We start from the raw sequence: 113,805 nt of genomic DNA, 5'->3' as shown, positions 1-113,805 counted from the left end.
TCGATGACGAAACGCGAATACTCGGCAGCCAGGGTGCTGGCGCCCAGTTCCTCGGCAAAATCGTAGAGCTGCGGGATATGCCAGTCGGTGTCCGGCAAACTCTTCGCGGCGGGGATCAACCCGGCTTCGACCGCCGGGGTCAGACGCACGCCGGCGTGGGGCATGCTGATCAGCAGCGGCACGCGGCCTTGTTTGAAATTCAGAACCTTGTCCACAACCGCCCTCCTAGAAATTCGATTCGACGCCGTGACGCACGACGCGCTTGTCCAGATCGCCACCGAGCCAATAGGCCAGATCCGCTGGACGCTCGATGTCCCACGCCACGAAATCAGCGACCTTGCCGACCTCCAGCGAGCCGTGGGTATCGGCCATGCCCAACGCCTGCGCGGCATGAAGGGTCGCCCCGGCCAGGGCTTCTTCCGGAGTCATGCGAAAACAGGTGCAGGCCATGTTCAGCATCAGGCGCAACGACAGCGCTGGCGAGGTGCCGGGATTTAAGTCGCTGGCGATGGCGATTTTCACCTTGTGCTTGCGCAGCGCTTCCATCGGCGGCAACTGGGTTTCGCGCAAAAAGTAGAACGCGCCCGGTAGCAGCACGGCGACGGTGTCGGCAGCGGCCATGGCGATCGCGTCGTCCTCGTCCATGAACTCCAGGTGATCGGCGGACAAGGCTTTGTAGCGTGCGGCGAGGCTGGAACCATGCAGCGAGGACAATTGCTCGGCGTGGAGTTTCACCGGCAGACCGAGTTGTTGCGCGGCGACGAACACCCGCTCGACCTGCTCCGGCGAAAACGCCAGGTATTCGCAGAACGCATCCACGGCATCGACCAGACCTTCGGCGGCAAGGGCCGGAAGCATCTGCTCGCAGACCAGATCGATGTAATCGTCGGCGCGATCCTTGTACTCCGGCGGCAACGCGTGCGCCGCCAGGCAAGTGCTGCGGACGCTGATCGGCAGCTCTTCGGCCAGGCGCCGGATGACCCGCAGCAGCTTGCGCTCATTGGCCAGATCGAGACCGTAGCCCGACTTCATTTCCACCGTGGTCACGCCGTCGCGCATCAGGCTTTTCAAGCGCTTGGCGGCGCTGGCGAACAGCTCGTCCTCAGTGGCTTCGCGAGTGGCGCGCACGGTGCTGGCGATGCCGCCGCCCTGCGCGGCGATCTCGGCGTAGCTGACGCCTTGCAGACGCTGCTCGAACTCGCCGCTGCGGTTGCCGCCGAACACGGTGTGGGTGTGGCAGTCGATCAGACCGGGGGTGACCCACGCACCCTGCAAATCATTGACCGCCGGGTATTCGCCGGACGGCAATTGAGTGCGCGGGCCGATCCACTCGATCAGCGTGCCGGACGTCACGATCGCGGCATCCTCGATGATCGAATAGGCGCCGTTGGCCATGGTTGCGACGTGGCAGTGTTGCCAGAGGGTTTTCACTGTTGGCCTCCGTTTGGGTTTGTATGGTGAGCAGCCTCAAAAGCCCCTCACCCTAGCCCTCTCCCAGAGGGAGAGGGGACTGACCGTGTTGTTCTGTCGAGATATGCCGACCTGAAATTTCTCAGCCGAACTCACGTTGCGAAAACAATGAAGATCGGCTCCCTTCCCCCTCTCCCCCTTGGGGGAGAGGGCTGGGGTGAGGGGGATCGATTTCACTAACAATACAAATCTCCCCGTAAAGCGCTTACAAACTAGGCAACAACTGCCCAGCAACAAGCTCGGTCAAGCACCGCGAAGCCAGCAATTCAGTCGCCGCATTGATGTCCGGCGCAAAGAAGCGGTCCTTCTCATAGAACGGCACTTCCTTGCGCAAGATCGCCCGCGCCTGTTCCAGCTTCGGCGAAGTCTTCAGGCCGTTGCGCAGATCCAGGCCCTGCACTGCCGCCAGCCACTCCACGGCGAGAATGCCGCGAGTGTTCTCAGCCATTTCCCACAGGCGCTTGCCTGCCGCCGGGGCCATCGACACGTGGTCTTCCTGGTTGGCCGAGGTCGGCAGGCTGTCCACCGAATGCGGGTGGGACAACGCCTTGTTTTCGCTGGCCAGCGCCGCAGCGGTGACCTGGGCGATCATGAAACCGGAGTTCACCCCGCCATTGGCCACCAGGAACGGCGGCAGTTGCGACATGTGCTTGTCCATCATCAGCGAGATGCGGCGTTCGCTCAGCGAGCCGATTTCAGCGATGGCCAGGGCCATGTTGTCAGCGGCCATGGCTACCGGTTCGGCGTGGAAGTTGCCGCCGGAAATCACGTCGCCTTCAGCGGCGAAGACCAAGGGGTTGTCGGAAACCGCGTTGGCTTCGACCGCCAGCACTTCAGCGGCCTGGCGGAACTGGGTCAGGCAGGCGCCCATGACTTGCGGCTGGCAGCGCAGCGAATACGGGTCCTGGACCTTGTCGCAGTTCTGATGCGAGGCGGAGACTTCGCTGCGCTCACCGAGCAGATCGCGGTAGGCCGCAGCGGCATCGATCTGCCCTCTCTGCCCACGCGCGGCATGAATGCGCGCGTCGAACGGCGAGCGCGAACCGAGCACGGCTTCTACGGTGAGACTGCCCAGCGCCACTGCACCGGCAAACAGATCTTCGCCTTCGAACAGGCCGCGCAAGGCAAACGCTGTGGAAACCTGGGTACCGTTGAGCAGCGCCAGACCTTCTTTAGCCGCTAAAGTCAGCGGCGCCAGGCCTGCGACTTTCAGTGCTTCGGTGGCTTCAAGCCATTCGCCCTTGTAGCGCGCCTTGCCCTCGCCCAGCAGCACCAGCGACATGTGCGCCAACGGCGCCAGATCCCCCGACGCACCGACCGAACCTTTCAGCGGAATGTGCGGATAGACCTCGGCATTGATCAGCGCGATCAGCGCATCGATCACCTGCCGACGGATGCCGGAAAAACCACGGCTGAGACTGTTGACCTTGAGCACCATGATCAGTCGCACAAGGTCATCGCTGATCGGCTGGCCGACGCCGGCAGCGTGCGAGAGCACCAGCGAACGCTGCAGGTTCTCCAGGTCTTCGCTGGCGATGCGCGTCGAGGCCAGCAGGCCGAAACCGGTGTTGATGCCGTAGGCGGTGCGGTTCTCGGCGAGGATCTGTTCGACGCAGGCGACGCTGGCCTCGATCTGCGCGCTGGCGCTGTTGTCGAGGGTCAGTGTGACCGGGTTCTGATAGACGTCACGCAGTTGGGCCAGGCTCAGTTGGCCGGGGATCAGATTCAGCGCAGTCATTAAAATGCTCCTGTCAGGCATTGTTATTAACTACCAGTCGCTCCGGAGCATTCCGTTATCCGTCGTTTCTCGTCTTGTGAACGATCCACGCCTTGGCACGCTGGTATGGGTAGTTGTCAGTGCAAATTCGGTAGAACGTTGTGCGGCAGATTCGGGTCTTTCAGCACGGTCGCAGCGGCAGCGATATCCGGCGCCAGCCAGCGATCCTGATCGTAGGCGGGGACCGTTTCGCGCAGCAGTTTCCACGCGCAGTCAGTGCCCACGCCAAAGCGCTGTTCCTTGAGGAATTCAAACGCCTGCGCCGCCAGCAGGTATTCAATCGCGAGGATCTGCGTGCAGTTTTCCAGCGCGCGATGCAGCTTCAGCGCGGCGTTGGTGCCCATGCTCAGGTGATCTTCCTGCAGGCCCGAGGTGATGTAGTTGTCGAGTACCGCCGGTTGCGCCAATTGACGGTTTTCCGCACACAGCGAGGCGGCGACGTATTGCACGATCATCATCCCCGAGTTGACCCCGGGATTGGCCACCAGAAACGCCGGCAGACCGCTGACGTGCGGATTGACCAAACGGTCCAGACGGCGCTCGGCAATCGAGCCGATTTCGGCCATGGCAATCGCCAGCAGATCCGCCGCCATCGCCACGGATTGACCGTGCGGGTTGGCCTGCGACATCACCCGGAAATTGTCCGGTGTGCCCAGCAGTAACGGGTTGTCGGTGCAGCCGTTGAGTTCGGCTTCCACCTGTTTGATTGCGTGCTCCAATTGATCACGCGCGGCGCCATGCACCTGCGGGATCGAGCGGATGCTCAGCGCGTCCTGAGTGCGAATGCCTTTGCTTGCGGCGATCACTTGGCTGCCATCGAGTAATGCACGCAGATTTTCGCCGACCTGCTGCATGCCCGGATGCGGCTTGAGCGCAATGATCTCGGCATCGAACGCATCGATCTGGCCGCGCTGGGCTTCGAAACTCATCGCACCAATGACATCGGCCCATTGCAACAGCCGCGTAGCATCAGCTATCGCCAGGCAACTGAGGCCGGTCATGCAAGGCGTGCCGTTGACCAGACACAAGCCATCCTTCGCGCCGAGCTGCACAGGTTGCAGGCCCTCTTCGGCCAGCGCCTGTTGCGCCGAAATGATCTGCCCGCGATAACTGACATTGCCAACGCCGAGCAGCGCGATGCCGATGTGCGCCATGTGCGTCAGGTAACCCACCGAACCCTGCGACGGCACCTGCGGGGTGATGCCGCGATTGAGCAGCGCCAGCAGCCCTTCGACCACACGCCGATGCAGGCCGGACTTGCCGTGGCTGTAGTTGTGAACAGCAGCGCAGATGATTGCGCGGGTCTGCTCGTCGCTGAGCACCGGGCCGACACCGCAGGCATGGCTGAGCAAGGTGTTGCGCGAGAGTTGGCTGAGCTGTTCGTCCTGCAGCGAGACGTTGGACAGACCGCCCAGACCGGTGTTGACGCCATAGGCGCGCTCGCCGCTGGCGACGATGCGCTGGACGATGGCCTGAGCATTATCGATGCGCGCCCAGGTTTCGCTGGACAGTTCCAGCAGCGCACCGTGCCGGGCAACGGCGACCACGTCCTGCCAACGCAGAGGGCTGCCTGTGATAACGATTTTTTCAGCCTGGGACATCTAAAACCTCATACCAATTCTGTTGATGCCGGTAACCCTGTGGCGAGGGGATTTATCCCCGTTGGGTGGCGAAGCCGCCCCAAACCATGCCCGCAAATCCGTCAGACAGACCGCAGTGGCCGGTTTTACGACTGCTTCGCAGCCGAACGGGGATAAATCCCCTCGCCACAACGGCCACTCAGTCTCAGACCACTGCCGCGCGCCGCTGCACGAACCGGTCGACATACTCATCCGCCGGCGAGTGCAGGATCTCTCTTGGCGTACCCACCTGGATCAACCGGCCATCCTTGAGAATCGCGATGCGATTGCCGATGCGCACGGCTTCGTCGAGGTCGTGGGTGATGAAGACGATGGTTTTGTGCAGGGTCTTTTGCAGTTCCAGCAACTGGTCCTGCATCTCGGCGCGGATCAACGGATCCAGCGCACTGAATGCTTCATCCATGAGGATGATGTCGGTGTCCGCCGCCAATGCACGGGCGAGGCCGACGCGCTGACGCATGCCGCCGGAGAGCTGGTGCGGGTATTTGTTTTCGTAGCCTTTTAGACCGACGGTGTTGATCCAGTGCAGCGCGCGTTCGGCGCAGACCTGCTTGCTCTCGCCGCGCACTTTCAGGCCGTAGGCGACGTTATCGAGCACGGTTTTGTGCGGCAGCAGGCCGAAGCTCTGGAACACCATGCTGATCTTGTGTCGGCGAAATTCGCGCAGGGCGTCCATGTCGTACTGCAGGATGTCCTCGCCATCGACCAGAATCGCCCCGCTGGTAGGATCGATCAGGCGATTGAAGTGGCGCACCAGGGTGGATTTGCCCGAGCCGGACAGGCCCATGATCACAAAGATTTCGCCAGTGCCGATACTTAGCGACAAGTCATTAACGCCGACCACGCAACCGGTTTCGTTGAGCACCTGATCCTTGCTCTTGCCCTGGCCGACCATGGCCAGCGCATCCTTGGCGCGGTTGCCGAAAATCTTGAAGACGTTGCGCACTTCGATCTTGCTCACGCTTGCGTTGCTCATTTGCTCACCTCGTGGCGTGGCCGACCGTACGCTTGAGTAATGCGGTCGATGACCACAGCGAGAATCACGATCGCCAGCCCGGCTTCGAGGCCACGGCCGACGTTAAGGGTCTGAATCCCCACCAGCACGTCTTCACCGAGGCCACGGGCGCCGATCATCGAGGCGATCACCACCATCGACAGGGCCATCATCGTGGTCTGGTTGATCCCGGCCATGATGCTTGGCAGCGCCAGCGGCAGTTGCACGCCGAACAGTTGCTGCCAGCGGTTGGCGCCGAAGGCGTTGATCGCTTCCATCACTTCACCGTCAACCTGGCGAATGCCCAGATCAGTCAAGCGAATAAGCGGCGGCGCGGCGTAGATCACCGTGGCGAAAATCGCCGGCACCTTGCCCAGGCCGAACAGCATCAGCACCGGAATCAGGTACACGAAACTCGGCATGGTCTGCATGATGTCGAGCAGCGGCATCAGCACCGAACGCAGGCGATTGCTGCGTGCAGAGAGGATCCCCAGCGGGATACCGATCAGCACCGAAATGATCGTCGCGACCATCATCAGCGCCAGGGTCTGCATGAGTTTGTCCCACAGGCCAACCGCGCCCACCAGAAACAACAGACCGACAATCACGGCGGTGGTCACCACTTTGCGCGTGGCGTGCCAGGCGATGACACCGACGATTGCCAGCATCAACCACCACGGCGCCGCACGCAGCAAACCTTCGAGACTGACGATGGCCCACAACAGCGTGTCGGAGATATGCCGGAACACGTCGCCGTAGTTGGTCACCAGCGAATCGACCCAACCGTTGACCCAGTCGGCGATGGAAAAGGTAAAGCTTTCGGGAAACATAAGGGACTCTCAATCAAGGGGTTGCGATCAAGCGTCCGGCTGCCGTGGCTGGCAGCCGGGGAAACCTGACCTACAAGGCCGCGTCGATTTTCTTGGCTGCGTCGTCGCTCACCCATGCGTGCCAGACTTCAGGATGTTCCTTGAGGAAGATTTTCGCCAGTTTTGCCGACTCGATACGTTCCTTGGCCATGCGCCCGAGGTTCTGATTGAGCAGGTCGATCGGCAGGTTGACCTTTTCCAGCACGGCGACCAGTTCCGGGGCTTCGTCGTGGAAGGTTTTCGACAGGCCGACCTTGATGCTGACGGTCTTGTCGACGCCGGGTTTCTCTTCCAGTTTGACTGCATCGATCTGGCCCATCAGCGGAGTCGGCGACCAGTAGTAGAAGAGGATCGGCTCGCCACGCTTGTAGCTCGACAGCACCGCCGCATCCAGCGCGGGGCCTGTGCCCGGGCGGAAGTTGGTGTAACTGTTTTCCAGGCCATAACTCTTGAGCATTTCGCTGTTGTCGAGCTCGCAGGTCCAGCCGGCCGGGCAGTTATAGAAACGGCCCTTGGACGGCTCTTCGGCGTCCTTGAACACGGCGGAATACTTGCCCAGATCAGCGATGTTTTTCAGGTCCGGGGCTTTCGCCTCAAGCTTGCGCTTGGCGTCGCCTTCGATCACGTAACGCGGCACGTACCAGCCTTCGACAGCGCCCACCACCGGTGCACCGACGCCGACGACCTTGCCGGCCTTCTCGGCCTTGTTCCAGACCTCGCTGCGGCCGACCCACTCTTCGGCAAACACTTGAATATCGTTGCTGCTCAGGGCGTTTTCCATGGTGATGGAATTGCCCGGCAGGCTGTCGGTCTTGCAGCCGTAACCTTTCTCCAGCACCACTTGCAGCACGTCGGTCAGGAGCATGCCGCTTTCCCAGTTCAGCCCGGCAAATTTCACCGGTTTGCCCGATTCGCACCAGCCGGCGGCTTGCGTCGCGCCGGCACTGGCCAACAGGCCCATGGACAGCAATGTGGTCAGCAGGGTCTTGTTCGATTTCATTGTCGTGACGCTCCTAATCATGAATGGGCTTACGGCAGTTCAAGAGGCATCCAGCCTGGTCCACGTCCAGATCAGGCCTGCGCCGCAGCGCGACCGGCCCCGCTCGTTTTTGCTTGTAGGGTGCTGTTCTGCTCGACCGGCAGAATCAGGCGATCGGGCACTGCGCTGTGCCATTTCTTTGCGCAGAAGTAATAGACGGCGGCCGGCAGCACCAGGCCGATGATCCAGGAAATGTCGACATCGCCCAGAGCTGCCACCAGCGGCCCGGTGTAGAACTTGGTCGAGATGAATGGCAACTGCACCAGCACGCCGAACACATAGACGCTGATACCGAGCAGGTTCCAGCGGCCATAGCGACCGTCCGGATCGGCCAGCGCCGGCACGTCATAGCGCTCGCGGGTGATGCAGTAGTAGTCGACCAGATTGATCGCGCTCCACGGGGTGAAGAAGGCGAGCAGAAACAGGATGAACGACTTGAACGCACCGAGGAACGAGTGCTGCCCGAGCAGGGCAATCAGGGTTGCCGCGCCGACGATGAACAGCACGAACACCAGCCGCTGCATGCGGGTCACCGTCAGGTGCCCTTTGAAGCCACTGATGATGGTGGCGATGCACATGAAGCTGCCGTAGGAGTTCAGCGTCGAGATGGTCACCTTGCCGAACGCGATGCTGAAATACAGCAGCGCGGCAGTGGCGCCGGTACCGCCGAGGCCGACGATGTAGGCGACTTCATGGCCAGCGAATTGACCGTTGGCCGACGCGGCGGCAAATACACCGAGAACCATCGCGACCTGCGCGCCGATCACCGAACCTGCGCCAGCGGCGAAAAAGGTTTTCACCGATGAAGTGGCGCTCGGCAGGTAACGCGAGTAGTCCGCTACATACGGGCCGAAAGCGATCTGCCAGGACGCCGCCAACGACACCGCCAGCAGAAAGCTGCTCCAGCTGAAGTGGCGGATTTGCAGGAGTGTACCGACGTCGGTCTGGCTCATCAGCCGCCAGAACAGGAACACAAAAGCGATCACGCCAATCACACTGGCGACGCGGCCGATCCAGTGGATTACCCGGTAGCCAAGCACCGTGACCAGCACGATGACGCTGGCGAAAATCAGGATGCCTACACTGTCGCTGACATCGAACAACTGGCCCAGCGCCTGCCCGGACAGCACCGTTCCGGTGGCGGTGAAGCCGAGATACATCAGGCACACCAGCACGATCGGAATCGCAGCGCCATAAACGCCGAATTGCACACGGCTGGAGATCATCTGCGGCAAGCCCAGTTTCGGCCCTTGCGCGGCATGCAGCGCCATTACGCCACCGCCGAGCAATTGGCCGATCAACAGACCGATCAGCGACCAGAACACATCACCGCCGAGCACCACGGCCAAGGCCCCGGTTACGATCGCGGTGATTTGCAGGTTGGCGCCCATCCACAGGGTGAACTGGCTAAACAGACGACCGTGTCTTTCCGCTTCCGGGATGTAGTCGATCGAACGCCTTTCGATCAACGGAGTACTGCCTGCACGTTCGTTGTTAACCGCCATGATTCAACCTCTGTGGATTGCTATTCGGGTTCACTGAAATTCCTCTGTGGGAGCGAGCCTGCTCGCGAATCGGTGTATCAGGCACAGCAGTAGCGACTGACACGACGCCTTCGCGAGCAGGCTCGCTCCCACATAAAACCAGAGCGTGTTACCCGCCAGTGATCATCGGCAGATTCAGCCCCTGCTCTTTCGCGCAGTCGATGGCGATCTGGTAACCGGCATCCGCATGGCGCATGACGCCGGTAGCCGGGTCGTTGTGCAGCACGCGAGCGATGCGCTCGGCGGCTTCATCGGTACCGTCGCAGACGATCACCATCCCCGAATGTTGCGAGAAGCCCATGCCGACACCGCCGCCGTGGTGCAAAGACACCCAGGTCGCGCCGCTGGCGGTGTTCAGCAGCGCGTTGAGCAACGGCCAATCGGAGACGGCGTCGGAACCGTCCTGCATCGATTCGGTTTCGCGGTTGGGGCTGGCCACCGAGCCGGAGTCGAGGTGATCGCGACCGATCACCACGGGGGCCGACAGCTCACCGCTACGAACCATTTCGTTGAAGGCCAGACCGAGCTTGGCGCGCTGGCCCAGACCGACCCAGCAGATACGTGCCGGCAGACCCTGGAAGCTGATGCGCTCGCGGGCCATGTCCAGCCAGTTGTGCAAATGCGCGTCGTCCGGGATCAGCTCTTTGACCTTGGCGTCGGTTTTGTAGATGTCCTGTGGATCACCCGACAGCGCCGCCCAACGGAACGGGCCGATGCCACGGCAGAACAGCGGACGGATGTAGGCCGGCACGAAACCCGGGAAATCGAAAGCGTTTTCGACGCCTTCTTCCTGAGCCATCTGACGGATGTTGTTGCCGTAGTCGAAGGTCGGAATGCCTTGCTTCTGGAACTCCAACATGGCTTTGACGTGCACCGCCATCGACTGCTTGGCGGCTTTGATCACAGCGGCCGGTTCGGTCTTGGCGCGAGCGCGGTATTCGTCCCAGCTCCAGCCGGCCGGCAGGTAACCGTTGAGGGGATCGTGGGCGCTGGTCTGGTCGGTGACCATGTCCGGGCGCACGCCGCGCTTGACCAGTTCCGGGAGAATTTCGGCAGCGTTACCGAGCAGGGCGATGGAAATCGCTTTGCCTTCTTTGGTGTATTTGTCGATGCGCGCCAGTGCGTCGTCGAGGTCTTTGGCTTGCTCATCGACGTAACGGCTTTTCAGGCGGAAATCGATGCTGACCTGCTGGCATTCGATGTTCAGCGAGCAGGCACCGGCCAGGGTGGCGGCCAGCGGTTGTGCGCCACCCATGCCACCGAGGCCTGCGGTCAACACCCAGCGACCCTTCAGGTCAGCGTTGTAATGCTGGCGTCCGGCTTCGACGAAGGTTTCGTAGGTGCCCTGAACGATGCCCTGGCTGCCGATGTAGATCCAGCTGCCGGCGGTCATCTGGCCGTACATGGCCAGGCCTTTGGCGTCGAGCTCGTTGAAGTGTTCCCAGCTCGCCCAGTGCGGCACCAGGTTGGAGTTGGCGATCAGCACGCGCGGCGCGTTGCTATGGGTCTTGAATACGCCGACCGGCTTGCCCGACTGCACCAGCAGGGTTTCGTCGTCGTTCAGATTAGTCAGGCTTTCAACGATCTTGTCGTAGCACTCCCAGTTCCGCGCAGCGCGGCCGATGCCACCATAGACCACCAGTTCTTTCGGGTTCTCGGCGACTTCCGGGTCGAGATTGTTCATCAACATGCGCAGCGGCGCTTCGGTCAGCCAGCTCTTGGCGGTCAGCGTGTTACCGCGTGCGGCGCGAATCTGCACGTCACGAAACTTGTTGCTGTTCTGGGTATTGTCAGTCACGAAAAAGACTCCTCAGCGATCAATTCAAACCAACCCTGGCAGTGGGCAGCAGCCTGCGCGCTGTGCTGCGCGACAAGCGAATCAGTGGACGCTACGGAGAGTCTCGGGACTCATACGCATACGTCTTTACTTGTACATACAAGCATATGCAATCAAGCGGCCAACTTGCTGGAGGAGTGTTCAGGAAAAATCAGAGGTAGGGCTGGAGAGCGCCTGAATCGAGGGTTCTGGCGTGAATGAAATTTTCTTCGCAGTTATTTTGGGGAGGTTGGGATTGGCTACGACAGCGTGGTTTTGCGCCACGCTGGGGCGTTCGGTAACAAGTTGGTGCGCGGAAGGGAAACAAGAGTGGGGATGGCTTTTGTGGCGAGGGGATTTATCCCAGCTGGGCTGCGCAGCAGACCGCTTTTTTAAATCAGGAATGGGGCCGCTTCGCGACCCAGCGGGGATAAATCCCCTCGCCACAGGGTCAGTTTTGGAGAAGTTCAACTATGCAGCAAGCGCCATGGGTGGAGACTTCGACCAGCCCACTGTTGCCGTCCAGTTGCAGGCAATCATGCCGACCGAGCTGTGAAACGCCGTCGCCAACACGCACGTCCATCCGCTCACTGACACTGAACACCAGCACTGTCGATGCCGAACTGAAGAACCGCTGCTCACCGTCCAGCCACTGCAATCGCGCGCTGTAACGTTGCGGCGCGTAGATCAGATTGAAGTCGCGAATCGCACCGCCGAGCAAGGTGCAGGACACTTGGCTTTCGCCGCTGAAAGCAAACGGGTCCAAGGGTAACAGTGGACGGGTAGCGTCACCGTCGACGCACAGGGTCATGCCGTCGCCCTGCAACACGGTGATCACTCGCTGGTAACCGGCGAATGTCGAGAAACCGCCCGATTCGGCGATGTCGGCAATTGACAGGCGCCAGCCGAAACTGTCCAGGCCAGCGCCGGCATCACGGGTGATTTCCTCGGTGCTGCCGCCGCCGTTTTTCCAGGGCATGCGCGGGTAGCCTTCGGCGCGTAAAACCTTTATCTCATTCATTTGTGAAAGCGCCCTTCCAGACGATGGCGGGAACCCGGGTGGATCAAACGCGCCGCCGTCACCGGTTGACGCCCCGACCACGTACGCCGACGAATCAGCAGGCACGGCTCGCCCTTTTCGATCTGCAGCAACTTGCACTCCGACGGCTCGGCAAGGATGGCTTCGACCACGTGCTCGCCCTCGGTCAGCGGCGCGACCTGGTTGAGATAGGCGTAGGGCGTTTGCAGAGTGAAATCCTGCTTGAGGTATTCCGGGGCGACCAAAGCGTTGACGAAACGGTCTTCGATTTGCACCGGAATGTCGTTTTCGTAGTGCACGATCAGCGAGTGGAAGACCTTCTGGCCTTCGCGCATATCCAGCGCCAGCGCGCGTTCGGAACCGGCGGCCTCTTCTTCGAGGGTGATGACCTGGCAAGTGTGGCGATGGCCGCGCGAGGCGATTTCGTCGGCAATGTTGTGCACTTCGAACAGCGCGGACTGGCTCTTCGGCTCGGCGACAAACGTGCCCACACCTTGCATGCGCACCAGCAGGCCGTCGGCGGTCATCTCGCGCAGGGCGCGGTTGATGGTCATGCGGCTGAAGCCGAGCTGGCTGACCAATTCGCTTTCCGACGGTACGCGGTAGTGCGGCGGCCAGTTACCGCTGTCGATCTGCTGGGTGATCATCTGTTTGACGCGGGCGTACAAAGGCGCCGGACTGTCGCCCATGTTCGCGGCCAACGGAGAAACTGGAGGCGGAGTCGGCACGGTTGATCCCTGTTCATTGGATGAAAGTGACTAGCTTGCCGGAGTTTACCGGGCAGGCAAACGTCTGTATATGTATATACAAATAACACACGATGGGGTGCCGAACGATGTCCGCCTTCTTTGCCGAACGCGCACTGCTGCCTAACGGATGGGCCAACAATGTACGTCTCGAGGTCAGCGCCGATGGCCTGTTGACCCGAATCCAGGCCGATTCCAGCGCAGACGAAGCCGAGCGGCTGCGCGGGCCGTTGCTGCCGGGGATGCCCAATCTGCACTCCCACGCCTTCCAGCGTGCCATGGCTGGATTGGCCGAAGTGGCCGGCAACCCCAACGACAGTTTCTGGACCTGGCGCGATCTGATGTACCGTCTCGTCGGAAAAATCAGCCCGGATCAGCTCGGCATCATCGCCCGTCAGCTGTACATCGAAATGCTCAAGGCCGGTTACACCTCGGTCGCCGAATTTCACTACGTGCACCACGACAGCAACGGCCAGCCGTATGCCGATCCTGCCGAACTGGCACTGCGCATCAGTCAGGCCGCCAGCGAAAGCGGCATCGGTCTGACCCTGCTGCCAGTGCTCTACAGTCATTCCGGATTCGGCGGGCAGACGCCAAACGATGGCCAGCGTCGCTTTATCAACAGCACTGAAAACTATCTGAATCTGCAAGCGCGGTTGCAGCCATTACTGGCGCAGCAAAAGGCGCAATCGCTGGGCCTGTGTTTCCACTCGCTGCGGGCGGTGACGCCACAACAAATCAGCGAAGTGTTGGCGGCCAGTGACAAACAATGCCCGGTGCACATACACATCGCCGAACAGCAAAAGGAAGTCGACGATTGCCTGAGCTGGAGCGGTCGTCGTCCGCTGCAATGGCTGTACGAGAACACTGAAGTCGATCAGCGCTGGTGTCTGGTCCACGCCACCCACGCCAACCCGCAAGAAGTCACGCTGATGGCCAACAGTCGCGCGATCGCCGGGCTGTGCCTGACCACTGAAGCGAATCTGGGTGACGGGATTTTCCCGGCGGTGGACTTTCTTGCCCAGGGCGGGCGCATGGGCATTGGCTCCGACAGCCATGTGTCGCTGAGCGTGGTGGAAGAATTGCGCTGGCTGGAATATGGCCAGCGTCTGCGTGACCAGCGGCGCAATCGCTTGTATGGCGCGCAGCAGCCAATGGTCGGTCGCACACTATATGACGCCGCGCTGGACGGCGGCACGCAAGCGTTGGGGCAACCGATTGGTGCGCTGAAAGTGGGCAAGCGCGCGGACTGGATTGTCCTCGATGGCAACGATCCGTATCTGGCGACGGCCAATGGCGACGGGATTCTCAATCGCTGGTTGTTCGCCGGCGGCGATCGCCAGGTGCGCGATGTGCTGGTCAATGGTCAATGGGTGGTGCGCGATGGCCGGCATGCTGGCGAAGAGGAAAGCGCCCGAGCCTTCACCCAGGTCCTGCGCGATCTCTTGGGCTGACCCAAAACCAAACTGTGGGAGCGAGCCTGCTCGCGAACGCGGTGTATCAGTCAATATTCATGTCGACTGATACACCCTCTTCGCGAGCAGGCTCGCTCCCACATTTGATTTGTATAGCGGCTTAATTGGAGGTCTTGGCCATCTGCCGATCCGACGCCCGCCAGATCAGGCGTGTGGTGTCGTAACCCTGCTGACGCGCCTTGCTCAGCAATTCTTCCCGCACTACACCGTTGACGGTCGGTGTGCGTGACAGCAGCCACAAGTACTTGCGACTCGGATCGCCGACGATGGCGGTCTTGTAATCGTCGCTGACATACAACACCCAGTACTCGCCCTTCGCCACACCCGGCACCAGGCGCGAGAACCAGTTATCGAATTCGACCCAGAGCTTGTCGGTCTTGCCCGGCACTTGTGGATAAGCCGTGCCCTTGGCTTCTTCCCACTGCCACTCCGGGGTCAGGCAACGGTTGAGCACGCCGACATTACCGTCAGGCTTGAGGGTGTAATGGGCTTCGGATTGCGCGCAGTGGCGCTGGAAGTACATCGGCAAGCGTGCCAGTTCATACCAGGTGCCCTGATAACGCTTGAGATTGACGCTGTTGACGGTCTTGGGCGCCAACGGGTCGACGCCGGAAGTGGCGCAGCCAGCCAGTACCAGGCCAGCAAAAAGGATCAGCAATAACCGCTTCATTTTTTTCTCCGTGGGCGCGAAGCCCCGGTTTACTTCAGGCCTTGGCCGGAAAACATCAGCACTTTGTCACCGGCGTATTGCACGCTGATAAAGCTGTTCTTGTCGCCCCAGGTGCAGCTGGACATACCGAGCGCGCCCGAGCAATCGGTGGGCTTGCCGAGAAGGGTTTCCACTTCGGACTTGGCCATGCCGGCCGAGAGCTTGGAGTAGTTTTCCTGATTGACCTTGCTGCATGCGGCCAACAGCACGCAAAACGACAGCAGGGCGATAGATCGCAGCGACATGGTGAAACTCCTGGAACGAGGGGGGATGGCATGGTGCCAACCAGAAGCTTAGAAGAGAAAAGTGTCATCTGGTTCCGTGACCGAACGCCTATTTATCAGCCCGCCCGTCTGGCTTTTGTCGGTAAATCAAAAACTTTGTGAAGCCGTCGAGCATTTCGTCGACTTTCCCCACAAGCGCCTAATCTTTGGCGCGGCGCGGTCGAAATAAGAGCAGCGCAACGCTGCCGAATATGGCAAATTGCCGCCCTTTCCTGACCAGCCCCTTCGCGGTAGTTCATTCGATGACCAGAAACATGAAATTCAGCCACAAGATTTTGCTGGCTGCTGCCCTTGTGGTGGCCGTTGCGTTCGCCTGTTTCATCCTCTTCAACGACTATCGCCAGCGTCAGGCATTGAGCAGCAGCACCGAAGCGACCATGCAGGAACTGGGTAGCCTGACCACCAGCAACATCCAGACCTGGCTGGAAAGTCGCATTCAACTGCTGCAATCGCTGTCGCAGCAAGTCGCCGTCGACGGCAACGCGCCCGCCAGCCTCAAGCGCATCATCGACCTGCCCGCCTACACCGGCAATTTCCAGCTCAGCTATTTCGGTGGCGCTGACGGCGTGATGTTCTCGGTGCCGGCCGGCAACCGTGCGCCGGACTACGATCCACGCGCGCGCGGCTGGTACAAAGCGGCCAACAGCGCGCAGCAGACCATCGTCACCGAACCGTACATTGCCGCTTCGTCGGGCAAACTGGTGATCACCGTCGCCACCCCGGTGCAGCGTCAGGGCCAAATGCTCGGCGTCGCCGGTGCCGACATCGATCTGACCAGCGTCAGCGCGATCATCAACTCGCTGAACTTCGGCGGCCACGGTCATGCATTCATTGTCAGCGCCGAAGGGAAAATCCTGATTCACCCGGACAGCAAGCTGGTGCTCAAAACACTGGCCGAGGCTTATCCGAACGGTGCGCCCAAAGTCAGCCCGGGCCTGAAAGAAGTCGAGTTCGACGGCAAGACCCAGCTGATCTCATTCACCCACGTCAACGGCGTGCCATCGGCTGACTGGTACGTGGCGCTGGTGCTCGACAAAGACACCGCGTTCTCGATGCTCAGCGAATTCCGCACCTCGGCACTGATCGCCATGGTCATCGCCGTGTTGATCATCATCGGACTGCTCGGCATGCTGATTCGCGTGCTGATGCAACCGCTGCTGACCATGGGCCGTGCGATGCATGACATCGCTGAAGGCGAAGGCGATCTGACCAAACGTCTGGTGATTCACGGCAATGATGAATTCGGCGCGCTGGGTACGTCGTTCAACCGCTTCGTCGAACGCATTCATACGTCGATCCGCGAAGTGTCCTCGGCCACCGGCCAGGTCAACGAAGTCGCCCTGCGTGTGGTCGCTGCCTCGAACTCGTCGATGTACAACTCCGACCAGCAGGCCAGCCGCACCAACAGCGTCGCCGCCGCGATCAATCAGCTCGGCGCCGCCGCTCAGGAAATCGCCCAGAACGCCGCGCTCGCCTCGCAGCATTCCAGCGATGCGCGCAGCCTCGCGGTCGACGGCCAGCAGGTGGTGGATAAAACCATCCACGCCATGCAACAACTGTCGGCGAAGATCAGCGATTCCTGCGGCAATATCGAAACGCTGAACAGCAACACGGTGAACATCGGCCAGATTCTCGAAGTGATCACCAGCATTTCCCAGCAGACCAACCTGCTCGCACTCAACGCCGCCATTGAAGCCGCGCGTGCCGGTGAGGCCGGACGCGGTTTCGCCGTGGTCGCCGACGAGGTGCGCAACCTTGCGCACCGCACCCAGGATTCGGCGCAGCAAGTGCAGAAGATGATCGAAGAGCTGCAGGTCAGCGCACGCCAGGCGGTGAGCATCATGACCGAGAGCCAGCGCGAGAGCGAAAGCAGCGTCGGCATCGCCAACCAGGCCGGCGAGCGCCTGGGCAGCGTGACCCAGCGCATCGGCGAAATCGATGGGATGAACCAGTCGGTAGCCACCGCGACCGAAGAACAGACCGCCGTGGTCGAGTCGATCAACGTTGATATCAACGAGATCAACACGCTGAATCAGGAAGGCGTGGAGAACTTGCAGGCGACGTTGCGCGCGTGTTCGGACCTTGAGCAACAGGCGGCGCGGTTGAAGCATCTGGTCGGCAGCTTCAGGATCTAAGCTGCAGCCTCAGGCCTCTTCGCGAGCAGGCTCGCTCCCACAGTGGAATGCATTTCAATTGTGGGAGCGAGCCTGCTCGCGAAAGCGGCATAAGCCGCACTGAAGATTCAGAATCTTGAGCCGGGCCTGGACAGGAACTCCAATTCCTCAGACGTAGACTCCCGCCCCAACACCGCATTGCGATGCGGAAACCTTCCAAACCGGGCAATCACCTTCTGATGCCGCTCGGCGTAGTCCAGGTTATCGGCAAACACCGCCCGCTCCGACTCTGGCTGCTCAGCCACCAATTCAATAAATCTGGAAACGGCTTCGTTCTGCACCGCGAGGTTTTCGCAGTGTTCGAACACCAGATAAATGAACACACGCTGAATCGGCTTCAACTGCCGATCAAAATCTGCCGCAATGCCTTGCGCGACAAGTTTCTGTGCAAGCAGATCACCGAAAAAGGCTTTGGGAGTGTCGCGATAAATCATGCGCGGCAGCTGATCGAGCAGCAGCACTACCGCCAGCCAGCCTTCGGGACATTGCGTCCACTCAGTCAATTCGCCGGCCAGGGCCTGATCGACAAAGACCCCGAAACGCGTCTGCGCTTCGAGGTCTTGGCTGTTTCGCTTGCCGAACCACAACTTGCCCTTTTCGGCCGCCACTTCGCTGGCTGATTCGGCGTGTCCGAACCACCAGTCGAGCAACGGCTGCCAGGGCGCGTGCATGGTTTATTCCTTGTGGTAGGCCGTGGCGCGGGCGACTTCTTCTTTCGAACCGAGGAACACTGCAACGCGCTGGTGCAGGCCTTCCGGCTGGATGTCGAGAATGCGCTGGTGACCGTCGGTGGACGCGCCGCCGGCTTGTTCGACAAGGAACGACATCGGGTTGGCTTCATACATCAGGCGCAGCTTGCCCGGTTTCGACGGCTCGCGGCTGTCGCGCGGGTACATGAACAGACCGCCGCGGGTCAGGATGCGGTGTACGTCGGCAACCATCGCCGCGACCCAGCGCATGTTGTAATTCTTCTTCAACGGACCTTCTTCACCGGCCAGCAGCTCGCCGACATAGCGCTGTACCGGGGCTTCCCAGTGGCGCTGGTTGGACATGTTGATGGCGAATTCCTGGGTGGTTTCCGGGATGGTGATGTCTTCGTGAGTCAGTACGAAGCTGCCCATTTCGCGGTCCAGGGTGAAGCCTTTGACGCCGTCGCCCAGGGTCAGCACCAGCATGGTCTGCGGGCCGTAGATGGCGTAACCGGCGGCCACTTGCTGGGTGCCTGGCTGCAGGAAGGCTTTTTCGTTCAGCGGCTCGTTCTGGCTCAGGTATTCGTTCGGGCAACGCAATACCGAGAAGATCGTGCCGACCGGGGCGTTGATGTCGATGTTCGACGAGCCGTCCAGTGGGTCGAAGACCAGCAGGTATGCGCCTTTCGGGTATTTGCCCGGGATCTGGTAGGCGTTGTCCATTTCTTCGGACGCCATGCCGGCCAGGTGACCGCCCCATTCGTTGGCTTCGAGCAGGATCTCGTTAGAGATCACGTCGAGCTTCTTCTGCACTTCGCCTTGCACGTTCTCGGTGCCCATGCTGCCCAGAACACCACCCAGGGCGCCTTTGGACACGGCGTGGCTGATCTCCTTGCAGGCACGCGCTACCACTTCGATCAAAAAGCGCAGATCGGCAGGAGTGTTGTTGCTGCGGGTCTGCTCAATCAAATAGCGACTCAAGGTAACGCGGGACATGGACGGCTCCGGTGGAATGGGGGGCGGAAAACCCGCGCAGTTTACAGGGAGTCTGAAAACCTAGCGAGCGAAGACGCCGGCTAACCTGCGCCTGGGTGTATTTGCCTGTATGAGACGTGATTGTTGGTGGAGAGTTCAGGTGTCGGGTTTAGCGTAGTTGGAAATGGGGCGGGTGGTGGTTGAGCGATAGCGGCAGTCTGATGAATTTTTGTTGTTTGACCGGCCGCCATCGCTGGCGAGCCAGCTCCCACAGGATGTGTGGTGTACACAAAATATGTGAACGACCGAGATCACTGTGGGAGCGAGCCTGCTCGCGAATGGCGCAAAGCGCCGCCATGCTCAGGTATTGGCTGGCGGTTTGCGCAACAGGCTGAACGCCATCGCCCCGAGAAACACCACACTGAGCAGCAACACCGCCCACAGCCCGAACTTCTTCCAGTTGGTCCCGGCCACCGCAGCCGTCGTCGCCGCCGAAGTTTGCGTGGCCTTCGCTTCGTCCTGCACCGTCGCCTTGCCCAGGCTCGCCAGCTTTTCTGGCTTGAAATCCGGAATCAACGTTGCCAGCGGCAGGTTCGCCGTTTTCACCGTGGCATTGCCCAAGGCCAGGCTGTACGGCCCTTCGCCCCGGGCGAGGAAGATCACCTGCGTGGCGCGCACCGCGTATTTCAGGTCCGGCGCCTGCTCACCCAGACCGCCGCCGCGCTCATCCACGGTCAGCTTGAGTTGCTGCACGGTCTGCCCGGACAGCGGGATTTCGTTCTGGACCACGTCCTGATTGTTCTGGCTCAGGCGATACAGCAAACCGCTGCTCAGTGGCTGCCACGGCAAGTTGCTCTCGCGCCGGCCGGCCAACGTGACCGGCGCCAGACTGTTCGGCTGTTTCAGCTCGATCTGCACCCGCTCGACATTCAGCCCCATGGGCAACTGCCAGATGTATTCCCCGGACTTGGTGCTGCTGCCGGCCACGCTGGGCGACCAGACCAAAGGCAGCGGCAGGTTGCGCGGGTCGCTGCTTTTCAATTGCGCCGACGTCAGGACGGGCGCCGAACCCAGCGACTCCCACAGCAGGCGCACATAGCGCGCGGTCTGCCCCGGCAGGGTCACTTCGTGCTGTTCGATGCGCTCATCGGAAAAGGTCAGCCGTGCCACCTGGCCCTCGCCCCATGACTGCCAGTGCTGCAGATCGTCGCTGGCCTCGATGCTGAAACGCTGGAAACCGTCGCGCTCGCTGGTCCAGTCGAGGATCAACTGCTGCAACGGTGCCTTGATCGCACTGGCATCGAGCAGCCAGCCGCGCAGCACTTCTTCGCCCGCCTCCAGTTGCGAGGACGGTTGCACTTCGACCAGGGTACCGTTGGTGGTCGACTGCACGCGCACATTCGGCGCGCGCTCGCTGGCGTCGGCGGCGTTGTACAGCGGGAACCATTTGACCTCGTGCAGCTTGCCGTCGTCGCGGGTCTGCGCCGATTCGCGAGCCAAGGCGTAGGCCTGCGCTTCGCCGGCGGCGTTGAACACACGCAGGTCGCTGAGATCGGTCTGGCGCGCCTGCAATTGCGCGCTCAGCGGCAAGTCGAGGCGATACCACGGGCCATTGCCGCTCACCGTCAACGGCACTTGCGTGGCGAAGTCCGCCGGTTTTTCCTGAGCACCAGCGACCATCACCACGCCCAGCGCCAACCAACCCAGATTCAGCATGCGACTCAAGATGCAACTCCTTCGGTTTCCGGCGCGGGTTTGTCCGCCGCCGGTTCAGCCTCGACGCGTTTGGGTGGCAGCGGCGCAAAGTAGCCGACCACCAGCAGCAACACGCCAACGCCGATAAACGAGACGATCCGGGCGAGGCCGCCACGGTTGCTCAGTTCGACAAAAATCAGCTTGGCCACCACCAGCGCGATCAGCGCCGCGCCGATCAGCCACACTTCGCGGCGATGGCGCAGATGGCCGCCGATCATCAGCCCCAGCGCCATCAACGTCCAGACGATCGACAGGCCGGCCTGCACCAGCATCGACGCGAGCAGTTGATCAAGCTCGAACGGGATGCCGGCCCAGTGATGCGCCGCGCGGGTGACCAGCGCGGTGCAGAAGGCGAACAGCGAAACCCCGGCGATCAGTTGCGTAGCCTTGTCGGCATAATCCTGACGGATCGACAGCTGCGCGACGGCGCTGCGCGACCAGGCATAAACGCCGAACAGCGCAAACAGCAGACCCAGCTCCAATGGGTTGAGCAGCGGCACGTAAGGCAATGGTTCGGCATTGCCATCGCTGACGCCATTGGCCAGCCAGAACCACGCCAGCATCAGCACCGCCAGCGGTGCCGCTGCGTACAAGCGGTACTCGCGGGCAAATGCGGCCACCGGCCACGGCCACGAACGGGGAGCAGCCATCAGCAACAGATAGAGGCTCGGCAGAATCGCCCAGCCCAGCCACCGCCACGCGTTGTACTGCTCGGACAACAACAGCAGGCCGTAACGCAACTCCAGCGCCAGCACGCCAATCAACAGCCAGCAACCGAACACATGGGCCGCGCTCAATGCGCGCGCCGGCAAGATCGACGCCAGGCGGCGCAGGGTGAAGAAGTGCACCGCGAACAGCGCCGGCCACGCCAGCCAGCCGAAGTCGGCAGCCGGGTGATAGCGTGCATGCCACGCGCCGAGCAAGACCAGCGCCGCCGCCGGAATCAGTAAGGTGCAGAGCAACCCCAGCGCCGGCCATTTCAAGCGCAGTGACAAAATCGTCCACAGCGCCACACTGATCGCAGCGACCAGCAGCAACAATGCGCCTTGCAGGTTCGGCGAAGCGAAACGCAGGATCTCGCCGACCCACGCCAGCGTCCACCAACCGGCGCCCCAGACCAGCAGCACTTGCGACAAGCGCTGCAAACTCAAGGCATCAAAAGCCGTGGCATGGTTGCCCAATTGCAAGCGCCACGCGCCGATCAGCGCGGCCAGCCCCAGCACCAGCGGTGTCCAGAAGCCGCCATGGGCCAACGGTTTCAGCCCTTCGCTGGACAGCGGCCCGAGCCATTCGGGGCCGGCGAGCAGAAACGCTACGCCGCCGATCACCTGCAACAGCAGGCCGAAAACGAAACTCAGACGCTGTTGCAGGTACAGGCTCAGCCAGATGATCAGCAAACCGCTGGCCGCCCACACCGCGCTCGCGGTTTGCCACGGCAGCACGAACAGTACCGCCAGATTGATCAGCACCAACCCCGCCAGCAACACCACCGACAAGCCGCGCAGCAGACGCACATCAGCGCGCACCATCTCATCGCGAGCCGCGAGCAGCATGCCGCCAATCAAGGCCAGTCCGATCAAGGACGCACTGAGCAAACCGCTCCAGCCAGCGCTGAACACCGCCGCCGAATCTTCACCGGCAGTTTGCAGGCGCAGCAGGAACAACGCGCCGCCCAGCAACTGCACGGCGAACGCGGTGAACAGGAATGTGCGTGATTGAATCCGCAGCCCCACGAACAAAGTCGCCAACCCGGCCAAGGCCCAACTGATTGCCGTGCCCTGGATGAACAGGAACAACGGTGCCAGTAGATAAAGGAACGTCAGGCCCAGACACGCCAGCAGCGGCAGGCCTTGCCTTTCCCACGGCGATGTCTGCTCGGGCGTAGCCTTGCGCAGTTGAAGGAAACTGAACAGCAGCGCGGCGCCAAGCATCAGCGCGCCCAGCGGTGCGCCGTCGAGCAGGCTGCTCTCGCCGGGCTGCAACTGGCTGAGAAACGCCAGTGCCGAACCCAGTTGCAGCAGTAAGGCAAAGGCCCGGGCAAACGGTCGATGCTGACGTAAACCAAGCCAGAAAATCCCTGCGCCTTCCACGGCCCACGCCGCAGAAGTCCAGCGCGCATCGAGCCCCAGCGGAATCGCCAGGCTGGCAAAAATCACTCCCAGCGCCAGGCAGGTTTCACCTAGCAGCATCGCGCGCCCGCCCATCAAAACTTTGGCCAGCGTCATATAGATCATGCCCAGCGCCAGAGCACTGAACGCCGCCGCGAATTCGAGATGCTGCACCAGCGCAAACTGCAGACCGAAGCCAATGATCGGCGGGCCGAACAGCATGGTGCCGTCGACGTAATCACCCTTGCGGGCCGACCATTGCAGCAGCGCCTCGCGGTCAGCCTCCGCCGGGGCACCCGCCATTTCGCGCAATTTACGCCGGGCGAACAGCAGGCCGATGGCGAGGTACATGAGGAAAAACACAATCAGGAACGGCTCGGTGCTCCACAGCAGTTCCGGCGTGTAGGAACGCAGCCCCCAGGCGAAACCGATACCGAAGGTGCCGACGAAACCGATCAGGTTGAGCAGGCGCCAGGCCTTGAACCAGGCGATAGCAAGAATGCCCGCGTTGAGCAGAGCGAAATAGCTGAACAGTGCGACGTGATTGCCTTCGCCGGTAGACGTCAGAATCGGCGCGGCGAAACCGCCCAACGCTGCCGCTGCGGCCAACCCCAGTGCATCCTGAGTGATCGCCAGAATGGCCGAGAACACCGTCACCGCGACCAGCAAACCGAGTGCAGCGGACGGATCAAGCAACGGATGCAGACGCATCGCCGCAAACACCGTCAGGTACAACACCGCGATCCCGGTGCCTTGCAGCATCAATGCATAGTTGCTGTTGCGTCGGCGCAACCACCAGCCCAGCGCAAGCAGAGCCAACGCCGCTGCCGCGACGCCGGTGTAACGCAACTCGATCGGCACCACCATGCCTTCGGTGGCGTAACGTAGTAAAAATGCCAGACCGAAAAACAGCAGCACCACACCGACGCGCAGCACGGTGTTGCCGCCAAACAGCCAGTTGCGCGCAGCGCTGATGCCGCGCTCGATCAGGTTCGGGCCACGGGGTTCGGCGGGCTTTTGTGGCGGTGCCGCAGGAGCCGGTTCGGCGCGCCAGACATCGGCCGGCAGCGGCTGGCTGGTTTCGCGGGCAACGGCGGAAATCGGTTCGAGTTCGGGAGGCAGTTCCCAGATCAGTTCAGGGGTCGGGGCAGCCTGCTCAGCCACGTCGACGGGTGCGGCGACTGGCTCGGCTTCAGGTGGCGGCGCGGGCGCATGCGAGGGCGAACCTTCCAGCACAAACAGCCGCTGGGCCACGCCTTGCAAGGCTTCGCGCACCTGCTCGAGTTGACGCTGTTGCTCCGCCGCCTGCGAGCCGAGGCGCGCAATGCGCAGCATCTGGCCGATGACCAGCCCCAGCAGCGCACCCAACAGCGCGCCACTGAATGACTCGTCGAGCAGTCCACCGAGCACCAGCCCGATCAACATGAACATCCATTGCATGGTCGATATCCCTAAGCAGCCCCGGGGCGGGGCGAGTCCGGCGATGGCTTCAGTCTAGGCACAAACCGTGTGGGAGCGAGCCTGCTCGCGAAGGCGGATTGTCAGCCAACATTTCTGTTTAAGTCGACGATCGCTTCGCGAGCAGGCTCGCTCCCACAGGGTACGGCGGTGATTGATGCCTTTTAACCGGCGCTCAGTATATCGATCCGGCCCAACAAACGTTGGGCCTTGCGCAGATTTGTCGGGGAAAGTTACTCCAGCGCTTTCCAGATATCCGTGGCGTACTCGCGAATCGTCCGGTCGGAAGAGAACCAGCCCATCCGCGAGGTGTTGAGCACCGCCGAACGCCACCAGTTCTGCGAGTCGTGCCAGTGCGCATCGACGCGCTTCTGCGCTTCCCAGTAGGAGTCGAAGTCGGCGCAGACCAGGAAGCGGTCATAGTCGATCAACGAGTCGATCAGCCCGGTATAACGCGAGGTATCGTCCGGCGAGAACACACCGCTGCGAATCGCTTGCAGCACATCGTTCAAACGATGGGAGGCAGCGATGTCGGGTACGGCGCTGAACTCGTGGTTCTGCTTGCGCGCCTCAACCTGTTGCGCACTGAGGCCGAAGATGAACATGTGCTCGGCACCGATGCGCTCGCACATTTCCACGTTGGCACCGTCGAGGGTGCCGATGGTCAGCGCGCCGTTGAGGCCGAACTTCATGTTACTGGTGCCCGACGCCTCGAAACCGGCGGTGGAAATCTGCTCGGACAAGTCCGCCGCCGGGATGATGCTTTCGGCCAGGCTGACGTTGTAGTTGGGCAGGAACACCACTTTCAGCAGGCCACGCACGGTCGGGTCGTTGTTCACCACCCGAGCGATGTCGTTGGTCAGTTTGATGATCAGCTTGGCCTGGTGATAACTCGCCGCCGCTTTACCGGCGAAGATCTTGACCCGTGGCACCCAGTCGACTTCCGGCTCGGCACGAATCGCCTGGTACAACGCCACGGTGTGCATCAGGTTGAGCAACTGACGCTTGTATTCGTGGATACGTTTGACCTGCACGTCGAACATCGCTGCCGGGTTGACCGCGATCCCGAGGCGCTCGTGAATCAGATAGGCCAGCGCCTTCTTGCTGTGCAACCGCTGCTCGGCGAAGGCTTTGCGGAAGGCGGTTTTCTCGGCGAACGGTTCAAGTTCGAGCAGGCGCTCTTCGGGATGGTCGAGCACATCCGGGCCGAGAGCGTCGATCAGCATCGAGGTCAGTTCCGGGTTGGCCTGATACAGCCAGCGGCGGAAGGTGATGCCGTTGGTTTTGTTGTTGATCCGCTCCGGGTAGAGCTTGTGCAGTTCGGCGAATACGGTTTTGCGCATCAGCTGCGTATGCAGACCGGACACGCCGTTGACGCTATGCGAACCGAGGAACGCGAGGTTGCCCATGCGCACCCGGCGGCCGTTGTCTTCTTCGATCAGCGACACCGCACGCAACACGTCGAAGTCATGAATGCCCTTGGCCCGCAACGAATCGATGTGCTGTGCGTTGATCAGGTAAATGATCTGCATGTGCCGTGGCAGCATGCGTTCCATCAGCCCGACCGGCCAGGTTTCCAGTGCTTCCGGCAGCAGCGTGTGGTTGGTGTACGACAGCGTGTCGACGGTGACTTGCCATGCTGCGTCCCACGCGACGTCGTAGACGTCGACCAGTTGGCGCATCAGCTCGGCCACTGCAATCGAGGGGTGAGTGTCGTTGAGCTGGATCGCCGCGTGATCACCGAGGGTCAGCACCGAGGTGTGCATGTTGCGGTGACGGCGCAGCAGATCCTGCAACGAAGCGGCGACGAAGAAGTATTCCTGACGCAGGCGCAGTTCTTGCCCGGCTTCGGTGCTGTCGGCCGGATAAAGGACGCGGGAGATACTCTCGGCGCGGGCCACTTCCGCCACGGCGCCCAGGTGGTCACCTGCGTTGAAGCGTTCCAGGTGCAGGTCTTCCATGGCGCGGGCACGCCACAGGCGCAGAGTGTTGACGCTCGCCCCGCGCCAGCCGACCACCGGCGTGTCATAAGCAATTGCGCGCACGGTTTCCGCCGGCGACCAGACCTGACGAGTCTTGCCGGAGGCATCGGTGACGGTTTCGACGCTGCCGCCGAAGCCGATCGGGTAGGCCACTTCCGGCCGTTCGAATTCCCACGGGTTGCCGAAATCCAGCCAGTGCTCGGTCTGTTCCTGTTGCCAGCCATCGACGATCGCCTGACGGAACAAGCCATGCTCATAACGAATGCCATAGCCATGGCCGGCGATGCCGAGGGTGGACATGCTTTCCATGAAACACGCCGCGAGCCGACCGAGGCCGCCGTTACCGAGCGCCGCGTCGGGCTCCAGCAGACGAATGCGCTCCAGATCGACGCCCAGTTCGGTCAACGCTTCACGGGCGACGTCGAGCAGGCCGAGGTTGCTCAGGCTGTCGTAGAGCAAACGGCCGATGAGAAATTCCAGCGAGAGGTAATAAACCCGCTTCTGGCCTTTGCGATAGATCTGTCGGGTGTGGTCCATCCAGTGTTCGACCATGTGATCACGCGCAGCCAGGGCGATGGCTTCGAACCAGTCATGGTCGAAGGCATGATCGGGGTCTTTGCCCACGGCGTAGGTGAGTTTGGTCAGGACGGCGTCGCGGAACGCGGCCACCTCTGCTTCGCGAACTAGTGGTTCTTGAGTCATCAACAGGACCTCGAGCGAGCGGGAATTTTCTGAGCCTAGACGGTCTGACCGGCGGTAACGGCTCTGGTTCGGCAGTATTTGCGCGGACTGTGCACCAGTCCGACATAACCCTGGCGGATGAGCCAATGAATGCAGGGGCCGTGCCGTCCTGTCGGGCAAATTGCAGTCGTTGCGAAAATATCCGGCGAAAGGTTGTTCAAAATTCCACCGCTCCCGGTATGATCGCGCGCCCTGATGCATACACGCCTGGTAACTCCCGATGATGAAGCCCAACCTGATCGCCGCCGCCGAGATTGATCGTCTCGATACGTGGGCCAAATACTCGGCGCCGATGTGCGGCTCGTGCATGTCCAGCTGCTGCACGCTGCCGGTCGAAGTGAAGATCAAGGATCTGGTGCGCATCGGTGTGGTCGACGAGTTCGAACTGGGCGATCCGCCAAAGAACATCGCCAAGCGTCTGCAAAAGGAAGGTCTGGTCGAGCGCTTCAATCAGAAGTCGGGGATCTTCACCCTGCAGCGCATGAGCAACAACGACTGCTATTACCTGGATCGTAAAACCCGCCTGTGCACCATTTATGACAAGCGCCCGGACACCTGCCGCAACCACCCGAAGATCGGGCCGCGGCCGGGGTATTGCGCTTATAAGCCGAAAGAAGTCGAGCGGGTGCAGAATTTCCGGGCCATCGACAAATTTTGATCGGCCTTGAGATTTTCAGCGGCTGACCGGCCGCCATCGCTGGCAAGCCAGCTCCCACAATGATTGTGGTCGAACACATATTTTATATACGACCCAAAACCCTGTGGGAGCTGGCTTGCCAGCGATGGGGCCAGCACAAATATCGCTAAACGCCAGACAAACAAAAACGCCCCCGGTCTCGCGACCGGGGGCGTTTTCTATTCCAGGGCTGGATTACGCCTTGGCTTTCTTGGCAGCGCGGGTACGCTCGCTTTCGTCGAGGATCTTCTTGCGAAGACGGATCGACTTAGGCGTGACTTCGCAGAGCTCGTCTTCCTGGATGTATTCCAGAGCCTGTTCCAGGGTGAAGCGAACAGGTGGAACCAGAGCGATGGTTTCGTCTTTACCCGAAGCACGCATGTTGTCGAGCTTCTTGCCTTTGGTTGGGTTGACACCCAGGTCGTTGTCGCGGCTGTTCTGACCAACGATCTGACCGTTGTAGATCTCCTGGCCGTGTTCTACGAACAGCTTGCCACGAGCCTGCAGGGTTTCCAGCGAGTAGGTCAGAGCCTTGCCGGTTTCAACCGAAACCAGAACGCCGTTCTGACGGCCGGACATGTGGCCCGACTTCACTGGAGCGTAACGGTCGAAGATCGAGGTCAGGATGCCAGCACCGTTGGTCAGGGTCAGGAACTGGTTACGGAAACCGATCAGACCGCGAGCAGGGATGTTGTATTCCAGACGAACACGGCCCTTGCCATCCGGCACCATGTTGCTCAGGTCGCCCTTACGCAGACCCATCTCTTCCATGACCTTGCCCTGGGATTCTTCAGGGATGTCGATGGTGACGTTTTCGAACGGTTCCTGCTTCACGCCGTCGACTTCACGGATGATCACTTCAGGGCGGCCCAGGGCCAGCTCGAAGCCTTCGCGACGCATAGTTTCGATCAGTACCGAGAGGTGCAGCTCACCACGGCCGGAAACCTTGAACTTGTCAGCCGAGTCGCCTTCTTCAACGCGCAGTGCAACGTTGTACAGCAGCTCTTTGTCCAGACGATCCTTGATGTTACGGGAGGTCACGAACTTGCCTTCTTTACCGCAGAATGGCGAGTCGTTTACCTGGAAGGTCATGGACACGGTTGGCTCGTCAACGGTCAGCGGCTTCATCGCCTCGACGGTGTTGATATCGCACAGAGTGTCGGAGATGAACAGCTCGTCGAAGCCGCTGATGCAGACGATGTCGCCGGCTGCTGCTTCGTCAACGTCAATGCGGTGCAGACCGTGGTGACCCATCAGCTTCAGGATACGACCGTTGCGACGCTTGCCGTCGGCGCTGATAGCGACAACCGGGGTGTTCGGCTTGACGCGACCACGAGCGATACGGCCAACACCGATAACACCCAGGAAGCTGTTGTAGTCCAGAGCGGAGATCTGCATCTGGAACGGACCGTCACGGTCAACGGCCGGAGGCGGAACGTGGTCGACTACTGCCTGGTACAGCGGAGTCATGTCTTCCGCCATGGCGGTGTGGTCCAGACCGGCAATACCGTTCAGGGCCGAAGCGTAAACAACCTGGAAGTCCAGTTGTTCTTCGGTAGCACCGAGGTTGTCGAACAGGTCGAAGATCTGGTCCAGAACCCAGTCCGGACGCGCGCCTGGACGGTCAACCTTGTTGATGACCACGATTGGACGCAGGCCGGCTTCGAAAGCCTTCTTGGTCACGAAACGGGTTTGCGGCATAGGGCCGTCTTGAGCGTCAACCAGCAGCAGAACGGAGTCGACCATCGACATTACGCGTTCAACTTCGCCGCCGAAGTCGGCGTGGCCCGGGGTGTCCACGATGTTGATGTGGTAGCCGTTCCAGTTGATGGCGGTGTTCTTCGCCAGAATGGTAATACCGCGCTCTTTTTCCTGGTCGTTGGAGTCCATCACGCGCTCGTCGTTGAGCTCGTTGCGCTCCAGGGTGCCGGATTGACGCAGGAGTTTGTCTACCAGGGTGGTTTTACCGTGGTCAACGTGGGCAATGATGGCGATGTTGCGTAGATTTTCGATCACTTGTGTATCTCGATCAGAGGATTCGGTTTGCTGACAAGTCATGGCAGCGATTAGCAGTAGTGTCCGGCATGGCCGTTACAGCTTGACGGCGGTGTCGGGGGGCCGGTGACGCAGGCCACAGGCAAACAGCCCCGGGCACTTAGCTCGGTCGATAAACGCGCACATTGGCATGCCCCTCACTGAGCAAATGGTGGGCATGCAGGCGACTCATCACGCCTTTGTCGCAATACAGCAGGTACTGGCGAGTAGGGTCCAGTTCCTTGAAACGTGCGTTCACTGCATAGAACGGCATCGTCTGTACCTCTATGCCGGCGAGCTCCAGCGGGTCATCCTCGGCGGCATCCGGGTGGCGGATGTCGATGACGATCTGACCGGCCAGCGCTTCGCTGACTTCTTCAATTTGCAAATCCTGGCCCAACTCGTCGATTACCCGATCGATCGGCACCAGTTTGGCGTTGGCGAGCGCACGCTCGAGTACCGCCATGTCGAATTCTTTCTCTTCGTGCTCAACCCGGCCACGCTTGGCGGCGGTCTTGGGGTTGACCGAAATCACGCCGCAGTATTCCGGCATGTGCCGGGCGAAATCGGCGGTGCCGATCTCGTTGGCGGTGTCGATGATGTCCTGCTTGTGCGCGACGATCAGCGGCCGCAGCACCAGCTTGTCGGTCACGCAGTCGATCACCGACAGGTTCGGCAGCGTCTGGCTCGACACCTGGGAGATCGCTTCACCGGTCACCAGTGCATCGATGTGCAGGCGTTCGGCGATCTCGGACGAGGCGCGCAACATCATACGCTTCAAAACCACGCCCATATGACTGTTATCGACTTTGCCGAGAATTTCGCCCAGCACTTCCTCGAACGGCACACTGACAAATAGCACGCGTTGCGAGCTGCCGTACTTCTTCCAGATGAAGTGCGCGACTTCCATCACGCCCAATTCGTGGGCACGCCCGCCAAGATTGAAGAAGCAGAAGTGCGCCATCAGGCCGCGACGCATGATCTGGTAAGCCGCCACGGTCGAATCGAAGCCGCCGGACATCAATACCAGCGTCTGCTCCAACGCGCCGAGCGGGTAGCCGCCGATGCCGTTGTGCTGGCTGTGAATCACGAACAACCGTTTGTCGCGAACTTCGATACGGACTTCGATTTGCGGTGCTTTAAGGTCGATTCCGGCCGCACCGCACTCGCGACGCAGCTTGCTGCCGACGTATTTTTCCACGTCCATCGAGCTGAAGGCATGCTTGCCTGCGCGCTTGCAGCGCACCGAGAAAATCTTCCCGGCCAGTGCATCGCCGTAGTGCTGTTTGCACTTTTCGGTGATGTCGTCGAAGTCGCCCAGCGGGTACTCGTCGATCTGCAGAAAATGCGCGATACCCGGCATGCAGGTCAGGCGCTCGCCCATCTCTTTCAAGGCTTTGGGGTCGGTAACGCGGGTTTCCAGCTCGAGATTGTCCCACACGCCGTTCACCACCACGGCCGGGTCCAGGTCACGGAGCACGGTGCGGATGTTCTTGGCCAACTGGCGGATGAATTTCGTCCGGACAGGTCGGCTTTTGATGGTGATCTCGGGGAAGACTTTTACGATAAGTTTCATGAAAACAGCGCGCGAACGGCCAGCCGAAAAAGGGGGGCGCGGATTATAGCGGAAATTGCTCAAGGTTTAACCAGTTAATGTGCAGAAGGTTTTGCTTGCACCAAAACAGGTCATTTCTGAATTTAAACGCAACATTAAGGGGCGGGATTTGTCGATTCAGTACCTCGCACGCCTTAATAAGCGTGAATTTGGGGCAAAAAACCCATGCTGGGGCACTGGCATGCAATTTGCTCCCTTGTGAGGCAGGTTGCCTTGGCAGAGTATTCGCGCCGGCATCACCATTATTAAGGGCATCCACTACCCGCCCTAATTCACCCGGAGGACACTATGTCGAAGTCGGTTCAACTCATCAAAGATCATGACGTCAAGTGGATTGATCTGCGCTTCACGGACACCAAAGGCACTCAGCACCACGTGACCATGCCGGCTCGCGATGCGCTGGATGACGACTTCTTCGAAGTCGGCAAGATGTTCGACGGTTCCTCCATCTCCGGCTGGAAAGGCATCGAAGCCTCCGACATGATCCTGATGCCGGTCGACGAAACGGCCGTGCTCGATCCGTTCACCGAAGACCCAACCCTGATTCTGGTGTGCGACATCATCGAGCCTTCGAGCATGCAAGGCTACGATCGCGACCCTCGTGCGATCGCCAAGCGCGCCGAAGAGCACCTGAAAGCCACCGGTATCGGTGACACCGTATTCGCCGGTCCAGAGCCTGAGTTCTTCATCTTTGACTCGGTCAAATTCAAGTCGGACATCTCCGGCTCGATGTTCAAGATCTACTCCGAGCAAGGTTCGTGGATGTCCGACCAGGACATCGAAGGCGGCAACAAGGGTCACCGTCCAGGCGTGAAAGGCGGCTACTTCCCGGTGCCACCGTTCGACCACGACCACGAAATCCGTACCGCCATGTGCAACGCACTGGAAGAAATGGGTCAGTCGGTTGAAGTTCACCACCACGAAGTGGCGACTGCCGGCCAGAACGAAATCGGCGTCAAGTTCAACACCCTGGTGAAGAAGGCCGACGAAGTTCAGACCCTGAAATACGTTGTGCACAACGTTGCCGACGCTTACGGCCGCACCGCGACCTTCATGCCGAAGCCACTGTACGGCGACAACGGTTCGGGCATGCACGTACACATGTCGATCTGGAAAGACGGCAAGAACACCTTCGCAGGTGAAGGCTATGCCGGCCTGTCCGATACCGCTCTGTACTTCATCGGCGGCATCATCAAGCACGGTAAGGCCCTGAACGGCTTCACCAACCCGGCGACCAACTCCTACAAGCGTCTGGTGCCAGGCTTCGAAGCTCCGGTAATGCTGGCCTACTCGGCTCGCAACCGTTCCGCTTCGATCCGTATTCCTTACGTGTCGAGCCCGAAAGCCCGCCGTATCGAAGCACGCTTCCCGGATCCGGCTGCCAACCCGTACCTGGCTTTCGCAGCTCTGCTGATGGCCGGTCTGGACGGTATCCAGAACAAGATCCACCCAGGCGATGCCGCCGACAAGAACCTGTACGACCTGCCGCCTGAAGAGGCGAAAGAGATTCCACAGGTTTGCGGCAGCCTCAAAGAAGCCCTGGAAGAGCTGGACAAGGGCCGCGCGTTCCTGACCAAGGGCGGCGTGTTCTCCGACGACTTCATCGACGCTTACATCGCGCTGAAATCGGAAGAAGAAATCAAGGTTCGCACCTTCGTGCACCCACTGGAATATGAGCTGTACTACAGCTGCTGATCCGGTAGCGCTGCGTAAAGCGGCGTGACACAAGAGGCCTCCTTCGGGAGGCCTTTTTTATTGCCCGGCGCAACGCATTTTCCATGTGGGAGCGAGCCTGCTCGCGAAGGCGGTGGGTCATTGATCGTTCCCACGCTCCGCGTGGGAGTGCAGCCCGTGACGCTCTGCGTCACTGGACGCGGAGCGTCCCAGGAGGCATTCCCACGCAGAGCATGGGAACGATCCGTGTTTTGGCTACCAGTCTTTTCAATTCCAGTTATTAACGGTTTTGGCCAACCGCCCCACCTGTCCTATGCTGCTACCCACAGTTTCCAACCCCGGTCGATTTCATGGGTCGCACGCTTCTCTACATTCTGCTGCTGATCGCCCTGCCCGCCGCCGCGCAGATCTACAAGTACACCGACGCCAACGGCAACACGGCGTACAGCAATCAGCCGCCGGACGGCGTGCAGGCGCAACCGGTCGAGTTGCCACCACTCAATCGGGTCGAGCCGCAAGCGCCGAGCGCGCCGCAATCACCCCGCCCCGAAGCACCGCAACCAGCGCGCAACGCCTATGAAATCCTCGAACTCGCCGGTCTGCCCACTGACGAGGCGCTGCGCGCCAACAACGGCACCTTCACGGTCAACGTCCTGATCAAACCGCGCCTGCAATCGCCGCATCAACTGAGACTGGTGCTGGACGACGAGCCCTATGGCCAGCCGAGCAACGTGCCGGTTCTGCAACTGGTCAACATCGATCGCGGCGAGCATCGCCTGGCCGTGCAAGTGATCGACGGCCAAAGCGTCGTTCAGCAGAGCCCGCCAGCCGTCTTCACCGTGCAACGGGTGCATACGCCATGATCCGCGCGGGGCTGGCACTCATTCTGGCGCTGATGTCGACGTACACCTTGGCGGAGGTCTTTACCTATGTCGACGCGCAGGGCAACCGCGTCTATACCGACCAGCCACGCGCCAACGCCAAGCGAGTGCCGATCGCGACGAGCAATCGCATGGCTGTCCCTGCCAACACCGCAGCACCGATCACCACAGCGAAAAAATCCGCCGAACCAGCGCCCTTTCACTACGACATGCTGCGCATTCTGATCCCGGAGCCTGATGCCACTCTGCGCAGCAGCGCCGGCGAGCTGATCGTCAGCGTCACCAGCGAGCCCGGCCTGCAAAGCGGCCATCGTTATCGCCTGCTGCTGGATGGCAAGGCCACTGGCGAGCCCGGCGTCAGCCCGGTATTTGCGCTGAGCAATATCGATCGCGGCAGCCACAGCCTTTCGATCGAAATCCTCGACGCCGCCGGGCGTACCGTGGAACGCACCGCCAATCAGCCGTTCCACATGCTGCGGATTTCCCTGGCGCAGAAACGCCAGGTCAAACCCTGCGTTGCCGACGACTATGGCGTGCGCCCGGAATGTCCGCTCAAGGACAAACCTGAAGAGCCGAAAAATCCATTCCTGCGCTTCTTTTAACCTCCGCCAGCCGCGCGCACTCTATTGGTGCACTAAACTGCATCTCGCCCACAACTCAACCCATTTTGGTTCGAAACTTCCCGTTTGAGCTGGCTTCGTGCCATACAAACGCGCGTCAAACGCCTGTTTCAGGGGTTAAACGCTTCTTTTCGGAGCCTTGGTTTGGTTTTTGCATTTTCCCGACATCAGCGCTTTGTTCTCGCGCACGCCTTGCTCCAAAAGGGGTCCAGATGACCATAAGCGACGCTATTCACCGTTTGCTGCTCGACAACCTGACCACGGCGACCATCCTGCTCGACGCCGAATTGCGCTTGGAGTACATGAACCCGGCGGCGGAGATGCTGTTGGCCGTCAGCGGTCAGCGCAGCCACGGCCAGTTCATCAGCGAGCTGTTCACCGAATCCCCCGAGGCGCTCAATTCCCTGCGTCAGGCCGTGGAGCAGGCGCACCCTTTCACCAAGCGTGAAGCGATGCTCACCGCCCTCACCGGCCAGACGCTGACCGTGGATTACGCGGTCACGCCAATCCTCAGCAACGGCGAGACTTTGCTTTTGCTTGAAGTGCACCCGCGTGATCGCCTGTTGCGCATCACCAAGGAAGAGGCGCAGCTGTCCAAGCAGGAAACCAGCAAGATGCTGGTGCGCGGTTTAGCCCACGAGATCAAGAACCCCCTCGGCGGCATCCGTGGCGCAGCGCAATTGCTCGCCCGCGAACTCCCGGAGGAAAGCCTGCGCGATTACACCAATGTGATCATCGAAGAGGCCGACCGCCTGCGCAATCTGGTCGATCGCATGCTCGGCTCGAACAAACTGCCGTCGCTGGCCATGTGCAACGTCCACGAAGTGCTCGAACGCGTCTGCCATCTGGTCGAAGCCGAAAGCCAGGGCTGCATCACCCTGGTGCGTGATTACGACCCGAGCATTCCCGACGTTCTGATCGACCGCGAGCAAATGATTCAGGCGGTGTTGAACATCGTGCGCAATGCGATGCAGGCCATCAGCAGCCAGAACGAGCTGCGCCTGGGCCGCATCAGCCTGCGCACCCGCGCCATGCGCCAGTTCACCATCGGCCACATCCGCCATCGTCTGGTGACCAAGATCGAGATCATCGACAACGGTCCCGGCATTCCGGCGGAACTGCAGGAAACCATTTTCTTTCCCATGGTCAGCGGCCGCCCGGATGGTACCGGGCTGGGCCTGGCCATTACCCAGAACATCATCAGTCAGCACCAGGGCCTGATCGAGTGTGAGAGCCATCCAGGCCACACCACCTTCTCGATCTTCCTGCCACTGGAACAAGGAGCCACATCGACATGAGCCGTAGTGAAACCGTGTGGATCGTCGATGACGACCGTTCTATCCGTTGGGTCCTGGAAAAAGCCTTGCAGCAGGAAGGCATGACCACCCAGAGCTTCGACAGCGCCGATGGCGTGATGAGTCGTCTGGCCCGGCAGCAGCCGGACGTGATCATTTCCGATATCCGCATGCCGGGCGCCAGTGGCCTGGATCTGCTGGCGCGGATTCGCGAACAGCACCCACGGCTGCCGGTCATCATCATGACCGCTCACTCCGATCTGGACAGCGCTGTCGCCTCCTATCAGGGCGGCGCTTTCGAGTACCTGCCCAAGCCGTTCGACGTCGATGAAGCGGTATCGCTGGTCAAACGCGCCAACCAGCATGCGCAGGAACAGCAAGGCCTGGAGGTTGTGCCGGCGCTGACCCGCACCCCGGAAATCATCGGCGAAGCGCCGGCGATGCAGGAAGTGTTTCGCGCCATCGGGCGCCTGAGCCACTCCAACATCACCGTGCTGATCAACGGCGAATCCGGTACCGGTAAAGAACTGGTGGCCCACGCCCTGCACCGCCACAGCCCACGCGCGGCCTCGCCGTTCATTGCGCTGAACATGGCGGCGATCCCCAAGGATCTGATGGAATCCGAGCTGTTCGGCCACGAGAAAGGCGCGTTCACCGGCGCGGCGAATTTGCGTCGCGGTCGTTTTGAACAGGCGGACGGCGGCACGCTGTTTCTCGATGAAATCGGCGACATGCCGGCGGACACCCAGACGCGTCTGTTGCGCGTGCTGGCCGATGGCGAGTTCTACCGCGTCGGCGGCCATGTACCGGTCAAGGTGGATGTACGCATCATCGCCGCGACCCACCAGAATCTCGAAACACTTGTCCACGCCGGCAAATTCCGTGAGGACTTGTTCCACCGCCTGAACGTGATCCGCATCCACATCCCGCGCCTGTCGGATCGTCGTGAAGACATTCCAACCCTGGCCCGGCACTTCCTCAGCCGCGCCGCGCAGGAACTGGCGGTCGAGCCGAAGCTGCTGAAAAGCGAGACCGAGGAATACCTGAAAAACCTGCCGTGGCCAGGTAACGTGCGCCAGCTGGAGAACACCTGTCGCTGGATCACCGTCATGGCCTCCGGCCGTGAAGTGCACATCAGCGATTTGCCGCCGGAACTGCTCAACCTGCCGCAGGATTCGGCGCCAGTGACCAACTGGGAACAGGCCCTGCGCCAGTGGGCGGATCAGGCCTTGGCCCGCGGCCAGTCGAGCCTGCTCGACAGCGCAGTGCCGGCGTTCGAGCGGATCATGATCGAGACTGCTTTGAAGCACACCGCAGGACGTCGGCGTGATGCGGCGGTGCTGCTGGGTTGGGGGCGCAATACCCTGACGCGCAAGATCAAGGAACTGGGGATGAAGGTTGATGGTGGGGATGATGACGAGGGGGAAGAGGGTTAACGCTTAAGGGTTGCCGTGCACTCAGGATCGATCCCCCTCACCCCAGCCCTCTCCCGGGGGAAGGGAGCAATCTCGGGTGGTTTCGAGGCCTGGGTTCGGCTCGGTATCTCAGGTCGGCGTAACTTGACCGGGCAACTCGGTCAGTCCCCTCTCCCTTGGGAGAGGGTCAGGGTGAGGGCCACCGTGCACCGCATCAATGCACGATGACCCGTGATCGCGCAGAGCCCGATTCTCATCGCCCAGTTCCGAAGTGCCGAAAAACCCAGACTTGAAATAAGCGAAAGCCCCGTATTCCGGGGCTTTCGCGTTTTCGAAGCATTTTTTGTTACAGCAAATCAAAACCTGGCACGCCGCCTGCAATATCTATCTCAGGTGATTCGATTCACCACCCGTTTCGGGGACCTTGGTACAGGCAGGCCGGGGATTCCCCTCTTTACACCGGGCTCACAGCGCAAAGCAGCGAGCCCACCGTTTTGGGATCCTTGGTACAGGCAGGCCGGGGGTTCCCTCTTTACACCGGGCTGACGCTGCAAGCGAAGCCCATGCTTTTGGGAACCCTGATACAGGCAGGTCAGGGATTCCCGCTTTTACACCGCAATGCGTCCCGCCCTTATTCGAACCTGGGGCGCTCGGGCACATGATGTGGGGGCTGGTTTTGCCATGTCGGGTCAAACCTCCTTACTTCCTCCTCCAGCCTGTCCAGCATTTTCCCCGAGCTGGGTTCAGTAGACGCAATGTTCAGCAAACTTTCTTGCTCACCTACGCTGGCCTTTTGGAAGCTTTCAATAAACGACCAGAACCGGCGCTGCAAAAGCAGACGCTCAACCTGAAATTCCGGCGTACGCACCAGATTTCTGAGTTGTTTGATCATTGCGGGGTTCACTTGAAGGACAAATGAATCCCACAGGGCAGACTTTTCAGCGCGTTGCGTTTGGGGGACATGGTGCAGCCATGGACTGTCCGCCGAATCAGCCTCGATTCTCCCCAGCCACAGATCGGTACCCGTCTGCCGACGTGCAGCTATCAATCGTCGAAGAGAAGCGGGGTCGGCAATCGGACTGCCAGTCAGGTCAAACCCTTTTCTCAGCTCAATGGTTTCGGGAATGGCTCTGATCGCGGTATAGGCCAGATTCAAACGTGTCCTGGGAATATCGGATGTCACGCCGTCCGGGAATTCTCTTATACGAGTTCGGTGGAGATCGACTTCCCGCAACGCCGTCATTCCCCGCAGTGAGGGCGCCACAGCCAGCCGACTTTCCGACAAATTCAATATCTCCAGCCGCGACGGACCGTTCTGCAAACCAAGCCCGGGCGGCGGCGAGGTTATGAACGTATTGGCCAGATTCAACTCTCGCAATCCGGACATGCGAGTCACATCAGGTGCTTCTGTCAAATCGGGATTATGGTACAGGTCAAGCACCTCCAACCGTGACGCCACGGGCCATTGATCCAGCCCGACAGGGGGACGACTCAAACCACAGGAACGTGCGCGCAAGACCCGCAACTCGCTCATGCCACGCACTGAAAAAAGCGGCCAGATACTGCAGTGCGTCAGGCTCAACTCCCGCAAACGGGTCAATCGCGTGAAATGCTCAAGGCCGTCCGACGGGAGCCATAGTCTGGCTTCCTGCATCGTCAGGACTTTCAACGTCGGGAGTTTATCGATTTCGGCCAACAGTTCATGACACTTGCCATTGAATCTGCGGATTTCGAGGGTTTCAATGTGGGAAAGCATCGAGAACAATTTTCCCAGACTTTTCGAAGGACTTCCTTCCAGGCCTAGAGATACGACGGATCTGAGCGGAACGGAACAACCCGGTAGCGCCAGATTGCGCCGACTTCCCAGGTCGAGCTCCAGCTTGAAACCGACCAGCCGCCCGTCGCGGTAGACTTTTTCCGAATGCTCTCCCTGCCATTTGAACAACCGACGCACGTTGGCCCCTATTGCCAGCCGGCGCCTGCGTTCGGCAATGTCCTGGCCTTTGTAACCCGTCTCCCAGGCAGTGATCTCACGGTTCAATCGAGGAAACTCCAGCTCAAGCCGCTTGAGTTCGACTTCTGCCACACCCGCTTCCCCATACCTTGCGATGAAATCATCGGCATGTTGATCCGTCGCATCAGCAAAATAGCGTCTGACCAGTGCCCGTGTGGTCGCAACCAGAACCGGCGGCTGTCCCCCAGAGGGGCCTGCGCCGGTGAGCCAGGGGCGGTGAAAGTTGAACGGGTTGGCAGGTGCTTGAGCAGCGCCATCCATCCCGCCGCGCAAACCTGTGAGGATGCAAACCCAGGTGTTCTGCTCGCTGCGGGTGATCGCCAGGGTTTCACCGCCCAGGCTGGCGCGGTAAATGTTCGCGCTGTCGGCAGCGACGGGATCATTGGGTTTGACCAGGCGCCAAACCCTGTATTCCGGGCGGGAGGCATCCAGATCCTGCATCACCTGATACGCCTGCTCATGGATGACCACATAGAGTTTGCCATCGTGACGTATCACGCCGTCGCTGCCCGATTGTGCGCCACTGACATCCAGCCCGGCATGAAAGCCATCCAGGCTTTGGGCGGTCAGGGGGTTGGTGCGGGTGCTGAAGTCGCTGTGCGGATGCCAGATGCCGCTTTCGCTATCGCGCAACATCCATGGGCCGCAAGGGTACAACTCGCCGGGATGTCGAGCGCGATACCATCCCGTATCCGGATCAACTGCGACGAGAACGAGGCCACTGCCAGGGACGTCAACATAACGGCGATTTTTGTACAACCTGAAGCCTTCGCCATCAGCGTCAGGCAATTCGGTGGTTGATGTTATCCGGTAAGTCTCCAGCGACCGGTGTATCACAGGAGAGATGGCAGCAACCTCCGGTGCCGGGCGAACCTCGACCACCGGCGCCGATAGGATCGTATTCGGGCCTGCGTCGTCGCCAGGTTTGGTGCTAAGCGACATCAGATCATCGAGACCAGCCCAGGGGACCGTGCCATCGCGGACGGGCATATCCGCCGCTGTGAAATCCTTGTCCGAGCTTCGCTTCGGGAACGTGTGGACATCCGTATCAACGTGGGTGCTGCCCCCGCGAGGTGGTTTTACTGACATGTTTTTTCATCCTTGAAAAGTCGCCCCGCCATTCATGCTCAGGCGGGGGGGTCGGCATCCTGCCGGTTAGCTGGGAAGACCAACGATAGCCTGCGTTAACGTTGACGCGCAGCGGAAAAACAGACGGCTCCGGTGGGAAATGACGCTAGCAAATGTGGGAATGGCAGGGCAGGCCGAACGTCATCAGCCTGCGCTTTTGTGCAGGGGTGATGATGCCGGCATCGTGCCGCCTGCGGTTTGCACCCCCCTATGCAAGCCGCGGCCGCTTGGGCAAATGATGCGGGGGCTGGTGCTGCCAGGTTGAGTCGAACTTCGTCATTTCCTCTTCGAGCCTTTCCAGCATTTTTCCGGGACTGGACTCCGTTATCGCGATGTCCCGCAAAGCGTCTTGCTCACCAAGACTCGCCTTTTGGAAATGTTCCAGAAACGCCCAGACCCGACGCTGCAGAAGCGGCCGCTCAACCTGAAACTCAGGCGTGCGGACCAGCTCTCTGATTTTGCCCATCATGGCAACATTCGTCTGATCGATTAACGAGTCCCAGAGGGAAATCCGGGCGGCGCGTTGCGCCTGTGGAACATTGTGCATCCAGTGGTCTATGACCAGATGGCTCGAAGCTCGTCCCAACCAGATGTCCGTACCTGTTTGCCGACGTGCAGCAATCAACCGCCGAAAGTAGACAGGATCGGAAATCAACGTGCCGGTAAGGTTGAAACCTTCCCTGAGTTCAACAGCTTCGGGGATTGATTCGATCCGGGTATAACTCAGATCCAGACGTGCTCGGGGAACCTCGGAGTTCACGCCGTCCGGGAAAGTTTTTATCGCGGTATGGCTCAGGTCAACCTCCAGCAATGCCGACATTGCGCTGAGCGACGGCGCCACAGCGAGTGGGGTGCTGGATAAATTCAAGACCTGGAGTCGCGAAGGACCGCTCTGCATGCCAAGCCCGGGTGGCGGCGCGGATATGCGGGTATGGGACAGATCCAATACTCGCAATTCGGACATCTGGGTCACATCAGGCGGATGTCGCAGTTCGGGATTGTGGTACAGATCAAGCACCTGCAACCGTGACGCCACGGCCACCTCATCCAATCCGAAAGGCAGACGGAGCAAGCCACAGGAACGTGCGCGCAATACCCGTAACCCGGTCATCCCTCGCACTGAAAGATCGGGCCAGATACCACAGTTGATCAGGCTCAACTCTTCCAGCCCGGTCAATGTGGCGAAGTGGTCGAGGCCTGTCGACGACAGCAACAGACTGCTTTCACGAATTTCCAGGACTCTCAACTGTGGGAGCTTGTCGAGTTGGGCAAGCAAGTTCTGGCCGTCGATTCTGCGTGTTTGCAAGGTGTCCATGCGCGGGAACATCGACAACAGATCTCCCAGATTCCTAGAGGTGCGTCCCTCCAGGCCAAGAGACACAACAGATCCGAGTCGAGTCGAAAAAACCGGAAGGGCGAAATTCCCCCGCGCGCCCAAATCCAGTTTCAACCTGAAGCCGATCAGCCGGCCATCCCGGTAGACTTTTTCCGAACTGTCGCCCTGCCACTTGAACAATCGACGCACGCTGGCACCTATTGCCAGTCGCCGAATGCGCTCGGCACTGCTGTCACCCCTGTAGGCAGTCTCCCACGCAGTGACCTCACGGTTGAGTTGAGGAAACTCAAGCTGTAGCCGTTTGAGCTCCACCTCAGCCGCACCTGCCTCAGCAAATCGGGCAATGAAATCATCGGCATGCTGATCGGTGGAGTCGGCGAAATAGCGTTTTACCTGCGCCCGCGTGGTCGCGTCTGCGACCGCAGCTTGCCCCCGTGAAGGGCCGGAGTCAGTGAGCCAGGGGCGATGAAAGTTGAACGGATTGGCACCTGCAGCCTCATTGCGCTGCATGCCCCCGCGTAAACCAGGAAGGATGGAAACCCAGGTATTGCGCTCGTTCCGGGTAATGGCCAGCGTCTCACCGCCGAGGCTGGCGCGATAAATGTTTGCGCTGTCGGTGGCGCCGGGATGACTGGGATCAACCAGACGCCAGACCTTGTATTCCGGGCGAGACGCAGCAAGATCCTGCAAAACCTGATACGCCTGTTGATCAATGACCACGTAGAGCTTGCCAGCGTGACGTACCACGCCGTCGCTGCCGGGGGCGACGCCGCTGAGATCCAGCCCGCTGCGAAATCCCTGCAAACCCGCAGCGGTCAGAGGATCGGTGCGTGCGTTGAAGTCGTTGTGCGGATGCCAGAGGCCGCTGCGGCTATCCCGCAACATCCATGGACCGGTGGGCAGCAACTCGCTGGGGAGTCGAGCGCGATAAAATCCGCTGTCCGGATCCACCCCTACCAGAACGATGCCGCCGCCAGACACATCCACATACTGACGTTTTTTGTACAGCCTGAAGCCGTCACCGTCAGCTGCCGGCAGTCCGGCCGGTGATCGCATTGCATAACTGTCCAGCGACCTGGCGATGACGGGAGGACTTGGATTGGTGTGGGGCGCAGGGCGAACCTCGACCATCGGCGTCGGCAAGGTCCTGTCCGCGCCGACAACATCGCCCGGCAAGCTGCCCCGCAGCTTCGGATCATCGCCACGAACCCAGGGGGCGGTGCCATTGAGATCGGGAGTGCGCACCAGTGCGAAATCCTTGTCCAGACGTCGGGTCATGGCCGGGTGAACATCCGTGTCCACGCGGGTGCTGCCACTGCGGGGTGGTTTTACTGGCATGTTTTCATCCTTGAAAGTCGTCCCTGGCATTTATCCCAGAGACGATGGGGGGGTGGCATTGCTGTTACAGACGGGTCGAGGTTTGCCGCTTTTGCATCGGCACTGCGTACTCCTGCGAGTTACTCGAACCTGGGACGCTTGGGCAAAGGGTGCAGCGGCTGACTCTGTCGTCCTCCGTCATAGCTGCGGATTTCATTCTCCAGCCCGTCCAGCATTCTCCCGGGACTCGTTTCCGTATAAAGAATGACGTCGAGCCTGGCCCGCTCGTTAACTTCGGCGCTGTCATACATTTCCAGAAACCACCACACGCGCCGCTGCAGAAGCGGGCGCTCCACGTGAAACTCGGGCGTTCGACTCAGTCGACGAAGAATGCCGGTCACTGCCAGTGGCATTGCGGCGTTATGCCTGTCCCACAGCGCTTGTTTTTCCGCTATCTGTTCCTGTGGCACATTGCGTAGCCAGAGATCGGCAGTTACATCGCTGCTTTCCTGCCCAAGCCAGATATCGGTGCCTGTCTCTACACGTGCTCGTATCAACCGCCGTAAAGAGGCCGGGTCCATTATCGGATTGCCGATGAGATTGAAGCCCGCTCTGAGCTCCACGGATTCGGGGATCGACCTGATGTGATTGTCCGCAAGATTCAGTTCACTTGCGGGAATCCTGTCGGTAATGCCCTCGGGAAATCTTTGCAATCGTGTATTGGAAAGATCCAGCTCCTGCAGTGCGGTCATGTGTTCGAGTGAGGGGCTGATCGAAAGCGGATTGCCCCCCAGTCTCAACACTTCCAGCTTCGACGCCACGTCGATGGCCTCAAGTCCGGAAGGCAGCAGGTGTATTCCGGTGCGGCTCAGATCCAGCACCCGCAGTTCAGTCATCCCTCTGATATCAGCTGCCACTTGCAAAAAGGTGACTTGCTCCTGACGCCGCATCTGCATGTCCAGGCTGTTCACCGGGGCCTCGAATGTGTTGCAAAGCCATAGCTCGTTTAGCCTGGCAAGGCCTCGTACGGAAAAGTCAGACGTTAGTTCACAGTCCTGCAGGTGCAGCCTTTGCAAACGCGGGAATCTTTTCAATTGCTCGGCAAATCGCGAATCCAGCCTGAATTTCGAATAAGCCCGTTCGATCACGTTCCAGCCTTGAAACCGCCCTTCCACTTCGATTGCCTGACTGGTAATGGTCAGACTTTCAAGATTGGGAAACTGTGCGCAAAACACGTCCGGGTCCAGCCGGCCACGGCCTCTTAAAGTCAGAGAAATCACTGAGCTGAATTTCAAGGAAAGCGGTTTTTGAACTGGCCATATCGTCAGATCGATTTCCAGCTTGAAGCCCACATGCCGCCCGTCACGGTAGACGCGCTGTTCGGGCTGACCTTGCCATCGGTACAACTGGCGAAACGTCGCCCATATATTCCGCGCCTCATGTAACTCCTTGTCCGATGAAATGCGACCTCGACTGATCGGCAGGTCAAAACGCGTTGAGTCCAATTGCGCCAGCCCAAGCTGGATATGCTTGAGCTCAAGCTCTGCCCCGTCCTTGTCATCGAACCGGGCGATGAAGGCGTCCGCGTCCTCGTCGGTCGTGTCGGGCAGGTACTTGCGGATCTGCTCCCGGGTGGTGGGCTCCGCGACTTCACGCGCATACCAAAGTCCGCTGTCCACATCGCGCAGCATCACCGGGCCGGATGGGAGCAACTCGCTTGGCCGCCGGGCTCGATACAGACCCGTCGCAGGATCCACTGCGACAGGCACCAGGTCGCCGTTGACCAGGTCTGCGTAGGTTCGCCGACTGATCACCCGCAAACCCTCACTGTTGACCTGTGGAAGTATCGCTCGGGCGTTGGTGACGTAATTGTCCAGCGAAGGCTGGGTGGCGGGAGGGCGAATACCTTCTGCGAGTGCGCGCACCACAACGGCCGCGGCAGGGGGTATGGCACCCAGGGTCGCATCACTGGATGATTCGACGCGCGGCAGCAAATGGTGCTGAGCAAAATTCACATCGACGCCTGTGCGACCCGGGTGGCCGTGGAGCGAAATGTCGGCGTCCGCAGCCCGATGCAGGCTGCCCGGAACGTCCACGTGGGTACCGCCACCGCGAGGGGGTTTTACTGGCATGTTTTCATCCTTGAAAAAGACGCCCCATGCTGTCGAGCAAGGGGACAACGGGTTTCGGCATCCTGCCGTTTGAAGGGGCAAACGATAGCGTGGACGAGCATCGAACGGAGATGGGAAAGGGAGACGGCCGCAGTGGGAAACGACCTCAAACAGTGTCGGAGCGCGCCCAGTGATGAGGACTTGCCCCTAGGGCTCGCTCAAGCGGATCTCCAGCCGCCAACGATCATCGACCTCGCTGCCAACCCAGTCGCCCTGCAACGGGCGCGCCGCCAGCACCGTCAGCAACAATCCGCCATCACTCTTGCGCGTGCGCCAGTTGACGTCCTTGCCGTTGAGCCTGAGCTGGCCTTTCTGCGGTCGACCTTCGGCCTGAAACAGCAGCGCGACGGTGCCGTCGATGATCTCGCCGTGCAGCTTAGGCTCATTGTTGAACCACACCACCAGGCCGCCATCGGTAACCTCGACCTGCTCCAGCACGCTCGGATCCGGCGTGGTCAGACGGCCAATCATCAAGCCGATCATCAAGCCGACAATCGCCAGCGAGCCGATGACTCGCGGGAATAGTTTCGAACGGTTGTCCACAGGCGGCGTAGAATGCCGCTCATCTTTACCTTCGGAGCCGTGCATGTTTCACGTCATCCTTTTTCAACCAGAAATTCCGCCGAACACCGGCAACGTTATCAGGCTGTGCGCCAACAGCGGCTGCCACCTGCATTTGATCGAACCACTGGGTTTCGAGATGGACGACAAGCGCCTGCGCCGTGCCGGTCTCGACTACCACGAATATGCCACGTTACAGCGTCACGCTGATCTGGCCAGTTGTCTGGAAAGTCTGGGCAACCCGCGCGTGTTCGCCTTCACCACCAAGGGTTCGCGGCCGTTCCATGATGCCGCGTTCGTGCCCGGCGACGCGTTTCTGTTCGGTCCGGAAAGCCGTGGCCTGCCAGCGGACGTGCTCGACGCCCTGCCCGCCGAACAGCGCCTGCGCCTGCCGATGCGCGAAGGCTGCCGCAGCCTGAACCTGTCCAACACCGTGGCGGTCGCCGTGTACGAAGCGTGGCGGCAGAACGACTTCAAGTAACGCCGCAAGCAAATGTGGGAGCGAGCCTGCTCGCGATTACGGAGTGTCAGTCAACATTGATGTGTCTGACAGACCGCTTTCGCGAGCAGGCTCGCTCCCACATGGGTATTACTGAACCGTCTTACTGAACGGTCGGGGTCTCGCCGCTTTCCTGCATGCGCTGCAGCTCTTGCGCGTACAGGGCGTCGAAGTTCACGGGGGCCAGCATCAGCGCCGGGAACGAACCGCGGGTGACAAGGCTGTCCAGGGTTTCGCGGGCGTACGGGAACAGGATGTTCGGGCAGAACGCACCGAGGGTGTGGCTCATCGAAGCCGCGTCCAGATTCTTGATCAGGAAGATACCGGCCTGTTGCACTTCAGCGATGAAGGCCACTTCTTCGCCGTTTTTCACGGTAACGGAAAGGGTCAGCACCACTTCGTAGAAATCGCCTTCCAGCGCTTTCTGGCGGGTGTTCAGATCCAGACCGACCGCCGGATCCCACTGCTGGCGGAAGATCGCCGGGCTTTTCGGGGCTTCGAAGGACAGGTCGCGTACGTAGATGCGCTGCAAGGAGAATTGCGGTGCGGTTTCTTCTTCGCTGGCTGCAGTGTTCTGTTGGTCAGTCATCTCAGATCCTTATCGATCTTGGGTCTTTTAGGGAGTGCTGTACGTGGGTGCAGCCGTTCAGCCCTTGAGCAGCGCGTCGAGTTTGCCGGCGCGCTCCAGGGCGTATAAATCATCGCAACCGCCGATGTGCTTTGCGCCGATCCAGATTTGCGGCACGGACGTGCGCCCGGCCTTTTTGGTCATTTCGGCACGCAGCTGCGGCTTGCCATCGACCTTGATCTCTTCGAAGGCCACGCCTTTGCTGGCGAGCAGATGCTTGGCGCGCGAGCAGTAAGGGCAGTAATCGCTGGAATAGACGATGACTTCGCTCATGTCATTTCACCAGCGGCAGGTTGTCGCCTTTCCAGCTGGAAATCCCGCCGGACAGCTTGGCGGCGGTGAAGCCGGACTTCATCAGTTCGCGGGCGTGGGTGCCGGCGGTCTGGCCGAGGGCATCGACCAGAATGATGGTCTTGGCCTTGTGTTTTTCCAGCTCCCCGACGCGGGCGGCCAGTTTGTCTTGCGGGATGTTCACCGCGCCGACGATGTGGCCAGCGGCATAATCCTTGGCCGGACGGATGTCCACCACCACGCCTGCGTCTTTATTGACCAGTGCGGTCAGCTCGCCGGTGCTCAGGCTCTTGCCGCCGCCCTGCATCGTGTGCGCCAGCAACAGAGCCAGAAGTACGACGAAGATACCGACAAGAATGTAGTGGTTAGTGGCAAATTCAATCAGGTGAGCAACCATCGAAGGAGGTTCCAGGGCGTTAAAATGTCGGCCAGTATACACAGCCACTATGGTCGGCCAAACCCCGTCCGGCGGTGACGCGGTCGGAACTTCGCTTTAAACTCCAACTCCGTTTTCCATCGCCCTCTTCTTTATCAGCCACGAGTGGATTCCATGACGACTACGCCCAAACCTTTGGTCCTGATGATTCTCGACGGCTTCGGTCACAGCGACAGCCCCGAATCCAATGCTGTGTTCGCGGCAAAGAAACCCGTGCTGGATCGTCTGTGGGCCACCGTGCCGAACGGCTTGATCTCGGGCAGCGGCATGGACGTCGGTCTGCCGGACGGCCAGATGGGCAACTCCGAAGTCGGCCACATGAACCTCGGCGCAGGGCGCGTGGTGTATCAGGACTTCACCCGTGTGACCAAAGCGATCCGCGACGGCGAATTCTTCGACAATCCGACCATCTGCGCCGCTGTGGATAAAGCCGTGGCCGCCGGCAAAGCCGTGCACTTCATGGGCCTGCTGTCCGATGGCGGCGTGCACAGCCATCAGGATCACCTGATCGCCATGGCCGAGCTGGCCTTCAAGCGCGGCGCCGAAAAAATCTATCTGCACGCCTTCCTCGATGGCCGCGACACGCCGCCGAAAAGCGCTGCCTCGTCGATCGAACTGCTCGACGCGACGTTCCAGGCATTGGGCAAAGGCCGGATCGCCAGCATCATCGGCCGCTATTACGCCATGGACCGTGACAACCGTTGGGATCGCGTCGCCCAGGCCTACAACCTGATCGTCGACGGCAACGGCGAATTCAACGCCGCCACCGCTCAGGAAGGTCTCGAAGCCGCCTACGCCCGTGGCGAAAGCGACGAATTCGTCAAAGCCACTTCCATCGGTGAGCCGGTCAAAGTCGAAGACGGCGATGCCGTGGTGTTCATGAACTTCCGTGCCGACCGCGCCCGCGAGCTGACCCGGGTGTTCGTCGAAGACGATTTCAAGGAATTCGCGCGCGCCCGTCAGCCGAAACTGGCCGGTTTCGTCATGCTTACCCAGTACGCCGCAAGTATTCCGGCACCGTCGGCCTTCGCCGCCGGCAGCCTGGAAAACGTTCTTGGTGATTACCTGGCAAAAAACGGCAAGACCCAGCTGCGCATCGCTGAAACCGAAAAATACGCCCACGTGACCTTCTTCTTTTCCGGCGGTCGTGAAGAACCGTTCCCGGGCGAAGAGCGCATCCTGATCCCGTCGCCGAAAGTCGCCACCTACGACTTGCAGCCGGAAATGAGCGCGCCGGAAGTCACCGACCGTATCGTCGACGCCATCGAAAACCAGCGCTACGACGTGATCGTGGTCAACTACGCCAACGGCGACATGGTCGGCCACAGCGGTGTGTTCGATGCAGCGGTCAAAGCGGTCGAGTGCCTCGACACCTGCGTCGGTCGCATCGTTGAAGCGCTGGAAAAAGTCGGCGGCGAAGCGCTGATCACCGCCGACCACGGCAACGTCGAGCAAATGGCTGATGAATCCACCGGCCAGGCGCATACCGCGCACACCACCGAGCCGGTGCCGTTCATCTACGTCGGCAAACGCGACCTGAAAGTGCGCGAAGGCGGCGTGCTGGCGGACGTAGCGCCGACCATGCTGATGCTGCTGGGTCTGGAAAAACCGGCGGAGATGACCGGGACTTCGATCCTGGTCTGAGCCGAATCCGGAAAACACCGCAAAAACCCTGTGGGAGCTGGCTTGCCAGCGATAGCAAGCTGACAGCCAGCATTTATGTTGAATGTGCAGCCGCCATCGCTGGCAAGCCAGCTCCCACAGTGGTTTGTGCTGGTTTCGAAGATTATTTTCAGCTGTATCTCCAGCCAGTTATCACACAGCCCCAATTGGGCGTTTTTTTTGCAGCCTCGGGCGGGCATACTAGGCCGTCCCTTACCCTGGTGCCGCCCGCCCCTATGCTTCGCGTCCTGATCGCCCTTGCTCTGACCTGTCTGCTCCAGCCGGCCTTCGCCGACGAGCGCGCGCAAACCCAACAGCAGTTGGACGCCACGCGTCAGGATATCGCCGAGCTGAAAAAGCTTCTGGGCAAGCTGCAGGAAGAAAAGTCCGGCGTGCAGAAAGAGCTCAAGGGCACTGAAACCGAGATGGGCAAGCTGCAACAGCAGGTCGACGCGCTGCAGAAAGAACTGCAGAAAAGCGAATCCGAGCTGCAGCGGCTCGATGCAGAGAAAAAAAAACTCCAGAGCGCGCGCACTGAACAGCAGCGACTGATCGCCATTCAGGCCCGAGCGGCGTACCAGAACGGCCGCCAGGAATACCTCAAGCTGCTGCTCAACCAGCAGAATCCCGAGAAATTCGCCCGCACCCTCACCTATTACGACTACCTGAGCCAGGCACGCCTGGAGCAGTTGAAGAACTTCAACGAAACCCTGCGCCAACTGGCCAATGTCGAAAAAGACATCGGTCTGCAGCAAGCGCAGTTGCTGGTGCAGAAAAGCGACCTCGACACGCAGCGCGAAGCACTCGAGAAAGTCCGCAAGGAGCGCCAGCAGGTTCTCGCCAGACTCAATGACGACGTCAAGGCCCGCGACCAGAAACTCGCCGCCCGCGAGCAGGATCAGGCAGACCTGTCTAAAGTCCTTAAAACCATTGAAGAAACCCTGGCCCGACAGGCTCGTGAGGCAGAAGAGGCGCGGCAGAAAGCGCTGATCGCCCAGCAGGAAGCGGAAAAAAAGCGTTTGCGTGAGGCGCAGGCTGAAAACAGCGACGCCCCACGAAAACCCGCCAGATCAAGCCCCGGCGCGCTGGTATCGAGCAGCGGCGAAACGTTTGGCGGGCCATTTGCTGCAACCCGGGGAAAACTTCCGTGGCCGGTTGATGGTCGATTACTCGCACGCTTCGGTGAAAGCCGTGGCGACGACGCCCGCACCAAGTGGGATGGCGTGATGATCAGCGCCTCCGCCGGCAGCCAGGTGCACGCCGTACACGGCGGGCGCGTGGTGTTCGCCGATTGGCTGCGCGGTGCCGGTTTGCTGGTGATTCTTGATCACGGCAACGGTTTTCTGAGTCTTTACGGCCACAACCAGACGCTGCTCAAGTCGGCGGGTGATGTGGTCAAGGCGGGCGAGTCGATTTCCACTGTCGGTAACAGTGGCGGTCAGGACACGCCAGCGCTGTATTTCGCAATTCGTCAGCAGGGTCACCCGAGTGATCCGGCGCAATGGTGCCGTGCGCAAGGATAAGCGCACCACCTAATTCAGGAGTTCGTTCGACATGCTGCATTTGTCCCGCCTTACCTCGCTGGCCCTGACGATCGCCCTGGTGATCGGCGCGCCTCTGGCGTTCGCCGCGCAACCGGCCCCGACCGTCGCTCCGGCAGGCACTGCCGCGACCGCCAAGGCGCCGTTGCCACTGGAAGAGCTGCGCACCTTCGCCGAGGTCATGGACCGGATCAAAGCCGCGTACGTCGAGCCTGTGGACGACAAGACCCTGCTGGAAAACGCGATCAAGGGCATGCTCAGCAACCTCGATCCGCATTCGGCCTACCTTGGCCCGGAAGATTTCACCGAGCTGCAGGAAAGCACCAGCGGTGAATTCGGCGGTCTGGGCATCGAAGTCGGCGCCGAAGACGGCTTCATCAAGGTCGTCTCGCCGATTGATGACACGCCAGCGTCGAAGGCGGGCATCCAGGCTGGCGACTTCATCGTCAAGATCAACGGCCAGCCAACCCGTGGCCAGACCATGACCGAAGCCGTCGACAAGATGCGCGGCAAGATCGGTCAGAAAATCACCCTGACCCTGGTTCGCGATGGCGGCACGCCGTTCGACGTGACCCTGGCCCGTGCAGTGATTCAGGTCAAGAGCGTCAAGGCGCAGCTGCTGGAATCGGGCTACGGCTATATCCGCATCACCCAGTTCCAGGTCAAGACCGGCGAAGAAGTCTCCAAGGCTCTGGCCAAACTGCGCAAGGACAACGGCAAGAAGCTCAACGGCATCATCCTCGACCTGCGCAACAACCCGGGCGGCGTGCTGCAATCGGCGGTTGAAGTGGTCGACCATTTCATCACCAAGGGCCTGATCGTCTACACCAAGGGCCGCATTGCCAACTCCGAGTTGCGCTTCTCCGCCACCGGCAAGGACGAGAGCGAAGCGGTACCGATGGTCGTGCTGATCAACGGTGGCAGTGCCTCGGCTTCGGAGATCGTCGCCGGCGCCCTGCAGGACCAGAAACGTGCCGTGGTCATGGGCACCACCAGTTTCGGCAAGGGCTCGGTGCAGACCGTGCTGCCGCTGAACAACGACCGCGCGCTGAAGATCACCACCGCGCTGTATTTCACGCCGAACGGCCGCTCGATCCAGGCTCAGGGCATCGTGCCGGACATCGAAGTGCGCCGCGCGAAGATCACCAACGAAGCCGACAGCGAGTACTTCAAGGAAGCTGATCTGCAAGGTCACCTGGGCAACGGCAACGGCGGCGCCGACAAACCGAGCGGTTCCGGCGGCAAGGCGAAAGCGATGCCGCAGGATGACGATTACCAGTTGGCCCAGGCCCTGAGCCTGCTCAAAGGCCTGAGCATCACGTCCGGCCGCTGAGGATGTTGCTGCGTTCCCTCTGCGTTCTGTTGTGCTGTCTGGCGGGTCTTGCCCAAGCAGAGCCCGCCAGTTCCTCGCCGCACAAGGCCTACCTGACACTGATCATCGATGACCTGGGGCAGAACCTGCCCCGGGATCGTCGCGTGCTCGCCCTGCCCGGCCCGGTCACGGCGGCGATCATGCCCGATACCCCCCACGCCACGGAATTTGCCCGCGAAGCTCATCGCGCCGGCAAGATCGTCATCCTGCACATGCCCATGGACCCGGCCACCGGGCCTTACGCCTGGCACCCGGAACTGCCCCTCGAAGAACTGCAGAAACGCCTGAATGCTGCGTTCGAAAAAGTCCCGTTCACTGCCGGCATCAACAATCACATGGGCAGCCGCATGACCGCGCAGCCTGCGGCGATGGCGTGGTTGATGGGCGAATTGCAGCGTCGGCACAAGTTCTTCGTCGACAGCCGCACCAGCGCTCAAACGGTCGCTGCGCAGCAGGCGCAGAAAATCGACCTGGCCAGCGTTTCCAGAGACGTGTTTCTCGATGATGAGCGCACCGAAGCGGCCATTGCCACTCAGCTACAGACCGCAATCGCCTTGGCGCACAAACAGGGTTCAGCGGTGATGATCGGCCATCCGTATCCGCAGACCCTGGCGGTGCTCGAGCGCGAATTACCCAAGCTCAAAGCGCAGGGCATCGACTGGATCGATATCAGGCAGATGATCAGCGTGCGCAGCAACCGCGCCATGGCTGGCCATGGCAAGGATGGCATTTACCGGTAACACCCGGTCACGTTGCAATACATAGTTACCACCGAACGCCCCTCCCCCTTCCGGATAGTGAGACCTGCAACAGGTCGCGACTCCTTTGAGTCGCTTGCAACTATCAGGAGTGCCCATGACAAACAACGCCCCGATTATCCCGCCCGTTGGGCGGACTGAACCGATCCGCATCGATAACCTGCTGATCAACTTCACAACAGAATTTCTGCGCATCTGGGATACCAACGGTTTGTCGGCCAGACCCGCGTCGTTCTGGCGCCCGACCCCGGCTCCCGACGCGCTGCCCGGTTATTTCCCCTTGGGCGACTTCGTCACCAGAGGCGTTGGCAACATCAACGGTGAACGCGTGGTCGCGGTTGTTTGTGAGGCAGACATTGCCAGCACTGATCCCACCAAAGGCAGGGCACTGCGACGTCCCGATGATTACGAGCTGGTCTGGAAGGACTCCGGATCAGGCTCGAAAAGAGATCTGTCGATCTGGCGACCGCTAGCTCCCGCAGGCTACGTAGCGCTGGGGTCGGTGTGCTCGAACGATCATGAAAAACCTTCGCTCAACGCGGTGCGCTGCGTTCGCGAAGACCTGGTGATCGCGTCGAATACCACCGATCTGATCTGGGACGACAAGGGCAGCAAGGCCCGACAGCGCGTCAGCACCTGGAGCGCCGTTCCTCCAGCCGCTTTGCCGGGCGAAGTCTATTTGGCATCGGGGAGTTTTTTCAGCCTGAGTGACTACAGCCGACCGGCCAGTTTCCCGGTCTACTGCTTGCGCTTGCAGATCGGCCTGCAGATGTCTACACGCCCATCGCCACCGGTGCTCTGCGGCGAGACGCCAACACCTGTAGAGCCAACGGACGATGCGACTTACACCGCCAGCCTCCCCTGGTTCACGGTCAACGATCCGCGTTACACCGCCGCTGAGCAATGGCGTCACTCGCCCTTCTATCTGCTTGAACGCAAGGATCGCTACATCCTCGTCGGTCACGCACGCAACAGTGGCAACGACAGCCAGATATTCAGGTGGAATGCGCAGCGCGCCCAGCGTACTGGCGGCTTGCGTACTTTCACCCAGACCACATCCATCGAATTCGGCGCCCAATGGCAAACCCGACAGCACGGCGCGCTGATGTTTTCCGCACGGCTGGGCCACGATTTCACCCAATGCGAACTGCATTCGAATGAATGGCTCAATACAGCGACCATCGAAGTGGTTGCGGTGGTGGACAAAAACCGCTCAGTGGCCGCCTACCTGGCCCAGAGCGAATACAGACTGGTGCGCGCGGACGGCACGGCAGTGACGGATGGTTTCATCTACACCGATGGCAATAGCCTGCACATCAGCCAGTACGCACCCACCGAGCCTGAAATCATCGTCGCAACTGAGCCGGAGGCGGTCGAAGATCAGACTGTGCTTGCGCCTGCGACCGAGGGCGAAATCAGCGCCTCCCAGCCAGAGCCCGACGAGTCAGCCGTTACAGATAGCGCGCCATGATTTCATCGACCACGCCTTCCTTGCGCAACTGATCCAGCGCGGTCTGTAGCTTGTTGACCACCTCATCGGAGACGTCCTTGTTCAGCGCCAGATACAACTCGGCGCTGTTGAAGCGCAGCACGGTCTTCAGGCCGGTCACGCCATCCTGCCGCGCCAGATAACGGCCGGCAGGATCACCCGTGGCCCACAGATCGATCTGGCCATTGAGCAGTTTTTTTGCGTTGTCCTGATCGCGCAGCACTACCACCGGTTTGAGGCCTTGCTTGGTGAGCGTCTCGGCAATCGCATCGCCCTTGTAGGCGCCGATCTTGTATTTGCGCGCATCATTGAGGGTTTCGAGGGTGATCTTGCTGTCAGCCTTGGCCAGCAGGATCCAGTCGTCCGGGCCGATTGGGCCGACCCATTTGAACAGTCTTTCGCGATCGGGCAGGCGCGCCATGACGAAGGCCCCGTAGCCGGGATTCTCCAGGGCGAGTTTGTAGACACGCTCCCAGGGGAAACGCAGGGTCAGGCTGTAAGTGAGGCCGGCGCGCTGGAACATCTCGCGAACGATGTCCGTGGCAATGCCGTTGATGTTGTCGCCCTGGGCGAAATTCTTGCCGTTCTTCGCCATGTTGTACGGCGGGAAGTTTTCGGTGAGCAGCACCAGATCGGTGTCGGGACTGGTTTCGGCCCGGGCATTGCTGATGAACAACAATGAGGCGCTGGCGAGAACAACAAGCAGGCGTTTGATCATGTCGGGCTACCGGAATCCATGGCGTGCCCAAGAGTGCCTTGGGCGCGCCATGCTGTCCACTGGCCTGTACGCTTTAGCGCATGACGATGCCGCGATGCGACATGTAGGCCTTGGCTTCCTGCACGGTGTATTCGCCGAAGTGGAAAATACTCGCCGCCAGCACCGCACTGGCATGGCCTTCGAGAACGCCGTCGGCCAGATGCTGCAAATTGCCGACGCCGCCGGAGGCGATCACCGGAATGCCCAGCGCGTCGCTGATGGCGCGGGTCACGCCGAGGTCGAAACCGTTTTTCATGCCGTCCTGATCCATGCTGGTCAGGAGGATCTCGCCGGCACCGAGGCCTTCCATTTTCTTCGCCCACTCGACTGCGTCGAGACCGGTCGGCTTGCGCCCGCCGTGAGTGAAGATTTCCCAGCGCGGGGTTTCGCCGGGACCGGAAACTTTCTTGGCGTCGATGGCAACGACGATGCACTGCGAGCCGAAATGCTGCGCGGCCTCACCGACGAACTCGGGGTTGAACACGGCGGCGGTGTTGATCGACACCTTGTCCGCGCCGGCATTGAGCAGATTGCGGATGTCTTGCACGGTACGCACGCCACCGCCGACGGTCAGCGGGATGAATACCTGGCTGGCCATGCGCTCGACGGTATGCAGCGTGGTGTCACGGCCATCGACGCTGGCGGTGATGTCGAGAAAGGTAATCTCGTCGGCGCCCTGCTCGTCGTAGCGACGAGCAATTTCCACCGGGTCACCGGCGTCGCGGATATTCTCGAACTTCACGCCTTTGACGACCCGGCCGTTGTCCACGTCCAGGCAAGGGATGATGCGTTTGGCCAGCGCCATGGTCAGTCCTCAGCCTTGGTACGAATCGCAGAAAGCTTGCGCTTCGGCGACATCGAGAGTGCCCTCATAGATCGCCCGGCCGGTAATCGCGCCGATGATGCCCGGTGCCTTGGCGTCGAGCAGCGACTTGATGTCACCCAGGTTATGGATGCCGCCGGAAGCGATCACCGGAATCCTGGTGGCAGCGGCCAGCGCAGCGGTGAACGGTACGTTGCAGCCCTGCATCATGCCGTCTTTGGCGATGTCGGTATAAACGATCGAGGATACGCCGTCAGCCTCGAACTGCTTGGCCAGGTCAATGACCTGCACGGTGCTGATTTCCGCCCAGCCGTCGGTGGCGACGAAACCGTCTTTGGCATCCAGACCCACGATGATCTTGCCTGGGAACGCACGGCAGGCTTCAGCAACGAACGCCGGATCCTTAACGGCTTTGGTGCCGATGATCACGTAGCTCACGCCCGCCTTGACGTAATGCTCGATGGTTTCCAGCGAACGGATGCCACCACCGATCTGGATCGGCAGGGTCGGGTAACGCTTGGCGATTGCGGTAACCACTTCGCCGTTGACCGGCTGGCCTTCGAACGCGCCGTTCAGGTCGACCAGATGCAGACGGCGGCAACCGCCCTCCACCCACTTGGCAGCCATGCTCACCGGGTCATCGGAGAACACCGTGGAATCTTCCATGCGGCCCTGGCGCAGACGTACGCAGGCACCGTCTTTGAGATCGATAGCGGGAATAATCAGCATCTGGCAAACCTTAAAATTGGAATGTTCAGCTTGGCTCGGGAATCAGTTTTTCTCGAGCGCCCACAGGTCGCTTTCGATGCTTTCAAACCGTTCCTTGAGGTGGGTCTGCACATCGAAAATCGCCCTGTTGTAATAGTGCGGAGCAATCTCGCGGGTAAACAGCTCAAGAATTTCCGCCGCCTCGAACGAACCCAGATCCAGTTCGAAACGGTCTTCCATGAACCGCTGAATCTTGCGATTGGCCTCGCTCTCCTGCTCGGGAGTGAGGGTCAGAATCGGCGGCTTGGATTTCTTGACAGCCATTTACCAGCGACCGTCCCACGCAGCGAAGTTCTGCAGCAGTTGCAGGCCGTGGGTATGGCTTTTCTCCGGGTGGAACTGCACGGCGAAACGCGAGCCATCGGCCAGCGCTGCGGCGAAATCGACACCGTAATGACCGCTGCCTACCACCTGCCGCGCATTGGCGGCGGCGATGTAGTAGCTGTGCACGAAGTAGAAACGCGCCAGATCCGGGATGTCATGCCACAGCGGGTGACTGATGTTCTGCTTCACCTCGTTCCAGCCCATGTGCGGGACCTTCAGGTGCTCGCCATCTTCGTGCAGATCCTTGCCGAAGAATTTCACCGCGCCCGGAAACAGGCCGATGCAGTCGACGCCGGCGTTCTCTTCGCTGGTATCGAGCAGGGCTTGCATGCCGACACAGATGCCGAGGAACGGTCGATCCTGGCTGACCTCACGGACCAGCGAATCGAAGCCGAGGCGACGGATCTCCGCCATGCAATCGCGAATCGCGCCAACGCCCGGAAATACCACGCGGTCGGCTTCACGAATCACGTTCGCGTCGCTGGTGATCAGCACCTTGCCGGCGCCGACGTGCTCAAGAGCCTTGGCCACCGAGTGCAGATTGCCCATGCCGTAGTCGATAACTGCAACCGTCTGCATTACAGAACGCCTTTGGTCGACGGCATTTGCCCGGCCATGCGCTCGTCCAGCTCGACGGCCATGCGCAGCGCGCGGCCGAAAGCCTTGAACACGGTTTCGATCTGATGGTGAGTGTTGGTGCCGCGCAGGTTGTCGATGTGCACGCTGACCAGCGCGTGGTTGACGAAGCCCTGGAAAAACTCCTGGAACAGGTCAACGTCGAAACCGCCGACGGTAGCGCGGGTGTACGGCACGTGCATCTGCAGGCCCGGGCGACCGGAGAAATCGATCACCACGCGCGACAGCGCTTCATCGAGCGGCACGTAGGCATGGCCGTAGCGACGGATGCCTTTCTTGTCGCCGATGGCTTTGGCAAACGCCTGGCCGAGGGTGATACCGACGTCTTCCACCGTATGGTGGTCGTCGATATGCAGATCGCCCTTGCATTCGATATCCAGGTCGATCAACCCGTGACGGGCGATCTGATCCAGCATGTGCTCAAGAAAAGGTACACCGATATCGAATCGGGCCTTTCCGGTGCCATCAAGGTTGATCGAGGCTTTGATCTGGGTTTCCAGAGTGTCGCGCTCGACAGACGCCTTACGTTCGGCCATCACCAGCTCCGCAAAATCATTGGGCGAAAAAGGCAGCCATTATAGGCACGCAGGAAGCAAACAGAAACACGAGAGGTGAGATGGCTGACGGATAGAACGCCCGGCTGTCGCGGGTAGACATGTCCATACAAGCCATTACAGGCAGCGCAAAAACAAATGTGGGAGCGAGCCTGCTCGCGAATGCGGTACGCCAGCCAACATTGATGTCGACTGGTGCTCCGTCTTCGCGAGCAGGCTCACTCCCACAGGTTCGGTGTTTATTCAGCTAACACCTTAGTGAAACAGTACCGCCGTCTTCTGCAGGGTCACCCACACACCCCACGCCAACGGAATACCCACCACCAGCCATGCCGCGATCGCCAGAGGCTTGGTGCCCGGCGCCGCTTTCCACTCCAGAACGGTGCTGGCATCGGCACCCTTGTCGTGGCCCAGCGCCTGTTCGGCGGCCAGTTCGGCGTCGGTCATGAAGTACTTGTCGGCCACCGGACGGACCATCAGATTGCACAGGAAGCCCAGCACCAGCAGGCCGGCGAGGATGTACAGGGTGATGTCGTAAGCGGCAGCGCGTTCCACGCCGATACTCAACTGATATTCACGCAGGTAGTTCACCAGCACCGGACCGAGCACCCCGGCAGCGGCCCAGGCAGTCAGCAGACGACCGTGGATCGCACCGACCATCTGTGTACCGAACAGGTCGGCCAGATACGCCGGAACGGTGGCAAAACCACCGCCGTACATCGACAGGATGATGCAGAACGCCGCCACGAACAGCGCAACGTTGCCCAGATGGCCCATGTTCGGAATCAGCGCGTACAGGGCAAAACCCAGCGCGAAGAACACGAAGTAGGTGTTCTTGCGGCCCAGGTAGTCGGAGAACGAGGCCCAGAAGAACCGGCCACCGATGTTGAACAGGCTAAGCAGACCGGTGAAGCCCGCTGCGATCGCCGCGATCGAGGCCAGTTGGCCAGCGTCGAGCTGACCGAACGGCACATCGACGCCCAGCAGTTTGCCGCCGAACACTTCCTGCAACAGTGGCGAAGCCATGCCGAGGATGCCGATACCCGCCGACACGTTCAGGCACAGCACCAGCCAGACCAGACGGAATTGCGGAGTTTTCCAGGCTACATTCACGTGAACGTGACGGTTGGTGATCATCGCGTTGGAAGCTTTCTTCGCCGGAGCGGTCCAGCCTTCAGGTTTCCAGCCGGTTGGCGGCACGCGGTAGGACAGTGCGCCACCGATCATGAACACGAAGTAAATGGCCGCCATGGCTACGAAGCTCTGCCATACGCCCACGCCTTCTGGCGAAGCGAAGTGGCTCATCAGCGCAGTCGCCAATGGTGCACCGACCATTGCGCCGCCACCGAAGCCCATGATCGCCATGCCGGTCGCCATGCCGCGCTTGTCCGGGAACCACTTGATCAGGGTCGACACCGGCGAGATATAGCCCAGGCCCAGACCGATACCGCCGATCACGCCGGAGCCGATCCACATCAGCCAGATCTGGTGGGTATAGATACCCAGCGCGGAAATCAGCAGACCGCCGCACCAGCACAAGGCCGAGACCACGCCCGCTTTACGAGGCCCGGCGTGTTCCAGCCAGCCACCCCAGATCGCTGCCGAGCAGCCGAGGAAGATGAAGAACAGCGTGTAGATCCAACCGAGCATGGAGATCGGCCAGTCGCAGTTCGACGAAAATACCTGTGCGATGAAGCTCATGTCCGGCGCGCAAGCCACCGGCGCGGTAACGCCCAGTGCCTTGGACAGCGGCAACCAGAACACCGAGAAGCCGTAGGCCATGCCGATGCACAGGTGAATGGCCAAAGCGGCCGGTGGAACCAGCCAGCGGTTGAAACCGGGCTTGGCGATGATGCGTTCCTTGGACAGGAACGCAGGCTGGTCGGCTTTGAGGCCGTCCGCCGTGATGCTCGTGCTCATTGTGTATCCCCCAATTGTTAGTATGGTTCGCCAGCCACTGCTCACCCTCGGCCTTATGCACGCAGGCATGACCGTTTTTTTAGGTGAAGCTCCTTGAAGGCGCGACGTTAAGTCGCAGACGGGCGGACGAACTGGCGAAGGTTACCATTCTCAGGTGACAGAAAAACCAAACTGATATCACCTTTTTTCTGTCACCTGTGTTCGCCCCCTGTAGGAGCTGCGGAACGCTGCGATCTTTTGATCTTTTTGAAAATGCCAAAATCAAAAGATCGCAGCGTTCCGCAGCTCCTACAGACGGCATTTCAATGGGGTTACCATGCCGGATGTTGTTTAGGTGCCTGACACCGATATGTGCATTTGCTACTTGTCCCATTTATGCGTGCGAAAAGTTACCCGCCGCCTTGGCGGGGCTGAACGACTGGTGAACCAAGCGCAGAAAATGGCGTCGCAAGCGGGGGCCGGATTGCGCCCTCTGGCGCCCGCCGGGCATCCTCAAGCGCAGGCACCGGTGGCGAAGTTGCAGGTGCCGCCGCCGACCCTCGGCAGATGACGCCACACCGAACCGGGTGTTTGCAGCGCTATACTCCCCGGCCAAATGACGAATTCGACTAACTACAAGGACTCGCCCATGAAAGCGTTCGGCAAAATCCTGGGTCTGGTACTTCTCGGGCTGTTGCTGATCATTGTGGCGGCAGGTTTTGCCCTGACCCACCTCTTCGATCCCAACGACTACAAAGACGAGATCCGCCAGATAGCCCGCGACAAGGCCCACATCGAGCTGACGCTCAATGGCGATATCGGCTGGAGCCTGTTCCCGTGGCTCGGCCTGGAATTGCACGAAGCCAGCGTCGCCACCCTGGCCAAGCCTGCCGAACCGTTTGCCGACTTGCAGATGCTCGGCCTGTCCGTGCGCGTGCTGCCGTTGTTGCGCCGCGAAGTGCAGATGAGTGACGTACGCGTCGAAGGCCTCAACCTGCGCCTGAACCGCGACAAGAACGGCCACGGCAACTGGGAAGACATCGGCAAGGTGCCTGTGGCGCCTGGTTCGACTCCACCCGCCACACCGGGCGCGACCGCCAGCGAGCCGACCGTCGCCGTAGAAAAACCGGCGCAACCGATCCGCCTCGACATCGACAGCCTGACCGTCAACAACGCCCGCGTTGAATACACCGATGAGCTGACCGGCAAGCAGTTCAGTGCCGAAAGCATTCAGTTGAGCACCGGCCCGGTGCACGACTCGACCAATATCCCGGTAAAAGCCACCGCGTTCCTCGGCACCAACCAACCGGTGCTGCGCGTGCGCACCGAGCTCAACGGCGAGCTGCGCTTCGAGCGCGCCCTGCAACGCTACAAGTTCGAAGACTTGAAGCTGACCGGCGAACTCGCTGGCGATCCGCTGCAAGGCAAAACCATGACCTTCTCCGCTCAAGGGCAGTTATTGCTGGATAAAGCAGCGAACGTCGCCGAATGGACCGGCATCAAAATTTCCGCCAACCAGTTGCGCGCCCTGGGCGAGTTGAAAGCCAACGACCTCGACAAGACGCCACAGATCAGCGGCGGCATTTCCATCGCCCAGTTCGATTTGGCGAAATTCGTCGACAGTATCGGCCAGACACTGCCGGCGATGGGCGAAGGCAGCCTGAGCAAGGTCGAACTGGTCAGCCGCGTTGCGGCCACCCCGACCAGCCTGTCGTTCGACAACATCAACCTGAAACTCGATGACAGCAGCTTCAGTGGCCGCATCGCCGTCGAGGACTTCGCCAAACAGTCGCTGCGCGCGATTCTCAAGGCCGACACGTTCAACGTCGACCGCTACCTGCCACCGAAATCGGCTCAGGCCAACAGCGCCACGCAAACCCGTCAGGCCGAAGTCGCCAGCACCGAGGCCGGCGCCGTCGCAGGCACCACGCCGCTGCCGGACAAACCGAGCAAAACCGCCTGGAGCACCGAGCGCCTGCTGCCGGTCGAGCGCCTGGCCAAACTGGACGTGGACGCCGACCTGACTTTCGGCCAACTGACCCTCGACAAACTGCCAATCCAGAACGCCGCGCTCAAAGCCACCGGTCAGGGCGGCCTGCTGACACTGACTAACCTGAGCGGTGATCTGTACAACGGCGGCTTCGTCGCCAACGGCACACTCGACGTGCGCCCAAGCGCGCCGGTGCTCAACCTGCACACCCGGCTCAATCGCGTCCCGGTGGAAAAAATCATCGAAAGCCAGGGCAAGACTCCGCCGGTTAAAGGTCTGGTAACCCTGACCAGCAGCCTCACCGGCAGCGGCAACAGCCAACAAGCGCTGATCGACACGCTCAACGGCAACGCCAGTTTCGTCATCAACAACGGCGTGCTGCTCAACGCCAATCTCGAACAGCAATTGTGCAAAGGCATCGCCACCCTCAACCGCAAGACCCTTAGCGGCGAGCCTCGGGGCAAGGACACGCCGTTCGAGGAGCTCAAGGGCAACCTGACCGTGCGCAACGGCGTCGCCAGCAACCCCGACCTGAAAGTGCGCATCCCCGGCATGACCGTCAACGGTGACGGCGACATCGACCTGCGCGTGCTCGGCATGGATTACCGCGTCGGCATCATTGTCGAGGGCGATACCAGCGCCATGCCCGACCCGGCCTGTCAGGTCGGCGAGAAGTTCGTCGGCATCGAGTGGCCGCTGCGCTGCCGTGGCCCGCTGGAACTGGGGGCCAAGGCCTGTCGCGTCGACAATGACCGCCTTGGTCAGGTCGCCAGCAAAATGGCCGGCAACAAACTCAGCGAAAAGATCGACGAGAAATTGGGCGACAAAGTCAGTCCGGAACTGAAAAACGCATTGAAGGGGCTGTTCAAGCGATGACAGCGGAGCAGTTTTCCACGGCGGTGCTGGGATGGTTCGACCGCCATGGCCGCCACGATTTGCCGTGGCAGCAGGACATCAATCCGTACCGGGTCTGGGTGTCCGAGATCATGTTGCAGCAGACCCAGGTCAGCACCGTGCTCAATTACTTCGAACGCTTCATGGCGGCGCTGCCAACAGTCGAAGCGCTGGCCGCAGCGCCGGAAGACGAGGTGCTGCACCTGTGGACCGGGTTGGGTTACTACACTCGCGCACGCAATCTGCAGAAGACCGCGAAGATCGTCGTCAGCCAGTACGCTGGCGAATTCCCGCGTGACGTGGGAAAACTCACCGAGCTGCCGGGCATCGGCCTGTCCACCGCGGGGGCGATCGCCAGCATCAGCATGGGCCTGCGCGCGCCAATCCTCGACGGCAACGTCAAACGCGTACTGGCGCGCTTCACCGCGCAAGAGGGCTACCCCGGCGAACCGAAAGTCGCCAAACAGCTGTGGGCCAACGCCGAGCGCTTCACCCCGCACGATCGGGTCAACGCTTACACCCAGGCGATGATGGATCTTGGCGCCACACTCTGCACGCGCAGCAAGCCGAGCTGCCTGCTGTGCCCGCTCAAGCGTGGCTGTGAAGCGCACATGCTTGGCCTGGAAACACGTTATCCGATTCCCAAGCCACGCAAGGCCATCCCGCAGAAACGCACGCTGATGCCGATGCTCGCCAACGGCGAAGGCGCGATTCTGCTTTACCGCCGCCCGTCGACGGGACTGTGGGGCGGTTTGTGGAGCCTGCCGGAACTGGATGATCTGGAAGATCTGCAGCATCTGGCCGATCAGCACTCGCTGACCATGGGCCAGCAGCAGGCGCTGCCGAGCCTGATTCACACCTTCAGCCACTTCCAGTTGTCCATCGAACCGTGGCTGGTTCGGGTGCAGGAAGCCAGCCATCACGTGGCCGAGGCCGACTGGCTCTGGTATAACCTCGCCACCCCGCCGCGCCTGGGCCTTGCTGCCCCGGTCAAGACCTTGCTCGAACGCGCGGCCGCCGTATTGAATGCAGGAGAGTCGCCATGACCCGCACCGTAATGTGCCGCAAGTACAAAGAAGAACTGCCCGCGCTGGAGCGCGCCCCTTTCCCGGGCGCCAAGGGCCAGGATATTTTTGACCACGTCTCGGCCAAGGCCTGGGCCGACTGGCAGAAACACCAGACCCTGCTGATCAACGAAAAGCGCCTGAACATGATGAACGCCGACGATCGCAAATACCTGCAGGGCGAAATGGACAAGTACTTCTCCGGCGAGGAATACGCCAAGGCCGAAGGCTACGTGCCGCCAGCCGAATAACCCGCAGATTTCGTAAGCGACGGAATTAATTTAAGAAATCTTCAAAAAGTCGTTGACGTAAATCCGAAAAACCCTTTTAATGCGCCCCGTTGCCCAGATAGCTCAGTCGGTAGAGCAGGGGATTGAAAATCCCCGTGTCGGCGGTTCGATTCCGTCTCTGGGCACCAAATACCGAAAACCCTGAATCGCAAGATTCAGGGTTTTTTTATGCCTGCGATTTGATCCCCCTCCTCTCTTCGTCCTTCGATACACCCGGATTCCAGCTGTACTGGAAAAAACCGGAAATCTGTATCTCTCCGCGCGAATGGCGTTTCGCCAATACTTCAAGCAAGCCTTGGCGAGCCAATGACTGGCTCTACTTTGCGCCCCGCAACACTTTGGACTCCTGTAGCCCTCAGAGCGCAAAACCCTGATTTTTTGAATCGATCGGCGTCGCCCGCAAGGTCACTTCCTGTCCAGCAAAAAAATCTGAAACCCAACCCACAGGCGAACTGCAGTTACTGCTTTTCAAACATTCCAGGATGAATGCTGGCGCCCCCGTGCGCCCGGCAAAAGAGCGAAACGGACGACGTATGATCAAGCAACTCATCAATGAAGACAGTTATGTGCAGATCGGCGATCTTTGCAGCGCAACGATCCAGCTGAAAATCGAAGGACTGAATCCCGCCGGCTCCATCAAGCTGAAGACCGCGCACGCGCTGATCACTGATCTTGAAGTCCGCGGACTGATCAACCACAAGACGCGCCTTATCGAATCCTCATCGGGGAATCTGGGCGTTGCGCTGGCCATGGTCTGCGCGGCCAAGGGTTACCAGTTCGTTTGCGTAATCGACCCGAATATTTCCGCGCCGAACCGCAAGCTGATTCAAGCCCTTGGCGCGCAAATGCTCATGGTCGATCAGCGTGACGAGAACGGCGGTTACCTGAATTCGCGGATTCGCCTGATCGAACAACTGGTCGCTGACAACGCCGACTACATCTGGCTCAACCAGTACAAGAATCCGACCAACCCCCTCGCCCACTATCAAGCGACTGCCAGGTCCATCGCGCGCAAATTTGCGCACGTGGATTACCTGTTCGTCGGCGCGGGAACCACTGGCACGCTAATGGGCTGCAAGAACTACTTCGCCGAACATCATCCGCAGACCAAAGTCATTGCCGTCGATACCGTCGGCTCGGTGACGTTCGGCCTGCCGGGCGGCACGCGCCATATTCCGGGGCTCGGCACCAGCCGCCTGCCGGAGATATTCGAGTCGTCGGGCATTCACGACTTCCTGTCGATTCCCGAGGAACAGACGATCAAGGTCTGCCGTTGGCTGGCGCAACGCTACGGCCTGCTCTTCGGCGGCTCCACCGGGACTGTGCTCGCCGGCATCCGCCAGTGGGCGCCGCATATCCGGCCCGACGATGTCGTGGTGGCGATCTCCCCCGACATGGGTGAGCGCTATCTCGAAACCATCTACTCCGACGACTGGGTCACCCAGCGGATCGGCGCAACCGCACTGCAGCCCCTTTTCCCTGAAATCGCTCTGGCACTCTCGGCGTAATCCTCATGACCACACAGAATCCGATCCAGCCGTTCCACGTCATCCCCGGCGCTGTCGTCAAAGACATCCTCAACGGGCTGCGGCATGCAACCATCGACATGGTGGCGCAGACCTACCTGACCCACGAGCGTGGCGAAACCGTTAACCCCGACAGTTACTTTTTGCGTTTCCCTGCGCAACCGGCGAACCGGATCATTGCGCTGCCGGCGGCCATCGTCGACAGCGAGGGCGATCAATCCGTCTCCGGGATCAAGTGGATTGCCAGTTATCCCGACAACATCAAGTCAGGCATTCCGCGCGCATCTGCCGTGCTGATTCTCAACGATCCCGAGACCGGTTACCCCTACGCGCTGCTCGAAGGTGCACTGATCAGTGCCGTGCGCACGGCAGCCTCGGCAGTCTTGGGTGCCTGGTGGCTGAATGGCCAGAACCGCCACGCGGCGACACTTTCGATCATTGGTGGCGGGGTAATCTCAAGAAATACCCTCGGGACTTTCGTCGCCGACGACTGGTCCTTCGACAGCGTGGGCATTCACGATCTCAACGGGGAATCGGCGCAAGCCCTCGCGGAATTTGGTGAACAACTGGGCCTGCCGGATGTACGCCTGCTGTCGCTCGAAGAAGCACTGACTGCCGACATCGTGGTGTTCGCCACCAGCGCGGGCGAGCCGTACGTAAAAGGCCAGGGCACGTTCCGCCCGGGGCAGATTGTTCTGAACATCTCGCTGCGGGATATCGGCGCTGAAATCATCGCGGAAAGTTACAACTACTTCGACGACATCACCCATTGCCTGAAGGCCAATACCTCACCGCATCTGGCCGAGCAGCAATACGGCCATCGCGACTTTGTCACCGGCACAGTGGCGCAGCTGATTCGCGGAGACCTGCATGTCGCCCAGGACAAACCGCTGATCTATTCGCCATTCGGCATGGGCATTCTCGATCTCGCGATTGGCCGGATGATCCACGACATTGCGGTGGCGGCCGGTACGGCAATTGCCATCCCGTCATTTTTTGGCGAGGAGCGCAGATGGTGAAGGCGCCTGTGCACATCGGCCTGGTCGGCTGCGGTTCGCGCGGATTGTCGGTATTCGAGCGCCTGTTGAGCCGCGCCGAGGAACGCCCGGAACAACCGGTGTTCATCGACATCTTCGAGCCCAACGTGCTCGGCAGCGGCGCGCACTGGCCCGATCAACCGGACTACCTGTTGCTCAACACCGTCGCCGGTCAGCTCGGGGTATTTCCCGACGCAGCAGCGTTCGGTGATCTGACCGACGCCCGGGAACGGCCAGGGCCGGACTTTCTCGCGTGGTGCCGAGCACAGCGCGTCAAGGTTGACCCCGACAGCGGCCTGCTCGCCGCCGACGGTCGCGACGTCGAGCCGGAGGATTTTCTGCCTCGGCACCTGCTCGGCGCTTATCTGGCCGACGCCTTCACGCGGATCCTCGCGACCGCACCCGCCTGGGTAACGGTCAATCTGCATCGGCATCAGGTCACGGCGGTCGAGCGCAACGAGAACCAGCAATACCTTCTGCTAACCGCCGACGGCGCTGCGGTGACGGTGGATCGTCTGGTGCTGACGGTTGGCCACACCGGACGCCTGCGCCTGGCGGGGCAGAACCGGGTCGACAACGTTTACCCGCTGCCGGGCAGCCTCACCACCGTCGAGCCCGGCGAAACGGTGTTGATCGAAGGGTTGGGCCTGGGCGCCATGGACACCCTCGCGGCGCTGACGGCTGGCAGAGGCGGGATCTACAAACCCATGGCGGATGGCAGTCACACTTACCAGCCGTCGGGTCAGGAGCCAGTGATCTTCATTCAGTCGCGGGACGGGCTGCCGTTTCGCACGCGTCCCAATGGCTTGATCGGCTGCCCCCGCCATAGCGCCGTGCTGCTCACGAGCGAGCGCATCGAATCGTTGCGGGGCAACGCGCATAACCGTCGGCTGGATTTCGAACGGGACATTCTGCCGCTGATGCTGCTGGAGATGCGTGCCGCTGCGGTCGCCGTTCTGCATAAACCCTCAGCGCCACAACAGCTGCTTGAGCAGCTCAGAACCGTCAGCGTTGCCGGCCCTGCCGGTGTGGCCGCTTGTGAAGCCTTGCTGCGCGAGTTCGAAGCGATTGCCGGCGCAATCAGTCCGCTGGAGCTGATCAGCCACAAACTGCCCGACAGCGTCACGCCTTACAACTATCACGCATGGATTTACGACACCCTAGAAGCCGACTTGCATGAAGCACGCCTGGGACGCGGCGCGTCGCCGATCAAAGCCGCCATCGAAGTCTGGCGCGACTTGCGTGACCGGCTGCGTGAAGCGGTGGATTTCGACGGGCTCACCGAAGATTCGCATCGGCAGTTCTATGGCCGCTGGCACAAGGCGATCAATCGTCTGGTCGCCGGCCCGCAGAAGGAGCGCCACGCCGATCTGCTCGCGCTGTGTGATGCCGGCCTGCTGACCTTCCTCAAGCCCGGCTCACGCCCGGCTATCGAACACTTCAAGCGAGTCGCCGGTTACGTCCAGAGCAGCGGCGTCAGCCACAGCGACTGCGCACCTGTGCGCGACCTCGCGCGCCTGGGCCTTGTGCGTCCACGCACCGATGTGCCGGGCATCGACGGCATCGATGTCGACGCGGCGTCCAACCCCAAGTCGAACAGCGGCGAAGCGGTGCGTGACATCTGGGTGCTGGGACCGCTCGCCGAAGGCTCTTGCTATTACAACCACTACGTCACCTCGGCGGGCGCACCCTCGCGGCTGTTCATGGACGCCCATCGAGTCGCCACCGCCATCCTTGAGACAGGAACTCGCGCATGAAACTCTACTATCAGACGCATTCGCCGTACGCCCGCAAGGTGTTGGTGCTGGCTCACGAACTTGGCATCGCATCGAGCCTTGAGGTGATACATCACGAGACCAGCCCGACTTCACCGAACACGACCATTTACCAGGCCAACCCCTTGGGTAAAGTGCCGGTGCTGATGCTGCCCGACGACACCGCACTGTTCGATTCCATCGTGATTTGCGAATACCTCGATGACCTGAGCAACGGCCGTAAATTCATCCCGGCCAGCGGCCCCGAGCGCTACAAGGCGCTGCGCCTGCAGGCATTGGCGCAGGGCATGTGCGACGTCGGCATCAAGCTGCGCTGGGAAGTCGAGCGGCGCCCCGAGGCTTTGCGCTATCCGGCGTACGCGGACGGCCAGGCCTACAAACTCAAGGAGGCGTATCGCTTCATCGAAGAGCACGTCGACCTCAATGGCCCGATCACCGTTGGCCACATCGCCTTGGCGACCGCGCTGGACTGGATCGCTTTCCGTCAACTCTCGGACTTCTCGGCGCAAGCACGCCTGAGCGAGTGGTATCAGACGTTCTGCCAGCGCGCGTCCATGCGGGCGACCGAGTACAGCGGACAGACGCACGATTAAGCCAAGGAAACCGCTATGAGCTCTCTCTTGCTGCAAATGTCACCGATCGCGCTGGTGATCGCGCTGATCCTGATCCTCCGGCGTCCGCCGGTACAGGCCGCGCTGGCCGGTGTGGTGCTGGTGCTGGTGCTGTGGGCACTGGGCGCTGCCGGGCCGGTGTCGGCGGCCATCTCCTCGGCGATTTTTCAGGACACCACGATCCTGTTTCTCAGCACCGCGTGCGTAATCGTCCCGGGGCTGGCCTTCGTCATTCTGGTCGAGCGCGGCGGTGCACCGCAGGCCATCGGCGCGTGGGTCAAGGAACTCGGCTGGACACCCCCGGCGCAGGTGATTTTCATCGTGCTGGGCCTGGCGCCGCTGCTGGAAGCGATGACCGGCTTCGGCGTTTCGCTGATCGCCACGGTGCCGCTGCTGATGGGGCTTTTCACTCGCCAGTCGGGGATGAAAATCGCTCTCGCCGGCATGGTGATCATGCCGTGGGGCACGCTGGGTCTGGCGACGGTAATCGGCGCCCTGCTGGCGCACCTGCCGGCGCAAACCCTCGGTAGCCATTCGGCGCTGATCAGCGCGCCGGTGTTCCTCTGCCTGGCGTCGCTGGCCTTGTGGCAGGCCGGCATCCGCAGGATTACTCCGTGGCTGGGGCTGATCGTCGTGACCGCCCTGTTCGTTGCCGTGCTGTATTGCGTCAACCTGTGGGTCGGCCCGGAAGTCTCCGGTGTGCTGGCCGGGCTGGCTGTGGCTTGCGTCGGCCTGGGCATCTCCTGGGCGCAACGGAAAAAACTGGTGCGCTGGCCGAGCGCGGCATGGCCTTATCTGGCCTTGCTGGGAGTGATTGTGGCGTCGCGCGGACTGTTCGTGCTGTCGGGCTGGGATGGCCTGTGGGTTGTCAGGGGCGAACACGTTTCATGGAAGCCGCTGGCGTCTCCAGGGCTGGCGCTGCTGATCGTGACCGTGCTGATGGCGTTCAGGCAAACCGCGGGCGCGGGTTTCCCGTGGCCAGCGCTGTTCAACCGGGCGAAGTTTCCGGTCACGACAATCTTCCTGTTCCTGCTGCTCTCCCAGGTGATGGTCAACGCCGGATTCCTCGTCGAGGCGCAAAGCGCGTTGCAATCCATGTCGGGTATTTCGCTGGCACCGACGATCGCCCTGCTGGCAGGGATTGCCGGCTATGTCACCGGCTCCAACGTCGGCGGCAACACGCTGGTGATGCCGTCCATTGCCGCGCTGAGCAGCGAACACGGGGCGTGGCTGGCGGCAATGGTCAACAGCGCCGCCGGCCATGGCGCACTTGGCTCGCTGTCGATCCTGTCATTGATCACCGGACTTGCCGGGGCCAACCGCCAGGAAGAAAACAGCCTGATCCGCTTCGCCTTCGGTCTGGTGGCGCTGAACATCGTCATAGTTGCTGCAACCGGGATCGTTTTGCTCTACTTTCTGTGAATTGTTTCGAATCATCACAGAGAACTTATGGACAGGTTTGATTTGCCGGACAAGCGCTGGCGGATAGTCAAGGACTGGATTATTCGCCAGATCGACAGCGGTGACCTGGCGGCCGAAGCGAAACTGCCGTCAATCCGCGTTCTGGCGCGGATGTTCGAGACCAGCATCACCACGGTGCAGCGGGCGCTGGCCGATCTCGAGGCCGACGCCTACGTCTCGACGGTGCCGCGCGTCGGCTACTTCGTCTCGGCATCAGGGCGGGCAAAACCGTCCGGCGCTTTCGACTTTTCCAGTGTCACCGTCAACGTCAATCATGCGGTGGTTGCGATGCTCTCCGAAGCGGCCTCGCGCACCACCGCATCGCTGAATTCGGCTGTCCTGCACAGCGATCTCACGCCCAACGTGCTGCTCAACAAATGCCTCTCGGTGCTGGCCGCCAAGACTGACAACACGCTGAGCGGTCTGGTCGCGCCACCCGGCCTGCCGGCGCTGCGACGGCGCATCGCCGGGCTGATGCTGACCCGCGGTGTAGTCTGCGGGCCGGACGATATTCTGGTGACGTCGGGCGACACCATCGCTCTGGAACTCGCCCTCGAAGCAGTCGCGTCGAAAGGCGCTACAGTCGCCATCGAAACCCCGACCTATTACGGCATCCTGCAGACCATCGAACGCCTGGGCATGCGCGCCCTGCCGATCCGCACCGACGGCCGCACGGGCCTGGATGTCGATCATCTGGAAGAAGCCCTGAAGCAAAAAAAGGTCGCGGTGATTTTTCTCAACCCGACGCTGCAGAATCCGCGTGGCTTCATCATGCCCGACGAAGCGCGCGCGCGACTTTCAAGGATCGCCCGGGAAGCGGATGTGCCGATCATCGAAGACGACATCTTCTTCGACCTGGTGCCCGAAGCTGATCGACCGCGCGCCCTCAAGAGCTACGACAGCAGCGGCCAGACGATCTACTGCTCGTCCTTTTCCAAAACCATCGCGCCGGGTTATCGCGTCGGCTGGTGTCTGGCCGGCAAATACCGCAATGCCATCCTCGCGCAGATGTTTTCGCGCAACCTGGCCGTTTCCAGCCTGGCGCAAAATGTTCTCAATGAATTCATCGGCCGTGGCTACATGGACGAGCACTGCGCCAGATTGAGGTCGCAACTGTCCTCGCTGGCGAGTTTTGTCGAAGCACTGGTGCGCACGGATTTCCCGCTCGGGACCGTCTATGTGCCACCGCGCGGCGGCTTCATCCACTGGATCGAAATGCCGACACACACCGACATGCCGGCGCTGCAGCAATTGGCCACGGAGCGTGGTTGCCACGTGGCTGGCAGCGGCATCTTTTTCGCCGACGGCCAGGCTTCCACAGGCGTGCGCATTTGCCTCGGCACTACGCTGACCCCGGCGGTGATCGGCATTCTCAAGGTGATCGCCGAATGCGCCCACCTTGCCGCACGCCCGACGAGCCCGCGGCAGATGCCGACTGAACAGCTGCAAGAGCTGGCAGTTTCCTGACCGGCTTGCGCGAGCCCTGCTTATGAATCAGAAAAGAACCCGTATTCGCTTGCCGCATCCCCCGCCGTATCGCCCGAGCCACTGGACATTCTGGCTGACGGTGCTCGCTGGCGTGCTGATTGCCTTAGCCGTGTGTCTTTCGATCTACATGCTTATCGAAAGCTGGATCAGCGGTTCCATCACCACCAACAATCGCGGACCGCGCAGCACCTACACCTTGGCACTGCAACCTCGGCGATACTGGTTCGAGTTCATGTGGCAGAGCTTCTGGACCGCGTTCATGTTGGCCATCGGTGTGTTCGGGCTGTGGATTTATCGCAAAGGGCGGGTGCGTGAGCAGAGGCCGAAGGGCAAGCGCACAAGTCAATAGTGCATGCCGCCTTCACAGAGTGTTGATGTAATCGACGGGCAACAAGACTGTATCCACAGCGGCATCCACTGGCAGGGATACAAGAGTGATGACCGGGCAGACGATCATCATGTAACAGATGATCGCTGCCGGCATGCCATCGCTGCCTCCTCCCCGAACACCGAGCAGGTGTAGGCCGCCATCGACCCCTCGGTAATATTCGGCGTCGGACAGACCATCATTCAAGCGCCCGATAAACGTTCCGCAGCCAACCAACAGCAGTGCCAGGCCTATGACACAGCCAATTCGCAGAATCCCTTTCAAAACAGCGCTTCCTTACGTCACAAAATACTGGGCGCGGGATTGTACTCGCGCCTTTCGCTCGTGACTGCTTTACCTGCTGACTCGGCATATCGGTTAAACCAGATTGCCTGTTGCGCGACGGCGCATTCGAACGCTGTCATGTTGGCATTACGCCGCTGCGCGTTGCATGAACTGGAGCGGATGTGAAATGAACTGTCTCTCGGACTTATGTAAATCGTGACGCAGCGCGTCACGAATTCGATCACATTGAATTCGGAACGCACTGCGTTCCGTATGTTGCTCGGCGCCAGTTCCAGGCTCATTCTCGATCCACCTTCGCAAAGGCCGAGCCCTTATGAACAAATGCCTTTCGACCGACCCGGTAACCATTGGCGAATCGTTCATAGAGAACGCAGCCGACGGCTACGCACTCGGCGGCTTCACCTGGCGCCACAGTTCGCCCGATCCACAGCGCCCGGTGGTCGTCATCAACGCCGCCACCTCCGTGCGCTGTCGCCATTACTCAAGGTTCGCAGCCTATCTGTTCAGTCACGGCTTCGACGTCATGACCTACGACTACCGGGGCATTGGCGAATCACGCAGCGAATCGATCAAAGGGCTGCGTGCCTCGTGGACTGACTGGGGCGCTCTGGATTTCGAAGCGATGCTCAAACGCGCGCAGCGGGAGTTTCCCGGTCAGCCAATCGATGTGGTCGCCCATAGTTTCGGCGGTTGCGCGGCGGGCTTGGCGGAGTCGGGCAAGGTGATCCGACGGTTGGTAACCGTCGGTGCGCAGTTCGCTTATTGGCGTGATTACGCCCCTGAACAGCGCTGGCGGATGTTCGGCAAGTGGCATGTGATCATGCCTTTGATGACGCTGCTCTGCGGCTATTTTCCAGGCAAGCGGATCGGCTGGCTGGAGGACACGCCAACCGGCGTAGTCTGCGACTGGAGCACACCCACTGCACGGTACGAGGATCGTCCAAGCGGTCGGGTGCTGATGAAAAAGGCGGGCGCCCTGCCCTTCGATGGCGTCCGCGCGCAGACCCTCGCCATCAGCCTCAGCGATGATCCTTACGGAACGATCCCGGCGATCGAACGCCTGCTCGGCTACTTCAGCAACGCGGCAAAAACCCATCTGCGCATTGCGCCGCAGGACATCGGCGAACGACAAGTCGGACATTTCGGCTTTTTTCGCAGCGCATACCAAGCCACACTATGGCCCATTGCTCTGACCTGGCTGCAGACCGGCGCACTGGCCGCCGATACACCCGGCCGACAAGTGCCACGCAGCTGAGCCCCTCTCAACGCACGACGGAACACATCATGGCCTCCGCCAACAAGCAGCAAAAACGCGCCACCCGGGCCAAAGCCAAGGCCAAGCAGAACCGCACCAAGCGCGCCGAAGCGCCGGTCGAGCTGGACCCGAACGACGACCGCATCGACTTCGAATCGGTGGACTTGACCGAGCTGTTCAAGACAATGATCGACGCCGAAAAGATCAGCCAACAGGCCATGTGCAGCGCGTTCCTCGAAGATCCGCTGCTGGAACTGGTGTACGAGCAGGAAGGCGAAGAAGGCGCGATGGATTTCATCCTCGCCGCGCTGATCGAGTATCGCCAATGGTCGCAGGAAACCGACGAGGCCGGCGCGCTGGCGTGGATCGAATCTCCGGCATTCCAAGCTGACTATGTAGCGGCATCCGACGCGATCGCGGCACAAACCCAACAGAAGAACTGAGCTCCCATGGCATCCCTGAACAAGCAACAGAAACGCGCCAAACGCGCCAAGGCCAAAGCCAAGCAGATCCGTATGGTCGGGCGCAAACCGCTGGATCAGGACGAAGAGCTCGGCCACCTCGCCGAGCCGATCCCGGAATACACCCTGGCGATGTTCAGCAAAATGCGCGACGCCGAAGCCGTCAGCCGCAACGAAATGCTGCTGACCCTGCTGCGCGAACTGGCCTTCATCATCGTCGACCATCCTGAACTGCTCGACATGGAAAACGCCGACAACGAAGGCATGGCCGCCACCCACCTGGCCGCCGATATGCTCATCGACTACCGCATGTGGGCCGACGGCATGACCATCGAACAGGCCCAGGCCTGGCTGAGCGAGCCGCAGTTCATTACGGATTTCGGCGTGGCGCTGGATGCTTATGGCAAGTCGGTAGAGCCCCAGGAAGACAAGAGCGAATAAGCCCTTCTCAGAAACAAAAAACGGCCGCTAGTCATCCCTGACAGCGGCCGTTTTTGTTTGGATGGCCTAGCTACTCTTTGTCCGGTGACGATGTATATCCCATTGACATATCCCCAGCACGATCTATCCTGAGCTAATCACAGGAACAGACCCGGGAGCTCGAATATGGAGCAGACCACAATTTTCATGAGCAACAGAAGTCAGGCAGTCCGACTGCCAAAGGCAGTTGCGATGCCCGGCGACGTTAAACGAGTGGAAGTCATCGCGATTGGCAGAACACGCGTCATTACGCCTGCTGGAGAAAGCTGGGATAGCTGGTTTGATGGCGACAGCGTCAGCCCTGATTTCATGGCTAACCGTGAGCAACCCACTGAACAGGAGCGCGAGTCGTTCTGATGATCAAGTACATGCTGGATACAAATATCTGCATCTTCACCATCAAGAACAAACCACAAATTGTCCGGGAAGCCTTCAATCGACATTCCGGGCAGTTGTGCATCAGCGCTATCACGCTTATGGAGCTTATTTACGGTGCTGAAAAGTCGGCGGCCCCGGAGAAAAATCTGGCAATTGTTGAAGGATTTGTCGCGCGACTGGATGTCTTGCCTTTCGATAACGACGCAGCCGCACAGGCCGGGATGGTTCGATCTGAACTCGCGAAGGCTGGAACGCCGATCGGGCCATACGACCAAATGATCGCTGGCCACGCACGCTCACTTGGACTCATTGTAGTGACGAACAACGTACGGGAGTTTGAACGCGTTTCCGGTTTGCGAATCGAGGACTGGGTTTAACCTGACTGGAAAGCTCAGAAACAAAAACGGCCGCTAGTCATCCCTGACAGCGGCCGTTTTTACATCACGCGTTACGACTCAGTTCAACACCACCGCACCACGTTTCTCCAGCTTGCGCCGGCGCGACACCAGCAGACCGGCAGCCACCACCATCAGACTCAGCAGGCCCGTGGCAAGGATTTCCACGCGGTGGGCTTCCTGGAACAGCATGATGGTCAGCGCGGCGACGATGAAGATGATTACCGCCCAGGTCAGACCCGGGAACAGCCACATGCTGAAGACGATCTTCTCGCCGCGCGCCATGCGCTGCTTGCGCATGCGCAGTTGCGAGAAGGCGATCACCAGGTACACCAGCAGGGCGATGGCGCCGGAGCTGGCCAGGAGGAATTCAAACACCGCGGCCGGAGCCACATAGTTGGCGAAGGTGCAGAGAAACGCTGCGCCGGTCGACAACATCACCGCCCAGTAAGGCGTACCGCTCTTGTTGGTGCGGGTCGACATGGCCGGGGCGTCACCGCGCTTGCCGAGGGAGAACAGCATGCGCGACGAGGTGTACAGCGCCGAGTTCAGGCAACTGGTCACTGCGACCAGTACGACGATGTCGACGATCATCTTGGCGTTGGGAATGCCCATGCGCTCAAGTACGGTCTGGTAGGAACCGAGGTTGGCCAAGGTAGAATCGTTCCACGGCACCAGCGCAACCACGATGAAAATCGACACCAGATAGAACAGGCCGATCCGCCAGATCACCGAATTGGTCGCCTTAGAAATCTGCTTGCCCGGGTCTTTCGATTCCGCCGCCGCGATGGTGACGATTTCGGTCCCCATGAACGAGAACATGGTGGTCAGGATCGCGCCCAGCACAGCACCCATGCCATTGGGCAGAAAGCCGCCGCTGTCGAACAGGTGCGAAACGCCACTGACCTGGCTGGTCGGCAGGAAGCCGAAAATCGCTGCAAGGCCGAGGCCGATGAAGCCGATGATCGCAAGCACCTTGATCAGGGCGAACCAGAACTCGAACTCACCGTAATTCTTCACGCTGAACAGGTTGGTCACGGTCAGCAGCATGGTGATCACCAGCGCGAAAGCCCAAATGTCGACACCCGGGAACCACGCATGCAGGATGGTCGCGGCGGCGTTGGCTTCCAGCGGAATCACCAACACCCAGAACCACCAGTACAGCCAGCCGATGGTGAATCCGGCCCAGTGACCGATCGCGCGATCAGCGTAAGTCGAGAACGAACCGGTGTCCGGCGAAGCCACGGCCATCTCGCCGAGCATGCGCATCACCAGCACCACCAGAGTACCGGCAGCGGCGTAGGCCAGCAGCACGGCCGGGCCGGCGGCAGCGATGGCGTGGCCGGAGCCGACGAACAGACCGGCGCCGATCACACCGGCGATCGACAACATGGTCACATGACGCGGTTTGAGCCCCTGTTCGAGGCCAGTGGAGCTTGGGGTACTGCTCATAGAGACTACCTTTGCAAGGAAAGCGAGTGCGTCCGGCGCGTCTGTAAATTCTTTCTCGTAAAAAGAATCCAACGGCCTGTTCCTTATTCTGCACGCAATATTTGCGCCAAAATGTTTCAAGTCCTTGAGGGCCGGGGGCTCCGGCATCCGATGCAAGTCCTTGAGTTTAATGGCTATTCGCCAGAACGTTACCCGGCGACTCACTTTCAAGACGAATCCGCGCACCAGAAACACACAGAAAAAGTGTGCGACGCACAGAAAAAGGGCGAATAAGGAACGTTCGGCCGGATAGCGCTTCCAACACCCCGCCAAAGCTGGCAACATCGCGCCTTTTTTTACGCGGCACCCACGGGTATGCACGATCAAACACCCGTCCGGTTGTTGATGGGGCGACAGTCTGCTGCGCCGATGCGACAACCCGCCACATGCCACCCGTTTACCGCTCGTAGCGCTGTTGGCTGCCATTGAAACGCTATGCTAGCTTGGCCGCCTCGTCAGGAAGGCCCGCCAACAGCAGGAGCGCAACATATATGAGGAACGCACATGGCTGAGGCCACGCCCGCGCTTGAAATCCGCAACTTGCACAAACGCTACGGACAGCTGGAGGTGCTCAAAGGCATCTCGCTGACCGCCCGCGACGGCGACGTGATATCGATCCTCGGCTCTTCCGGTTCCGGCAAGTCCACGTTCCTGCGTTGCATCAACCTGTTGGAAAACCCGCACCAGGGCCAGATCCTGGTGGCCGGTGAAGAACTCAAGCTCAAAGCCGCGAAGAACGGCGAACTGGTCGCCGCTGACGGCAAACAGATCAACCGCCTGCGCTCGGAGATTGGTTTTGTATTTCAAAACTTTAATCTGTGGCCGCACATGAGCGTGCTCGACAACGTCATCGAAGCCCCGCGCCGCGTGCTCGGCCAGAGCAAGGCCGAGGCCATCGAAGTCGCCGAAGCGTTGCTGGCCAAGGTCGGCATCGCCGACAAGCGCCACGCCTACCCGGCGCAATTGTCCGGTGGTCAGCAACAACGCGCAGCGATCGCCCGCACGCTGGCGATGCAGCCGAAGGTGATCCTGTTCGACGAACCGACCTCCGCGCTTGACCCGGAAATGGTTCAGGAAGTACTTAGTGTCATCCGCGCATTGGCCGAAGAAGGCCGCACCATGCTGCTCGTGACCCACGAAATGGGCTTCGCCCGCCAGGTTTCCAGCGAAGTGGTGTTCCTTCATCAGGGCCTTATAGAAGAGCAAGGATCGCCACAGCAGGTGTTCGACAACCCGCTTTCGGCGCGCTGCAAACAATTCATGTCCAGCAACCGCTAACGGAGCAACATGCATGCAGAATTTCAAAAAGGTCTTCCTGGCCGCCGCCGTCACCCTCGCGTTCAGCGCCGGTGCCATGGCTGAAACCCTGAAGATGGGCATCGAAGCGGCCTACCCGCCGTTCAACAATAAAGACGCCAGCGGCCAAGTGGTCGGCTTCGACAAGGAAATCGGCGACGCCCTGTGCGCGAAGATGAAAGCCGAATGTTCCGTCGTCACTTCCGACTGGGACGGCATCATTCCGGCGCTGAACGCCGAGAAGTTCGACTTCCTGATCTCCTCGCTGTCGATCACCGAAGAGCGCAAAGCCGCGGTGGACTTCACCGACCCGTACTACTCGAACAAATTGCAGTTCATCGCGCCGAAAAACGTCGACTTCAAGACCGACAAGGACTCGCTCAAGGGCAAGACCATCGGCACCCAGCGCGCAACGCTGGCCGGCACCTGGCTGGAAGACACCTACGGTGACGACATCAAGGTCAGCCTCTACGACACCCAGGAAAACGCCTACCTCGACCTGACCTCCGGTCGTGTCGACGCGATCCTCGCCGACAAGTACGCCAACTATGACTGGCTGAAAACCGACGCCGGCAAGAACTACGAGTTCAAGGGCGACCCGGTAGTGGAAAGCGACAAGATCGGTATCGCCGTGCGCAAGGGTGACAACGAACTGCGCAACAAGCTGAACGCCGCTCTGAAGGAAATCGTCGCTGACGGTACCTACAAGAAAATCAACGACAAGTACTTCCCGTTCAGCATCTATTGATCTGACCTGTGGGACCGGCGCCGCGATGAAGCGGCGCCGGCTCCCGACTTTGCCTGCCGCAATTTGAACAGAAACCCATGATTATCGACCTCTACGGATTCGGCCCGGCGCTCGCCGCTGGTGCGCTGATGACCGTCCAACTGGCCCTCACCGCCCTGTGCCTGGGCCTGGTGCTCGGCCTGCTCGGCGCCTTGGCCAAGACTTCCCCGTACAAGCCGCTGCAATGGCTTGGCGGTACCTACTCGACACTGGTGCGCGGCGTCCCGGAATTGCTCTGGGTGCTGTTGATCTACTTCGGTACGGTCAACCTGATGCGCGCCCTCGGTGAGTACTTCGGCAACCCCGACCTGCAACTCAACGCTTTTGCCGCCGGTGTCATCGCACTGGGTTTGTGCTTCGGCGCCTACGCCACGGAAGTGTTTCGTGGCGCCCTGCTGGCCATTCCCAAGGGCCACCGTGAAGCCGGCCAGGCCCTGGGCCTGTCGAAATGGCGGATTTTCACCCGGCTGATCATGCCGCAGATGTGGCGCATCGCCCTGCCGGGCCTGGGCAACCTGTTCATGATCCTGATGAAAGACACCGCGCTGGTATCGGTCATCGGTCTGGAAGAAATCATGCGTCACGCGCAGATCGGTGTGACCGTGTCAAAACAACCGTTCACCTTCTATATGGTCGCGGCGATCATGTACCTCGGCCTGACAGTGCTGGCGATGACCGGCATGCACTTCCTGGAAAAACGCGCCGCCCGCGGCTTTGCGAGGAGCGCGCAATGAACTGGGAAGTCATCATCAAGTGGCTGCCAAAACTGGCACAGGGCGCGACCCTGACGCTGGAACTGGTCGCCATCGCGGTCATCGCCGGCCTGCTGCTCGCGATTCCGCTGGGCATCGCCCGATCTTCGAAGCTGTGGTACGTGCGCTCGCTGCCTTACGCCTACATCTTCTTTTTCCGGGGCACGCCGTTGCTGGTGCAGCTGTTCCTGGTCTATTACGGCCTGGCGCAGTTCGACGCCGTACGTGAAAGCGCGTTGTGGCCCTACCTGCGCGATCCGTTCTGGTGCGCGACCGTGACCATGACCTTGCACACAGCGGCGTACATCGCCGAGATTCTGCGCGGTGCCATTCAGGCGATTCCACCGGGCGAAATTGAAGCCGCGCGAGCGTTGGGCATGTCCAGACCGAAAGCGATGTTCTACATCATCCTCCCGCGTGCTGCGCGCATCGGCCTGCCGGCCTACAGCAACGAAGTGATCCTGATGCTCAAGGCCAGCGCCCTGGCCAGCACCGTGACCCTGCTGGAACTGACCGGCATGGCACGCACGATCATCGCCCGCACTTATCTGCCGGTGGAGATCTTCTTCGCCGCCGGCGTGTTCTACCTAGTCATGGCTTACGTGCTGGTTCGCGGCTTCAAGCTGCTGGAGCGCTGGCTGCGCGTCGATGCCTGCCAAGGCCGCTGATACTTCCCACGTGCTGACGGGCGAGGCCCTACTCGCCCGTTTCACGGCGCTGGATGCTTTTCTGATTGAGCATCAGGCGCTGTGGAAACCTCGACCGTTCACTCACCTACAACTTCCATGGGAAGCGTCCTACCCGGAGTTGTCTGCGTGGCTACGCGGGCGGTCACTGGAAGATGCAGAACGCGCGCATAACCATCCTGCTGATCTTGTCGATGCGCCAGAGCCGTTCGCTTCATTGGCGAAGTTGTCGGCAGAGTTGAGTACGGTCGGTGAGTTTCCGGGGCATGCGCTTGAGGCTGCCGGGCATCGCTTGAATGTCGATGTGCCCGGGCGCAAGTGGCAGCAGATTGAAGCGTTTGCCAGTCGTTTGTCTTTTGCCTCGCAGCCGACGCATTGGCTGGACTGGTGCTCGGGCAAGGGACACTTGGGGCGGCGCCTAATGGGGTCTGGGCAACAATTGACTTGCGTTGAATACGATCCGGTGCTGGTCGCCAGCGGTCAGGCCTTGAGTCAGCGTCATCATCTGCACGCTTTGCATGTCGAACAGGATGTACTCGCGGCAGACGCCCCGGCCGTATTGAACGCCGCCCACACCCCCGTCGCCCTCCACGCCTGCGGTGATCTTCATGTGCGCTTGATGCAACTGGCCAGTGCCGCAGGCTGCCAGCAAATGGCGATCGCACCGTGCTGTTACAACCGCATCAGTCGTAACGAATACCAGGCCTTGTCCTGCGCAGGATCGGCATCGCTTCTACAGCTCTCGCTGGAAGATCTGGCGCTGCCGATGAACGAAACCGTCACCGCCGGTGCGCGCGTCCGGCGCCAGCGTGACACATCGATGGCTCGTCGCCTGGCTTTCGACCTGCTGCAACGGCAAGTGCGCGGCGTCGATGAATACCTGCCAACGCCCTCCCTGCCCAGCGCCTGGCTGGACAAACCGTTCGCTGCTTACTGTCGCGATCTGGCTGTGCTCAAAGAGTTATCCACAATCGGCGAGCCAGATTGGCCCGAACTCGAAGCAGCCGGTTGGCAGCGGTTGGCCGAAGTTCGCAACCTGGAATTGCTCCGCGGTTTGTTCCGGCGACCATTGGAGCTCTGGCTGAATCTGGATCGGGCGCTTTTCCTCGCAGAACAGGGATACGTCGTACGCCTCGGCACCTTTTGCGACACCTCACTCACACCGCGTAACTTACTGCTGCTCGCCGAACTCGCTTAAAACGTTACAGCCTGTGGATAACTCTGTTGATGGATTTGCCATGGATCCAATATCTGCGCCTGTTTCGTCGCTTTAACATCACTGGTCATTTTTTGTGCACATGAATAAAAAACCTGTAAAACAGGGATTTGCGAACAAGATGAGAATGGGTTCACAACACCTCGCATAAGCCAGTATCCGCGCCCCTCAGTTGTGCATAAGCTGCCAATCAAAACGACATAACCGACGAATATTGGGCTAGCCGAGTGAATAATTGCGGGGTGATGAAAGCCGAAGCTGACCCGTACGCCCTGTATAAATGTCTTACTACGCGTTAGGTACAAAAGCAGCGCATAAATTTGCGCTGGGCCTAATTTTTCTGGAATGCAAAAATAGTCTGAATTCAGGGGTTTACAGGATCTACCCAATCGCTATAATCGTCGCCCACACGCCGGTATAGCTCAGTTGGTAGAGCAACTGACTTGTAATCAGTAGGTCCCGGGTTCGACTCCTGGTGCCGGCACCATACAAAACAAAGCCCCTGCAGAAATGCAGGGGCTTTGTTGTTTCTGGCGCTTGGAGCTCACTAGGAGGTCCGCATCGCTGCGACAAAACAAACGACGCCTTATCTCAACCAGCAGCCCCCTACTCTGCCCGCGTGCCTGGACCCGTTACAATTTCACATCAGCCCAACATTGACGGGCTCTTGCACCTACCTATAATGCACCCCAATACACCCGCCAAGCCTAGGTTGACCCAGTCAGCAAGCTCAAATCGTGCGGGTTTTTTTTGCCTGGAGAAAACTACATGAGGCCCTTCGACAAGCCGGCCCTCAGCGTAGAACAGCAATTGGAACTGCTAAAGCAACGAGGCCTGCAAGTCGCAAATGACGAGCGCGCCATGCGTTTCCTGGAAGTGGTCACGCTGTTTCGCTTGAGTCCATACATGCGCCCTTTTCAGGAAACAAACCCTGAACACACCTTCAAACCTGGTAGCACTCTGAAAGCAGTCGTCGACATCTACCGCTTCGATGGCTCGTTGCGACGCATAACCATGGATGCTATCGAACGTGTCGAAGTCGCCATACGAGCGACTATCAGCAATCACATGTGCCCTAAGTACGGGCCTGACTGGATAGCTGACGCGTCAATCTTCTCTTCTTCATATTCACATGGCGATTTATTGCGGCCCCTGCGAGATCAACTGGGCAAGGAGCGCCACAAACTGGGACGTGAGATTGATCGTATAAAAAAGAGCAGCCGAGTTGATCAGGTCCAGCAGCAGCGAATTGAAAATCGCATGCGCCATAACTATTTTCGATTCTACGGATCAACCTATTCCCATCCCGAGTTGCCGCCCGCTTGGGCTGTTCTGGAAGAGCTCAGCCTTGGGACGGTATCCACGATGTTCAATGCCATAGGCAAAAGCGTCGACAAGAAAGCGATCGCTAGCAGATTTAATCTCCCCTTCGAAGTACTGGCCTCCTGGCTCCACACTCTGACCTTCATTCGAAACTGCTGCGCCCACCACTCACGACTATGGAACAGAGAGCTCTCGATTCGACCATCCTTACCAAAAGAATGGGTCATCCAAAATGCGCCTGGCGATCGGCCTCAACCCAAGCAGCGGCTATTTATAGTACTAACGATGCTGGCGTATTTAACCGATTTGATCAGTCCAGACAGCCAGTGGAAATTTCACTTGGCCGAAATAATGGACCAGAGGGAACCGGGTGATTTGAAACTTATGGGATTTCCAGATGACTGGAAACGGCAATCGCAATGGTGTTTGGGGTAGAGGAAGCCAGAGGTCTTGTTCTTTTGCCATTGCGCGGAGAAACAGAATTGGGGACAGACCACGTTTTTCAAAAAATGACAGAGTCGCAACCTGAATTCATTTTTTACGATTTTAGTGCTGACGCCATACAAAACGAAGCCCCTGCAGAAATGCAGGGGCTTCGTTTTGTATTGCAGAGGTCAGGCCAAAGGCCTTAGTGGTATCAAGCAATATGCAAATCCCGCAACGCCTCAGGATGCTGACTTGCGACCCGCAAGAGAGTCTGCGCTGCACCCGTCGGTTGCCTGCGCCCCTGCTCCCAATCCTGCAAAGTCCGCGCTTATGCCTCGCAGTATCTGCACGAGCCAAGCAAGGCACTGATCGATGATGTGGTGAAAGTAATGGATTCGCCACCAGAAAGGCATTGATGCAAACCGCCATTCGAAGCCCTCGTTGATGCGAGGGCTTTTTGCATTTCAGGCCTGCCGAAAACATGCCGGCCTTCCTCAAGGTCCCTTGGTGCGGGGACATATCCGACTTCCCTCCTGCATCTATCCAGATAACCCGCCAGCCACTGGAGCGTTCTTGGCCAACGCATGGGCTGCCCAGCAGCCAACTGGGAACTAACGCCGAGCGCAACACTCACTTACAAAGCGCGGCGCTGTGGAAGAGTCATCTCGCTTCATCACGTCAGCACAACGGACTGAACGCATGACATGGACCTAGAGACCATCGATGAACTCAACATCAGAAACGCCAAACGGCTCCGCACGTTCGCAAATCAGGGACTTTTCTGACTGTCGAAACATTGCTCACGGCGCTGCATTCATCATCGTTTCGGGCAGCTCCGCGAAAGATTTTCCCATCGAACAGTTTGCCGACATCCCGATGATCACGGTGAACGGTGCGATATCCATGTTCATGGGAACAGGCATAAAGCCGTTCTTCTACGCATGCACCGATACCAGTTTTTCGCTACAACAACCTGAACTGTTTGCCTATGCGATGCGCACTAGTCAGCGTGTAGCTGTGTGGGCTAACCAGGCTCAGGAACTGATTGTTGAACCGACAGGTGATCTCTATTTGCTCAAGAAAGCGCCCAAACCAACCTTGACTGAATGGCTACTGCGCAACAACCAGGATCTGGTACGTAATCGAGCTGTTTGGGGTAGTCGAAACCGCAGTATCGGGTTCAGCAAAAACCTGGCCCATGGTTTTTTTGATGCCCGCACAGTCTTGTATCTCGCACTCCAACTTGCCTATCACGCAGGCTTTTCAAAGGTGATTTTGGTGGGAGCGGATATGAACCAGTCCGCGGGGCGCTTTTACGAGACTGATGGAAGCTCTATCTCGCCGTGCGGTCTGGATCAGCATTTTCATTCCAGAATACTTCCATCTCTGAAACTCATGTCCGACAAAGTCGTCGGCAAAGAGTTTGCCGTTTACAACTTGTCGCCCTCTTCGCGAATTCCTTCCGGCGTCATTCCGGTCAAAACACTCGACGAAGTCAAAGCGATAATTCAGACCTGACTGACCTCGAACACAAACGAAATTCTGCCCTCACTTGCGCTCCAGAAATAGCGCAAGTGTTTGCCCTGCTTCGGAATCGAAACCGCAGGCGGACGGAACGCCGCAACGCATTCATGCCCAGGCAACCGCACGCTGTTATAAAGCAAGCCCCACGATTCGGCGTCGCGCAGTTGCCGCGCGAACAGCTGTGATGGGCCATAGGCTTCAGGATCAGGCTGATGCAGATGATCAAAGCCATGGCGAACGTCGTGCAGCGGCTTGATCACCTGATTGATGTAAGTACGCATGGTCAATTCGAGATCGGCTTCCTGGGTCGCCGCGAGAAAGCGTTCCTGGTGAAAACAGGTTTCAGCGATGGCCGCAGCCTGGCTGCTGGCGGCGTAATAGACGCCGAAGGTGCCGTCACTGAAACGGCTGCGTTTGCCGACGTGAGTGAACGCGGCCATCACCGGGCTGGAACCGGGGCCGGACAGACGATCTTCGGGACGTACGCGAGCGAGTACGCCGGCCTGTTCGATCAGGCGATCATTGGTCAGCGCTTCGATGGCGTAGGCAACTTCGAGGTCCTCGGGGTCGAGGACGTCTTCGAACAGCGCAATCGGCGGGAAGCTGCTGTTGACGATGCGATACGCCCGCGGCCATGGCACATCCACCGGCGCCGGCGCTTTCAACCGCGCACTCCGTCGAGGTAGCGGCGTACATCGGCGATATCGACCACCCGGCCCGCCAGCATGTAATCCAGCGCGGTTTTGCCATTGAACGGTGCCGCGTTGTTCGGGCTGCTGACCCACTTGTAGGCGCGCTCGCGGCTATTGCTGAAGATGATGCTCAGCGCCTTGTGAATGCCCATCAGATAAGAGATGCGCTCGAGGGTGTCATGGGGCAAGCGTGTGTTTGGCAGGTGTTTGTATTTATAGAATGTGGTGTTGCCGACTCCACCGAGCAGGGTGCGTTGTTGCTCGGCGCTACAGCCCCAGCGCTCCATGAGGTTAAAGAAGAACTTCAGCGCGACGCGACCGGCTTCGGGGGCGTCGAGTTGTTCGCGTGGGGTGAGAGCTGGGGATGAGGTAGGCATAGACGCCTCCTGATTTTTTGTCTTAGCTGAAGACTAGTACATAACTGTAATTTTTTAGCGTTTTGATACACAAATGAACGAATCGTAACAATCACACGCACAGAAGCCGGAGTTAAGTCGGCTTATGTTTTTCTGCGCTATTTAAACAGTTCTGAATGACTCCCTAAACGATCCCAAGACTTCTTGAATTCAGAAGTCTGTGCACACTGTTTAGGCCGATCAGCGCGTTTTTGCGTTTTCTCCTGTTTCGCCATCAGCATTCCTTAGCATGTCGTCTATCGAGTCGAAACGCTGACGGATTTCTCGTGCTTCCATCATTGCGCGGGCCGTCTTCTCCGATGGAACTCGCACCTCGAAGGGAAGCCCCTGAGTAGCAACAACCTGTCGCAGAAAAAGTCGCATGGCGTCGCTAATGCTCAGCCCGCAATCGTTCAAGACTTCAGTGGCACGCGCTTTCAAATCCTCATCAATGCGGCAGCGCACATCGGTAGTTTTCAGTAGTGCAGCCATTTCAATTACCTCATCGTGGTTTTGTAGCTACATCAGCGCTACCTCTGCATTGTGTTCGGAGTGATCTTTGTGGGTCAATGCGAAGTTGATAGGTGGTTATCTACCACCATGGCTCGCATGCCAGACATCCATTTCAACTCCTTTGACTGTTGGGCGCTATCAGCTGAATCGTTACTTTACCTGAGACCTATCTGCGTATGACGCAGGCAAAAAGCTAGGAAGATGTAAGCTGTTTCTCTTCGAAAAAAATCTCCCCGCGCACCAAAACCACGCACTTTTTTGACCTTCATCACCCCCACTTCACCAAAAACCCCGATCCTCTGTCAGCCTCCAGCCATCGGCGGGGAAATCAATTCGCTACTAAATCCGCGACAACTATGCTCAGGTGCAGGAATATAGCCGGCATATGGCGCCGTTTCGGTCGTTTCGTAAACAACAATACCCAGCCCACTTCAGAGGGCATTACCCATGGATAGCAGAACCTTACGCAACCTCATGCGCATCGTGCAGACCGGCTCGTTGTCGGCCGCAGCCGAGCATTCGTGCCTGACCGTGCAGGCGTTGGCCGCACAGTTGAACAAGGTCGAAGAGCAGTTCGGTTTCCGCTTGTTTCGCCGCTCCAACAAGGGCCTGACGCTGACGCCGCAAGGTACGGAGCTCACGCCTTACATCGACAAAGTGTTGATCGCCACGCGACAGATGGAAGAAAAGGTCGAGGCGCTGAAGGTGCCCGGGCAGCGCACGTTGAAGGTGGCGTTGAACAACACGCTGTCGCCTGATTTCAACCGGCGCATGATCGGTCGCCTGATCGAGGTGTTTCCTGATTACCAGATGGAATTCAGCTACGCCGAGTCGATGGAAAACCTCAGCAAGCTGAGGAACGAAGATTTCGACCTTGCCGTGCTGATCGGCCCGCAGCGGCCGGGGCTGCCGAGCATCGTGCTGCCAGAGGTGCAGGTGCAGGTGGTCGGTGCGCATTGCGGTCAGGAAAACGATCCGCTGACTTTGCTGGGCAACAAGTTTCAGGTGCGTCCTGCGGAAGATTGTCCGTATTCCCACAGCTTCTTGCGGTTTCTCGACGCCGGGCTGGGCAATCACGAGAACGGCCAGCGCATGGTCTATTCCTGCAGCGAAACCCTGACGCTGTCGTTGATCACGCAGATGGATGCGGTCGGCATGGTCTCGCGTGAAGCGGCGCAGAAGAACGGTCTGACGATTTTTCCCGGTTTCGAGGATTTCCTCGAAGTGCGCCTGGCTGTAAACAATCCGGAGCTGTCGCACCAGGCGCTGAACGACGTCGTTGATCTGCCGCTACATGAACGAGCCGAGCGCAATGTACGCAGCCGTCCCCACCGCCACACTGAGAAAGAGGTTTTTGCTGAAATACGCACATAGCAACGTCGGAATCGCAGCATAGAATTCCGGGCGATCGAGCTGGATCTGCCGATCCTTGATCAACAGGGGTGTGAGGCTGATCGCAGCGACGATCGCCACCGGCAGATATTCCAGCGCCCGCGCCACGAAGGGCGGCCAGTGTTCGGTGTTGATCTGCAGTGGCAAGGCGCGCGGCAGGAAGGTCACGGCCATCATCAGCACCACCACCAGAATCAGGAACGTTTGGTCAGGCATACACCCACTCCGCAGCCCACAAACGTGGCGATAAATACGTTGAAGGGCGAACTGCCGATCAGGCTCAGCGCCCCCATGCAGACCACGGCGGCAGCGGCGGCAATCAGTTTGTTGCGCGTGTTGCACAGCGAGACCAGCACGTAAAGCATCATCGCCGTCAGCGCGTAGTCGAGCTGATATTTGATCAAGTGCGCCGCGTACTGCGCGCAGACCGCACCGAGCAAACCGCCGAGCACCCACGAGGTGTGGCAGAACAGGTTGAAGCCGATCAGGTAACGCACATTGACCGGTGCGCCCGTGCCGAGCTTGACGCTATGAAAGGCGAAGGATTCATCCGTCAGACCACCGGCGTAAGCCCAACGCTCCATGCGGCTCAAGCCAAGGGCGCGCAGCGCCTTGGCCATGTACACCGACATCAGCATGTGCCGCGCATTGATCAGGAAAGTGGTCAGCACAATGGTGGTCAGCGAGGCGCCGCTGGAGATCAGCGCCAGCGCGGCGAACTGCGAAGCGCCGGCATAGACGAACAAGCACATCGCTACTGGCAGCCACATCGGCAGGCCGGCGTTGACCGCCATCAGCCCGAAGACAAACGACACGGTGAAATACCCGGCGACCACCGGGCTGGCTTCGGCAAACGTGCGCGACGGCTGATGAGTCGCCATCAGCGGCGCGCTGCCGGACCTTTCATTCATAGATCCCTCTCAAATGTTCGTTCGCCGTGAGGCTCGCAAAAACCCTGGGCAGTCCAGAATCGCTTGCCCGCGAGGTTAGCATCGTCGACGAACAGAAACATCCGCAGCACCCCGACCCGTTTCATGTCGGACGACGCTGCTTCAACCAGACGCTGGCCCACGCCCTGGCTGCGGTAGCGCGGGCTCACGGCCAGATGATTGATCGTGCCGCGACTGCCGAGCATGCCGCCGAGCACCGCGCCGACGATCTCGCCAGCCACATCGAACGCCAGATACGCCGTGGTGGTTTTCTGGATCAACACGCCGCGCAGGCATTTGGCGTCCTGCCATTCGCAGAACGACACTTCGTCGAACTGGCGGAAGAAGCGCTCCATGCGTTGCGCATCCTTGGCGGTGGCGCGGCGCAGTACCACTGGCGTCGAGCACTCGACGCCGTCGATTGGGGTGATCTGATTAGCGAACAATGTCGAAAGCGGTCCCGGGCCGCGAGAAGGAAATCGCCAGAATCTGCCGGTACGCCATGGCATGGGTGTGGGTATTGCGCGCCGGGGTCACGTAGTGGCGCATGTCGCGATCGAGGAAGAAGGTGGTATCGAGAATTTCCTCGTAGGTGGTCGCCGCCAGCTGATGCTCGTGGATGTCGTACAGTCGACTCTCGGCACCCTCTACGTTACTGCGGCCCCAGAAGTGCACACCGCTGAACGGATAGCCGTCGCAATGAATACCTTCAGGAGTGATTTCCAGCTGTTTGCCGGGTTTGATCTCGATGCGGATCTGATGGATCTGGCACTGCCAGATTTCATCGTGCAACTCTTCCGGCAGGACACTTTTGTACACTTCGAAATCGGTGTCGATCAGGCTGCGCATCACCGGCGAGGAGATCACTTCCTCGGAAAAGTCCTGGAAGTGGCGCACCACGCCACCGACGTAAGCGTTGTTCTCTTTCGATTGCACATAAGCGCGATGCTCAAGTTGCTTGAGCTCGCGGGTTTTCGGGTTGTATTCAAAGTCGCTGTAACGACGATAACGCATGCCGGCTTCGGCCTGACCGTAATAGCTGTCAGGCTCCATGTTTTCCCAACTTTTGGTCAGTCTGACGAAGTCGGCAAAATGACCGTAGAGATTGAAGTCACCACCCTGGACGTTGACAAACTTGTCGCGCCGTAGCGATTCGCCCACTTCTCTGTTCAAAACGATCATTACCAAATTCTCCGCTGCGTTGAACGCCCTAATCTATTGGGTGGAGAATTTGCGTCCATGAGAAAGAATTTCAGGCATTTGAAGCACTGCTTGAAACGGAATCTGCAGCGCTTGAAAAACGACTTTTACATGACAAGAACACCGGTTATTTGCGGTTTTCGCTGAAAAACCGGCGAAAAAAAACCCCGAACGAATCGGGGTTTTCTCATTTTTCTTACAGCGGATCGATCATCAGAAGATGTTGATCGGATAGTCCACGAATACACGCAGCTCGTTACCGCTGACGTTGTACTCGCTGGATTTCTGCGACACGCGCAGGATCGAGCTGCGCAACTTCACGCTCAGGTCTTTGGCCGGGCCACTCTGCACGACGTACTTGAACTGGTTGAAGATTTCGCGCTCGGTGCCGCCTTCGCTGGTGGACGTGGTGATGTTGTCGCCGCGCACGTAAGCGAAGTTGTAGCTCAGACCCGGAACGCCGAACGAACCAAAGTCCAGACCGTAACCCAGCTGCCAGCTGCGTTCGTCTTCGGCGTTGAAGTCAGACCAGTAGGAGTTGGCCAGGTAGATGGAGTTACCACCGTCGCCGACACGACCCTGGTCTTTCTGATAGCCGCCATAGGCGTAGCCCAAGTTACTGTCGCCAGTGGAACGCTGATGCGCCACGGTGAACGAGTGCGGGCCGGTGGCGAAGGTGGCTGCCAAGCTCCAGATCTTGTTGTCGCGACCGGTGACGATGCTTTCGCCCGGCACGGTGTTTTCGCGTACGTACGAGCTGTCCAGCTTGGTGCGATAGCCGTTGAAATCCAGGGTCAGCGACTGATCCTTGTTGAACGGAATCACATAGTTGGCATTCACGTACTGTTTCTTCAAGACGTCCTCGACGTCGGAGGCGTACAGCGCGCCTTTGAAGTTTTCGGTGAACTGATAGCTGCCGCCCAACACGTTGATCGACTTCAGACCGCCGCTGTCACGGCCTTCATCGCTCTTGCGCGATTCGGCGGTGAAGCGACCGGCGTTCAATTCCAGGCCTTGGATTTCACGGGAAGTGATCAACGTACCGGTATAGCTTTCCGGCAGCAGACGCACGTTGTCGTAGCTCAGCACCGGCAGGGCCGGCATCTGGTCGCCATAGGTCAACACGGTGTTGGATACACGAAACTTGACCGCAGCACCGCCCTTGGCGATGTCGTGGTTCGTACGACCGTCATTTTCCTGTTTGAAGAAGTCGATGCCGCCGGCGCCGCTACGGCCCTTGCCGCCGTCCAGGCGCAATGCGTACAGACCGAAAGCGTCCACGCCGACACCAACGGTGCCTTGGGTGAAGCCCGACGAGAACGTACCGATGGCCGCTTGGCCCCATTCGGCCTTGTCCTTGTTACCGTCTTTGTAATCACGATTGATGTAGGCGTTGCGCAACAGCACTTTAAGGCTGCTGTCTTCAACGAAACCCTTGGATTCGGCCTGGTCGTTAGCCATGGCCTGTGTAGCACTCAACATCCCCAGTGCGATCAGACTGATTCGCTTGTTCAACATTTTGTTTTCCTTATTACGGGTTGAAACGCGCTGTGTCGAACGGCTGAAACGGCGCTTTCTGCACTCTTGTATTCACCCCGAAACAAAAAAGCCCGCCGACGTAACGTCCTGGCGGGCCTGCTCCTTATTTTGAGTCATGGCGGTTAGCCACAGGCGTTGGGCCGAATCGTAGCCGCGCCCTGAACTGTGTGTCAATTTCAAGAATCGTCTTTAAATAGGCGAAAAACGTCTAAGAAACGTATTTTTTTTGCTGGGCTGTTGCAGAAAAAACGGATTAAACAGGGAGTTCTGAACTGTGGGAGCAAGCCTGCTCTGGAAGCGCTGGATCAGTTAACAAAGTCATTGGCAGTGCTGACGCCTTCGCGAGCAGGCTCGCTCCCACTTTTGAATACCTGTGGATAAAAATCAGGCCAAAAAAAGCGCCGCCATCCCGGCAGCGCTTTTTGACCAATCCCTGTTGTTCCTATCCTTCCATCACATCCCACAAGGCTTCCAGCTCGGCCTCGCTGAACAGGCCAGCGGGGTAGCGCTCGATCATCATCCGGCGCGGATCAGGTTCTCTGATCTGACGCGTTCCATTGGACTTCAACCAGTGCGCGACAAGCTGGAGCGATTCGCCGTTGACGGCCATGGGATGCACAGTCCGCTCGCTGATTACGTTCACTTCGGCGTTCATTTCAGCGCTCTCTCCCCGTTCGTGAGCGGCTACGTTATCCAAGGTTTGTGACAGAACTGTTGAAGTTCCCCTCCCTCCCTAGTGCATCAGGAGCAATACAAGAGCTATGCCAAGGCGACTCGAATGTCGACCGGCGGATACAAACAAGCCCGCGGTCCTGACGGGCCGCGGGCTTGCTTTCATGCTGAGCGAGCTAATCATTGCCTGGCTGATTTGTTAATCAACTCAAGCTGTTACGACTCAACTCACTCTTTGTGCGGCGCTGGCTGCTGTTGGGTAAGGCAGTGAATATTGCCGCCACCCAGTAACAGTTCACGGCCCGGCACCATCACCACTTCGTGCTGCGGGAACAGCTTCTGCAGGATTTCCCTGGCCGGGGCATCCATCGGGTCGTCGAAGCTCGGCGCGATGATGCCACCGTTGACGATCAGGAAGTTCACGTAGGAGCCGGCCAGGCGCACGGAAGGGTTGCGCTCCTGCGAACCGTCCACCGCATCGACGCCGGCACACTCTTCTTCGGTCGCGTACAGCGGCCCCGGAATCGGCATTTTGTGCACCGTGAACGGGCGGCCCTTGGCGTCGGTGCTGCTTTGCAGCACTTGCATCGCGGCCTGGCAGCGCGGGTAGTTCGGATCCTGCGGATCATCGGTCCACGCCAGCAGCACTTCGCCCGGACGCACGTAGCAGCAGAAGTTATCCACATGGCCGTCGGTTTCATCGTTGAACAAGCCATCCGGCAACCAGATGATCTTGTCCACAGACAGGTTGTCGCTGAGTACGGCTTCGATTTCTTCGCGGCTCAGGTGCGGGTTGCGATTGCGGTTGAGCAAGCATTCTTCGGTGGTGATCAGCGTGCCTTCGCCGTCGACATGAATCGAACCGCCTTCGAGCACGAAACCTTCGGTGCGGTAACGCGGGCTGCGCTCGATCTCGAGGATCTTGCCGCCGACCTGCGAATCACGGTTCCACGGTGCATACAGGCCGCCATCGAAACCGCCCCAGGCGTTGAAATCCCAGTTCACACCGCGCACTTCGCCATGGTTATTGATCACGAAGGTCGGGCCGCTGTCGCGAACCCAGGCATCGTCGCTGGACATTTCCACCACGCGGATATTCGGCACATCGAGGCGCGCGCGGGCGTTTTCGTATTGGCCGGCGGAGACGGCAACCGTGACCGGCTCGAAGCGGGCGATGGCTTTGGCCACTGTGGCGTGCGCGGCCTGCGCCGGTTTGCCGCCCAGACGCCAGTTGTCCGGGCGCTCGGGCCAGATCATCCAGGTCTGGGTCTGTGGCGCCCACTCGGCCGGCATGTAGAAGCCATCGGCGCGTGGGGTACTTTTCAATGTGGTCATCAGGACTCCAGGGAACCGTCGAGGGTTTTCAACGCGCCGTACAGATTCGGTCGGCGGTCGCGGAATGAACCCCACGCGCTGCGAATATGTTCCAGCTCGTCGAGGTTGAACGTGTGCACAAGAATACCTTCTTCGGTTTTATTCAGCTCCTGCACTTTTTCGCCGAACTGGTTGGCGATGAATGAAGAGCCATAGAAGGTGATGTCGTAGCCGTCCTGTTCTTCGTTGCCGATGCGGTTGCTGGCGATCAGCGGCATCAGGTTGGCGCCGGCATGGCCCTGCTGCACTCGCTGCCAGTGGTCGCGCGAAGAAATGGTCTTGTCGTGCGGCTCGCTGCCGATCGCGGTTGGATAAAAGAGAATTTCCGCGCCTTGCAGGGCCATGCTGCGCGCCGCTTCCGGGAACCACTGGTCCCAGCAGATGCCGACGCCGATTTTCGCGTAACGGGTATTCCACACCTTGAAGCCGGTGTCGCCCGGGTTGAAGTAATACTTTTCGTGATAGCCCGGGCCGTCGGGGATGTGGCTCTTGCGATAAATCCCGAGGTTGCTGCCGTCGGCGTCGATGATCGCGATGCTGTTGAAGCGTGCACGCCCGGCCAGTTCGTAGAAGCTGATCGGCAGCACCACTTGCAGCTCTTTGGCGATTTTCCGGAAATGCTTGATGGCGACGTTTTCTTCAACCGTCGTTGCCAGTTGCAGGTAATCCGGATTCGGCTTCTGGCAGAAATACGGCGCCTCGAACAGTTCCTGGATGAGGATGATCTGCGCGCCTTTGCCGGCGGCTTCTCGGACCAGTCTTTCAGCGGTTTCGAGGTTGGCTTCCAGGTCCCACGAACAGGCCATCTGCGTGGCGGCGACGGTAACGATACGGCTCATGAATCATCTCCGGGCTAGTGCTTTGACGGTCGAAAAATTCGACCGAAAAGAAAACGCGCGCACCGGACAAGAGATCACCATGCCGGAGCAATGGCGACTTTATAACCGATAAATATCGGCTTTAGAAGCTGCAAATAAGGAATCTCTCTGTTTGAACGCCAATTAAATCGATACAAATCGGACTTAAGACCGAAAACAGATGTGGGAGCGAGCCTGCTCGCGAATGCGCTGTATCAGTCACCGCATGTGGCGACTGATACGCAGCTTTCGCGAGCAGGCTCGCTCCCACAGGGGATGTGCCTTGCTTACAGTCCTTCGCTCAACACCCGATCCAGCATATCGACAAAGAAATCCACGCTTTGGCGCGACGTCACCATCGGTGGCTTGATCTTGAGAATGTTCAAGTCATCGCCCGTCGGCTGCATGAAGATCCCCAACTCGCGCAGGCGATCACACAGCAATGCAGTCTCGGCAGTTGCCGGTTCCAGCGTCTGCCGATTGCGGATCAGTTCCAGCCCGAGATAAAACCCGGAGCCGTGCACCGCGCCGACCAGCGGATGTTTATCGATTAACGCTTCCAGGCGCGCCTTGAAGTAACCGCCGACGACTTGGGCGTTCTCCCAGAGCTTTTCCTCTTCCATCACATCGAGCACCGCCATGCCGATCTGACAACTGACCGGACTGCCGCCCGCCGACGAGAAGAAATAGCCTTCGGCCTCCAGCGCCTCGGCGATTTCCCGGCGAGTGATCACCGCGCCAAGTGGCTGACCGTTACCCATGCCTTTGGCCATGGTGATGATGTCCGGCACTACGCCCTGCTCTTCGAAGCCCCAGAAAAAATGGCCCATGCGCCCATAACCGACCTGCACTTCGTCAGCGATGCACACCCCGCCCTGCGCGCGGACCTTTTCATACACCTGCGGCAAATAGCCCGGCGGTAAAGAAATACCCCCGGCATTACCGTAGACCGGCTCGCAGATGAAACCGGCCAGTTGCCGCTTTTGCTCGGCCAGTTTTTGCAGGTGATGTTCGACGCTGCGCACGTAATCCGGCGCCGAATCGGCGCCACGGAATTCGCCGCGATACGTGTTCGGCGCCGGCACTGGGTGCACCCAGTCCGGGCGACTTTCCAGCGCTTTCGGGTTGTCGGCAATCGACGTCGATACCGCATCGGCACCGATCGTCCAGCCGTGATACGCCTCGAGGACGCTGATCATGTCGCGCCCGCCGCTGTAGGCCCAGGCCAGACGAATCGCCAGGTCATTGGCCTCGCTGCCGCTGTTGACCAGAAACACACGATCCATGCCCTCCGGCGCCAGCTTCACCAAGCGCTCGGAAAACTCGGCGACCGCCGCGTAGTTGAAGCGCGAATTGGTATTGAGCAACGACCACTGCCGCGCCGCGACCGCCGCCATCCGAGGGTGACCGTGGCCGAGCACGGCGACGTTGTTGAGCATGTCCAGATAGGAGCGGCCCTGAATATCAATCAGGTGATTGCGCCAGCCGCGTTCAATGCGCGGCGGGTCAACGTAATAGTGTTTTTGCGTGCGGGCAAAACTGGCATCGCGGCGTTCGAGCAGGGTTTTCGCGTCCAGCTCAGGCTCGGCGTCGCAGGCCAGCCCGAGCAGCATCGCCGGTGACGGGCACAACGCCTGCCACGCCGATGCACGGGACGGCGTGCAGAACAGCGGCGCGTCGAGTTCTGCTTCTCGGCACAACTGCACAATCAGCGGCCCAGTGACTTCACCGAGTTTCTGGCCTCTATCCACTGCCACCCCATGTTCAAGAACAGGCGTCACGCCCCACAGGCGAACGCTGAACTGTGGGCCATCGAGTTGCAGCGCACCGTTTGCCGCTTGCTTCAGAATGCCGGCGAACGGTGCTTGCACTTCGGTTCCGGTCGGCACACGCAATTCGACATGCAACGGGAACGTATCCGGTTCAGTCGCACTGTCCGGGCGGGTACGTGACAAGCGGTACTGGCCATAACGCGTCGCCGCCAGCCCGTGCACCGCTGCGGCCTCTGTCAGCAAGCGCTGATCAATGCCCTGCTGCTCCCAATTGCCCGCCTCGAAGTGCGGGCTCAACACGCCCAGATCGATCAGCGCGAATTCGCGCCCGACCAATCCGGGCAGCAATGGCGCAAATTCCGGTTTTTCGACCTTCGGCACGGTCTGGCCCACGGCGCTGAGAATCGCCGCTTCCATCAGCGCCTGTGGCACCGATGTCGCGACGCGAAAGATTTCCCACTCGTGAATGAGATTGTCGCGGCTATACGTATTGGTGGGGTCGATGCTCACCTGTTGCTCGCCACTGAGCACCAGCACCGCCGCCCGGGCCACGATCAATGGCCACAGCGCTTGCAGTTCTGCGTACTGCAACGGATTGACCGCGTGATACGCCTGGACCGCCGGCAGGATGACAAACGGATCGCCATCGGCGTGATGCAGCAAAGCCGCACAGGTCACCGACAGATCGGTGATACGCCAGGTGCGCACCAGATCACCGAAGTCAATCACACCCTGCAACTGCCAATGCCGCTGGGCATCACGCGCCCAGACGACGTTGTCATCGGTGATGTCCATGTGAATCGCCTGCACCGGCAGTTTGTCCAGCAGCGGCTGCAAACGGCGCTCGGCCTGCTCGGCGGCAGCGCTGATCGCCGCACGCTGCTGCGCGTCGGTGATCACCGGCAACAGATGACTGATCAAAGTGTTGGCGTGACGCGCGTCCCACTGCAAGGTGCGTTCAAGACCCGGGTGATCGAAACCTGCCAAGGCCAGATCCATCTCGCCACAGAGTCGGCCAAACCCGGCGACCACGTCTTTGCCAAGATGATCGAAATCGGTCAATGGTTGGCCGTCGATGTACTCCAGCAAGCGCACATGCACCGTTTCGCCATTGGCTTGCAACGACAACAGATCGGCACCGTTATTGGCTGCGATGACGCGCGGCACCTTGATCGCCGAATGCTCGGCCAAGTATTTGAGCCCGGCGTGCTGGGCTTGCAGCTCCACAAGAGCGTAATCGCCACGACAGACTTTCAGCACGAAGCGTCCACGCTCGCTGTCGACGCGATAATTCAGATCCTGCTGGCTGCCCAGAGCCTGCAAAGTGCCGCCAAGTCCGTAATATTCGGCCAGCCATTGCAGCGCCTGCGCCTCTGAAACCTGCGGACCGGGCAAACTGGCGCGATGAATCAACGTGGCGAGCGGCATGAAACGACCCCTGAAATTTTATTAGGCGCTTATATCGCCATTGCCTTGGCGGTTACGCAACCCCCGGCTTCAATGAACGCTCCATTTCAAACCCAACACTCGCGCCCCGCAGCGCTTTGCGCAAGAATGTCGGCCGTTCACACCTGTCTATGGAAATCCTCATGAATGTCATTACCACCGATCTGCCCGGTGTTCTGATCATCGAACCCAAGGTGTTCGGCGACGAGCGCGGTTTTTTCTTCGAGAGTTTCAATGCCAAGGCGTTTCAGGACGCCACCGGTCTGAATCTGCAGTTTGTGCAGGACAACCATTCGCGCTCACAAAAAGGCGTGCTGCGTGGTCTGCATTACCAGTTGCAGAACACCCAGGGCAAACTGGTTCGCGTGACCGCGGGTGAAGTGCTTGATGTGGCGGTGGACATCCGTCGCAGCTCGCCGCATTTCGGCAAATCGGTGGCGGTGCGCCTGTCGGCGGAAAATCATCGTCAGCTATGGGTACCGGAAGGTTTCGCTCACGGTTTCGTGGTGCTGAGCGAGTTCGCCGAATTCCTCTACAAGACCACCAACTATTACGACCCGTCCTCCGAGCGCAGCATTCGCTGGGACGACCCGGCGCTGGGCATCGACTGGCAACTGGACGCAGCGCCGAAGCTGTCGGCAAAGGACCAGGCGGCTGCGCTGCTCAAGGACGCTGACGTCTTCGCCTGAGGCCGGGCATAATGCGCCTGTCCCTACAGGCGTATCCGGCACATGAAACCACCGCTTCCCCGCAGACCCCGCTGGCGCAGCCTCGCGCTGTTGGCCCTGTGCCTGGCGCCGCTGCTGTGGCCGCTGGAACATCTCGCCGAACGCTATTACCGCAGCGAACTCGCCGGACAGAATCGCCAGACCCTCGATCTCTACGTCGCCAACCTGCTCGGCACCCTGCATCGCTATGAAGTGTTGCCGCAGATTCTCGGCGATCTGCCGGCCCTGCGCGCGGTGCTCGGTGCGCCGGACGACGGCGTGACCCAAGGCAACGCCAATCGCCTGCTGAAAAACATCGCTGCGCAGACCGGCGCTGAAGTCATGTACCTGATGGACACCTCCGGCCAGACACTGGCGGCGTCGAACTGGGACAAACGCGACAGCTTCGTCGGCCGCAACTTCGCCTTCCGCCCGTATTTCAGTGAAGCCATGGCCGGGCGCCTCGGACGCTTCTTCGGCCTCGGCACCACCTCGGCCAAGCGCGGTTATTTCTTCGCTGCGGCTGTGCGCAGCGGCGAGAAAATCATCGGCGTGCTGGTGATCAAGGTTGACCTCGACCACACGGAAAGCCTGTGGGGCAAAACCCCGGAACAACTGCTGGTGACCGACCATAACGGCGTGGTCATCCTGACGTCGCGCCCGGAATGGCGTTTCCGCTCCACTCGCGAGTTGAGCGATGCCGAGCGCGCCGCGATCACTGCGATCCAGCCCTATCCGACCCGTGAACCCCGGCCGCTGAACCTGAGCCCTGACGCCTGGCTGACGCAGACCCACGACATCGCCGAGACCGGCTGGAGCGTGAGCATCCTCGCCCCGCGCACGCTGATTGATCGTCCGGTGCGCACGGTGGTCGCGATCGGCGGCGCCACACTGTTGGTGGTGATGCTGCTGGTGGGTTTGATGATGCAGCGTCGCCGGCACTATCTGGAGCGCATCGCCTTCGAAGCCAAGGCCCGCCGCGAACTGGAAGGCCGGGTGGCCGAACGTACCAGCGATCTGGAAGGCCTCAACCGGCGTTTGAAGCAGGAAGTGCTCGAGCGTGAGCAGGCGCAGCAGGAGCTGGTGCGCGCCCAGGACGATCTGGTCCAGGCCGGCAAACTGTCGGCGCTGGGGACTATGTCGGCGAGCATCAGTCACGAACTCAATCAGCCGCTGGCGGCGATTCGCAGCTATGCGGAAAACGCCGAAGTGCTGCTCGATCATCAGCGCACCGAGGACGCGCGCGGCAACCTCAAGCTGATCAGCGAACTGACCGGGCGCATGGCCTCGATCATCGCCCATTTGCGTGCCTTCGCTCGGCGCGATCGCCACGCACCGGAAAGCGTCGCTCTGCAACCGGCGCTGGACGATGCGCTGGCATTACTCGCCAAACGTCGGCGCAGCATGGAAGTCGAACTGATTCGCGACCTGCCCGCCGCGACGCTGTGGGTCGAGGCCGGCGAAACCCGATTGCGCCAGGTTCTCGGCAACCTGCTGGCCAACGCCCTCGATGCGCTCACCGAAAAAGGCCCGCCGCGCAAGCTGTGGCTGAGTGCCGAAGCCACCGCCGACGGCGTCAATCTGTACATTCGCGACAACGGCCCCGGGTTCTGCATGGAAGCTCTTGGCCGCGCCAGCGAGCCTTTTTACACCACCAAGACCCGCACCCAGGGTCTGGGTCTGGGACTGGCCATTTGTGAAACGCTGATGCGCGCCTTTGGTGGCGAGCTGTCGTTCGCCAACCACAAACAAGGCGGTGCCCTGATTACCCTGCGCCTGCGCGCCGGCGCGCCCGGAGTCAGCCTGCAACCGTCCGAGGATCGAAGTGCATGACCATCGACAATCGCATCCAGGTAGTGTTGATCGACGACGATCCGCACTTGCGCCAGGCTCTCGGTCAGACCCTGGACTTGGCCGGCCTGAAAATTCTGCCGCTGTCCGAAGCCAAGGGCCTCGCCGCACAGCTTGAGCGTGACTGGCCAGGTGTGGTGGTCAGCGACATTCGCATGCCGGGCATGGACGGCCTCGAGCTGCTCAGTGAATTGCACGCACAGGATCCCGAGTTGCCGGTGCTGCTGATCACTGGCCATGGCGACGTACCGCTGGCGGTGCAGGCGATGCGCGCCGGCGCTTACGACTTTCTGGAAAAACCCTTTGCCAGCGATGCACTGCTCGACAGCGTCCGTCGCGCCCTCGCGCTACGGCGGCTGGTGCTGGACAACCGCAGCCTGCGTCTGGCCTTGAGCGACCGCAACGAATTGAGCGCTCGGCTGGTCGGCCATTCGACGCCAATGCTGCGTCTGCGTGAACAGATCGGCGCGCTGGCGGCGACCAAGGCCGACGTGCTGATCCTCGGCGAAACCGGTGCCGGCAAAGAAGTCGTGGCCCGCGCGCTGCACGACTTGTCGAGCCGCCGCAACGGTCCGTTCGTAGCGATCAACGCCGGCGCCCTGGCGGAATCGGTGGTGGAAAGCGAACTGTTCGGTCACGAGCCCGGCGCCTTCACCGGGGCGCAGAAACGCCGCATCGGCAAATTCGAATTCGCCAACGGCGGCACGCTGTTTCTCGACGAAATCGAAAGCATGAGCATGGACGTGCAAGTGAAACTGCTGCGCATGCTGCAGGAGCGCGTTGTTGAACGCCTGGGTGGCAATCAGTTGATACCGCTGGACATCCGCGTCATCGCCGCGACCAAGGAAGACCTGCGCCAGGCGGCGGATCAGGGTCGCTTCCGCGCCGACTTGTATTACCGCCTCAACGTCGCGCCGCTGCGCATCCCGCCGCTGCGCGAAAGGGGCGAAGACGCATTGGTGCTGTTCCAGCATTACGCCGATGAAGCCAGCGCCCGCCATGGCTTGCCGCCCCATGAGCTGCAGCCGGCACACCGCGCCCTGCTGCTGCGCCACACCTGGCCGGGCAATGTACGTGAACTGCAAAATGCCGCCGAACGCTTCGCCCTCGGGCTTGAGCTGGCACTGGACCACAGCGCTGATGGCAGCGGCGGCGCGCCCGTAGAAGTGGTCAGCGGCGGCCTCAGTGAGCAAGTGGAAAACTTCGAGAAGTCGTTGATAGCCGCCGAACTGGCGCGCTCGCACAGCTCGGTGCGCAGCCTCGCCGAAGCTCTGGGTATTCCGCGCAAGACCCTGCATGACAAGCTGCGCAAACACGGTCTGAATTTCGGCGACAGCAGTCACGGGGAAGACAACGAATGAGCAGCGAAAGCGAATACCTGCAAACGGTGCTGCATCACGACATTCCGCTGACCGCCGAAATGGGCCTTGAGGTGCTTGAGTGGCGCGAGCAGCAACTGAGCCTGCACCTGCCCCTCGCGCCCAACGTCAATCACAAGAGCACCATGTTTGGCGGCAGCCTGTACTGCGCAGCGGTGCTGGCCGGTTGGGGCTGGTTGCATTTACGTTTGAAGGAAGAAGGGATTGCCGACGGACATATCGTCATTCAGGAAGGGCAGATCAGTTATCCGCTGCCGGTGACGGGAGACGCCGTGGCCATTTGCCCGGTGCCGGAGGCCGCGGTGTGGAAACGCTTTGTGGCGATGTATCGGCGATATGGACGGGCGCGGCTGACGCTGGATACGCGGATACTGAATGCGGGAAGTGAGGACGAGGCGGTGAGATTTACCGGGCAGTACGTTTTGCACCGTTGAAGATCAACAGCCCCTCACCCTAGCCCTCTCCCGAGGGAGAGGGAACCGATACGGGGATGCTACAGATTTACGTCGACCTGAAACTGCTTCGCCGAATCCACAATCGACTCGATTCTCCAGGTCGATGCATAGCGCCAGACAACTCGGTCGGCTCCCTCTCCTGGGGGAGAGGGCTGGGGTGAGGGGAATTGCGGATCAGGCAGTTAGCCTCGGGCCAACTCCAACAACCGTCCGCGCCACGCAGCCTTCGCCGGTAGCGCCAGAAAGAACTCGTTCAACAGCGATTCTCGCGGCGGATAACTGAACGCTTCACCCTTCAAATCCAGCACCTCGCCCCCCGCCCCTTCCAGCACGCCCTGCGCTGCCGCCGTGTCCCACTGCGAAGTCGGCGCCAGTCGCGGATAGCAATCAGCAGCACCTTCGGCCAACAGACAGAACTTCAAGGAACTGCCGATATTGGCCAGTTGCAACTCACCAAGACTGGCGCTCAACCCGGCCAGCAAACGCTCTTGCTCGGGACTGGAATGTCGACGGCTGGCGACCACGGTAAACGCCTCGCCCGGCGCAGGCACATCGCGCACCTGAATCGCCGTCGGCGTACCGCCCTCGTCGCCACGCCAAGCTCCAAGTCCGGCGCCGCCGACATAAAAACGACCGTTGGTCGGCATCGTCACCACACCAAACACCACCCGGCCATTTTCGATCAGCGCGATGTTGACAGTGAATTCTTCGCTACCGCTGATGAACTCCTTGGTACCGTCCAGCGGATCCACCAGCCACCAGCGCTGCCAACCGGCGCGAACACTTTGCGGGATGTCGGCGTCCTCTTCGGACAGCACCGGAATGCTCGGATCCAGCGCCATCAGCCCGGCAACGATAAGGTGATGGGCGGCCAGGTCGGCGGCCGTGACCGGCGAATCATCGGACTTGGCCGTGACTTCAACACCGGCGCGCCAGAACGGCAGAATCGCCTCGCCAGCCTGTAAAGCCAGCGCAACCACAGGTGCCATCAGCGGATGGGGAAAATTCATCGACGTCTCACTCATAGCTGAACACCCCGCGCTGGCTCAGCAGGTCGCGGGTCAGATACAGCGCAGCCAAGGCGCGGCCCTCGGAAAATTGCGGATTCTGCGCCAGTGCCGACAGTTCGCGCAGGTTGACCTTGTCGACCCGCATCGGCTCCGGCTCATCACCTTCCAGCCGCTCTTCATACAGGTCGGTGGCCAGCACCACCTGGATTTTCTGGCTCATGTAACCGGGCGACAGCGACAGCTCGGTCAGATGTTCCAGTTGACGCGCGCCATAACCGGCCTCTTCCTTGAGCTCCCGCTCAGCGGCCGCCAGCACGTCTTCGCCCGGCTCGATCAGGCCTTTGGGCAGAGACAGTTCGTACTCGTCGGTGCCGCCGCAGTATTCCTCGATCAACACTGCGTGTTCGGCATCAAGCATCGCGACGATCATCACCGCGCCGTAGCCCGCACCCTTGCCGACCAGACGCTCGTAAGTGCGCTCCACGCCATTGGAAAATCGCAGCTTGAGTTCTTCGACGCGAAACAGGCGACTGGTGGCGACGATCTCGCGGGCGAGTACGGTGGGTTTCTGGCGCATGCAAAGCTCCTTGGCGTGAACGCGCTACTATAACGCGGCTTTCCCGATTGTTTGCGTCGGATATCCTTTCACCGTTCGAGACGTTGCCATGCCTTCTTTACCGTGGTCCGACATCGATACCGTTCTGCTCGACATGGACGGCACGCTGCTGGATCTGCACTTCGACAACCATTTCTGGCTCGAACACCTGCCCCAACGCTACGCCGAACTGCACGGCATCAGCCGGGCCATGGCCGAGCTGGAATTGCAGCCGTTGTTCGAGCGCCACGCTGGCCAGTTGCAGTGGTACTGCCTGGATTTCTGGAGCGCAGAACTGAAATTGTCGGTGCGTGAACTGAAACAGGAAACTGCCCACTTGATCGCCCTGCGCACCGATGCCGATACCTTTCTCGGCGCAATCAAACGCGCCGGCAAACGGGTGATCATGATCACCAATGCGCACCGCGATTCGCTGTCGTTGAAACTGGAACGGATTGAACTGGCAGCGTACTTCGAGCGGCTGATCAGTTCGCATGACTATGGTTATCCCAAGGAGAACCCGCAGTTCTGGGAAGCCTTGCAGGCGGACATCGGTTTTGACCCGGCGCGCAGCCTGTTTATCGACGACACCTTGCCGATCCTGCGCAGTGCGCGGGATTTTGGCGTGGCGCACTTGCTGGCGGTGAAAGAACCGGACAGCCGCAAAGGGCCGAAGGACACGGCGGAGTTTGCCGCAGTCGAGGATTACCGCGATTTGATTGCAGGGCTTTGACCCCTGTAGGAGCTGCCGCAGGCTGCGATCTTTTGATTTGATTTTTTTAAAGTCCAAGTCAAAAGATCGCAGCCTTCGGCAGCTCCTACATGACTGCGTTATTTCGGAATGCGCAGTTTTTGTCCCGGATAGATCTTGTTCACATCCTTGAGCATCGGTTTGTTGGCATCGAAGATTTTCTGGTACTGGTTGGCATTGCCATAGACGCGCAGGGAGATCGCACTGAGGGTGTCACCTGCCTTGACCTCGACAAACTCGGCAGCCACGACGACCGGTCCGGTCACCGTGATCTGATCATCGACACTGCCTACGCCCGCAATGTTGCCCACCGCGAGCAGAATCTTTTCCTTCTCTTCCTGGCTCGCCACTTCACCGGTCACCGTCACCTTGTCGCCATCCACGGTCGCCTGCACGTTGGGATTGCCCAACCCGACCTTGCTGATATGTTCCTTCAACTGCTCACTCGCATTGGCATTGCCTGGGGTCAACAGATCAATCAGCTTCTCACCGGCCTCTTTCACAAAGCTCAACAGACTCATAGCGCACACTCCTTGATTTGGGTTCCAGTCGTCCAAGCCTAGACCACCCCGGCCAAACCCGGTTCCAGTCCGACCAATGACGCTGCCGCGCCGCTGGCGGTAGAATCGCCACACCCCGCCAACCGCCCGGAGCGAAGATGGACATCAAGCAACTGAAATTCCTCATCGCCCTCGACGAAACCCGCCATTTCGGCCAGGCCGCCGCGCGCTGCCACATCACCCAGCCGACCCTGTCGATGCGCTTGCGCAGCCTCGAGGAAGAACTCGACCTGCCATTGGTCAATCGCGGCCAGCGCTTCGAAGGCTTCACCGCACCGGGCGAACGCGTGCTGGCTTGGGCGCGCACGGTGCTGGCAGCCTATGACGGCTTGCAGGCGGAAGCGGCGGCCTGTCGCGGCAATCTGATCGGTACGCTGCGCCTGGGCGTGGTGCCGCTGTCGAGCTTCGATCCCTTGCCGCTGATGCAACGTCTGCACGCGGCGCACCCGGACCTGCGCTTCGAGCTGTCGTCGCTGAGCTCCGAGCAGGTGCTCGAACACTTGGCGAACAACCGCATCGACATTGGCGTTTCGTATCTGGAGCGTCTGGACAGCGAGCGGTTCGATTCGCTGGCCTTTAACGAGACGCGCATGGGCCTGCTCTATGACGAGCGCTCGTTCAACTTCGGCGAAGAACCCCTGAGCTGGGAATCGCTGATCGAATTGCCGCTGTGCATGCTCACCAGCGGCATGCACTTTCGCCAGTCCATCGACCACAACTTCCACAGCCGCGGCCTGACCCCTCAGCCGCTGTTGCAAACCGACGCCGTGCATCAACTGCTGCAAGCAGTCCACGGCGGTTTTTGCTGCGCAATCATGCCCCTCGACGGCGGCGCGGAAACCCTCGCCGATCACCTGCGCCTGCAACCGATCGAAAATGCCCACACTCTCGCCCCGCTGGGCCTGATCATGCGCCGTGGCGCGCCGCGTTCAGCGCTGGCAGAAGCCTGTTTCGCGCTTTATCAGAAATCGTCAAAAGACGCTTGATCGACGGCATCTATCGGTAGATCGGTAATAGCGATTAGACGCGACAACTTGCCGCGCCTAGTCTTGACCTAGATCAAACCGTCGGTGATGCCATGAACGCCAAGCGCCCAGCCTGCGCGGCGCCAGCAATTGAAACGCCCGCGCCAGCCGCCAGCCAGACCTACAGCTACAGCGATTTACCCTTTGAGGCATCGGCCAGCACCGCGCTGGCCGAGGAAGTCGCGTTGGCGATCGCCTACAACGGCATCAGCCAGGCGGTGATGCTGGTGACCCCGACCGATCTGGAAGACTTCATTGTCGGCTTCAGCCTCGGCAGCGGCATCATCGAAGACGCCAGCGATATTTACGATCTGCAACTGACAGGCGCAGGCTCGGCGCAATACGCGCAAGTGACCATCGCCAATCGCGCATTCTGGAACCTCAAACAGCAGCGTCGGCAGTTGGCCGGCACCAGCGGCTGCGGACTGTGCGGCGTCGAAGCGGTCGAACAGGCACTGCCTGATCTCAAGGTATTGCCGGGCGCAGCCTTGCCACCGATCGAATGGCTCGACGGTTTGCGCCAGCGCATCGGCGCGTTCCAGCCGCTCGGTCAGCACTGCGGCGCGGTGCACGCGGCGGTATTCATGAACGCCAGTGGTGAACTGCTGCTCGGTCGTGAAGACATCGGTCGGCATAACGCGCTGGACAAGCTGATCGGCGGACTGATCCGCCAGAAGATATCCACAGAGGGCGGGCTGGCGATCGTCACCAGCCGTTGCAGCCTCGAATTGATCCAGAAAGTCTTGCGTGCCGGCATCCAGACCCTGGTCAGCCTGTCGGCGCCTACCGGCCTGGCCGTGCAATGGGCCCGGCGCCACAACCTCAATCTCATCCACCTGCCGCAGAAAAGTGCGCCGCGGGTGTACAGCCCCGCGATGGAGAATCAAGCGTGAGCCAACATCATCAAGCCGACCAGAAACCTGTCCCGCGCTACAAGCCTTACAAAGGTGCCGCCGGCGGCTGGGGCGCCCTGATCAGTGTGGCCCAGGCGTGGCTGACCAGCGACAACGCCCTGAAAAACCTGCGCATGATGCTCAAGACCAACCAGAACGGCGGCTTCGACTGCCCGGGTTGCGCCTGGGGTGATTCGCCGGAGAGCGGCATGGTCAAGTTCTGCGAGAACGGCGCCAAAGCGGTGAACTGGGAAGCGACCAAGCGTCGCGTCGATGCCAAATTCTTCGCCAAGCACAGCGTCACTTCGCTGCTGGAGCAGAGCGATTACTGGCTGGAATATCAGGGTCGCCTGACCGAGCCGATGGTCTACGACGCCGAGTCCGATCGCTACAAGCCGATCAGTTGGGAAGATGCCTTCGCTCTGATCGGCAAGCACCTGCGCAATCTGCCGAGCCCGGATCAGGCAGAGTTCTACACCTCGGGGCGCGCCAGCAACGAAGCGGCGTATCTGTATCAACTGTTCGTGCGGGCTTACGGCACCAACAATTTCCCTGACTGTTCGAACATGTGCCACGAGGCCAGCGGCGTAGCGTTGGCGCAGAGTGTCGGGGTCGGCAAAGGCACGGTGACCTTCGACGACTTCGAACACGCCGACGCGATTTTCGTCTGGGGCCAGAACCCCGGCACCAACCATCCGCGCATGCTCGAACCGTTGCGTGAAGCGGTGAAACGCGGCGCCCAGGTGGTGTGCATCAATCCGCTGAAAGAGCGCGGTCTGGAGCGTTTTCAGCATCCCCAGCACCCCATCGAAATGCTCACCAACGGCGACAAGCCGACCAACACTGCGTACTTCCGCCCGGCACTCGGCGGCGACATGGCGGTGCTGCGCGGCATGGCCAAGTTCCTCCTGCAATGGGAACGCGATGCGCAGAAGGCGGGCGAGCCGGCGGTGTTCGACCATGATTTCCTCAATGCTCACAGCGCCAACGTGCTGGAGTACCTCGCCACGGTCGACGATACATCGTGGGAGCAGATCGTCGAGCAATCGGGCCTGACCCTGGTCGAGATCGAGCAAGCAGCGCGCATGTACGCCAAAGGCAAGAACGTGATCATGTGCTGGGCCATGGGCATCACCCAGCACCGTCATTCGGTGCCGACCATTCAGGAAATCGCCAATCTGATGCTGCTGCGCGGCAATATCGGCAAACCTGGCGCCGGTCTGTGCCCGGTGCGTGGTCACAGCAACGTGCAGGGCGACCGCACCATGGGCATCAACGAGCGTCCACCGGTGGCGTTCCTCGATTCGCTGGAGCGTCGCTTCCAGTTCAAGGTGCCGCGTCATAACGGTCACAACGTGGTCGAGGCAATCCATGCGATGGCCGAAGGTCGCGCCAAGGTGTTCATCGGCTTGGGCGGCAACTTCGCCCAAGCCACGCCGGACAGCTCACGCACCTTCGAAGCGCTGAGCAACTGTGACCTGACTGTGCAGATCAGCACCAAACTCAACCGCAGCCACCTCGCTCACGGTAAAGACGCGCTGATCCTGCCGTGCCTGGGCCGTACCGACATCGACATCCAGACCGAAGGCCCGCAAGCGGTGACTGTGGAAGACTCGTTCAGCATGGTCCACGCTTCCAACGGCCAGTTGCAGCCGCTGTCGAACCAGATGCGCTCGGAGCCGTCGATCATCGCCGGCATCGCTGCCGCGACGTTGGGCAGCCAACCGGTGGACTGGAACTGGCTGGTAGCCGATTACGGGCGCATTCGCGAACTGATCGCCGACACCATCCCGAGTTTCAAAGACTTCAACGACAAGATCAAAAACCCGGGCGGCTTCTATCTGGGCAACTCGGCTGGCGCCCGCAAGTGGAACACGCCATCGGGCCGTGCCAATTTCCGCGCCAACCAGTTGCCGAAAGATCTGGTTCACGAACGCACCCGTGCCACTGGGCAGGTGCCGGATCTGATCCTGCAATCGATGCGTTCCCACGATCAGTACAACACGACGATCTATGGTCTCGACGACCGCTACCGTGGCGTGAAGGGCCAGCGTGACGTGCTGTTCGCCAACGAGGCCGACATCATTCGCCTGGGCTTCCGTCCTGGGCAGAAGGCCGACATCGTGTCGATCTGGGACGACGGTCGCGAGCGTCGGGTGAAAGGTTTTACATTGTTGGCGTTCGATATTCCTGCGGGGCAGGCGGCGGCGTACTATCCGGAGGTCAATCCGCTGGTGCCGCTGGAAAGTACGGGGGATGGCAGCCACACGCCGACGTCGAAGTTCATTGCGATCCGGCTGGAAGCGGCGAGTGAGACTGGGTTGATCATGGCTAAATCCGCTTAACCGCGGAGCCAGATCCGGCCCCTTCGCGAGCAGGCTCGCTCCCACACTTGGAATGCATTTCAAAGGTGGGAGCGAGCCTGCTCGCGAGTGCGATCGACCTGTTAACAGATCTGCCGTGGCAAAGATTTTCGACCGCCCACAAAAAAGGCCGTTTCTGCATGAAAACGGCCTGTCCGAAGTAGCTAAAGACCGGCGAAAATCGGTTAAGTTCCGGTGAAAAAACAGTAACTTGCATTATTGTATACAAGTCGTGTTATTCGTCGGATTTTGATTGTCACGCCCAATGCAGAGGCTCAGGATCGGCGCCGTCATCCCTTTGAGGCTCATCCTCTATGAAGTTCTCCTCGATTCTCTTGTTGTCCCTTGGCCTGGTCAGTGGCTTCGCTTCTGCCGGAGGCACCACCGAAGCAGGTGTGGGCGGCGCATTGGGCGGGGTTCTTGGCTCGGTCGTCGGTCAATCGTTAGGCGGCAATACAGGTTCCACCATCGGCGCAGCCCTGGGCGGCGCGGGTGGTAGTGCGGTCGGTGCAGACAAGCGCAGCCGTGGCGAAGCGGCCATCGGCGGTGCACTGGGTGCAGCCGGCGGTAACGTGGTTGGCCGTAGTCTCGGCGGCACCACCGGCAGCCTGATCGGCTCCGCCGCTGGTGGCGGCGCAGGTGGTGCACTGGGTAACTACATGGGCAACAAGAGTGACGACGATGATCGTCGTTACGACCGTCGCCATGATGACCGTCGCTACTACCGCGACCGTGGTCATCCAGGTCGCGGCCATGCCTACGGCCACCGCAAGCATCACAAGTACTATCGCCACCACTAAGGCGAAGGCTTGAACAAAAAATCGCAGCTTTTGGGCTGCGATTTTTTTTGCGCGTCTAGACCACCAGCCGCTCCAGCGCCCCGCGCAAACCGGCAGGAATCGGCACCGGCTGATTGCTCGCCCGATCGACAAACACATGCACGAACCGTCCCGCCGCACACGCCTCGCTTTCGCCGACCTTGAACACAGCCAATTCATATTGCACCGAACTGTTGCCCAGCTTGCCGACCCGCAGTCCGATCTCGATCAGATCCGGGAAAGCGATCGAGGCAAAGTAATCGCAGGCGGAACTGACCACGAACCCCACCACTTCGCCGTCATGAATATCCAGGCCACCGACCTGAATCAGGTAGGTATTCACCGCCGTGTCGAAGAAGCTGTAGTAGGTAACGTTGTTGACGTGACCGTAGGCGTCGTTGTCATGCCAGCGTGTGGTGATGGGCTGGAAGTGGGGGTAGTCGCAGCGTTGATTCATGCAGGGTTCTCGCATTCTCTTAATTGAATTTGATCGTGATGACGAACACTTTACCTGTGGGAGCGAGCCCGCTCGCGAAGGCGTCAGCACAGCCGACTGGTGTCAACGATCAGCAAACCCCTTCCCCTGCGCCGCCAGTTCGCCAATCAACCGCGCCGGCTTCCACTGATCGCCCTGGCGTGTCTCCAGCGCCAGCAAGCGCTGATGAATATCCGCTAGCCCCTGCCGATCCGCCCACGCCATCGGCCCACCCTTATCCGCTGGAAAACCATAGCCGTTCAAGTACACCAGATCGATGTCATGGGCCGAGCCGGCAATGCCTTCCTGCAAAATCTTCGCGCCTTCGTTGACCAGAGCCAGCAAACAGCGCTCAACGATTTCTTCGGGACCGATGTCGCGACGCTGGAAACCCAGATCTTCGCTGACCCGCAGTACCAATGCATCGACCTCGGGATCATGCTCGGCCTGGCGACTGCCCGGCTCATAATGGTAATAACCGTTACCGGACTTTTGCCCGAACCGGCCCATCTCACACAGGCGGTTATCCACCTGAACTTCGGGCGCATCCTGCCCCTTGCCAGCTAGCTCCCGAGCACGCCATTCCAGATCGATGCCAACCACGTCGTACATGCGAAACGGCCCCATGGCGAAGCCGAAGCCTTGCAGCGCGGTATCCACCTGCTGTGGATAAGCGCCTTCGAGAAGCATCTTGCGCGCTTCCAGTACATACGGATGCAGCATGCGGTTGCCGATAAAACCGTGGCAGTTGCCCGACACCACACTGACCTTGCCCATGCGCTTGCCAAGCGACAACGCTGCCTCGAGTGCCGCTGGCGAGGTCTGCGCACCGCGCACGATTTCCAGCAATTTCATGATGTGCGCGGGGCTGAAGAAATGCAGACCCAGCACCTGTTCCGGGCGCCGGGTCGCAGCCGCGATGGCGTCGATGTCCAGCGCCGAGGTGTTGCTCGCCAGCAAAGCCTCGGGCTTGAGCAAGCCATCCAGCTCGCGAAAGATCTTCTGCTTCAGTTCAAGGTTTTCGTACACCGCTTCGATCACCAGATCGACATTGCGAATCGATGCGTAATCCGCCGCTGCTGATACGCGAGCCATTCGCGCATCCGCTTCGGCCTGATCGATGCGGCCCTGACGCACGTTGTGTGCATAAGTTTCGGCGACCGTCGTCAGCGCCTGCTCAAGCATCTGTGGATTGTTGTCCACCCACTGCACGCTCACGCCGGCATTGGCCAGGCACATGACGATGCCACGGCCCATGGTGCCCGCACCGATCACCGCAGCTTGCTGGATTTCGAAGGATGTCTGGCTCATGTTGTTCTCTTGTGGGTGGCCCGAAGACAGATTCCAACCTTAGTCAGGCAACGGCGGTTTTTGAAGTTTATTAGCGTGATGATCGACATTCAGCGGATGGATGGAGGCTCTGCCTTGATGACACTTGAAGTAGGAGCTGCCGAAGACTGCGATCTTTTGATCTTGAAAAAATCAACATCAAAAGATCGCAGCCTTCGGCAGCTCCTACAGGGGTCAAAGGTGCTCTTGCGCCCACTCGCGGACCTGCGCGTAGGGGTATTCTTCCAACGCAGCAAAACCCGGTATCGCCCGCGCCTTGAGTTTGGTGAACAACGGCACGCTGATTCCGCACAGGAATCGCGTCAGACGTTCGGCCGATGGAATACGCCCTGTTTGCTGCTCATGCCTGTGGATAAATTCACCACACAACTGCGCGAAGTTTTTATCCACAAGCGGCGGCAATGGCGGCGGCTCCGGCAACCGCGCGATCTGGCCGTGACATACCGAACAATGGCCACAACGCTCGGGGGCATTGTGGTCACCGAAATACTCGGCCAGGCGATAACCCAGGCAGCGTTCGGTGGCAAACACCTCAAGCATGGCGTGAATCCGCGCCACTTCAGTCTGTTCGTGGCGGGTGAAATACTCGTGCAGCTCAGCGCTCAGGGCGTCGCTGGCAAAATCACTTTGCAGCAGGCTGTAAACCTCGGTCATTTGCTTGCTTTCAAGCTCGACCCAGCCTTTTTCCTGGAAGTAATCAAGCGCTGTCACCACGCGATTGCGCTCGGCGGAATACTGCGAAAACATCGCTTCGAAATCTACTGTGGCCCAGGTGCGTGCTCGCGTGGACGTCCTGATGATCGCCGCAACGAAATCCCTGCGCTCGCCTTCGAAGCGCTGAAGCAATGCTTCAGGCTCAAGCAGATATTTGAAGCGGTATTCAGCGTAATAAGCGTAGCGCGGCGCGATCAGGCCTCGCAGTTCCAGCTGCACCAGCAAAGTCTTCAACGGCAACGAGCGAATGTTGCTCTGATCCGCCAATGGCCCAAGCAAAAACTCCCATTGTCCGTCCGGCACTGAGGCTTTGAGCTCTTCGAGCACATAATGAATCCCGT

At 60.1% G+C, this 113,805-nt stretch carries 102 protein-coding genes, 2 tRNA genes and 3 pseudogenes (2 of these 107 cut by a window edge); 51 read left to right on the top strand and 56 right to left on the bottom strand.

Annotated elements, in window-relative coordinates; all coding sequences use genetic code 11:
- The 11 genes from hutG to hutC form a co-directional block, all read right to left on the bottom strand.
- On the bottom strand, positions 1 to 215 hold the 5' end (the start) of the coding sequence (hutG, locus tag PSH90_RS01750; RefSeq protein ID WP_305382027.1) for an N-formylglutamate deformylase. 589 nt of this gene lie to the left of the window's left edge; 215 of the gene's 804 nt are visible here — the first part of the coding sequence; it begins with the start codon at positions 213 to 215; its stop codon lies beyond the left edge, outside the window.
- Positions 216 to 225: 10 nt separating this feature from the next.
- Complete coding sequence (gene hutI, locus PSH90_RS01745) at positions 226 to 1,431, bottom strand: imidazolonepropionase (RefSeq protein ID WP_305382026.1); 1,206 nt, start codon at positions 1,429 to 1,431, stop codon at positions 226 to 228.
- Between the two features lie 244 nt (positions 1,432 to 1,675).
- Positions 1,676 to 3,208, bottom strand: a complete 1,533-nt coding sequence (gene hutH, locus PSH90_RS01740; RefSeq protein ID WP_056787278.1) for a histidine ammonia-lyase — start codon at positions 3,206 to 3,208, stop codon at positions 1,676 to 1,678.
- Between the two features lie 116 nt (positions 3,209 to 3,324).
- Positions 3,325 to 4,848, bottom strand: coding sequence for a histidine ammonia-lyase (hutH, locus tag PSH90_RS01735; protein ID WP_150638004.1), 1,524 nt, complete (start codon positions 4,846 to 4,848; stop codon positions 3,325 to 3,327).
- Positions 4,849 to 5,032: 184 nt separating this feature from the next.
- Positions 5,033 to 5,863, bottom strand: coding sequence for a glycine betaine/L-proline ABC transporter ATP-binding protein (locus tag PSH90_RS01730; protein ID WP_016772086.1), 831 nt, complete (start codon positions 5,861 to 5,863; stop codon positions 5,033 to 5,035).
- Positions 5,860 to 6,711, bottom strand: a complete 852-nt coding sequence (locus PSH90_RS01725; RefSeq protein ID WP_016772087.1) for a proline/glycine betaine ABC transporter permease — start codon at positions 6,709 to 6,711, stop codon at positions 5,860 to 5,862. Before PSH90_RS01725 ends, PSH90_RS01730 begins: the two co-directional genes overlap by 4 nt.
- A gap of 70 nt (positions 6,712 to 6,781) precedes the next feature.
- On the bottom strand, positions 6,782 to 7,750 hold the full coding sequence (locus PSH90_RS01720) for an ABC transporter substrate-binding protein (protein WP_071174126.1): 969 nt from the start codon (positions 7,748 to 7,750) through the stop codon (positions 6,782 to 6,784).
- Positions 7,751 to 7,821: 71 nt separating this feature from the next.
- A complete protein-coding gene (locus tag PSH90_RS01715; RefSeq protein WP_252868645.1) occupies positions 7,822 to 9,294 on the bottom strand; it encodes a cytosine permease in 1,473 nt (490 codons plus the stop codon).
- A 148-nt stretch (positions 9,295 to 9,442) separates the two neighbouring features.
- Entirely contained in the window at positions 9,443 to 11,131 is a 1,689-nt protein-coding gene (hutU, locus tag PSH90_RS01710) for a urocanate hydratase (RefSeq protein ID WP_016772090.1), read from the bottom strand.
- A 469-nt stretch (positions 11,132 to 11,600) separates the two neighbouring features.
- Complete coding sequence (locus PSH90_RS01705) at positions 11,601 to 12,170, bottom strand: HutD family protein (RefSeq protein ID WP_305382025.1); 570 nt, start codon at positions 12,168 to 12,170, stop codon at positions 11,601 to 11,603.
- The gene (gene hutC, locus PSH90_RS01700) at positions 12,167 to 12,877 is read right to left on the bottom strand and encodes a histidine utilization repressor (protein WP_162803449.1); all 711 of its coding nucleotides are present in this window, start codon (positions 12,875 to 12,877) and stop codon (positions 12,167 to 12,169) included. Before hutC ends, PSH90_RS01705 begins: the two co-directional genes overlap by 4 nt.
- Before the next feature lie 146 nt (positions 12,878 to 13,023).
- Between hutC and PSH90_RS01695 the strand changes: the two genes are divergently transcribed.
- Positions 13,024 to 14,388, top strand: coding sequence for a formimidoylglutamate deiminase (locus PSH90_RS01695; protein ID WP_305382024.1), 1,365 nt, complete (start codon positions 13,024 to 13,026; stop codon positions 14,386 to 14,388).
- Positions 14,389 to 14,509: 121 nt separating this feature from the next.
- Here the strand turns inward: PSH90_RS01695 and PSH90_RS01690 are convergent, their stop codons facing one another.
- Positions 14,510 to 15,079 (bottom strand): lipocalin family protein, encoded by a 570-nt coding sequence (locus tag PSH90_RS01690; protein WP_016772094.1) that lies wholly within the window; start codon positions 15,077 to 15,079, stop codon positions 14,510 to 14,512.
- A gap of 29 nt (positions 15,080 to 15,108) precedes the next feature.
- Positions 15,109 to 15,363, bottom strand: coding sequence for a hypothetical protein (locus PSH90_RS01685; RefSeq protein WP_016772095.1), 255 nt, complete (start codon positions 15,361 to 15,363; stop codon positions 15,109 to 15,111).
- 230 nt (positions 15,364 to 15,593) lie between these two features.
- Between PSH90_RS01685 and PSH90_RS27415 the strand changes: the two are divergent.
- Together PSH90_RS27415 and PSH90_RS27410 are read left to right on the top strand one after the other, a co-directional pair.
- Positions 15,594 to 16,631 (top strand): annotated as a pseudogene (locus PSH90_RS27415) (cache domain-containing protein); the annotation flags it as partial.
- Between the two features lie 141 nt (positions 16,632 to 16,772).
- Positions 16,773 to 17,537 carry a methyl-accepting chemotaxis protein gene (locus tag PSH90_RS27410; RefSeq protein ID WP_370695127.1) on the top strand — a complete coding sequence of 255 codons (765 nt, stop codon included), beginning with the start codon at positions 16,773 to 16,775 and terminating at the stop codon, positions 17,535 to 17,537.
- Between the two features lie 107 nt (positions 17,538 to 17,644).
- On the opposite strand, the gene PSH90_RS01675 is transcribed toward PSH90_RS27410, so the two are convergent.
- From PSH90_RS01675 to PSH90_RS01655, 5 genes are all read right to left on the bottom strand, one after another.
- Positions 17,645 to 18,247, bottom strand: coding sequence for a DUF924 family protein (locus PSH90_RS01675; protein WP_305382021.1), 603 nt, complete (start codon positions 18,245 to 18,247; stop codon positions 17,645 to 17,647).
- Positions 18,248 to 18,250: 3 nt separating this feature from the next.
- Entirely contained in the window at positions 18,251 to 19,261 is a 1,011-nt protein-coding gene (locus tag PSH90_RS01670; RefSeq protein ID WP_016772098.1) for a class 1 fructose-bisphosphatase, read from the bottom strand.
- Positions 19,262 to 19,600: 339 nt separating this feature from the next.
- Positions 19,601 to 20,965, bottom strand: coding sequence for a DUF3999 domain-containing protein (locus PSH90_RS01665; protein ID WP_150637988.1), 1,365 nt, complete (start codon positions 20,963 to 20,965; stop codon positions 19,601 to 19,603).
- A complete protein-coding gene (locus PSH90_RS01660) occupies positions 20,962 to 24,543 on the bottom strand; it encodes a DUF2339 domain-containing protein (protein ID WP_305382019.1) in 3,582 nt (1,193 codons plus the stop codon). Before PSH90_RS01660 ends, PSH90_RS01665 begins: the two co-directional genes overlap by 4 nt.
- Positions 24,544 to 24,794: 251 nt before the next feature.
- The gene (locus PSH90_RS01655; RefSeq protein WP_041477535.1) at positions 24,795 to 27,245 is read right to left on the bottom strand and encodes a glycogen/starch/alpha-glucan phosphorylase; all 2,451 of its coding nucleotides are present in this window, start codon (positions 27,243 to 27,245) and stop codon (positions 24,795 to 24,797) included.
- A 259-nt stretch (positions 27,246 to 27,504) separates the two neighbouring features.
- Between PSH90_RS01655 and PSH90_RS01650 the strand changes: the two genes are divergently transcribed.
- The gene (locus PSH90_RS01650) at positions 27,505 to 27,942 is read left to right on the top strand and encodes a YkgJ family cysteine cluster protein (RefSeq protein ID WP_016772101.1); all 438 of its coding nucleotides are present in this window, start codon (positions 27,505 to 27,507) and stop codon (positions 27,940 to 27,942) included.
- A gap of 213 nt (positions 27,943 to 28,155) precedes the next feature.
- On the opposite strand, the gene typA is transcribed toward PSH90_RS01650, so the two are convergent.
- Both typA and thiI read right to left on the bottom strand, forming a co-directional pair.
- A complete protein-coding gene (gene typA / locus PSH90_RS01645) occupies positions 28,156 to 29,976 on the bottom strand; it encodes a translational GTPase TypA (RefSeq protein ID WP_016772102.1) in 1,821 nt (606 codons plus the stop codon).
- A 139-nt stretch (positions 29,977 to 30,115) separates the two neighbouring features.
- Entirely contained in the window at positions 30,116 to 31,570 is a 1,455-nt protein-coding gene (thiI, locus tag PSH90_RS01640) for a tRNA uracil 4-sulfurtransferase ThiI (protein ID WP_024011233.1), read from the bottom strand.
- 327 nt (positions 31,571 to 31,897) lie between these two features.
- Here thiI and glnA point away from each other — a divergent pair, with 327 nt between their 5' ends.
- The 5 genes from glnA (at position 31,898) to ntrC (ending at position 37,515) form a co-directional block, all read left to right on the top strand.
- Positions 31,898 to 33,304: a type I glutamate--ammonia ligase gene (glnA, locus tag PSH90_RS01635; protein WP_016772104.1), complete on the top strand. Its 1,407-nt coding sequence runs from the start codon at positions 31,898 to 31,900 to the stop codon at positions 33,302 to 33,304.
- Positions 33,305 to 33,633: 329 nt separating this feature from the next.
- Positions 33,634 to 34,146 (top strand): DUF4124 domain-containing protein, encoded by a 513-nt coding sequence (locus tag PSH90_RS01630; RefSeq protein ID WP_252879273.1) that lies wholly within the window; start codon positions 33,634 to 33,636, stop codon positions 34,144 to 34,146.
- Positions 34,143 to 34,766, top strand: coding sequence for a DUF4124 domain-containing protein (locus tag PSH90_RS01625; protein WP_252887176.1), 624 nt, complete (start codon positions 34,143 to 34,145; stop codon positions 34,764 to 34,766). The genes PSH90_RS01630 and PSH90_RS01625 overlap by 4 nt, the downstream gene beginning before the upstream one ends.
- A 230-nt stretch (positions 34,767 to 34,996) precedes the next feature.
- A complete protein-coding gene (gene glnL / locus PSH90_RS01620; RefSeq protein WP_024011230.1) occupies positions 34,997 to 36,082 on the top strand; it encodes a nitrogen regulation protein NR(II) in 1,086 nt (361 codons plus the stop codon).
- Positions 36,079 to 37,515, top strand: coding sequence for a nitrogen regulation protein NR(I) (gene ntrC / locus PSH90_RS01615; RefSeq protein WP_016772108.1), 1,437 nt, complete (start codon positions 36,079 to 36,081; stop codon positions 37,513 to 37,515). The genes glnL and ntrC overlap by 4 nt, the downstream gene beginning before the upstream one ends.
- 610 nt (positions 37,516 to 38,125) lie before the next feature.
- Here ntrC and PSH90_RS01610 read toward each other — a convergent pair.
- The 4 genes from PSH90_RS01610 to PSH90_RS01595 form a co-directional block, all read right to left on the bottom strand.
- Positions 38,126 to 40,597 (bottom strand): leucine-rich repeat domain-containing protein, encoded by a 2,472-nt coding sequence (locus PSH90_RS01610; protein WP_305382018.1) that lies wholly within the window; start codon positions 40,595 to 40,597, stop codon positions 38,126 to 38,128.
- 247 nt (positions 40,598 to 40,844) lie between these two features.
- Positions 40,845 to 43,310, bottom strand: a complete 2,466-nt coding sequence (locus tag PSH90_RS01605; protein ID WP_305382017.1) for a leucine-rich repeat domain-containing protein — start codon at positions 43,308 to 43,310, stop codon at positions 40,845 to 40,847.
- Positions 43,311 to 43,429: 119 nt separating this feature from the next.
- Positions 43,430 to 45,421, bottom strand: coding sequence for a leucine-rich repeat domain-containing protein (locus PSH90_RS01600; protein WP_305382015.1), 1,992 nt, complete (start codon positions 45,419 to 45,421; stop codon positions 43,430 to 43,432).
- A gap of 186 nt (positions 45,422 to 45,607) precedes the next feature.
- Entirely contained in the window at positions 45,608 to 46,048 is a 441-nt protein-coding gene (locus PSH90_RS01595) for a hypothetical protein (RefSeq protein WP_071174114.1), read from the bottom strand.
- Here PSH90_RS01595 and PSH90_RS01590 point away from each other — a divergent pair.
- Positions 46,047 to 46,502, top strand: a complete 456-nt coding sequence (locus PSH90_RS01590) for a tRNA (cytidine(34)-2'-O)-methyltransferase (RefSeq protein ID WP_016772113.1) — start codon at positions 46,047 to 46,049, stop codon at positions 46,500 to 46,502. The genes PSH90_RS01595 and PSH90_RS01590 overlap by 2 nt on opposite strands.
- 121 nt (positions 46,503 to 46,623) lie before the next feature.
- Here PSH90_RS01590 and secB read toward each other — a convergent pair whose 3' ends face one another.
- From secB to PSH90_RS01575, 3 genes are read right to left on the bottom strand one after another with little or no spacing between them, the layout of a single operon-like run.
- Positions 46,624 to 47,109, bottom strand: a complete 486-nt coding sequence (gene secB, locus PSH90_RS01585; protein WP_016772114.1) for a protein-export chaperone SecB — start codon at positions 47,107 to 47,109, stop codon at positions 46,624 to 46,626.
- A 57-nt stretch (positions 47,110 to 47,166) separates the two neighbouring features.
- A complete protein-coding gene (gene grxC / locus PSH90_RS01580) occupies positions 47,167 to 47,421 on the bottom strand; it encodes a glutaredoxin 3 (protein ID WP_016772115.1) in 255 nt (84 codons plus the stop codon).
- A gap of 1 nt (position 47,422) precedes the next feature.
- Entirely contained in the window at positions 47,423 to 47,836 is a 414-nt protein-coding gene (locus PSH90_RS01575; RefSeq protein ID WP_016772116.1) for a rhodanese-like domain-containing protein, read from the bottom strand.
- Positions 47,837 to 47,989: 153 nt separating this feature from the next.
- Between PSH90_RS01575 and gpmI the strand changes: the two genes are divergently transcribed.
- The 5 genes from gpmI (at position 47,990) to PSH90_RS01550 (ending at position 54,679) form a co-directional block, all read left to right on the top strand.
- Positions 47,990 to 49,519 (top strand): 2,3-bisphosphoglycerate-independent phosphoglycerate mutase, encoded by a 1,530-nt coding sequence (gpmI, locus tag PSH90_RS01570; protein ID WP_305382014.1) that lies wholly within the window; start codon positions 47,990 to 47,992, stop codon positions 49,517 to 49,519.
- 254 nt (positions 49,520 to 49,773) lie between these two features.
- Complete coding sequence (locus tag PSH90_RS01565; protein WP_305382013.1) at positions 49,774 to 51,060, top strand: murein hydrolase activator EnvC; 1,287 nt, start codon at positions 49,774 to 49,776, stop codon at positions 51,058 to 51,060.
- Between the two features lie 31 nt (positions 51,061 to 51,091).
- Positions 51,092 to 52,411, top strand: a complete 1,320-nt coding sequence (locus tag PSH90_RS01560; RefSeq protein WP_039756590.1) for a S41 family peptidase — start codon at positions 51,092 to 51,094, stop codon at positions 52,409 to 52,411.
- A 2-nt stretch (positions 52,412 to 52,413) separates the two neighbouring features.
- Positions 52,414 to 53,190 carry a divergent polysaccharide deacetylase family protein gene (locus PSH90_RS01555; protein ID WP_305382012.1) on the top strand — a complete coding sequence of 259 codons (777 nt, stop codon included), beginning with the start codon at positions 52,414 to 52,416 and terminating at the stop codon, positions 53,188 to 53,190.
- 115 nt (positions 53,191 to 53,305) lie between these two features.
- Complete coding sequence (locus PSH90_RS01550; protein ID WP_305382010.1) at positions 53,306 to 54,679, top strand: Vps62-related protein; 1,374 nt, start codon at positions 53,306 to 53,308, stop codon at positions 54,677 to 54,679.
- Here PSH90_RS01550 and PSH90_RS01545 read toward each other — a convergent pair.
- The 7 genes from PSH90_RS01545 to PSH90_RS01515 all read right to left on the bottom strand — a co-directional run bounded on the left by PSH90_RS01545 (position 54,660) and on the right by PSH90_RS01515 (position 60,479).
- A complete protein-coding gene (locus tag PSH90_RS01545) occupies positions 54,660 to 55,415 on the bottom strand; it encodes an ABC transporter substrate-binding protein (RefSeq protein ID WP_041477526.1) in 756 nt (251 codons plus the stop codon). The two genes, PSH90_RS01550 and PSH90_RS01545, sit on opposite strands and share 20 nt — an antisense overlap.
- A 73-nt stretch (positions 55,416 to 55,488) precedes the next feature.
- Complete coding sequence (gene hisF / locus PSH90_RS01540; protein ID WP_305382008.1) at positions 55,489 to 56,259, bottom strand: imidazole glycerol phosphate synthase subunit HisF; 771 nt, start codon at positions 56,257 to 56,259, stop codon at positions 55,489 to 55,491.
- A gap of 9 nt (positions 56,260 to 56,268) precedes the next feature.
- Positions 56,269 to 57,006 (bottom strand): 1-(5-phosphoribosyl)-5-[(5-phosphoribosylamino)methylideneamino]imidazole-4-carboxamide isomerase, encoded by a 738-nt coding sequence (hisA, locus tag PSH90_RS01535; RefSeq protein ID WP_056787231.1) that lies wholly within the window; start codon positions 57,004 to 57,006, stop codon positions 56,269 to 56,271.
- Positions 57,007 to 57,048: 42 nt separating this feature from the next.
- Positions 57,049 to 57,309, bottom strand: a complete 261-nt coding sequence (locus PSH90_RS01530; protein ID WP_011332018.1) for a DUF2164 domain-containing protein — start codon at positions 57,307 to 57,309, stop codon at positions 57,049 to 57,051.
- Complete coding sequence (gene hisH, locus PSH90_RS01525) at positions 57,310 to 57,948, bottom strand: imidazole glycerol phosphate synthase subunit HisH (protein WP_016772124.1); 639 nt, start codon at positions 57,946 to 57,948, stop codon at positions 57,310 to 57,312.
- Entirely contained in the window at positions 57,948 to 58,541 is a 594-nt protein-coding gene (gene hisB, locus PSH90_RS01520; RefSeq protein WP_016772125.1) for an imidazoleglycerol-phosphate dehydratase HisB, read from the bottom strand. The genes hisH and hisB overlap by 1 nt, the downstream gene beginning before the upstream one ends.
- A 273-nt stretch (positions 58,542 to 58,814) precedes the next feature.
- Positions 58,815 to 60,479: an OFA family MFS transporter gene (locus PSH90_RS01515; RefSeq protein WP_016772126.1), complete on the bottom strand. Its 1,665-nt coding sequence runs from the start codon at positions 60,477 to 60,479 to the stop codon at positions 58,815 to 58,817.
- Between the two features lie 355 nt (positions 60,480 to 60,834).
- Here PSH90_RS01515 and PSH90_RS01510 point away from each other — a divergent pair.
- The 12 genes and pseudogenes from PSH90_RS01510 to PSH90_RS01455 form a co-directional block, all read left to right on the top strand.
- Positions 60,835 to 61,029: pseudogene (locus tag PSH90_RS01510) on the top strand (acetyl-CoA sensor PanZ family protein); the annotation flags it as partial.
- Positions 61,030 to 61,107: 78 nt separating this feature from the next.
- A complete protein-coding gene (locus PSH90_RS01505) occupies positions 61,108 to 63,324 on the top strand; it encodes an AsmA family protein (protein ID WP_305382006.1) in 2,217 nt (738 codons plus the stop codon).
- Positions 63,321 to 64,388: an A/G-specific adenine glycosylase gene (mutY, locus tag PSH90_RS01500; protein ID WP_305382004.1), complete on the top strand. Its 1,068-nt coding sequence runs from the start codon at positions 63,321 to 63,323 to the stop codon at positions 64,386 to 64,388. The genes PSH90_RS01505 and mutY overlap by 4 nt, the downstream gene beginning before the upstream one ends.
- Positions 64,385 to 64,657, top strand: a complete 273-nt coding sequence (locus PSH90_RS01495) for an oxidative damage protection protein (RefSeq protein ID WP_041477523.1) — start codon at positions 64,385 to 64,387, stop codon at positions 64,655 to 64,657. The genes mutY and PSH90_RS01495 overlap by 4 nt, the downstream gene beginning before the upstream one ends.
- A gap of 91 nt (positions 64,658 to 64,748) precedes the next feature.
- Positions 64,749 to 64,824, top strand: a tRNA-Phe gene (locus PSH90_RS01490).
- Between the two features lie 405 nt (positions 64,825 to 65,229).
- Complete coding sequence (sbnA, locus tag PSH90_RS01485; protein WP_136492423.1) at positions 65,230 to 66,204, top strand: 2,3-diaminopropionate biosynthesis protein SbnA; 975 nt, start codon at positions 65,230 to 65,232, stop codon at positions 66,202 to 66,204.
- A 5-nt stretch (positions 66,205 to 66,209) separates the two neighbouring features.
- A complete protein-coding gene (gene sbnB / locus PSH90_RS01480) occupies positions 66,210 to 67,241 on the top strand; it encodes a 2,3-diaminopropionate biosynthesis protein SbnB (RefSeq protein ID WP_305382003.1) in 1,032 nt (343 codons plus the stop codon).
- The gene (locus tag PSH90_RS01475; RefSeq protein ID WP_305382002.1) at positions 67,235 to 69,016 is read left to right on the top strand and encodes an FAD/NAD(P)-binding protein; all 1,782 of its coding nucleotides are present in this window, start codon (positions 67,235 to 67,237) and stop codon (positions 69,014 to 69,016) included. Before sbnB ends, PSH90_RS01475 begins: the two co-directional genes overlap by 7 nt.
- Positions 69,013 to 69,627 carry a glutathione S-transferase family protein gene (locus PSH90_RS01470; protein WP_305382001.1) on the top strand — a complete coding sequence of 205 codons (615 nt, stop codon included), beginning with the start codon at positions 69,013 to 69,015 and terminating at the stop codon, positions 69,625 to 69,627. The genes PSH90_RS01475 and PSH90_RS01470 overlap by 4 nt, the downstream gene beginning before the upstream one ends.
- Positions 69,628 to 69,642: 15 nt before the next feature.
- Positions 69,643 to 71,067, top strand: coding sequence for an L-lactate permease (locus PSH90_RS01465; RefSeq protein ID WP_305382000.1), 1,425 nt, complete (start codon positions 69,643 to 69,645; stop codon positions 71,065 to 71,067).
- Between the two features lie 27 nt (positions 71,068 to 71,094).
- A complete protein-coding gene (locus PSH90_RS01460) occupies positions 71,095 to 72,573 on the top strand; it encodes a PLP-dependent aminotransferase family protein (RefSeq protein WP_305381998.1) in 1,479 nt (492 codons plus the stop codon).
- A 22-nt stretch (positions 72,574 to 72,595) separates the two neighbouring features.
- Positions 72,596 to 72,943 (top strand): hypothetical protein, encoded by a 348-nt coding sequence (locus tag PSH90_RS01455; protein WP_252868628.1) that lies wholly within the window; start codon positions 72,596 to 72,598, stop codon positions 72,941 to 72,943.
- A gap of 12 nt (positions 72,944 to 72,955) precedes the next feature.
- Here the strand turns inward: PSH90_RS01455 and PSH90_RS01450 are convergent, their stop codons facing one another.
- Both PSH90_RS01450 and PSH90_RS01445 read right to left on the bottom strand, forming a co-directional pair.
- A complete protein-coding gene (locus PSH90_RS01450) occupies positions 72,956 to 73,246 on the bottom strand; it encodes a YceK/YidQ family lipoprotein (RefSeq protein ID WP_252868627.1) in 291 nt (96 codons plus the stop codon).
- 17 nt (positions 73,247 to 73,263) lie between these two features.
- Positions 73,264 to 73,548, bottom strand: coding sequence for a hypothetical protein (locus PSH90_RS01445; protein WP_133337418.1), 285 nt, complete (start codon positions 73,546 to 73,548; stop codon positions 73,264 to 73,266).
- A 32-nt stretch (positions 73,549 to 73,580) separates the two neighbouring features.
- Between PSH90_RS01445 and PSH90_RS01440 the strand changes: the two genes are divergently transcribed.
- From PSH90_RS01440 to vapC, 5 genes are all read left to right on the top strand, one after another.
- Positions 73,581 to 74,522: an alpha/beta fold hydrolase gene (locus PSH90_RS01440; protein WP_252877258.1), complete on the top strand. Its 942-nt coding sequence runs from the start codon at positions 73,581 to 73,583 to the stop codon at positions 74,520 to 74,522.
- Between the two features lie 29 nt (positions 74,523 to 74,551).
- Complete coding sequence (locus PSH90_RS01435) at positions 74,552 to 74,965, top strand: hypothetical protein (protein ID WP_150637948.1); 414 nt, start codon at positions 74,552 to 74,554, stop codon at positions 74,963 to 74,965.
- Between the two features lie 6 nt (positions 74,966 to 74,971).
- The gene (locus tag PSH90_RS01430) at positions 74,972 to 75,424 is read left to right on the top strand and encodes a hypothetical protein (RefSeq protein ID WP_056787197.1); all 453 of its coding nucleotides are present in this window, start codon (positions 74,972 to 74,974) and stop codon (positions 75,422 to 75,424) included.
- Between the two features lie 165 nt (positions 75,425 to 75,589).
- Positions 75,590 to 75,820 carry a type II toxin-antitoxin system VapB family antitoxin gene (vapB, locus tag PSH90_RS01425; protein WP_024011210.1) on the top strand — a complete coding sequence of 77 codons (231 nt, stop codon included), beginning with the start codon at positions 75,590 to 75,592 and terminating at the stop codon, positions 75,818 to 75,820.
- Positions 75,820 to 76,218: a tRNA(fMet)-specific endonuclease VapC gene (vapC, locus tag PSH90_RS01420; RefSeq protein WP_150637947.1), complete on the top strand. Its 399-nt coding sequence runs from the start codon at positions 75,820 to 75,822 to the stop codon at positions 76,216 to 76,218. The genes vapB and vapC overlap by 1 nt, the downstream gene beginning before the upstream one ends.
- A gap of 78 nt (positions 76,219 to 76,296) precedes the next feature.
- Here the strand turns inward: vapC and gabP are convergent, their stop codons facing one another.
- Positions 76,297 to 77,688, bottom strand: a complete 1,392-nt coding sequence (gene gabP / locus PSH90_RS01415) for a GABA permease (protein ID WP_150637946.1) — start codon at positions 77,686 to 77,688, stop codon at positions 76,297 to 76,299.
- A gap of 543 nt (positions 77,689 to 78,231) precedes the next feature.
- Here gabP and PSH90_RS01410 point away from each other — a divergent pair.
- From PSH90_RS01410 to PSH90_RS01380, 7 genes are all read left to right on the top strand, one after another.
- Positions 78,232 to 79,005: an ABC transporter ATP-binding protein gene (locus tag PSH90_RS01410; protein WP_024011209.1), complete on the top strand. Its 774-nt coding sequence runs from the start codon at positions 78,232 to 78,234 to the stop codon at positions 79,003 to 79,005.
- Between the two features lie 13 nt (positions 79,006 to 79,018).
- Positions 79,019 to 79,771: an ABC transporter substrate-binding protein gene (locus PSH90_RS01405; protein WP_056787192.1), complete on the top strand. Its 753-nt coding sequence runs from the start codon at positions 79,019 to 79,021 to the stop codon at positions 79,769 to 79,771.
- Between the two features lie 77 nt (positions 79,772 to 79,848).
- Complete coding sequence (locus tag PSH90_RS01400) at positions 79,849 to 80,544, top strand: ABC transporter permease (protein WP_041477511.1); 696 nt, start codon at positions 79,849 to 79,851, stop codon at positions 80,542 to 80,544.
- Positions 80,541 to 81,230 carry an ABC transporter permease gene (locus PSH90_RS01395; protein ID WP_056787188.1) on the top strand — a complete coding sequence of 230 codons (690 nt, stop codon included), beginning with the start codon at positions 80,541 to 80,543 and terminating at the stop codon, positions 81,228 to 81,230. Before PSH90_RS01400 ends, PSH90_RS01395 begins: the two co-directional genes overlap by 4 nt.
- Complete coding sequence (locus tag PSH90_RS01390; RefSeq protein WP_305381996.1) at positions 81,211 to 82,446, top strand: methyltransferase; 1,236 nt, start codon at positions 81,211 to 81,213, stop codon at positions 82,444 to 82,446. Before PSH90_RS01395 ends, PSH90_RS01390 begins: the two co-directional genes overlap by 20 nt.
- A gap of 429 nt (positions 82,447 to 82,875) precedes the next feature.
- Positions 82,876 to 82,951 (top strand) — tRNA-Thr (locus tag PSH90_RS01385).
- A gap of 281 nt (positions 82,952 to 83,232) precedes the next feature.
- On the top strand, positions 83,233 to 84,222 hold the full coding sequence (locus PSH90_RS01380; RefSeq protein ID WP_305381995.1) for an Abi family protein: 990 nt from the start codon (positions 83,233 to 83,235) through the stop codon (positions 84,220 to 84,222).
- A 202-nt stretch (positions 84,223 to 84,424) separates the two neighbouring features.
- On the opposite strand, the pseudogene PSH90_RS01375 reads toward PSH90_RS01380, so the two are convergent.
- A pseudogene (locus tag PSH90_RS01375) lies at positions 84,425 to 84,538 on the bottom strand (helix-turn-helix domain-containing protein); the annotation flags it as partial.
- Here PSH90_RS01375 and PSH90_RS27405 point away from each other — a divergent pair.
- On the top strand, positions 84,507 to 84,629 hold the full coding sequence (locus tag PSH90_RS27405) for a DUF3077 domain-containing protein (RefSeq protein WP_370695126.1): 123 nt from the start codon (positions 84,507 to 84,509) through the stop codon (positions 84,627 to 84,629). The pseudogene PSH90_RS01375 and the gene PSH90_RS27405 sit on opposite strands and share 32 nt — an antisense overlap.
- Positions 84,630 to 84,936: 307 nt before the next feature.
- Positions 84,937 to 85,731, top strand: a complete 795-nt coding sequence (locus tag PSH90_RS01365; RefSeq protein ID WP_305381993.1) for a lipopolysaccharide biosynthesis protein — start codon at positions 84,937 to 84,939, stop codon at positions 85,729 to 85,731.
- Here the strand turns inward: PSH90_RS01365 and PSH90_RS01360 are convergent.
- From PSH90_RS01360 to PSH90_RS01350, 3 genes are all read right to left on the bottom strand, one after another.
- Positions 85,722 to 86,402: an RES family NAD+ phosphorylase gene (locus PSH90_RS01360; RefSeq protein WP_252887135.1), complete on the bottom strand. Its 681-nt coding sequence runs from the start codon at positions 86,400 to 86,402 to the stop codon at positions 85,722 to 85,724. The genes PSH90_RS01365 and PSH90_RS01360 overlap by 10 nt on opposite strands.
- Positions 86,399 to 86,806, bottom strand: coding sequence for an MbcA/ParS/Xre antitoxin family protein (locus PSH90_RS01355; protein ID WP_252887134.1), 408 nt, complete (start codon positions 86,804 to 86,806; stop codon positions 86,399 to 86,401). The genes PSH90_RS01360 and PSH90_RS01355 overlap by 4 nt, the downstream gene beginning before the upstream one ends.
- Before the next feature lie 219 nt (positions 86,807 to 87,025).
- Positions 87,026 to 87,316, bottom strand: a complete 291-nt coding sequence (locus tag PSH90_RS01350) for a type II toxin-antitoxin system RelB/DinJ family antitoxin (RefSeq protein WP_305381991.1) — start codon at positions 87,314 to 87,316, stop codon at positions 87,026 to 87,028.
- Positions 87,317 to 87,784: 468 nt separating this feature from the next.
- On the opposite strand from PSH90_RS01350, the gene PSH90_RS01345 reads away from it, so the two are divergent.
- Positions 87,785 to 88,711 carry a LysR family transcriptional regulator gene (locus PSH90_RS01345; RefSeq protein WP_041477504.1) on the top strand — a complete coding sequence of 309 codons (927 nt, stop codon included), beginning with the start codon at positions 87,785 to 87,787 and terminating at the stop codon, positions 88,709 to 88,711.
- On the opposite strand, the gene PSH90_RS01340 is transcribed toward PSH90_RS01345, so the two are convergent.
- From PSH90_RS01340 to PSH90_RS01300, 9 genes are all read right to left on the bottom strand, one after another.
- Complete coding sequence (locus PSH90_RS01340) at positions 88,628 to 88,945, bottom strand: AzlD domain-containing protein (protein WP_024011198.1); 318 nt, start codon at positions 88,943 to 88,945, stop codon at positions 88,628 to 88,630. The two genes, PSH90_RS01345 and PSH90_RS01340, sit on opposite strands and share 84 nt — an antisense overlap.
- Positions 88,924 to 89,640, bottom strand: a complete 717-nt coding sequence (locus PSH90_RS01335) for an AzlC family ABC transporter permease (protein WP_016772152.1) — start codon at positions 89,638 to 89,640, stop codon at positions 88,924 to 88,926. The genes PSH90_RS01340 and PSH90_RS01335 overlap by 22 nt, the downstream gene beginning before the upstream one ends.
- Positions 89,637 to 90,014, bottom strand: coding sequence for a GNAT family N-acetyltransferase (locus tag PSH90_RS01330; protein ID WP_008080517.1), 378 nt, complete (start codon positions 90,012 to 90,014; stop codon positions 89,637 to 89,639). The genes PSH90_RS01335 and PSH90_RS01330 overlap by 4 nt, the downstream gene beginning before the upstream one ends.
- Positions 90,015 to 90,093: 79 nt before the next feature.
- Positions 90,094 to 90,840 (bottom strand): 2OG-Fe dioxygenase family protein, encoded by a 747-nt coding sequence (locus PSH90_RS01325; RefSeq protein WP_041477502.1) that lies wholly within the window; start codon positions 90,838 to 90,840, stop codon positions 90,094 to 90,096.
- Between the two features lie 231 nt (positions 90,841 to 91,071).
- Positions 91,072 to 92,376 carry an OprD family porin gene (locus PSH90_RS01320; RefSeq protein WP_305381989.1) on the bottom strand — a complete coding sequence of 435 codons (1,305 nt, stop codon included), beginning with the start codon at positions 92,374 to 92,376 and terminating at the stop codon, positions 91,072 to 91,074.
- A gap of 463 nt (positions 92,377 to 92,839) precedes the next feature.
- Positions 92,840 to 93,052 carry a hypothetical protein gene (locus tag PSH90_RS01315; RefSeq protein ID WP_056787152.1) on the bottom strand — a complete coding sequence of 71 codons (213 nt, stop codon included), beginning with the start codon at positions 93,050 to 93,052 and terminating at the stop codon, positions 92,840 to 92,842.
- A gap of 245 nt (positions 93,053 to 93,297) precedes the next feature.
- Positions 93,298 to 94,404, bottom strand: coding sequence for an agmatine deiminase (aguA, locus tag PSH90_RS01310; protein WP_150741769.1), 1,107 nt, complete (start codon positions 94,402 to 94,404; stop codon positions 93,298 to 93,300).
- Entirely contained in the window at positions 94,404 to 95,282 is an 879-nt protein-coding gene (gene aguB / locus PSH90_RS01305; protein ID WP_073471536.1) for an N-carbamoylputrescine amidase, read from the bottom strand. Before aguB ends, aguA begins: the two co-directional genes overlap by 1 nt.
- A gap of 305 nt (positions 95,283 to 95,587) precedes the next feature.
- Complete coding sequence (locus PSH90_RS01300) at positions 95,588 to 98,500, bottom strand: aminotransferase (RefSeq protein WP_305381988.1); 2,913 nt, start codon at positions 98,498 to 98,500, stop codon at positions 95,588 to 95,590.
- Positions 98,501 to 98,661: 161 nt separating this feature from the next.
- Here PSH90_RS01300 and rfbC point away from each other — a divergent pair, with 161 nt between their 5' ends.
- Genes rfbC through PSH90_RS01280 form a run of 4 tightly spaced genes read left to right on the top strand, consistent with a single transcriptional unit; the run spans position 98,662 to position 102,889 of the window.
- Positions 98,662 to 99,207 carry a dTDP-4-dehydrorhamnose 3,5-epimerase gene (gene rfbC / locus PSH90_RS01295; RefSeq protein ID WP_258707453.1) on the top strand — a complete coding sequence of 182 codons (546 nt, stop codon included), beginning with the start codon at positions 98,662 to 98,664 and terminating at the stop codon, positions 99,205 to 99,207.
- Between the two features lie 42 nt (positions 99,208 to 99,249).
- The gene (locus PSH90_RS01290; RefSeq protein ID WP_150637936.1) at positions 99,250 to 101,058 is read left to right on the top strand and encodes an ATP-binding protein; all 1,809 of its coding nucleotides are present in this window, start codon (positions 99,250 to 99,252) and stop codon (positions 101,056 to 101,058) included.
- Positions 101,055 to 102,437 (top strand): sigma-54 dependent transcriptional regulator, encoded by a 1,383-nt coding sequence (locus PSH90_RS01285; protein ID WP_305381986.1) that lies wholly within the window; start codon positions 101,055 to 101,057, stop codon positions 102,435 to 102,437. Before PSH90_RS01290 ends, PSH90_RS01285 begins: the two co-directional genes overlap by 4 nt.
- Positions 102,434 to 102,889, top strand: coding sequence for a thioesterase domain-containing protein (locus tag PSH90_RS01280; RefSeq protein ID WP_095181089.1), 456 nt, complete (start codon positions 102,434 to 102,436; stop codon positions 102,887 to 102,889). Before PSH90_RS01285 ends, PSH90_RS01280 begins: the two co-directional genes overlap by 4 nt.
- 203 nt (positions 102,890 to 103,092) lie before the next feature.
- On the opposite strand, the gene cysQ is transcribed toward PSH90_RS01280, so the two are convergent.
- Positions 103,093 to 103,920, bottom strand: a complete 828-nt coding sequence (gene cysQ, locus PSH90_RS01275) for a 3'(2'),5'-bisphosphate nucleotidase CysQ (protein ID WP_252880129.1) — start codon at positions 103,918 to 103,920, stop codon at positions 103,093 to 103,095.
- Positions 103,921 to 103,927: 7 nt separating this feature from the next.
- Complete coding sequence (nudE, locus tag PSH90_RS01270; protein ID WP_016772166.1) at positions 103,928 to 104,497, bottom strand: ADP compounds hydrolase NudE; 570 nt, start codon at positions 104,495 to 104,497, stop codon at positions 103,928 to 103,930.
- 88 nt (positions 104,498 to 104,585) lie between these two features.
- Here nudE and yrfG point away from each other — a divergent pair, with 88 nt between their 5' ends.
- A complete protein-coding gene (gene yrfG / locus PSH90_RS01265; RefSeq protein WP_305381985.1) occupies positions 104,586 to 105,248 on the top strand; it encodes a GMP/IMP nucleotidase in 663 nt (220 codons plus the stop codon).
- Between the two features lie 98 nt (positions 105,249 to 105,346).
- On the opposite strand, the gene lysM is transcribed toward yrfG, so the two are convergent.
- Positions 105,347 to 105,787 carry a peptidoglycan-binding protein LysM gene (gene lysM, locus PSH90_RS01260; protein ID WP_123585632.1) on the bottom strand — a complete coding sequence of 147 codons (441 nt, stop codon included), beginning with the start codon at positions 105,785 to 105,787 and terminating at the stop codon, positions 105,347 to 105,349.
- 137 nt (positions 105,788 to 105,924) lie between these two features.
- On the opposite strand from lysM, the gene PSH90_RS01255 reads away from it, so the two are divergent.
- The 4 genes from PSH90_RS01255 to PSH90_RS01240 all read left to right on the top strand — a co-directional run bounded on the left by PSH90_RS01255 (position 105,925) and on the right by PSH90_RS01240 (position 110,907).
- The gene (locus tag PSH90_RS01255; RefSeq protein ID WP_024011190.1) at positions 105,925 to 106,812 is read left to right on the top strand and encodes a LysR family transcriptional regulator; all 888 of its coding nucleotides are present in this window, start codon (positions 105,925 to 105,927) and stop codon (positions 106,810 to 106,812) included.
- Positions 106,813 to 106,904: 92 nt separating this feature from the next.
- Entirely contained in the window at positions 106,905 to 107,744 is an 840-nt protein-coding gene (fdhD, locus tag PSH90_RS01250; RefSeq protein WP_016772170.1) for a formate dehydrogenase accessory sulfurtransferase FdhD, read from the top strand.
- A complete protein-coding gene (locus tag PSH90_RS01245; protein WP_056787127.1) occupies positions 107,741 to 110,089 on the top strand; it encodes an FdhF/YdeP family oxidoreductase in 2,349 nt (782 codons plus the stop codon). Before fdhD ends, PSH90_RS01245 begins: the two co-directional genes overlap by 4 nt.
- 332 nt (positions 110,090 to 110,421) lie before the next feature.
- Entirely contained in the window at positions 110,422 to 110,907 is a 486-nt protein-coding gene (locus tag PSH90_RS01240) for a glycine zipper domain-containing protein (RefSeq protein WP_039756448.1), read from the top strand.
- A 55-nt stretch (positions 110,908 to 110,962) separates the two neighbouring features.
- Here the strand turns inward: PSH90_RS01240 and PSH90_RS01235 are convergent, their stop codons facing one another.
- The 3 genes from PSH90_RS01235 to PSH90_RS01225 form a co-directional block, all read right to left on the bottom strand.
- Positions 110,963 to 111,382 carry a thioesterase family protein gene (locus PSH90_RS01235; protein ID WP_071174077.1) on the bottom strand — a complete coding sequence of 140 codons (420 nt, stop codon included), beginning with the start codon at positions 111,380 to 111,382 and terminating at the stop codon, positions 110,963 to 110,965.
- Between the two features lie 102 nt (positions 111,383 to 111,484).
- A complete protein-coding gene (locus PSH90_RS01230; protein ID WP_305381983.1) occupies positions 111,485 to 112,711 on the bottom strand; it encodes a 3-hydroxyacyl-CoA dehydrogenase in 1,227 nt (408 codons plus the stop codon).
- A 213-nt stretch (positions 112,712 to 112,924) separates the two neighbouring features.
- On the bottom strand, positions 112,925 to 113,805 hold the 3' portion of the coding sequence (locus PSH90_RS01225; protein ID WP_305381982.1) for an ATP-dependent DNA helicase RecQ. It continues 1,048 nt past the right edge of the window; the window shows 881 of its 1,929 coding nt (coding positions 1,049–1,929); its start codon lies off the right edge, out of view; its stop codon occupies positions 112,925 to 112,927.

Source organism: Pseudomonas sp. FP1762 (assembly GCF_030687105.1).
Taxonomy (GTDB): Bacteria; Pseudomonadota; Gammaproteobacteria; order Pseudomonadales; family Pseudomonadaceae; genus Aquipseudomonas; species Aquipseudomonas siliginis.
The sequence above is the reverse complement of the archived record's forward strand: the minus strand, read 5'-3'. Positions and strand labels throughout refer to the sequence as shown.

What these genes read in the sequence shown, in the direction of transcription:
- hutH (WP_056787278.1), bottom strand. Translation starts at nt 3,208, where the DNA reads ATGACTGCGCTGAATCTGATCCCCGGCCAACTGAGCCTGGCCCAACTG.
- hutH (WP_150638004.1), bottom strand. Translation starts at nt 4,848, where the DNA reads ATGTCCCAGGCTGAAAAAATCGTTATCACAGGCAGCCCTCTGCGTTGG.
- PSH90_RS01730 (WP_016772086.1), bottom strand. Translation starts at nt 5,863, where the DNA reads ATGAGCAACGCAAGCGTGAGCAAGATCGAAGTGCGCAACGTCTTCAAG.
- PSH90_RS01725 (WP_016772087.1), bottom strand. Translation starts at nt 6,711, where the DNA reads ATGTTTCCCGAAAGCTTTACCTTTTCCATCGCCGACTGGGTCAACGGT.
- PSH90_RS01720 (WP_071174126.1), bottom strand. Translation starts at nt 7,750, where the DNA reads ATGAAATCGAACAAGACCCTGCTGACCACATTGCTGTCCATGGGCCTG.
- PSH90_RS01715 (WP_252868645.1), bottom strand. Translation starts at nt 9,294, where the DNA reads ATGGCGGTTAACAACGAACGTGCAGGCAGTACTCCGTTGATCGAAAGG.
- PSH90_RS01705 (WP_305382025.1), bottom strand. Translation starts at nt 12,170, where the DNA reads ATGAATGAGATAAAGGTTTTACGCGCCGAAGGCTACCCGCGCATGCCC.
- hutC (WP_162803449.1), bottom strand. Translation starts at nt 12,877, where the DNA reads ATGGGCGACAGTCCGGCGCCTTTGTACGCCCGCGTCAAACAGATGATC.
- PSH90_RS01695 (WP_305382024.1), top strand. Translation starts at nt 13,024, where the DNA reads ATGTCCGCCTTCTTTGCCGAACGCGCACTGCTGCCTAACGGATGGGCC.
- PSH90_RS01690 (WP_016772094.1), bottom strand. Translation starts at nt 15,079, where the DNA reads ATGAAGCGGTTATTGCTGATCCTTTTTGCTGGCCTGGTACTGGCTGGC.
- PSH90_RS01685 (WP_016772095.1), bottom strand. Translation starts at nt 15,363, where the DNA reads ATGTCGCTGCGATCTATCGCCCTGCTGTCGTTTTGCGTGCTGTTGGCC.
- PSH90_RS27410 (WP_370695127.1), top strand. Translation starts at nt 16,773, where the DNA reads ATGTACAACTCCGACCAGCAGGCCAGCCGCACCAACAGCGTCGCCGCC.
- PSH90_RS01675 (WP_305382021.1), bottom strand. Translation starts at nt 18,247, where the DNA reads ATGCACGCGCCCTGGCAGCCGTTGCTCGACTGGTGGTTCGGACACGCC.
- PSH90_RS01670 (WP_016772098.1), bottom strand. Translation starts at nt 19,261, where the DNA reads ATGTCCCGCGTTACCTTGAGTCGCTATTTGATTGAGCAGACCCGCAGC.
- PSH90_RS01660 (WP_305382019.1), bottom strand. Translation starts at nt 24,543, where the DNA reads ATGCAATGGATGTTCATGTTGATCGGGCTGGTGCTCGGTGGACTGCTC.
- PSH90_RS01655 (WP_041477535.1), bottom strand. Translation starts at nt 27,245, where the DNA reads ATGACTCAAGAACCACTAGTTCGCGAAGCAGAGGTGGCCGCGTTCCGC.
- PSH90_RS01650 (WP_016772101.1), top strand. Translation starts at nt 27,505, where the DNA reads ATGATGAAGCCCAACCTGATCGCCGCCGCCGAGATTGATCGTCTCGAT.
- thiI (WP_024011233.1), bottom strand. Translation starts at nt 31,570, where the DNA reads ATGAAACTTATCGTAAAAGTCTTCCCCGAGATCACCATCAAAAGCCGA.
- glnA (WP_016772104.1), top strand. Translation starts at nt 31,898, where the DNA reads ATGTCGAAGTCGGTTCAACTCATCAAAGATCATGACGTCAAGTGGATT.
- PSH90_RS01630 (WP_252879273.1), top strand. Translation starts at nt 33,634, where the DNA reads ATGGGTCGCACGCTTCTCTACATTCTGCTGCTGATCGCCCTGCCCGCC.
- PSH90_RS01625 (WP_252887176.1), top strand. Translation starts at nt 34,143, where the DNA reads ATGATCCGCGCGGGGCTGGCACTCATTCTGGCGCTGATGTCGACGTAC.
- glnL (WP_024011230.1), top strand. Translation starts at nt 34,997, where the DNA reads ATGACCATAAGCGACGCTATTCACCGTTTGCTGCTCGACAACCTGACC.
- ntrC (WP_016772108.1), top strand. Translation starts at nt 36,079, where the DNA reads ATGAGCCGTAGTGAAACCGTGTGGATCGTCGATGACGACCGTTCTATC.
- PSH90_RS01610 (WP_305382018.1), bottom strand. Translation starts at nt 40,597, where the DNA reads ATGTCAGTAAAACCACCTCGCGGGGGCAGCACCCACGTTGATACGGAT.
- PSH90_RS01605 (WP_305382017.1), bottom strand. Translation starts at nt 43,310, where the DNA reads ATGCCAGTAAAACCACCCCGCAGTGGCAGCACCCGCGTGGACACGGAT.
- PSH90_RS01600 (WP_305382015.1), bottom strand. Translation starts at nt 45,421, where the DNA reads ATGCCAGTAAAACCCCCTCGCGGTGGCGGTACCCACGTGGACGTTCCG.
- PSH90_RS01590 (WP_016772113.1), top strand. Translation starts at nt 46,047, where the DNA reads ATGTTTCACGTCATCCTTTTTCAACCAGAAATTCCGCCGAACACCGGC.
- PSH90_RS01595 (WP_071174114.1), bottom strand. Translation starts at nt 46,048, where the DNA reads ATGCACGGCTCCGAAGGTAAAGATGAGCGGCATTCTACGCCGCCTGTG.
- secB (WP_016772114.1), bottom strand. Translation starts at nt 47,109, where the DNA reads ATGACTGACCAACAGAACACTGCAGCCAGCGAAGAAGAAACCGCACCG.
- grxC (WP_016772115.1), bottom strand. Translation starts at nt 47,421, where the DNA reads ATGAGCGAAGTCATCGTCTATTCCAGCGATTACTGCCCTTACTGCTCG.
- PSH90_RS01575 (WP_016772116.1), bottom strand. Translation starts at nt 47,836, where the DNA reads ATGGTTGCTCACCTGATTGAATTTGCCACTAACCACTACATTCTTGTC.
- gpmI (WP_305382014.1), top strand. Translation starts at nt 47,990, where the DNA reads ATGACGACTACGCCCAAACCTTTGGTCCTGATGATTCTCGACGGCTTC.
- PSH90_RS01565 (WP_305382013.1), top strand. Translation starts at nt 49,774, where the DNA reads ATGCTTCGCGTCCTGATCGCCCTTGCTCTGACCTGTCTGCTCCAGCCG.
- PSH90_RS01560 (WP_039756590.1), top strand. Translation starts at nt 51,092, where the DNA reads ATGCTGCATTTGTCCCGCCTTACCTCGCTGGCCCTGACGATCGCCCTG.
- PSH90_RS01555 (WP_305382012.1), top strand. Translation starts at nt 52,414, where the DNA reads ATGTTGCTGCGTTCCCTCTGCGTTCTGTTGTGCTGTCTGGCGGGTCTT.
- PSH90_RS01550 (WP_305382010.1), top strand. Translation starts at nt 53,306, where the DNA reads ATGACAAACAACGCCCCGATTATCCCGCCCGTTGGGCGGACTGAACCG.
- PSH90_RS01545 (WP_041477526.1), bottom strand. Translation starts at nt 55,415, where the DNA reads ATGATCAAACGCCTGCTTGTTGTTCTCGCCAGCGCCTCATTGTTGTTC.
- hisF (WP_305382008.1), bottom strand. Translation starts at nt 56,259, where the DNA reads ATGGCGCTGGCCAAACGCATCATCCCTTGCCTGGACGTGGACAACGGC.
- hisA (WP_056787231.1), bottom strand. Translation starts at nt 57,006, where the DNA reads ATGCTGATTATTCCCGCTATCGATCTCAAAGACGGTGCCTGCGTACGT.
- PSH90_RS01530 (WP_011332018.1), bottom strand. Translation starts at nt 57,309, where the DNA reads ATGGCTGTCAAGAAATCCAAGCCGCCGATTCTGACCCTCACTCCCGAG.
- hisH (WP_016772124.1), bottom strand. Translation starts at nt 57,948, where the DNA reads ATGCAGACGGTTGCAGTTATCGACTACGGCATGGGCAATCTGCACTCG.
- hisB (WP_016772125.1), bottom strand. Translation starts at nt 58,541, where the DNA reads ATGGCCGAACGTAAGGCGTCTGTCGAGCGCGACACTCTGGAAACCCAG.
- PSH90_RS01515 (WP_016772126.1), bottom strand. Translation starts at nt 60,479, where the DNA reads ATGAGCACGAGCATCACGGCGGACGGCCTCAAAGCCGACCAGCCTGCG.
- PSH90_RS01505 (WP_305382006.1), top strand. Translation starts at nt 61,108, where the DNA reads ATGAAAGCGTTCGGCAAAATCCTGGGTCTGGTACTTCTCGGGCTGTTG.
- mutY (WP_305382004.1), top strand. Translation starts at nt 63,321, where the DNA reads ATGACAGCGGAGCAGTTTTCCACGGCGGTGCTGGGATGGTTCGACCGC.
- PSH90_RS01495 (WP_041477523.1), top strand. Translation starts at nt 64,385, where the DNA reads ATGACCCGCACCGTAATGTGCCGCAAGTACAAAGAAGAACTGCCCGCG.
- sbnA (WP_136492423.1), top strand. Translation starts at nt 65,230, where the DNA reads ATGATCAAGCAACTCATCAATGAAGACAGTTATGTGCAGATCGGCGAT.
- sbnB (WP_305382003.1), top strand. Translation starts at nt 66,210, where the DNA reads ATGACCACACAGAATCCGATCCAGCCGTTCCACGTCATCCCCGGCGCT.
- PSH90_RS01475 (WP_305382002.1), top strand. Translation starts at nt 67,235, where the DNA reads ATGGTGAAGGCGCCTGTGCACATCGGCCTGGTCGGCTGCGGTTCGCGC.
- PSH90_RS01470 (WP_305382001.1), top strand. Translation starts at nt 69,013, where the DNA reads ATGAAACTCTACTATCAGACGCATTCGCCGTACGCCCGCAAGGTGTTG.
- PSH90_RS01465 (WP_305382000.1), top strand. Translation starts at nt 69,643, where the DNA reads ATGAGCTCTCTCTTGCTGCAAATGTCACCGATCGCGCTGGTGATCGCG.
- PSH90_RS01460 (WP_305381998.1), top strand. Translation starts at nt 71,095, where the DNA reads ATGGACAGGTTTGATTTGCCGGACAAGCGCTGGCGGATAGTCAAGGAC.
- PSH90_RS01455 (WP_252868628.1), top strand. Translation starts at nt 72,596, where the DNA reads ATGAATCAGAAAAGAACCCGTATTCGCTTGCCGCATCCCCCGCCGTAT.
- PSH90_RS01445 (WP_133337418.1), bottom strand. Translation starts at nt 73,548, where the DNA reads ATGAGCCTGGAACTGGCGCCGAGCAACATACGGAACGCAGTGCGTTCC.
- PSH90_RS01440 (WP_252877258.1), top strand. Translation starts at nt 73,581, where the DNA reads ATGAACAAATGCCTTTCGACCGACCCGGTAACCATTGGCGAATCGTTC.
- PSH90_RS01435 (WP_150637948.1), top strand. Translation starts at nt 74,552, where the DNA reads ATGGCCTCCGCCAACAAGCAGCAAAAACGCGCCACCCGGGCCAAAGCC.
- PSH90_RS01430 (WP_056787197.1), top strand. Translation starts at nt 74,972, where the DNA reads ATGGCATCCCTGAACAAGCAACAGAAACGCGCCAAACGCGCCAAGGCC.
- vapB (WP_024011210.1), top strand. Translation starts at nt 75,590, where the DNA reads ATGGAGCAGACCACAATTTTCATGAGCAACAGAAGTCAGGCAGTCCGA.
- vapC (WP_150637947.1), top strand. Translation starts at nt 75,820, where the DNA reads ATGATCAAGTACATGCTGGATACAAATATCTGCATCTTCACCATCAAG.
- gabP (WP_150637946.1), bottom strand. Translation starts at nt 77,688, where the DNA reads ATGAGCAGTACCCCAAGCTCCACTGGCCTCGAACAGGGGCTCAAACCG.
- PSH90_RS01410 (WP_024011209.1), top strand. Translation starts at nt 78,232, where the DNA reads ATGGCTGAGGCCACGCCCGCGCTTGAAATCCGCAACTTGCACAAACGC.
- PSH90_RS01405 (WP_056787192.1), top strand. Translation starts at nt 79,019, where the DNA reads ATGCAGAATTTCAAAAAGGTCTTCCTGGCCGCCGCCGTCACCCTCGCG.
- PSH90_RS01400 (WP_041477511.1), top strand. Translation starts at nt 79,849, where the DNA reads ATGATTATCGACCTCTACGGATTCGGCCCGGCGCTCGCCGCTGGTGCG.
- PSH90_RS01395 (WP_056787188.1), top strand. Translation starts at nt 80,541, where the DNA reads ATGAACTGGGAAGTCATCATCAAGTGGCTGCCAAAACTGGCACAGGGC.
- PSH90_RS01390 (WP_305381996.1), top strand. Translation starts at nt 81,211, where the DNA reads ATGCCTGCCAAGGCCGCTGATACTTCCCACGTGCTGACGGGCGAGGCC.
- PSH90_RS01380 (WP_305381995.1), top strand. Translation starts at nt 83,233, where the DNA reads ATGAGGCCCTTCGACAAGCCGGCCCTCAGCGTAGAACAGCAATTGGAA.
- PSH90_RS01365 (WP_305381993.1), top strand. Translation starts at nt 84,937, where the DNA reads ATGAACTCAACATCAGAAACGCCAAACGGCTCCGCACGTTCGCAAATC.
- PSH90_RS01355 (WP_252887134.1), bottom strand. Translation starts at nt 86,806, where the DNA reads ATGCCTACCTCATCCCCAGCTCTCACCCCACGCGAACAACTCGACGCC.
- PSH90_RS01350 (WP_305381991.1), bottom strand. Translation starts at nt 87,316, where the DNA reads ATGGCTGCACTACTGAAAACTACCGATGTGCGCTGCCGCATTGATGAG.
- PSH90_RS01345 (WP_041477504.1), top strand. Translation starts at nt 87,785, where the DNA reads ATGGATAGCAGAACCTTACGCAACCTCATGCGCATCGTGCAGACCGGC.
- PSH90_RS01340 (WP_024011198.1), bottom strand. Translation starts at nt 88,945, where the DNA reads ATGCCTGACCAAACGTTCCTGATTCTGGTGGTGGTGCTGATGATGGCC.
- PSH90_RS01335 (WP_016772152.1), bottom strand. Translation starts at nt 89,640, where the DNA reads ATGAATGAAAGGTCCGGCAGCGCGCCGCTGATGGCGACTCATCAGCCG.
- PSH90_RS01330 (WP_008080517.1), bottom strand. Translation starts at nt 90,014, where the DNA reads ATGGAGCGCTTCTTCCGCCAGTTCGACGAAGTGTCGTTCTGCGAATGG.
- PSH90_RS01325 (WP_041477502.1), bottom strand. Translation starts at nt 90,840, where the DNA reads ATGATCGTTTTGAACAGAGAAGTGGGCGAATCGCTACGGCGCGACAAG.
- PSH90_RS01320 (WP_305381989.1), bottom strand. Translation starts at nt 92,376, where the DNA reads ATGTTGAACAAGCGAATCAGTCTGATCGCACTGGGGATGTTGAGTGCT.
- PSH90_RS01315 (WP_056787152.1), bottom strand. Translation starts at nt 93,052, where the DNA reads ATGAACGCCGAAGTGAACGTAATCAGCGAGCGGACTGTGCATCCCATG.
- aguA (WP_150741769.1), bottom strand. Translation starts at nt 94,404, where the DNA reads ATGACCACATTGAAAAGTACCCCACGCGCCGATGGCTTCTACATGCCG.
- aguB (WP_073471536.1), bottom strand. Translation starts at nt 95,282, where the DNA reads ATGAGCCGTATCGTTACCGTCGCCGCCACGCAGATGGCCTGTTCGTGG.
- PSH90_RS01300 (WP_305381988.1), bottom strand. Translation starts at nt 98,500, where the DNA reads ATGCCGCTCGCCACGTTGATTCATCGCGCCAGTTTGCCCGGTCCGCAG.
- rfbC (WP_258707453.1), top strand. Translation starts at nt 98,662, where the DNA reads ATGAATGTCATTACCACCGATCTGCCCGGTGTTCTGATCATCGAACCC.
- PSH90_RS01290 (WP_150637936.1), top strand. Translation starts at nt 99,250, where the DNA reads ATGAAACCACCGCTTCCCCGCAGACCCCGCTGGCGCAGCCTCGCGCTG.
- PSH90_RS01285 (WP_305381986.1), top strand. Translation starts at nt 101,055, where the DNA reads ATGACCATCGACAATCGCATCCAGGTAGTGTTGATCGACGACGATCCG.
- PSH90_RS01280 (WP_095181089.1), top strand. Translation starts at nt 102,434, where the DNA reads ATGAGCAGCGAAAGCGAATACCTGCAAACGGTGCTGCATCACGACATT.
- cysQ (WP_252880129.1), bottom strand. Translation starts at nt 103,920, where the DNA reads ATGAATTTTCCCCATCCGCTGATGGCACCTGTGGTTGCGCTGGCTTTA.
- nudE (WP_016772166.1), bottom strand. Translation starts at nt 104,497, where the DNA reads ATGCGCCAGAAACCCACCGTACTCGCCCGCGAGATCGTCGCCACCAGT.
- yrfG (WP_305381985.1), top strand. Translation starts at nt 104,586, where the DNA reads ATGCCTTCTTTACCGTGGTCCGACATCGATACCGTTCTGCTCGACATG.
- lysM (WP_123585632.1), bottom strand. Translation starts at nt 105,787, where the DNA reads ATGAGTCTGTTGAGCTTTGTGAAAGAGGCCGGTGAGAAGCTGATTGAT.
- PSH90_RS01255 (WP_024011190.1), top strand. Translation starts at nt 105,925, where the DNA reads ATGGACATCAAGCAACTGAAATTCCTCATCGCCCTCGACGAAACCCGC.
- fdhD (WP_016772170.1), top strand. Translation starts at nt 106,905, where the DNA reads ATGAACGCCAAGCGCCCAGCCTGCGCGGCGCCAGCAATTGAAACGCCC.
- PSH90_RS01240 (WP_039756448.1), top strand. Translation starts at nt 110,422, where the DNA reads ATGAAGTTCTCCTCGATTCTCTTGTTGTCCCTTGGCCTGGTCAGTGGC.
- PSH90_RS01235 (WP_071174077.1), bottom strand. Translation starts at nt 111,382, where the DNA reads ATGAATCAACGCTGCGACTACCCCCACTTCCAGCCCATCACCACACGC.
- PSH90_RS01230 (WP_305381983.1), bottom strand. Translation starts at nt 112,711, where the DNA reads ATGAGCCAGACATCCTTCGAAATCCAGCAAGCTGCGGTGATCGGTGCG.